At 72.4% G+C, this 103,705-nt stretch carries 93 protein-coding genes and 1 tRNA gene; 50 read left to right on the plus strand and 44 right to left on the minus strand.

Annotated features, from left to right (window positions below):
- From NR073_RS05705 to NR073_RS05740, 8 genes are all read left to right on the plus strand, one after another.
- Positions 1-200: integrase core domain-containing protein (locus tag NR073_RS05705; protein WP_256748677.1), on the plus strand; the 200-nt coding region annotated here is incomplete at its 5' end.
- Positions 201-767: 567 nt separating this feature from the next.
- Positions 768-1,883, plus strand: coding sequence for a DNA cytosine methyltransferase (locus NR073_RS05710; RefSeq protein WP_230278228.1), 1,116 nt, complete (start codon positions 768-770; stop codon positions 1,881-1,883).
- Positions 1,884-1,918: 35 nt separating this feature from the next.
- Positions 1,919-4,630 (plus strand): Z1 domain-containing protein, encoded by a 2,712-nt coding sequence (locus NR073_RS05715; RefSeq protein ID WP_230278227.1) that lies wholly within the window; start codon positions 1,919-1,921, stop codon positions 4,628-4,630.
- Positions 4,623-5,597 (plus strand): PD-(D/E)XK motif protein, encoded by a 975-nt coding sequence (locus tag NR073_RS05720; protein WP_206495985.1) that lies wholly within the window; start codon positions 4,623-4,625, stop codon positions 5,595-5,597. The genes NR073_RS05715 and NR073_RS05720 overlap by 8 nt, the downstream gene beginning before the upstream one ends.
- Before the next feature lie 4 nt (positions 5,598-5,601).
- Positions 5,602-7,587: a hypothetical protein gene (locus tag NR073_RS05725; RefSeq protein ID WP_230278226.1), complete on the plus strand. Its 1,986-nt coding sequence runs from the start codon at positions 5,602-5,604 to the stop codon at positions 7,585-7,587.
- Positions 7,587-8,489, plus strand: a complete 903-nt coding sequence (locus NR073_RS05730; RefSeq protein WP_230278225.1) for a hypothetical protein — start codon at positions 7,587-7,589, stop codon at positions 8,487-8,489. Before NR073_RS05725 ends, NR073_RS05730 begins: the two co-directional genes overlap by 1 nt.
- On the plus strand, positions 8,486-9,385 hold the full coding sequence (locus NR073_RS05735) for a hypothetical protein (protein ID WP_230278224.1): 900 nt from the start codon (positions 8,486-8,488) through the stop codon (positions 9,383-9,385). Before NR073_RS05730 ends, NR073_RS05735 begins: the two co-directional genes overlap by 4 nt.
- Positions 9,386-9,441: 56 nt before the next feature.
- On the plus strand, positions 9,442-9,840 hold the full coding sequence (locus NR073_RS05740; protein ID WP_230278223.1) for a very short patch repair endonuclease: 399 nt from the start codon (positions 9,442-9,444) through the stop codon (positions 9,838-9,840).
- A gap of 104 nt (positions 9,841-9,944) precedes the next feature.
- Here NR073_RS05740 and NR073_RS05745 read toward each other — a convergent pair whose 3' ends face one another.
- From NR073_RS05745 to purB, 4 genes are all read right to left on the minus strand, one after another.
- Complete coding sequence (locus tag NR073_RS05745; RefSeq protein ID WP_002858124.1) at positions 9,945-11,501, minus strand: DUF1846 domain-containing protein; 1,557 nt, start codon at positions 11,499-11,501, stop codon at positions 9,945-9,947.
- Between the two features lie 67 nt (positions 11,502-11,568).
- Entirely contained in the window at positions 11,569-12,582 is a 1,014-nt protein-coding gene (locus tag NR073_RS05750; RefSeq protein WP_230278222.1) for a trimeric intracellular cation channel family protein, read from the minus strand.
- 71 nt (positions 12,583-12,653) lie between these two features.
- Positions 12,654-13,550 (minus strand): trimeric intracellular cation channel family protein, encoded by an 897-nt coding sequence (locus tag NR073_RS05755; protein WP_326847854.1) that lies wholly within the window; start codon positions 13,548-13,550, stop codon positions 12,654-12,656.
- 32 nt (positions 13,551-13,582) lie between these two features.
- A complete protein-coding gene (purB, locus tag NR073_RS05760; protein WP_206452513.1) occupies positions 13,583-15,022 on the minus strand; it encodes an adenylosuccinate lyase in 1,440 nt (479 codons plus the stop codon).
- Positions 15,023-15,206: 184 nt separating this feature from the next.
- On the opposite strand from purB, the gene NR073_RS05765 reads away from it, so the two are divergent.
- Positions 15,207-16,787, plus strand: coding sequence for an AMP-binding protein (locus NR073_RS05765; protein WP_206452512.1), 1,581 nt, complete (start codon positions 15,207-15,209; stop codon positions 16,785-16,787).
- 1 nt (position 16,788) lies between these two features.
- Here NR073_RS05765 and NR073_RS05770 read toward each other — a convergent pair whose 3' ends face one another.
- The gene (locus NR073_RS05770; RefSeq protein ID WP_256748678.1) at positions 16,789-20,379 is read right to left on the minus strand and encodes a TM0106 family RecB-like putative nuclease; all 3,591 of its coding nucleotides are present in this window, start codon (positions 20,377-20,379) and stop codon (positions 16,789-16,791) included.
- Between the two features lie 212 nt (positions 20,380-20,591).
- On the opposite strand from NR073_RS05770, the gene NR073_RS05775 reads away from it, so the two are divergent.
- The 3 genes from NR073_RS05775 (at position 20,592) to NR073_RS05785 (ending at position 23,136) form a co-directional block, all read left to right on the plus strand.
- Positions 20,592-21,008, plus strand: coding sequence for a PaaI family thioesterase (locus NR073_RS05775; RefSeq protein ID WP_155934171.1), 417 nt, complete (start codon positions 20,592-20,594; stop codon positions 21,006-21,008).
- Between the two features lie 71 nt (positions 21,009-21,079).
- Positions 21,080-22,429, plus strand: a complete 1,350-nt coding sequence (locus NR073_RS05780) for a phenylacetate--CoA ligase family protein (protein ID WP_230278108.1) — start codon at positions 21,080-21,082, stop codon at positions 22,427-22,429.
- A gap of 95 nt (positions 22,430-22,524) precedes the next feature.
- Entirely contained in the window at positions 22,525-23,136 is a 612-nt protein-coding gene (locus NR073_RS05785) for a TetR/AcrR family transcriptional regulator (RefSeq protein ID WP_036313911.1), read from the plus strand.
- A gap of 13 nt (positions 23,137-23,149) precedes the next feature.
- Here the strand turns inward: NR073_RS05785 and NR073_RS05790 are convergent, their stop codons facing one another.
- From NR073_RS05790 to paaZ, 3 genes are all read right to left on the minus strand, one after another.
- Positions 23,150-24,085 (minus strand): hypothetical protein, encoded by a 936-nt coding sequence (locus NR073_RS05790; protein WP_036313913.1) that lies wholly within the window; start codon positions 24,083-24,085, stop codon positions 23,150-23,152.
- A 115-nt stretch (positions 24,086-24,200) separates the two neighbouring features.
- Positions 24,201-25,133, minus strand: coding sequence for a 3-hydroxyacyl-CoA dehydrogenase (locus NR073_RS05795; RefSeq protein WP_070708800.1), 933 nt, complete (start codon positions 25,131-25,133; stop codon positions 24,201-24,203).
- 138 nt (positions 25,134-25,271) lie between these two features.
- The gene (gene paaZ, locus NR073_RS05800; protein WP_230278107.1) at positions 25,272-27,392 is read right to left on the minus strand and encodes a phenylacetic acid degradation bifunctional protein PaaZ; all 2,121 of its coding nucleotides are present in this window, start codon (positions 27,390-27,392) and stop codon (positions 25,272-25,274) included.
- Between the two features lie 286 nt (positions 27,393-27,678).
- Between paaZ and NR073_RS05805 the strand changes: the two genes are divergently transcribed.
- Both NR073_RS05805 and panD read left to right on the plus strand, forming a co-directional pair.
- Positions 27,679-28,671: a DUF559 domain-containing protein gene (locus NR073_RS05805; protein WP_095353734.1), complete on the plus strand. Its 993-nt coding sequence runs from the start codon at positions 27,679-27,681 to the stop codon at positions 28,669-28,671.
- A 183-nt stretch (positions 28,672-28,854) separates the two neighbouring features.
- On the plus strand, positions 28,855-29,292 hold the full coding sequence (gene panD, locus NR073_RS05810) for an aspartate 1-decarboxylase (RefSeq protein WP_010080090.1): 438 nt from the start codon (positions 28,855-28,857) through the stop codon (positions 29,290-29,292).
- Between the two features lie 22 nt (positions 29,293-29,314).
- Here panD and NR073_RS05815 read toward each other — a convergent pair whose 3' ends face one another.
- The 12 genes from NR073_RS05815 to paaA form a co-directional block, all read right to left on the minus strand.
- Positions 29,315-29,809, minus strand: coding sequence for an SRPBCC family protein (locus tag NR073_RS05815; RefSeq protein ID WP_134377429.1), 495 nt, complete (start codon positions 29,807-29,809; stop codon positions 29,315-29,317).
- The gene (locus NR073_RS05820; RefSeq protein WP_044658760.1) at positions 29,809-30,192 is read right to left on the minus strand and encodes an MmcQ/YjbR family DNA-binding protein; all 384 of its coding nucleotides are present in this window, start codon (positions 30,190-30,192) and stop codon (positions 29,809-29,811) included. The genes NR073_RS05815 and NR073_RS05820 overlap by 1 nt, the downstream gene beginning before the upstream one ends.
- A gap of 114 nt (positions 30,193-30,306) precedes the next feature.
- Positions 30,307-31,194, minus strand: coding sequence for a 3-hydroxyacyl-CoA dehydrogenase family protein (locus NR073_RS05825; RefSeq protein WP_123244484.1), 888 nt, complete (start codon positions 31,192-31,194; stop codon positions 30,307-30,309).
- A gap of 8 nt (positions 31,195-31,202) precedes the next feature.
- Positions 31,203-31,988 (minus strand): enoyl-CoA hydratase/isomerase family protein, encoded by a 786-nt coding sequence (locus NR073_RS05830; RefSeq protein WP_256748679.1) that lies wholly within the window; start codon positions 31,986-31,988, stop codon positions 31,203-31,205.
- A 4-nt stretch (positions 31,989-31,992) separates the two neighbouring features.
- Positions 31,993-33,210: a thiolase family protein gene (locus NR073_RS05835; RefSeq protein WP_060973845.1), complete on the minus strand. Its 1,218-nt coding sequence runs from the start codon at positions 33,208-33,210 to the stop codon at positions 31,993-31,995.
- A 353-nt stretch (positions 33,211-33,563) separates the two neighbouring features.
- Positions 33,564-34,922, minus strand: a complete 1,359-nt coding sequence (locus NR073_RS05840) for an MFS transporter (RefSeq protein ID WP_061866837.1) — start codon at positions 34,920-34,922, stop codon at positions 33,564-33,566.
- A 231-nt stretch (positions 34,923-35,153) separates the two neighbouring features.
- A complete protein-coding gene (locus tag NR073_RS05845) occupies positions 35,154-35,939 on the minus strand; it encodes an enoyl-CoA hydratase/isomerase family protein (protein WP_049146507.1) in 786 nt (261 codons plus the stop codon).
- A 31-nt stretch (positions 35,940-35,970) separates the two neighbouring features.
- Positions 35,971-37,140, minus strand: a complete 1,170-nt coding sequence (paaE, locus tag NR073_RS05850; protein ID WP_061866839.1) for a 1,2-phenylacetyl-CoA epoxidase subunit PaaE — start codon at positions 37,138-37,140, stop codon at positions 35,971-35,973.
- The gene (paaD, locus tag NR073_RS05855; protein WP_041102598.1) at positions 37,140-37,649 is read right to left on the minus strand and encodes a 1,2-phenylacetyl-CoA epoxidase subunit PaaD; all 510 of its coding nucleotides are present in this window, start codon (positions 37,647-37,649) and stop codon (positions 37,140-37,142) included. Before paaD ends, paaE begins: the two co-directional genes overlap by 1 nt.
- Entirely contained in the window at positions 37,646-38,479 is an 834-nt protein-coding gene (gene paaC, locus NR073_RS05860; RefSeq protein ID WP_041102600.1) for a 1,2-phenylacetyl-CoA epoxidase subunit PaaC, read from the minus strand. The genes paaD and paaC overlap by 4 nt, the downstream gene beginning before the upstream one ends.
- Positions 38,476-38,778 (minus strand): 1,2-phenylacetyl-CoA epoxidase subunit PaaB, encoded by a 303-nt coding sequence (gene paaB / locus NR073_RS05865; protein WP_020624884.1) that lies wholly within the window; start codon positions 38,776-38,778, stop codon positions 38,476-38,478. Before paaB ends, paaC begins: the two co-directional genes overlap by 4 nt.
- A 3-nt stretch (positions 38,779-38,781) precedes the next feature.
- Positions 38,782-39,789 (minus strand): 1,2-phenylacetyl-CoA epoxidase subunit PaaA, encoded by a 1,008-nt coding sequence (gene paaA, locus NR073_RS05870; RefSeq protein WP_041102601.1) that lies wholly within the window; start codon positions 39,787-39,789, stop codon positions 38,782-38,784.
- 259 nt (positions 39,790-40,048) lie between these two features.
- On the opposite strand from paaA, the gene NR073_RS05875 reads away from it, so the two are divergent.
- On the plus strand, positions 40,049-40,486 hold the full coding sequence (locus NR073_RS05875; RefSeq protein ID WP_041102602.1) for a hypothetical protein: 438 nt from the start codon (positions 40,049-40,051) through the stop codon (positions 40,484-40,486).
- Positions 40,487-40,515: 29 nt separating this feature from the next.
- The gene (locus NR073_RS05880; protein ID WP_223247474.1) at positions 40,516-42,015 is read left to right on the plus strand and encodes a hypothetical protein; all 1,500 of its coding nucleotides are present in this window, start codon (positions 40,516-40,518) and stop codon (positions 42,013-42,015) included.
- 30 nt (positions 42,016-42,045) lie between these two features.
- Here NR073_RS05880 and NR073_RS05885 read toward each other — a convergent pair whose 3' ends face one another.
- Positions 42,046-43,959, minus strand: coding sequence for an FAD-binding monooxygenase (locus NR073_RS05885; RefSeq protein ID WP_060973454.1), 1,914 nt, complete (start codon positions 43,957-43,959; stop codon positions 42,046-42,048).
- Between the two features lie 198 nt (positions 43,960-44,157).
- On the opposite strand from NR073_RS05885, the gene NR073_RS05890 reads away from it, so the two are divergent.
- The 9 genes from NR073_RS05890 (at position 44,158) to NR073_RS05930 (ending at position 52,615) form a co-directional block, all read left to right on the plus strand.
- Positions 44,158-44,886: an IclR family transcriptional regulator gene (locus NR073_RS05890; RefSeq protein ID WP_020624880.1), complete on the plus strand. Its 729-nt coding sequence runs from the start codon at positions 44,158-44,160 to the stop codon at positions 44,884-44,886.
- A 56-nt stretch (positions 44,887-44,942) separates the two neighbouring features.
- A complete protein-coding gene (locus tag NR073_RS05895; RefSeq protein ID WP_170747826.1) occupies positions 44,943-46,073 on the plus strand; it encodes a histidinol-phosphate transaminase in 1,131 nt (376 codons plus the stop codon).
- Positions 46,074-46,095: 22 nt separating this feature from the next.
- Positions 46,096-46,884, plus strand: a complete 789-nt coding sequence (locus NR073_RS05900; RefSeq protein ID WP_036339040.1) for an IclR family transcriptional regulator — start codon at positions 46,096-46,098, stop codon at positions 46,882-46,884.
- A gap of 123 nt (positions 46,885-47,007) precedes the next feature.
- Positions 47,008-48,216 carry a 4-hydroxybenzoate 3-monooxygenase gene (locus NR073_RS05905; protein ID WP_036316631.1) on the plus strand — a complete coding sequence of 403 codons (1,209 nt, stop codon included), beginning with the start codon at positions 47,008-47,010 and terminating at the stop codon, positions 48,214-48,216.
- A 45-nt stretch (positions 48,217-48,261) separates the two neighbouring features.
- Entirely contained in the window at positions 48,262-49,071 is an 810-nt protein-coding gene (pcaH, locus tag NR073_RS05910) for a protocatechuate 3,4-dioxygenase subunit beta (RefSeq protein ID WP_196489408.1), read from the plus strand.
- Positions 49,071-49,718 (plus strand): protocatechuate 3,4-dioxygenase subunit alpha, encoded by a 648-nt coding sequence (gene pcaG, locus NR073_RS05915; RefSeq protein ID WP_020625037.1) that lies wholly within the window; start codon positions 49,071-49,073, stop codon positions 49,716-49,718. The genes pcaH and pcaG overlap by 1 nt, the downstream gene beginning before the upstream one ends.
- A 104-nt stretch (positions 49,719-49,822) precedes the next feature.
- A complete protein-coding gene (locus tag NR073_RS05920; protein ID WP_051995299.1) occupies positions 49,823-51,262 on the plus strand; it encodes a lyase family protein in 1,440 nt (479 codons plus the stop codon).
- A gap of 66 nt (positions 51,263-51,328) precedes the next feature.
- On the plus strand, positions 51,329-52,126 hold the full coding sequence (locus NR073_RS05925) for an alpha/beta fold hydrolase (protein WP_020625038.1): 798 nt from the start codon (positions 51,329-51,331) through the stop codon (positions 52,124-52,126).
- 63 nt (positions 52,127-52,189) lie between these two features.
- On the plus strand, positions 52,190-52,615 hold the full coding sequence (locus NR073_RS05930; protein ID WP_044658774.1) for a carboxymuconolactone decarboxylase family protein: 426 nt from the start codon (positions 52,190-52,192) through the stop codon (positions 52,613-52,615).
- Between the two features lie 68 nt (positions 52,616-52,683).
- Here the strand turns inward: NR073_RS05930 and NR073_RS05935 are convergent, their stop codons facing one another.
- Positions 52,684-53,310: a DUF4352 domain-containing protein gene (locus NR073_RS05935; protein WP_129867092.1), complete on the minus strand. Its 627-nt coding sequence runs from the start codon at positions 53,308-53,310 to the stop codon at positions 52,684-52,686.
- 449 nt (positions 53,311-53,759) lie between these two features.
- On the opposite strand from NR073_RS05935, the gene NR073_RS05940 reads away from it, so the two are divergent.
- A complete protein-coding gene (locus tag NR073_RS05940) occupies positions 53,760-55,112 on the plus strand; it encodes an NAD(P)-binding domain-containing protein (protein WP_020624472.1) in 1,353 nt (450 codons plus the stop codon).
- A 159-nt stretch (positions 55,113-55,271) separates the two neighbouring features.
- Here the strand turns inward: NR073_RS05940 and NR073_RS05945 are convergent, their stop codons facing one another.
- On the minus strand, positions 55,272-56,144 hold the full coding sequence (locus tag NR073_RS05945) for an IclR family transcriptional regulator C-terminal domain-containing protein (protein ID WP_020624471.1): 873 nt from the start codon (positions 56,142-56,144) through the stop codon (positions 55,272-55,274).
- Positions 56,145-56,239: 95 nt separating this feature from the next.
- Here NR073_RS05945 and NR073_RS05950 point away from each other — a divergent pair, with 95 nt between their 5' ends.
- Genes NR073_RS05950 through NR073_RS05960 form a run of 3 tightly spaced genes read left to right on the plus strand, consistent with a single transcriptional unit; the run spans position 56,240 to position 59,003 of the window.
- A complete protein-coding gene (locus tag NR073_RS05950) occupies positions 56,240-57,517 on the plus strand; it encodes a thiolase family protein (protein ID WP_020624470.1) in 1,278 nt (425 codons plus the stop codon).
- Between the two features lie 47 nt (positions 57,518-57,564).
- Positions 57,565-58,329, plus strand: a complete 765-nt coding sequence (locus tag NR073_RS05955; protein WP_020624469.1) for a 3-oxoacid CoA-transferase subunit A — start codon at positions 57,565-57,567, stop codon at positions 58,327-58,329.
- A gap of 8 nt (positions 58,330-58,337) precedes the next feature.
- Complete coding sequence (locus NR073_RS05960; protein WP_020624468.1) at positions 58,338-59,003, plus strand: 3-oxoacid CoA-transferase subunit B; 666 nt, start codon at positions 58,338-58,340, stop codon at positions 59,001-59,003.
- Between the two features lie 187 nt (positions 59,004-59,190).
- On the opposite strand, the gene NR073_RS05965 is transcribed toward NR073_RS05960, so the two are convergent.
- Positions 59,191-61,254, minus strand: coding sequence for a LysM peptidoglycan-binding domain-containing protein (locus tag NR073_RS05965; RefSeq protein ID WP_041102608.1), 2,064 nt, complete (start codon positions 61,252-61,254; stop codon positions 59,191-59,193).
- A gap of 321 nt (positions 61,255-61,575) precedes the next feature.
- Here NR073_RS05965 and NR073_RS05970 point away from each other — a divergent pair, with 321 nt between their 5' ends.
- Together NR073_RS05970 and NR073_RS05975 are read left to right on the plus strand one after the other, a co-directional pair.
- Positions 61,576-61,905, plus strand: coding sequence for a bifunctional 3-phenylpropionate/cinnamic acid dioxygenase ferredoxin subunit (locus NR073_RS05970; RefSeq protein ID WP_002857882.1), 330 nt, complete (start codon positions 61,576-61,578; stop codon positions 61,903-61,905).
- Entirely contained in the window at positions 61,902-63,191 is a 1,290-nt protein-coding gene (locus tag NR073_RS05975; RefSeq protein WP_041102609.1) for an NAD(P)/FAD-dependent oxidoreductase, read from the plus strand. Before NR073_RS05970 ends, NR073_RS05975 begins: the two co-directional genes overlap by 4 nt.
- Positions 63,192-63,218: 27 nt before the next feature.
- Here the strand turns inward: NR073_RS05975 and NR073_RS05980 are convergent, their stop codons facing one another.
- From NR073_RS05980 to NR073_RS06025, 10 genes are all read right to left on the minus strand, one after another.
- Positions 63,219-64,715, minus strand: a complete 1,497-nt coding sequence (locus NR073_RS05980) for a YdiU family protein (RefSeq protein ID WP_060974236.1) — start codon at positions 64,713-64,715, stop codon at positions 63,219-63,221.
- A 172-nt stretch (positions 64,716-64,887) separates the two neighbouring features.
- Positions 64,888-65,838: a hypothetical protein gene (locus NR073_RS05985; RefSeq protein ID WP_060974235.1), complete on the minus strand. Its 951-nt coding sequence runs from the start codon at positions 65,836-65,838 to the stop codon at positions 64,888-64,890.
- A gap of 209 nt (positions 65,839-66,047) precedes the next feature.
- Positions 66,048-66,908, minus strand: a complete 861-nt coding sequence (locus NR073_RS05990; RefSeq protein WP_041102612.1) for an HpcH/HpaI aldolase/citrate lyase family protein — start codon at positions 66,906-66,908, stop codon at positions 66,048-66,050.
- 142 nt (positions 66,909-67,050) lie between these two features.
- Complete coding sequence (locus tag NR073_RS05995; RefSeq protein WP_044658782.1) at positions 67,051-67,836, minus strand: 2-keto-4-pentenoate hydratase; 786 nt, start codon at positions 67,834-67,836, stop codon at positions 67,051-67,053.
- 394 nt (positions 67,837-68,230) lie between these two features.
- Complete coding sequence (gene hpaD / locus NR073_RS06000) at positions 68,231-69,397, minus strand: 3,4-dihydroxyphenylacetate 2,3-dioxygenase (RefSeq protein ID WP_113914330.1); 1,167 nt, start codon at positions 69,395-69,397, stop codon at positions 68,231-68,233.
- A 262-nt stretch (positions 69,398-69,659) separates the two neighbouring features.
- Positions 69,660-71,204 (minus strand): 5-carboxymethyl-2-hydroxymuconate semialdehyde dehydrogenase, encoded by a 1,545-nt coding sequence (gene hpaE, locus NR073_RS06005; protein WP_256748680.1) that lies wholly within the window; start codon positions 71,202-71,204, stop codon positions 69,660-69,662.
- 83 nt (positions 71,205-71,287) lie between these two features.
- Positions 71,288-71,989, minus strand: a complete 702-nt coding sequence (locus tag NR073_RS06010; protein WP_041102616.1) for a GntR family transcriptional regulator — start codon at positions 71,987-71,989, stop codon at positions 71,288-71,290.
- A 2-nt stretch (positions 71,990-71,991) separates the two neighbouring features.
- Entirely contained in the window at positions 71,992-73,590 is a 1,599-nt protein-coding gene (locus NR073_RS06015; RefSeq protein ID WP_101967621.1) for a fumarylacetoacetate hydrolase family protein, read from the minus strand.
- A 94-nt stretch (positions 73,591-73,684) separates the two neighbouring features.
- Entirely contained in the window at positions 73,685-74,899 is a 1,215-nt protein-coding gene (locus NR073_RS06020; RefSeq protein WP_101967620.1) for a PLP-dependent aminotransferase family protein, read from the minus strand.
- Positions 74,900-74,971: 72 nt separating this feature from the next.
- Positions 74,972-75,706 carry a GerMN domain-containing protein gene (locus NR073_RS06025; RefSeq protein WP_101967619.1) on the minus strand — a complete coding sequence of 245 codons (735 nt, stop codon included), beginning with the start codon at positions 75,704-75,706 and terminating at the stop codon, positions 74,972-74,974.
- A 158-nt stretch (positions 75,707-75,864) separates the two neighbouring features.
- Between NR073_RS06025 and NR073_RS06030 the strand changes: the two genes are divergently transcribed.
- The 4 genes from NR073_RS06030 to pdxT all read left to right on the plus strand — a co-directional run bounded on the left by NR073_RS06030 (position 75,865) and on the right by pdxT (position 78,936).
- On the plus strand, positions 75,865-76,710 hold the full coding sequence (locus NR073_RS06030) for a CoA ester lyase (RefSeq protein ID WP_101967618.1): 846 nt from the start codon (positions 75,865-75,867) through the stop codon (positions 76,708-76,710).
- Positions 76,711-76,761: 51 nt separating this feature from the next.
- On the plus strand, positions 76,762-77,247 hold the full coding sequence (locus tag NR073_RS06035) for a DedA family protein (protein ID WP_060974159.1): 486 nt from the start codon (positions 76,762-76,764) through the stop codon (positions 77,245-77,247).
- Positions 77,248-77,362: 115 nt separating this feature from the next.
- Positions 77,363-78,307, plus strand: coding sequence for a pyridoxal 5'-phosphate synthase lyase subunit PdxS (pdxS, locus tag NR073_RS06040; RefSeq protein WP_036313496.1), 945 nt, complete (start codon positions 77,363-77,365; stop codon positions 78,305-78,307).
- The gene (gene pdxT / locus NR073_RS06045; protein ID WP_170721351.1) at positions 78,304-78,936 is read left to right on the plus strand and encodes a pyridoxal 5'-phosphate synthase glutaminase subunit PdxT; all 633 of its coding nucleotides are present in this window, start codon (positions 78,304-78,306) and stop codon (positions 78,934-78,936) included. Before pdxS ends, pdxT begins: the two co-directional genes overlap by 4 nt.
- Positions 78,937-78,972: 36 nt before the next feature.
- On the opposite strand, the gene ald is transcribed toward pdxT, so the two are convergent.
- On the minus strand, positions 78,973-80,115 hold the full coding sequence (gene ald, locus NR073_RS06050; RefSeq protein WP_041102622.1) for an alanine dehydrogenase: 1,143 nt from the start codon (positions 80,113-80,115) through the stop codon (positions 78,973-78,975).
- Positions 80,116-80,220: 105 nt separating this feature from the next.
- Between ald and NR073_RS06055 the strand changes: the two genes are divergently transcribed.
- Entirely contained in the window at positions 80,221-80,718 is a 498-nt protein-coding gene (locus NR073_RS06055) for a DUF456 domain-containing protein (RefSeq protein ID WP_036339666.1), read from the plus strand.
- 55 nt (positions 80,719-80,773) lie between these two features.
- Here the strand turns inward: NR073_RS06055 and NR073_RS06060 are convergent, their stop codons facing one another.
- Both NR073_RS06060 and NR073_RS06065 read right to left on the minus strand, forming a co-directional pair.
- Complete coding sequence (locus NR073_RS06060) at positions 80,774-81,502, minus strand: FadR/GntR family transcriptional regulator (RefSeq protein ID WP_036313468.1); 729 nt, start codon at positions 81,500-81,502, stop codon at positions 80,774-80,776.
- 79 nt (positions 81,503-81,581) lie between these two features.
- Complete coding sequence (locus NR073_RS06065; RefSeq protein WP_041102623.1) at positions 81,582-83,243, minus strand: L-lactate permease; 1,662 nt, start codon at positions 83,241-83,243, stop codon at positions 81,582-81,584.
- A 201-nt stretch (positions 83,244-83,444) separates the two neighbouring features.
- Between NR073_RS06065 and NR073_RS06070 the strand changes: the two genes are divergently transcribed.
- Genes NR073_RS06070 through NR073_RS06080 form a run of 3 tightly spaced genes read left to right on the plus strand, consistent with a single transcriptional unit; the run spans position 83,445 to position 86,637 of the window.
- The gene (locus tag NR073_RS06070) at positions 83,445-84,308 is read left to right on the plus strand and encodes a (Fe-S)-binding protein (RefSeq protein WP_036339657.1); all 864 of its coding nucleotides are present in this window, start codon (positions 83,445-83,447) and stop codon (positions 84,306-84,308) included.
- Positions 84,305-85,945: a LutB/LldF family L-lactate oxidation iron-sulfur protein gene (locus NR073_RS06075; protein ID WP_060974161.1), complete on the plus strand. Its 1,641-nt coding sequence runs from the start codon at positions 84,305-84,307 to the stop codon at positions 85,943-85,945. The genes NR073_RS06070 and NR073_RS06075 overlap by 4 nt, the downstream gene beginning before the upstream one ends.
- Positions 85,942-86,637 carry an LUD domain-containing protein gene (locus NR073_RS06080; RefSeq protein WP_020624126.1) on the plus strand — a complete coding sequence of 232 codons (696 nt, stop codon included), beginning with the start codon at positions 85,942-85,944 and terminating at the stop codon, positions 86,635-86,637. The genes NR073_RS06075 and NR073_RS06080 overlap by 4 nt, the downstream gene beginning before the upstream one ends.
- Before the next feature lie 32 nt (positions 86,638-86,669).
- Here NR073_RS06080 and NR073_RS06085 read toward each other — a convergent pair whose 3' ends face one another.
- From NR073_RS06085 to NR073_RS06095, 3 genes are read right to left on the minus strand one after another with little or no spacing between them, the layout of a single operon-like run.
- Complete coding sequence (locus NR073_RS06085) at positions 86,670-86,879, minus strand: hypothetical protein (protein WP_020624127.1); 210 nt, start codon at positions 86,877-86,879, stop codon at positions 86,670-86,672.
- Between the two features lie 21 nt (positions 86,880-86,900).
- The gene (locus NR073_RS06090; protein WP_036339645.1) at positions 86,901-87,029 is read right to left on the minus strand and encodes a putative transporter small subunit; all 129 of its coding nucleotides are present in this window, start codon (positions 87,027-87,029) and stop codon (positions 86,901-86,903) included.
- A 33-nt stretch (positions 87,030-87,062) separates the two neighbouring features.
- Entirely contained in the window at positions 87,063-88,760 is a 1,698-nt protein-coding gene (locus tag NR073_RS06095) for a sodium:solute symporter family protein (protein ID WP_060974162.1), read from the minus strand.
- Between the two features lie 352 nt (positions 88,761-89,112).
- Here NR073_RS06095 and NR073_RS06100 point away from each other — a divergent pair, with 352 nt between their 5' ends.
- From NR073_RS06100 to NR073_RS06115, 4 genes are all read left to right on the plus strand, one after another.
- Positions 89,113-89,523 carry a hypothetical protein gene (locus tag NR073_RS06100; protein WP_060974163.1) on the plus strand — a complete coding sequence of 137 codons (411 nt, stop codon included), beginning with the start codon at positions 89,113-89,115 and terminating at the stop codon, positions 89,521-89,523.
- Positions 89,524-89,557: 34 nt separating this feature from the next.
- Positions 89,558-89,630: transfer RNA gene (locus NR073_RS06105), tRNA-Ala, on the plus strand.
- A gap of 246 nt (positions 89,631-89,876) precedes the next feature.
- A complete protein-coding gene (locus NR073_RS06110) occupies positions 89,877-91,004 on the plus strand; it encodes a glycosyltransferase (protein WP_060974164.1) in 1,128 nt (375 codons plus the stop codon).
- Positions 91,004-92,095: a glycosyl transferase gene (locus tag NR073_RS06115; protein ID WP_060974165.1), complete on the plus strand. Its 1,092-nt coding sequence runs from the start codon at positions 91,004-91,006 to the stop codon at positions 92,093-92,095. Before NR073_RS06110 ends, NR073_RS06115 begins: the two co-directional genes overlap by 1 nt.
- Positions 92,096-92,123: 28 nt before the next feature.
- Here the strand turns inward: NR073_RS06115 and NR073_RS06120 are convergent, their stop codons facing one another.
- Complete coding sequence (locus tag NR073_RS06120) at positions 92,124-94,118, minus strand: glycosyltransferase (RefSeq protein ID WP_060974166.1); 1,995 nt, start codon at positions 94,116-94,118, stop codon at positions 92,124-92,126.
- 165 nt (positions 94,119-94,283) lie between these two features.
- Here NR073_RS06120 and NR073_RS06125 point away from each other — a divergent pair, with 165 nt between their 5' ends.
- The 4 genes from NR073_RS06125 to NR073_RS06140 all read left to right on the plus strand — a co-directional run bounded on the left by NR073_RS06125 (position 94,284) and on the right by NR073_RS06140 (position 99,203).
- A complete protein-coding gene (locus tag NR073_RS06125) occupies positions 94,284-95,396 on the plus strand; it encodes a hypothetical protein (RefSeq protein ID WP_159305712.1) in 1,113 nt (370 codons plus the stop codon).
- A complete protein-coding gene (locus NR073_RS06130; protein WP_230278098.1) occupies positions 95,393-96,772 on the plus strand; it encodes a glycosyltransferase in 1,380 nt (459 codons plus the stop codon). The genes NR073_RS06125 and NR073_RS06130 overlap by 4 nt, the downstream gene beginning before the upstream one ends.
- Positions 96,773-96,955: 183 nt before the next feature.
- Positions 96,956-97,909 carry a WcbI family polysaccharide biosynthesis putative acetyltransferase gene (locus NR073_RS06135; RefSeq protein WP_135019277.1) on the plus strand — a complete coding sequence of 318 codons (954 nt, stop codon included), beginning with the start codon at positions 96,956-96,958 and terminating at the stop codon, positions 97,907-97,909.
- A 112-nt stretch (positions 97,910-98,021) separates the two neighbouring features.
- Positions 98,022-99,203 (plus strand): NAD(P)/FAD-dependent oxidoreductase, encoded by a 1,182-nt coding sequence (locus tag NR073_RS06140; RefSeq protein WP_159305714.1) that lies wholly within the window; start codon positions 98,022-98,024, stop codon positions 99,201-99,203.
- A gap of 170 nt (positions 99,204-99,373) precedes the next feature.
- On the opposite strand, the gene NR073_RS06145 is transcribed toward NR073_RS06140, so the two are convergent.
- Complete coding sequence (locus tag NR073_RS06145; RefSeq protein ID WP_041102636.1) at positions 99,374-100,135, minus strand: OBAP family protein; 762 nt, start codon at positions 100,133-100,135, stop codon at positions 99,374-99,376.
- Between the two features lie 336 nt (positions 100,136-100,471).
- Between NR073_RS06145 and NR073_RS06150 the strand changes: the two genes are divergently transcribed.
- A complete protein-coding gene (locus NR073_RS06150; RefSeq protein ID WP_060973588.1) occupies positions 100,472-100,747 on the plus strand; it encodes a DUF1540 domain-containing protein in 276 nt (91 codons plus the stop codon).
- Between the two features lie 9 nt (positions 100,748-100,756).
- Here NR073_RS06150 and NR073_RS06155 read toward each other — a convergent pair whose 3' ends face one another.
- Entirely contained in the window at positions 100,757-101,584 is an 828-nt protein-coding gene (locus tag NR073_RS06155) for a hypothetical protein (protein ID WP_216881669.1), read from the minus strand.
- 160 nt (positions 101,585-101,744) lie between these two features.
- On the opposite strand from NR073_RS06155, the gene NR073_RS06160 reads away from it, so the two are divergent.
- Positions 101,745-102,602, plus strand: a complete 858-nt coding sequence (locus tag NR073_RS06160) for a transporter substrate-binding domain-containing protein (protein WP_063188582.1) — start codon at positions 101,745-101,747, stop codon at positions 102,600-102,602.
- A gap of 90 nt (positions 102,603-102,692) precedes the next feature.
- Here the strand turns inward: NR073_RS06160 and NR073_RS06165 are convergent, their stop codons facing one another.
- Positions 102,693-102,920: a helix-turn-helix domain-containing protein gene (locus NR073_RS06165; protein WP_223247472.1), complete on the minus strand. Its 228-nt coding sequence runs from the start codon at positions 102,918-102,920 to the stop codon at positions 102,693-102,695.
- Between the two features lie 259 nt (positions 102,921-103,179).
- Between NR073_RS06165 and NR073_RS06170 the strand changes: the two genes are divergently transcribed.
- Positions 103,180-103,395 (plus strand): type I restriction-modification system subunit M N-terminal domain-containing protein, encoded by a 216-nt coding sequence (locus tag NR073_RS06170; RefSeq protein WP_069942031.1) that lies wholly within the window; start codon positions 103,180-103,182, stop codon positions 103,393-103,395.
- Positions 103,396-103,705 lie beyond the last annotated feature (310 nt).

Here is a 103,705-nt window from a genome sequence, read left to right on the forward strand (position 1 = left end):
AGGTCGAACGGTACAACCGGCTGATGGTCGATGAGGTCCTCTACGCCCGCCCGTATACCTCAGAGACAGCTCGGCGTGAGGCGCTGGCCGTGTGGGTGAACCACTACAACTACCATCGGCCTCATACCTCCTGCGGGGACGCCCCTCCGGCCTCGTTGGCACCGGCCCGAGTCAACAACGTCATGCCCTCCTACAACTAGTGAGGTGAGGGGACGAGAGCCGCATCTCCAAATGACTGCTCGGCCAGGGAGCGGAGGTCGCGCGCCAGGCCGAGCACGAGCGCCGGGTCTGACCTGTAGAGCTCCACAAAGGCGGGGTCCTGAACTGCTCCCTGCTTGAGACCGTGCGCTCCGCCGGTGTAGTGCCAGATGAGGTTGGACACCTTCATCTTGACGGCATTCGGATTTCGAAAGTTGCCCGGCAGGCTAAGTCCTGGATGGAAGGGGCCCTGGGCGAGTAGACAAGACAGGCCGACGACTGAGGGTGTCCCCTCACTCGGGTTGGCCTACTCCAGGTGATGAGCAAGTCCGAGAGCGAGCAGAGTCTCACCTGCGGTCCAGGGCAGTGTGGCCACCGTCCTCGTCCTTCCGAAGGCTTCATGAGTTCCGGTCATCCTCTGACACGCGATGTCCCCGTGGAAGGGGCCAAGCGGGCGCCGCGTGTGAACACGGTGCCCTCCAGGCTGCCGAAACGGCAGAATCGCGCTAAGCTGCAGTATGCCGCGCGCGCTTCCCAGCAGGTCGGCGGCGAAGAGCGATAGAGGTTGCATGGAAACGTTCAAGATGGGGGAGTTCTTCTCCGGGCCCGGAGGCATGGCACTCGGCGCCCACCAGGCAGTCGAGAGGGACCCTGAACTGCGGGACAGGATGTCTCTCCAGCACGCGTGGGCTGTCGACATTGACGAGTCATCCTGTCTTACGTACCGACGCAACATTCCCGGTGCGACGCTGAAGTCTGTCAAAGTCGGTGACGCGAGAGTCGCTGCCGAGAACATCGACTCCTTCGGTGACATTGACGGATTCGCCTTCGGTTTTCCCTGCAACGACTTCAGCCTTGTCGGTGAGCACAAGGGGCTCGACGGTGATTTCGGCGGCCTCTACAAGACCGGTGTCAGGGTTCTCGAGGCCAAGCGGCCCAAGTGGTTCGTCGCCGAGAACGTGGGCGGCATTCGAAGCGCGAACGGCGGTCGCGCGTTCCAGGTGATTCTGGAGGAGCTCAAGGACGCCGGATATCGGATCACTCCGCACCTCTACCGGTTCGAACAGTACGGCGTTCCCCAGGCGCGGCATCGCGTTCTCGTCGTGGGGGTTCGCGAGGATCTCGACGTCGAGTACGCCGTGCCAGCCCCCACTCACGGACCCGGGACGGGATATGCCTTCGTCACGTCAGGAGAAGTCGTCGCGGCGCCAATGGACGCATCCGTCACGAACAATGAGCGCACCCGCCAGTCCAGACAAGTGGTCGAGCGCCTGGAGCTCATCGATCCGGGCGAGAATGCGTTCAATGCGAAGCGCATGACAGACCAGGCTCGGCTCAATGTCCGTGGCGCCACGATCAGCCAGATCTACCGACGTCTCGACCCGGCCAAGCCTTCGTACACCGTGACGGGGTCCGGTGGCGGTGGCACTCACGTTTACCACTGGGATGAACCCCGGGCCCTCACCAATCGTGAGCGTGCACGCCTCCAGACATTCCCTGACACCTTCCACTTCGAGGGGAGGCGGGACTCCATCCGAAAGCAGGTCGGCATGGCAGTTCCCCCGCTGGGAGCGCAGGCCGTCTTCACGGCGCTGTTCAGGAGCCTGCTGGGGATTCCCTATGAGAGCATTGCTCCGACTCTGACGACTGCACGCGACAGCTCCTCGCCCCAGCGGCTGTTCTGAGACGCGATCCCTGCATCCACCTGGAGGACCAGCACATGACTGACAACTCGGCAATGAAGGATCTGCTCGCCCGCCAGGTGGTGAACCGGATGAAGCGTGGCCGGACCATGGAGGAGGCAGTGGAGTCACTGCTGGATGACTCTGACGATGAGATGGTCATAGCCCTACGTGAACTGTTGCATGATCATCGGGTTAAGACTGACAAGTGGGCCGAGCGCATCCGTGTCCGGATTGATCCCACAGGCGGTGCAATTGCGGTGGATTCGGACAACAATGAGCGCTCTCATCGTTCCTGGTATCTGCCGTCGGTAGGCCCGCGCTGGTCCCAGCTTCGTGAGAAGATGCTCAGCACGGGTCTGGCAGAAGCGATCCCCTCGATCGACCGCTCGAGCGATCAGATCGTGTCGCAACTCGCCGAGCCGTACTCGATGCAGCGCCGTCGGGGCCTGGTCATAGGAAATGTCCAGTCCGGCAAGACGGCGAACTACGCGGCTGTCGCGGCTAAGGCCCTGGATGCGAACTACAAGTTTGTGCTCGTCTTCTCCGGCACCTACAACAACCTCCGAGCGCAGACCCAGAAGCGCATTACGAGGGACCTGGGTGTGGAGGAGAATGCCCAGCAGTGGATCACTTTGACCACGACCCAGACTGATCTTCAGGCCGCCAGCTGGGTCAACGCCGCGTCGACTGTGTCCAGCCTTCTGGACGGAGACCGCACGATGATCGCGGTGATGAAGAAGCAGACCTCTCGGCTCGACCATCTGCTGAAGTTCCTTGACCAGATCGACGAGCAGACACTCCGTAGGCTTCCGATCCTCATCGTCGACGACGAATCCGATCAGGCGACCCCGGACAGCTCGCCGAATCCGGAGGATGACCCGACGAAGATCAATGCCAAGTTGCGTCGCGTGTGGTCGAAGGTTCGGAACGGAACGTACGTCGGCTACACGGCCACTCCCTTTGCGAACGTGCTCATGGACCCTCAGGATGCTGCCGATCCTGACGACCCCTCGGCTGGATCCCTCGAGAGCCTCTATCCGCGGGACTTTCTCGCGGTCATGCCGACACCCAAGAACTACTTCGGGGCGGAGACCCTCTTCGGAATCCGCGATGGCTTCCTCGACGGGGAGGAATCCGAGGGACTCGACGTTATTCGCCGTATCCCGCGCGAGGAATGGAGCGATCTGGGTCCCCAGCGGCAGAAGGACGCCGCCGATTTCGTTCCGACGGTGACCAGTTCCCTCGGTGATGCCATCCGGTGGTTCATCGTGGCGAGCGCCATCCGTCGTCTGCGCGGCCAGAAGGACAAGCATTCGTCGATGCTCGTCCACACCACGGAGCGCACGGATCCGCACTTCGCCATGCAGGAGGCGATCAACGATTTCCTAGATCCCATGAAGGAGCGAGCACGAGAAGGCGATGTCTCCGAGTTCCGTGCGATCTTCAACGAGGAGGAGGACCGTGTCGCGGAGCTCTACACCGGAGACGGCCCTGCGCCGACCTGGCCGGCTATCCAGGGTGAGATCCTGAACGTGCTTCGCGTGCTGCGCGTCGTCGTCGACAACGGCAAGGAGGCTCACGCTGATCGGCTGGTGTACGACGACGAGCACCCGTCCACGGTGATCGTTATCGGTGGCGGAACCCTCTCCCGAGGTCTGACACTTGAGGGGCTCTTCGTCTCCTTCTTCACCCGTAGCTCCAAGGCCTACGACACCCTCCTGCAGATGGGCCGCTGGTTCGGCTACCGGCCAGGATACGAGGACCTGCAACGGATCTGGCTGGCGGAGGGCTTGGACTCCGACTATCAGTTCCTTGCTCAGGTGGAGGCCGAGGTGCGTCGAGAGATCACCGAGATGGCGAGCCAGGGAAAGACTCCCGGCGAGATCGGGCTCAAGATCCGCCGGCATCCCGGCCGTCTTGAGGTGACGGCTCCCGCCAAGATGAAGCACGCTCGCCAGATCGAGTACACGTTTCAGGGCCGGAACAAGCAGACGATTCTGTTCGACTTCGCGACGTCGGGTCTGCAGAAGACGAACACCCGTATCGCTGTCGACTTCCTTCACCGCATCTCCGACCATGCCGTGACATCGGCGCCCGGTCAGGGGTCGAGGCTCTACAAGGGTGTTAGCTTCGAACATGTTCAGGAGTTCTTTGAGAAGTTCGCCATGCACCCCAAACACCAGGAGGAGCACAAGCGGGCTCTCGACTGGGCTGCGAAGAAGCTTCCGGAGAAGTCTTGGCGGGTCGTGCTGGCGGCCGGTGGCGGGGAACAGGTGCTCGCGGAGCAGGGCCTTCAGGTGAAGGCGGTGCGGCGCGCGCCAATCAAGGACCCCGAAGAGGGGTCGGTCAACATCCGAGCGCTCATGTCCGGCAACGACCGAATCGCGGACCTGGCGACTGAGGGCAGCCCGCTTGCAGAAGACGCTGGTAACGGTGATGAGCAGAGCGCCGCTCGGTTGCGCCCGAAGAATGAGGGAGGTGCGAACGGAGAAGGCCTGCTGATCCTCTATCCGATCTCGCGCATGTCGCGAGCTCGGTCCGGTGCGAAGGACCGCGAGGATATGCAGGAAGTGCTTAAGAAGATCGACCCCGCCCTGGCCGAAGTCGATATGAACGAACCCTTCTTCGGCTACGCGATGGTCCTCCCCTCGGATACGGAGGGCCTGCTCACGCATGACGGGGACTTCCTCGCGGTCGAGATCCCCGCAGCTGATGAGGAGGAGCCTGAGAATGACCCGAATGCGTGAGGCGTTCGCGCGTGTGGCGAATGAGCCCAGTGTATGGAGCGCTTCCGAGTTCCACGTCGTCGAAGTACAGGGACGGCCGGTCGGCCGTCGCGTGTGGGTGGGGAAGGACCAGCTGAGCACGCCGACCGCCTTCTTCGAGTCCGGGGACGACCGGCTTCTCAACATTGAAGTGAGCCAGGCAATTCGTCTTGCGTCGGCGACGATTCAGAATGAGCTCGGAGATGCGCTGAGAGCAGTGCAGATCCGGTGCCTCGAACCCCGGCTCGAGGGGGTGTTCCACACGTTCCTCGAGGACGTCATTGCCAGCGTGGATGCGGGCGGGACTGTCTATGACGCACTCGCTAGCACGGTGCGCGAATGGCGCCGACTGCTGATGATCGCCCGCGAGGGGATCAGCGAGCAGGCGCTGAAGGGCCTCTATGGGGAGCTCAGCATCCTCCGCCAGATCGTTGCGGTTCATGGCGCCTCGGCGTTGACCCTATGGGAAGGCCCGGAGCGGGGCCGGCATGATTTCGTGGGCGACGTGGTCAGCATGGAGGTGAAGACCGCCGCACTCCAGAACCGCCAGGCCGTCACGATTCACGGTCTTCGTCAGCTGGAGCCCTCGGAAGGTTCTGATCTCTACCTCGCCGTCACTGAGGTGGATCCCCACCCGCGCGGAGAGCGGCTCTCCGACCTGGTCGAGGAGATCGTCGACGCAGGAGTCGACGAGTCTGGTATGCGCAAACGGCTGGCGGCCTTGGGATACGTCGTCGACATGCCGGGAACGGAGGACCATCGGTTCAAGCTGGTCTCCACGAAGTACTGGCATATCACGGAGAGCACCCCGGTGCTACGGCGCTCCGTCCTGCCCGAGGCTGTCGTCAACGCTGTCTCGGACCTCAGCTACTCACTGGACCTGTCCGCCCTGGGGGACGGCTTCAGCGAGGAGTTCGACTTCACCAGAATCGCTCGAGAGGAGGCCTGACTTGGTGGCTGAGGTTCGACTGCGCCGCTACTCCAAGCCTCGTGGGCCGGGTGACCAGACCAGCGGAGGCCGCGGCAAACTTCTGAACACCCAGGGTCATCTCACCCGCCTGGACGTCCTTGTTCGGGAGACTCTGCAGAACTCATGGGACGCGGCAGATCATGAGAACTGGTTCCCCGCCTACGGCGCCAGCATCCGCCGCGCGGACACCTCTGTCCGGGAGATTCTCTCCACGCAAATCTTCACGGAGATCACTGAGGATCTGAAGCTGGGAAAGTTGCAGGCTGCGCTGACCTCTCCCGACCTCCATGTGGTGGAGATCTTCGACCGTGGGACCACCGGCTTGAACGGGCCCGTCAGGTCAGGCGAAGCCGCCCCACCCGGACAGCCGAACAACTTCAACGCCTTCGTCTTCGACATCGGGACCACGAAGCCCCAGGGGGGCGGCTCTGGAGGGACCTACGGCTTCGGCAAGACGGCGACCTTTGAGGCGTCGGCAGCCCACGCCGTTGTCTACTGGACCCGGTGCGAACGAGGCGACGGGACTCTCGAGGACAGGCTCATCGCCTCGGCTCTCCACGATGAGTTCGACATCGGTGGCAAGCGGTACACGGGAGCCCACTGGTGGGGAGACATGGACCAGGAGGAGATCCTCCCCTTGCGCGGTGACCACGCCAAATTCCTGGGCGAGGCGCTGTTCGAGACGCATTTCGGCGAGGAGGAGACGGGGACGTCGATCCTCGTCCTCGCTCCTACCGTGCTCACTCACCGGGACGGAGACGTGGACGAGTGGGTCCCGGTGGGCACGGACGAGCAGTGCGACATGCTCGGGCAACAGATGCTCGATGCGCTGGTGGCGAGTGCCTGGCCCAAGGTGGTGCCATACGGTGACGGGGATGCCCCCATGATCGTCCAGTTCTCCGTACGTGGTGAGGAGGTCGACATCGCCACTGTCGTCGAGGAGCGTCTTCCCGTGTATGCGCACGGCCTCGCCGCCATCCGATCTGCTCAGCTCGGAGAAGACGCCGCCTCTCCCTGGGCTGTCCCGGTCGGCATCCGAGAGGAGGCAGTGACTCCGATCCGTCTGAACCCCAAGGCCTCTGCCGGCTACCCGATTGAGGACTACTTCGGCGGGCGGGATGATCGGACGGCAGGACACCTCTACATGGCGAAGGTTCTAAGGGACCCGCTGGCCTCCGATGAGGAGGCACGCAAGCGGGACAGCCTTTCCGTGATGCGTTCCGAGACGGAGATCGTGGTCAATTACACTCCGATGCCCGTCGACGAAGGTGAGATGTACGAGTGGTTCGGCGTTTTCAAGCCGACTCCGGAGTGCGATCGGCATTTCGCTGCATCAGAGCCGGCGACGCATGACGCCTGGAATGTCTCGATCCCGGACAACCCCGTGGCGGTCTACGTCGTAGGCCACACGATGCAGAACGTAGCCTCCAAGGTGCGCGGCTTTGTCCGCAAGGACTCGGCGAAGAAGATCCGGGGAGAGGTCCGGTCCGCGCGCGTGCTTTCCCGTGCCCTCAACTCATTCGTGCCGACGGGCTCGGACACCTCCCCTTCGGGACTTCCCGCCCCGAGTTCTCCCGGAAGCATGTCGAGCTCGGAAGACACGACTGCACAGGGGGACCACGCGGGTGGATCCTCGTCCGGCGGACGTCGAAGGCCAGGCAACCAGGGTAACGCCACGGTGCAACTTCGAGGCAGCCGGCAGCTCCCAGGTGGAGCCTGGGAGATTGACTTCGAAGTGCAGAACGAGAAGGGACGCGAGCGAATCGTGGAGGCAGTGGTCAAGGCGCGTGAGTGGGGCGGTGCGGTGGAGATGGACGCGTCGAATGTTGACGTGGAGTGGGCCCTGGGTACTGAACGTCGTTCGGGGCCTAGCATCACGATCACAGGACCGACTGAGGGGTCGGTGAAGATCACGCCCCACTTCACCGCGGCGATGACCTTCGACCTCGTCGTGGGCAGGGGGGCTTGATGGCGCCGTTGTTCCTCTCACCGTTTCCCCGTCTGGACCCGAGCTCCGCCTCGTGGCAGCGGTGGGCGGTCGACTGCGATGGTCGCGATGTCTCTCTCCAGGATCTCGCGGAGCATTGCGATGCAAACTCTTCTCTCACATTTCTGATCGACGTGAGTGTTGATGCTGACGCGCTGGAGGCACTCGAATCACCGGGGTCTCCTGTGCTCGTGGTTTCTGTGACCTGCTCGGCGACGGCGTTCATCCTCACACACCGAACACCGTTGACGCGGAGCGGCGACCGTTTCGTCGCGCGTGGAGAGCTACGTCTTGATGCACATGAGGTCACGGCTCAGCTCGATTTGGCGGCCACGATCGTGGCGCCGGTTGCTGACCAGCCCTGGCTCAGAGACCGGATCGTGGCGGAGGCCAAAACGGAGAAGGTCTCGCTGGAACCGAGTCAGCCCGGCTTCCCGGTAAGCGTGGTGTCGTTCAGGAACGAGTCCTGGCAAGCGGCCCCGTGGCGCTTCGACCTCTACGCTGCGGGTCTCGAGGACGGATTCAGGTCGTCGATGCGCCTCTATGTGAACGAGGACTATCCCCAGGCGATCGACCTGCTCGACGGGACAGCACCACGCATTTCTATGGCACTGCTTGAGGCTGACATCGCACGCCAGCTGATCGCCGCCGCCCATCGCCTCAGTCGGGATCTTGCGGAGAGCGGGTCCGATGCGTCTCTGAGCGGTGATGTGGACGCGGTGGCCGAGGAAAACCCTGAGTCCATCGCCGCTGCCGCGGCTCGGATCGCGGCTCGGTTCTTCCAACGTTCACTGCGGGAGGTGTGTGGAATCTACCGAGATGAGCCCGAGTACTTCGAGTACCTCTTGATGTCCGCGACTCACTTGCTGGAGGGAGACGCATGAATCAGTACACGCTCATGCCGCGACTGTCGCCGACAGCTGCACGCCAGCAGCGCATCTTCCTGTGGGAGAGCGACGGGGTGATGGAATTCGACCGTGGGGTGGTTGAGGATGCCGTGGCGGCTCCTGATGCCTTCCCCTCCACCGGCGGAGCCCCTGCCACAGTGGACGAGCTGCTGCGGTTGCGTGAGGCCCTGCTCGAAGAAGTCTCTGTCGCGCCGCAGTCGAGCATGGCGGACTTCGATCTGGCTCTCGGCCGCGCCCTCTTCACAATGTCCTCTGGACAACGCGCGGAGTTCGCTCATCCACAGGTCTGGGACTTCCTAGCTCTCGCCCTGCTCCCCGACCTGGCAACGCGTCGAATTCGCTCGTCCCAGACAGCGCCGAGTCGTAAGTCGTTCCAAGATCGCCTCATCGGTGGCAACCGGCGGCATGTGATGGAGAGGCTTTGGAAGCGGTGGGTGTTGTTCGGCCCCGAGATTGTGGAGTCCCGCCGTCCCTCGGAGGACCTCTACGCTGCCATTCTCGAGAGACCCTCCTTATGGAGAAACCCGGCCGTTGCTCGAATCGTGATGGAGAAGTTCCTTGCTGAGGGGACTGCCAGAGGAGAGAAGACGGGGGAAGGCTATCGGCAGCTCATCATGCCGATTCGAGCCGCTACAGGTTTCGCTGATCTGACGACAAGTGACGTGGATTGTCTGCGCTCTGTCGTGGACCACCAGTATCAGGAGGCATCAGAACCGCGGGGCCGTGATGTGAGAGGCGCGAAGTCATCCACCATGGCTGTTGATGCGGTCGCGAGCGAGTCCCTGGCTCCGGTGGAATTTGCTCCTGAGTCGGCGCCGCAGCCCACTGCCCGTCGCCGGCCCACGCTTCGGCGTCTCTTCGGAGGGAGATGACGAGCGGAGGTTCCGAAGGCACCTCTTGGGCTTCCTCTCCGGTGGCGCGCGCGACGATGCGCGGGAACAGGGCCCGAGACACCAAGCCCGAGCTCGCCGTCCGTCGCCGGCTCCACGCAGCCGGCCTGCGCTACCGTGTCAACGCTCGGCCGGAGAAGGACCTGCGCCGCACCGTGGATATCCTGTTCCGGCCCGCTCGTGTGGTCGTGCTCATCGACGGCTGCTACTGGCACGGCTGTCCGGAACACTACATCGCTCCGAAGGCCAACGGCGGCTACTGGTCGGACAAGGTCGCCACCAATCGCACTCGCGACGCGGAGACCACCCGGGTACTGACCGAGCGAGGATGGCTCGTCCTCCGCTTCTGGGAGCACGAGGACCCGGCCGTCGTCGCGGAGCGCATTGTCGCCGTCGTCAACGAACGGAGGCCCCGGCGAACTACCGGGGCCTCCTGAGCGGGCCGCGGCCCACGCGCGGCCCGCTCCCACTTCTCGAACGAAAACGCCCCGGGGCCGCCCGTTTCGTCAACGAAAGCGCCCGCCCGCCCGCGCCGCCCCCGTCACCGCTTCCGGTACAGCCCCTTCTTCTGGAACTTCGGCTCGCTCGTCACGAGCATCCCCAGGGACCGGAAGATGCCCTCGTCCACGGAGCCGAGGATCGTCGTCGTGTGCACGTCGCAGCCCTCGAGGCTGGCCAGCTGCTCGACGGCCGCCTTCGCGTTCTCGTCGGTCGCCGCGGACACGGAGAGCGCGATCAGCACCTCGTCCGTGTGCAGCCGCGGGTTCTTGGAGCCCAGGTGCACGGTCTTGAGCGTCTGGATCGGCTCGATCGAGGCGGGGGAGAGCAGGTGCACGTCGTCCTCGATGCCGGCCAGCACCTTGAGGGCGTTGAGCAGCACCGCGGCGGAGCAGCCCAGCAGCTCCGAGGTCTTGCCGGTCACCAGGGTGCCGTCCGCCAGCTGCACGGCCGCGCCGGGCTCGCCGGTGCGCTCGGCCACCAGCTGCGCGGCACCCACCACCGGGCGGTCCTCCGAGCTCAGGCCGAGCTTGGACATCACCAGGGCCACGCGCTCGGACTCGGTGTCGTCCGCGCCCTCCAGGGCCTCATTGACCTGAGCCTTGTAGTAGCGCCGGATGATCTCCTGCTTCGCGGCCTCCTGGCACACCTCGTCGTCCACGATCGCCGCGCCGGCCATGTTCACGCCCATGTCCGTGGGGGACTTGTACGGGGTGGTGCCCGTGACCTTCTCCAGCAGCGCGGACAGCAGCGGGAACACCTCGACGTCGCGGTTATAGCTGGTCACCCGCTCGCCGTACTCGGCCAGGTGGAACGGGTCGATCAGGTTGATGTCGTCCAGGTCCACGGTGGCGGCCTCGTAGGCGGCGTTCACCGGGTGCTCGAGCGGCAGGTTCCAGATGGGGAACGTCTCGAACTTCGCGTAGCCGGCCGGGATGCCCCGCTGCCGATCGTTGTACACCTGGCTCAGGCACGTCGCCAGCTTGCCGGAGCCCGGGCCGGGGGCCGTCACGACGACGAGGTCCCGCGTGGTCTCGGACCACTCGTTGGCGCCGAAGCCCTGCTCCGAGACGATCGTGGACATGGCGTGCGGGTAGCCGGGGATCACGCGGTGGCGGGCCACCTTCAGGCCGAGGCGCTCGAGCTTCTCGAGGAACGCCAGAGCGCGGTGGTTGGCGTCCTCCAGCTGCGTGACCACCACGTGCTCCACCAGGAACCCGCGCTCGCGGAACACGTCCACGAGGCGCAGGACGTCGTCCTCGTACGTGATGCCCAGGTCCGCGCGGACCTTGTTCCGCTCGAGGTCCTTGGCGTTGAAGCACACCAGGATCTCGGTCTCGTCCTTGATGCGGTCCAGCATCGCGATCTTGTTGTCCGGGGTGAAGCCGGGCAGGACGCGGGAGGCGTGCAGGTCGTCGAAGAGCTTGCCGCCCATCTCCAGGTACAGCTTCCCGCCGATCTGGCGGCGGCGTTCCTGGATGTGCTGGGACTGGAGCTCGATGTACTTCGCGCGGTCGAATCCGACGCGGTGGAGGGGGCCGGAGGCCGCGGCCTCCGTGGTGGTGCTGGCAGGGCGGGCGGTCTCATGCGTGCCGGTCATGGACTCTCAGCATAGACCTGTCCGCGGGGCGCGTGGCCCCGGCTGGGAGTCGCACCCACCACATCCCTCAGTCCCGCTGGTCCTCCGGGTCGTCCGCGATCCAGTCGTGCTCGGGGTCGTCGAAGCTGCGTGTGCGCCCGGTGCGCAGGTCAGTGACGTCCATGACGCCGGTGCCGCGGTCCAGGCGCACCTGCTGGTGTGAGGCGGGGTCGACGACGGTGATCGTCTGGGTCTGCGGATCGTAGTCGTCCACCCGCACCTGGTCCTCGTACTCCTGCCGCGGGCCGTAGGACTCGTGCGTGTCGTCGTCGGGGAAGGCGGGGGCGCCGGGGGCGCGCAGCCGGCGCTCGAGGGTGCGCTCCACCCGGCGGGCGGCCGCCTCCTGCGCCTGCGTGGCCAGGCGCCGCAGACGCGCGAGGGACTCCTTGTCCTGGGAGATCTCCGCGCCGAAGAACCGCCACTGGTAGCGGTAGGCGATCATCCGCACCGCGAAGATCAGGAACGCGATGAGGAAGCCGGTGAACGTGTTGAGCGCGCCGTTCATCGCCACCACGGTCGCCAGCACCGCGCCCAGGAACGTGGGGAGCACGTACACGCCGCGGGGGTCGAAGATGGACGGCACCTCGTTGGCGACGATGTCCCGCAGCACGCCGCCGCCCAGCGCCGTGACCATCGCGATCACCACCGTGGACACCGGGTGCACGCCCATCGAGTGCGCCAGCAGGACGCCGGACACCGTGAACAGGGCGAGCCCGGCGGCGTCGAACAGGGTGATGGTCAGGTTCAGCCGATTCGGGTGGATCAGCTTGACGTACACGAGCAGGGAGACGAGCACCGGCGGGGCCAGGTAGACCGGGTTCTCCAGGGACGCGGGCAGGCCGCGGTCCAGCAGGATGTCCCGGGTGAAGCCGCCGCCCAGCCCGGCCAGCAGGGACAGCGCCATCGAGCCAACAAGGTCGAACTGCTTGCGGGCCGCCAGCAGCGCCCCCGAGGTGGCGAAGAAGAAGATCCCGATCAGGTCCAGGGTCGTGAGCAGCCACGGGACGTCGGTGAGGGTGGCGAAGAACTGCTGCACGTCCACGGCGGCTCCTTCCGTCGAGTCCGGGGTTCACCGGCCATTGTCCCGTGCGGCCCGCGCGGTGGCTCGTTTGTTCACCCGGGTGTCCCCGGGGGGACGTCCTCGCCTGCCCCCGGCGTCTCCTCGTTCGCCGGGGGGCCGTCCTCGCCGGGGTCGGCGGGCGGGCCGTCCCTGCCCTTGCGGTCGCGGATGTCCGGCACGGGCGGCTCGTCGTGCGGATCCAGGCGCTGGCGCTGGGTCTTCCCCGAGATCTCGGCCCCCGGGGCGAGCCACTCCCTGCGCAGGGACACCACGCGCAGCACGAGCACGAGCACCATCACCGCCGCCGAGGTCAGCGGGTTCAGGAGCTCCGCCTGGCCGAGGGCCGCCGTCGTGCCCGCGCCGAGGATGGCCGGCAGCGCGTACCAGCCGCGCCCGCCGAACACGGCGGGCGGTTCCCCAGCGACGACGTCGCGCAGGATGCCGCCGCCGACGGCGGTCACCAGGCCCAGCACTGCGGCGGCGACCGGGCTCAGGCCGGCGAGTAGGGCGATGCGCGTGCCCACCACGCAGTACACGGCCAGGCCGATGGCGTCGAAGGCCATGACGGCGTGGTGGCCGCGCTCGCCGTCGAAGATGCGGAGGAACACCGCCAGGGACGCGACCGCCGGCAGGATCAGGTACCAGGGGTTGTCGAAGGCCGCGGGCACGTCCCGGCCGACCACGAGGTCACGGACGACGCCGCCGCCCGTGCCCACCATGAGGGCCAGCAGAAGGGAGCCGACGATGTCGTAGCCCTTGCGCACGGCGAGGACGGCGCCCGAGATCGCGAAGAAGAACACGCCCACGAGGTCCACGGCGGTGATCGCCGCGGTGATCGCGTCGGCGAGCTCGCCGTGCGCGTCGATCGGCTCGGGCACGTCCCGTTCGAGTTCGGCGGGGTCCTTGGGGGCGGCGGACAGCAGCCACACGGGGAGAGACGGAAGCAGCACCCGCCCATCGTCCCCTGTCAGGCGGCCCCGGGTCAGCCCTGCGCTGGTCCGAACTCCTTGGCCAGCTCCGCCGCCACGCCGGTGTACCCGGCCGGGGTCAGCTCCAGCAGGCGGGCCTCGGCGCCCTCGGACAGGCCCAGGCCCTGCACGAACTCGCGCATGCGGGCGGCGTCCACGCGGTGGCCGCGGGTCAGCTCCTTGAGGCGCTCGTAGGGGTTGTCCATGCCCGGCACGCCGGCGATCGCTTCGGCGCGCATGACGGTCTGGATCGCCTCGCCGAGGACCTCCCAGTTCGTGTCGAGGTCCTCGGCCAGCACGGGCTCGGCCACCTGGAGCTGGCCCATGCCCTTGGTGACGTTGGTCAGGGCGAGCACCGAGTGGCCGAGGGCCACGCCGATGTTGCGCTGCGACGTCGAGTCCGTGAGGTCGCGCTGCCAGCGGGACTCCACGAGGGTGGCGCCCAGCGAGTCGAGCAGGGCGCAGGAGAGCTCGAGGTTGGCCTCCGCGTTCTCGAAGCGGATCGGGTTCACCTTGTGCGGCATGGTGGAGGAGCCGGTCGCGCCGGCCACGGGGATCTGCGCGAAGTAGCCGATGGAGATGTAGCTCCACACGTCCACGCAGAAGCCGTGGAGGATCCGGTTGAAGCGCGCGACGTCGGCGTACAGCTCCGCCTGCCAGTCGTGGGACTCGATCTGGGTGGTCAGCGGGTTCCAGGTGAGGCCGAGGTGCTCCACGAAGGACCGGGACAGGGCCGGCCAGTCCGCGTCCGGGGCGGCGGCGAGGTGGGCGGCGTAGGTGCCGGTGGCGCCGTTGATCTTGCCCAGGTACTCCTGGCCGGCGATGCGCCGGGTCTGACGGGTCAGACGGTGCACGAACACGGCCATCTCCTTGCCCAGCGTGGTGGGCGTGGCCGGCTGGCCGTGCGTGCGGGAGAGCATGGGGGTCTCGGCGGCCTCGGCGGCCATCGCGGAGACGGTGGCCACGGCGGCGCGGGCAGCCGGCAGCCAGACCTGCTCGACGGCGTCGCGCACGCCCACCGCGTAGGCGAGGTTGTTGATGTCCTCGGAGGTGCACGCGAAGTGCACGAGCGGCTTCAGCCGGCCCAGGCCCAGCCCCTCGAGGCGGTCGGCGATGAAGTACTCGACGGCCTTCACGTCGTGCACCGTGACCTTCTCGGTGGCCGCCAGCTCGGCCACGGACTCCGCGTCGAAGTCCGTGACGATCGCCCGCAGGCCCGCCTGCTGCTCGGCCGTGAGCGGCTCGAGACCCGGCAGCACGCGCTGCTCGGCCAGGTGGATGAACCACTCGACCTCCACGTGGATGCGGTTGCGGTTCAGCGCCGCCTCGGACAGGTGCTCCACGAGCGGCTCCACCGCCGCGCGGTAGCGGCCGTCCAGGGGGCCGAGGGCGATGCCGGCCTCGGCGAGGGAACGGCGGTGGGCGGTGGACGCGGGCGCGGGCTGCGAGGTCATGGCCCCCATTCTGGCAGGCGCCGCGGACGCCCGACGCAGGCGACGACCGGGTCCGTCCTCGACCGCGACGGGGTGGCGGGTGCAACATGCGGACGCGCCCGGTGGCCCGGGGCGCGGTGGACCTACCGTGGCTGACGTCGCCGTCGCCCGGCGTCGGCGTGCCGAGAGGGATGAGGAGACCGAGATGACGGAACGGACCGGGCAGGCCCACGAGGCCGGGACGATCGACCGGCTGATGGCCGGGTGGGTCGCCGACGTCGAGACCCCGGACGCCTGCACCGCCCACCTGCTCTGCGACCGCTGGCCGGCCGACGCCGTGGCGTTCCGGTTCGTGGCGGAGGACATGTCCGCCGTCGACCTCACCTTCGGCGAGCTGGCCGACCGCTCCCGCCGCCTCGCCACCGGTCTCGCCGCCCGCGGCGTCACGCGCGGCGACCGGGTCCCCGTGATGATGTCCAAACGGGAGGAGCTCGTCATCACGCTGCTGGCCCTCTGGCGGCTCGGCGCCGTGCACGTGCCGCTGTTCACCGCGTTCGCAGAGGGCGCCGCACGGATGCGCATCGAGGGCGCGGCGGCGCGGCTCGTCGTCGCCGAACCCCGTCAGGCCGAGAAGCTCACGGACATCCCCGGCATCGAGATCATCCGCACCGGCCCGGAGTGGGACGCGCTCGCGGACTCCGCGCCGCTGGCCGAGGACGTCGCCGTCGGCGGGGACGGGCCGATCGCCCTGCTGTTCACCTCCGGCACCACCGGCCGCCCCAAGGGGGTGCCCGTGCCGCTGCGCGCGGCCGCCGCGTTCGCCGTCTACCTCACGTGCGCGGTGGACCTGCGCCCCGAGGACCTGTTCTGGAACGCGGCCGACCACGGCTGGGCGTACGGGCTGTACTACGGGATCGTCGGCACGCTGGTGCTCGGGGCGACCTCGGTGCAGTACCGCGGCGCCTTCTCCCCGGCGACCATGGTCGAGGTGATCCGCTCGCAGGGCATCACGAACCTCGCCGGCGCCCCCACGATGTTCCGCGCGCTGGCCAAGGCCGGGGAGGTCACCGAGGACGCCCCGCTGCGGCTGCGGCGCGTGTCCACGGCGGGGGAGCCGCTGCCGCCGTCCGTGCTCGAGTGGGGCCGGACGGCCCTCGGCACGGAGATCCGCGACCACTACGGCCAGACCGAGCTGGGCATGGTCATCTGCACCCTCGCGCACCCCGAGCTGGCCGCGCCGCCCCGCCCGGGTTCGATGGGTGTGCCCCTGCCGGGGATCGCCGCCGAGATCCGGGACGGGCAGATCGCGATCGACGCGGCCTCGCCCCTGTTCTGGTTCCCCGGCTACCTCGGGGAGCCGGAGAAGACCGCGGAGCGTTTCACCCCGGACGGGCGCTGGTACCTGACCGGGGACACCGCCCGGCAGGACGACGACGGCTGGTTCTTCTTCTCCTCCCGGGACGACGACGTGATCCTCGCCGCCGGCTACCGGATCGGCCCGTTCGACGTGGAGTCCGTGCTCATCGACCACCCGCGGGTGCAGGAGGTCGCCGTCGTCGGCCTGCCGGACCCGGAGGGGGTGCGGGGCGAGGAGGTCGTGGCGTTCGTGGTGCCCGCCGGGGCCGTCGCGGACCCGGACGCCCTGGCGGCCGAGCTGCAGGCCAAGGTCCGCGACGAGTACTCCAAGCACGCCTACCCGCGCCGGGTGCACTTCGTGGACCGGCTGCCCAAGACCCCCTCCGGCAAGCTGCAGCGGTTCCTGCTGCGCCAGGGCGCCGCCGGCTGACTCAACGGTGCACGAGCCGCAGGAACGCGCCGATCATCGGCAGGTCCTCGGGGCGGGTGGGCAGCGCGTCCGCGAGGGCGGGGGAGTGGACGAGGTAGGCGGCCCACTGCCCGCGCGAGATCGACACGTTGAGCCGGTTACGGTTCAGGAGGAAGTCCAGCCCGCGCGGCACCTCCTGCGGTGAGGACGCCGCCATCGTCAGGATCGCGACGGCGGCCTCCCGGCCCTGGAACTTGTCCACGGTGCCGACGGTGGTGCCCTCGAGACCGGCGGCGTCGAGCGCCTCCCGGACCGTGGCGACCTGCGCGTTGTACGGGGCCACCACGATCACGTCGGACGGCTCGAGCGGCCGGCCGGGGTCGTCCGGGCCGGTGGACCAGGTGCGGCCGAGCAGTGACCGGACGATCTCGACGACGGCCGCGGCCTCCTCCGGCGAGGACACCGCGTTGCCCGTGTGGGAGACCGGCCACGGGTGCAGCCCGGGCTCCACGCCGTCGAGCCGGCGGGCGTCCGTGACGTCCTCCTTCGCGCCGAGCTCGCCGGCGTAGGAGAGCTCGGAGACCGGTGCGCAGAGCGCCGAATGCATGCGCCACGAGGTGTCCAGGAAGAAGCCGCGGTCGGGGCGGAGCACGGGGGCGCCCTCCGCGATCCAGGTCAGGGCCGCGTCGCCGATGGGCTGGGGGTGCTCGCCCCTGCTGACCTGGGGGAGCTGCTGCGGGTCACCCAGCAGCAGCACCGTCTCGGCCAGGGCGCTCGCGCCCAGGAGGTGCGCGAGGGAGAGCTGCCCTGCCTCGTCCACCACCAGGAGGTCGACCGGCTGGGCCGCGGCGTTCGCGAAGGTCCACGCGGTGCCGCCCAGGACCCGGCCCGGTGCCAGGAAGGCATGGACCTCCGATGAGCCCAGGGACGTCCAGCGGTGCGGTCCGTCCGGGTCCTTGGGCTCCTTGCCCACGCGGTCGGGGTCCACACCGACGCCGATCAGCTGGTCGAGGAAGTTCTCCACCACCGCGTGGGACTGGGCGGTGACGCCGACCGTCCAGCCCCGGTCCAGGAGTTCCTTCACCGCGCGGCTGCCCACGTACGTCTTGCCGGTGCCGGGAGGGCCCTGCACGGCCACGTAGGAGCCGCGTGCGGACTCGACCGCCTCGACCAGGCCCCCGACGCCGTCCCGTCGGCCGTCTCGTACGTCCGCCCCGATCGCGGCGAGGGTCCGGCCCGTGGTGCGCGGGGCACGGCGCGCCAGGATGTCGAACACCGCTCCGTCCGGCAGTCGGCCGCGGCGGGCGGCCTCGGCGGCCTGCTCCCGGATGCGTTCGAGGAGGCCACCGGGCCGGACATAGTTGAGGTGGAAGACCGCCATGGGCACCTCCCCGTGCGGTTCCGGCTCGTGCTTGGTGCTGAGGCGCTGCAGCAGGCTGACGCGGAACCGGCCCGGTGCGATCTCCTCCACCTCGGTCACGTCCACGGGCGATCGGCTCTGCCAGCGGACGGCGTTGGGGGCCAGCTCCGCCCAGCGCGGCGGCCGCTCGTACAGGGCGTTGAGCTTGAACCTCTCCTGGCTGTTCCGACGCGGCCGGACCTCGGTGCCCGGCTCGAGGCGCCCGGTCACGGTCAGCGTCCGGGCGGGGTTGCTCCGCGGGGTGGGCCGTTCCCACGCACCCACCGACTCGACGGTGTCGAACACCAGGTTCGCGCGCGGCTCCTGCCACTCGTCCGGGGCGGACACGGCCCGATCGAACATAGCCCACCACAGCGGCTTGTTCTCCCTGGCGAAGTAGCCCAGGCCCGCGGCCAGCAGGGCGATACCGCGCCGCCCGCCGTCGAGCTCCGCCTCCGGGGCCCCCGTCCCACCCGCCTCGTCCCTCTCGACATCTGCCAGCGCCTGCAGCGAGGCGGCGAGGGCCGCGTCCTGCTCCTGGAGCGACGGCGCGGCCTCGACCAGCGGCTCGTTCCCGGTCGCGGCGTCGTCGACGGGACGGTCCGCGACGGCGGCCTCCTCGGGCTCGACCTGTGCCAGCAGCCAGTCCCGCAGCCGCGCCGTGGAGACGCAGTCGTACCGGTTGTAGTCCTCGATGTCGGCGCGGATCGCCCGCGCGACCTCGGTGTCTCCGGCCTCCAGCGCGGCGACGTACCGGTGGTACTCGGTGACGCTGTCCGCCGCCGTCGTGACGCCGTCCTCCGCCCGGTGCTCCACCCCCATGTAGAGGGGCTCCAGCTTCTTGATGGAGTAGCTCGGCACACCGGCCCGCAGGGCGGCGCGGACCGTGGAGTAGAGGTCCACGAACAGCCCCGCGCGCAGCCAGTCGTCCAGCTCGCGCTCGCCCACGCCGTGGCGCACGGTCAGGCGCTTCAGCGCGGTGACCTCGTACGCGGCGTAGTGGTAGATCCGCATCCCCGGGTGGGCCGCGCGCCGCGCCTCCACGAACGCCACGAACCGCTCGAGCGCCGCCCGCTCGGCGGCACGGGTGTCCGCCCACAGGCCCGTGAACCGGAAGTCGGCCGAGGCGGTGCGCGCGGTGTCCCCGCCCGGCGCCTCGACCCAGCCCCACAGATACTCGAGGCCCTCCATGCTCCCGTCCGCGGAGACCCACAGCGGGTCCCCCTCGAAGTCGAAGAAGACGTCTCCGGCGTCCGGCACGGGCAGCCCCGCCACGGCCCGCGGGTCCACGATCCGATGCGGCGGCAGCCCGTCCGCCCCGGCCGGCTCCAGCTGGATCGCCGCCTGTTCCCGCAGTGCCTCCCACGTGCGGCGGGCCATGCCCTCCGGCGGTGCGACGGACGCCGCGAGCTGCTCGATGGTCATGATGCCGGCCTCGCGCAGCCGGGTGCGCTGCAATCGCGTGGCCCCCGCCGTGAGCAGCACGTCCCGGTGCTCGGCGACGGCCTCCTCGCACGCCTCGCATGCGCCGCAGACGCTCAGGCGGTCGTCACCCCAGCGGGCGGGCTCCCCGGCGGCCACATGATCCTGCAGCAGCGCCTCCAGCCGGGCGCGCTGGTGCCGGTACACCGGGATCACCTCGTCCAGGTCCGCGACGTGCCGGGAACCGTCCCCGAGCCACAGGCTGCCCTGCCGCGCCCGCGGCACGCCCATGCCGTCCAGCAGGTCCGCGTACGCGGCGATCTGCAGCAGCGCCGTCACCCGCGCATGCCGGGCCAGCTTCGTGTCCACCACCTCGTACGCGCCCTCGGGGTGCTCCTCGTCCGTGCGGAGCACGAGGAAGTCGGCCAGGCCGCCGAACGCGCCGTCGTGCAGCATCCCCTGGAACACGACGGCGGGACGCGCGGCCAACGCCGCCGCGGTGCGCTCGCGGGCGGCCTGCACACCCTCGGGCGTGTAGCGCTCCGGGCGGGCGAGCCGGACCACCTGGTCCCCGCCGTGCTCCGCCTCGAGTCGCGCGAGCACGCGGGACTCGTGCTCGTCCCCGAGGCGGGAGACCCGCTCGAGGAACGCGTCCGCCACGCCGATCCGCGGGGCGCGCCCGAGCGCGGGGTCCACCGTCCCCCGCAGCCACCCGTAGGTGCACGTCGCGGCGGCGGTGATGTCCGAGGGGCTGAGCATGAAGGAGGCGCGGTCCGGCGCGAAGGTCACCATGCCGTCACCCTAGACAGGAGCCGCGGACACGATGGGCAGGGCCCGCCCACAGGGTCCCGGCGCGCCTCGCCCCGGCGGCGGCAGGGCGGCGGCGCGCGTCACACACCGGGCCGGACTTGACGTGGGTCACATCCAGGGAGTTACCTAATGATCGTTCAGTAATTCTCTGCGCCGCCGCGCCGGCGCGCCCGTGCCGGCAGGGAGGCCCGCCCATGACCGAGACCGCCCACCACCCCATGCTCGCGGAGGACCGCGTGGCACGGTGGCTCGGCGTCACCCTCGAGGCCGCCGAGAAGGACCACGCGCGCATCCGGATGACGCTCACCGAGGACCAGCACAATGGCTTCGGCCTGGCCCACGGCGGCGCCGTCTTCGCGTTCGCGGACACGTGCTTCGCGCTGGCCTGCAACGACCCCGCCTCGGACGGCTCCACCCTCACCGTGGCCTCCGGCGTGGACGTCAACTTCCTCGCGGCCACCCGCGCCGGGCAGACCCTCGTCGCGGAGGGCCGCCTGGTCGCCGCCGCGGGCCGCTCGGCCGTCTACGACATCACCGTCACCACCGACGACGGCACCCCGGTGGCCGCCTTCCGCGGCCGCTCCCGCACCATCCCCGCCCCCGGACGCTGACCGGCGGGCGCCCCCGCCGGTGCGCCGCCGTCGTCGACCGCCGCCCGACCCCGCATCCCCAGGAGGACGCCATGCTCGAGGCCTCGATCCCCAACCCGTACACGCCGGCACCCCTGCCCGCCCCCGCCGACCGCGGGGCCCCGGACCCCGAGGAGACGATGAACCGGGACCAGATCGAGGCGCTCCAGTTCGAGCGCCTCCGCTGGACCCTGCACCACGCCTACGAGAACGTGCCCGCGTACCGCGAGCACTTCGACGCGCACGGCGTCCACCCCTCGGACTTCACGGAGCTCGGGGACCTCGCCAAGTTCCCGTACACGGACAAGGAGTTCCTGCGGAAGAGCTACCCGTTCGGCGCGTTCGCCGCCACGGGCCCCGAGCTGCGCCGCATCCACGCCTCCTCCGGCACCACCGGCCAGCCCACCGTGGTCGGCTACACCGACGACGACCTGGCCACGTGGGCCACCCTCGTCGCCCGCTGCTTCCGCGCCGGCGGCATCCGCCCCGGTGACCGCGTGCACAACGCGTACGGCTACGGCCTGTTCACCGGCGGCCTCGGCGCCCACTACGGCGCCGAGCGCATCGGGGCGGCCGTGATCCCGATGTCCGGCGGGCAGACGGAGAAGCAGGTGCAGCTGATCACCGACTTCCAGCCGCGCGCCATCCTCTCCACGCCCACCTACCTGTTGACCATCGCGGACGGCTTCAAGAAGCTCGGCCTGGACCCCCGCGAGTCCTCCCTCGAGGTCGTGATCCTCGGTGCCGAGCCGTGGACCGAGGAGATGCGCCGCGAGATCGAGCAGACCTTCGACCTCGACGCCCTGGACATCTACGGCCTCTCCGAGGTCATGGGCCCGGGCGTGGCCGGCGAGTCCGCGGCCACCAAGGACGGCTCCCACATCTGGGAGGACCACTTCCGCCCCGAGATCATCGACCCGCTCACGGACGAGGTCCTCGAGACCGGCCGCCACGGCGAGCTCGTCTTCACCTCGCTCACCAAGCAGGCGCTGCCGATCATCCGGTACCGCACCCACGACCTCACCCGCCTGCTGCCGGGCACCACGCACCCGGGCCACCGCCGCATGGGCCGCATCACCGGCCGCTCGGACGACATGATCATCCTGCGCGGTGTGAACCTGTTCCCGTCGCAGATCGAGGAGCTGGCCCTCAAGGAGCCGGCCCTGTCGCCGCACTTCACCCTCGAGATCACCCGCCCGGACCGTATGGACCAGATGGCCGTGAACATCGAGCGCCGTGATCATGCGTCCCTCGAGGAGGCCCAGGCCTGCGCGGCGCACCTGCGCATGGAGATCAAGACGAAGATCGGCTCCTCGTGCGTGATCAACGTGGTGGAGCCGGAGTCCCTGGCCCGCTCCTCCGGCAAGCTCAAGCGGATCTACGACCTGCGCGACCAGGCCTGATCCCGACCCCGCGGCCGAACCCGACGCCGGCGTGCCCGGTAGAGTGGACCGGTGCGCCGTCGTCGTCGGCGTCCGCCCGCCCCTGAAGGAGCCCCGTGCCCCAGAGCAGCCCCACCCCGCGCCGCGGCCGGCCCGGCTATGACCGGCAGACGCTGCTGGCCGAGTGCGTCGAGCTCTTCAACCGGCACGGCTACGAGGCGACGTCCATGGGCATGCTCGCCGCCCACCTGGGCATCTCCAAGTCCGCGATCTACCACCATGTGGAGTCCAAGGAGGCGATCCTCGACCACGCGGTGACGGAGGCGCTCGACGCCCTCGAGGCGTGCCTGGACGATGTGGTGGCCAGCGGGGCCGATGCCGGCGCGCAGGTCGAGGCGGCCATCCGCGGCACGCTCGGGGTGCTGGCGGAGAAGCAGCCCGAGGTGACCCTGCTGCTGCGCCTGCGCGGGAACTCGGCGGTCGAGGTGGCCGCCGTCGAGCGCCGGCGCGAGATCACCCGGCGCTTCGGTGACCTGCTCGAGGCCGCCCAGGCCGCGGGTGCGGTGCGCTCCGACGTGACCCCGCGCAACCTCGCCCGCCTCGCGCTCGGCATGATCAACTCGATCGTCGACTGGTACCGGCCGGATCGCGGCGTTCCCGGCCAGCAGGGACCGGACCAGATGATCGACGCCGTCACGGGCGTGGTGCTCGGGGGTCTGCGGGGCTGAGGGCCCGCTGTCCTCAGCCCTCGCCGTCGAGCGCGGCGAGCACGTCGGCCACGATTGAGGCCGCACGGTCCTCGGCGTCCGCGGGCACCCCGCCGTCCGCGTCGGCCTGGGCCACGGCCACGGTGCGGGCGCCGTCCTGCACGGCAGTGAGGTGGGAGTAGACGGACCCCCCGGGGGCCGGGAGCGCCGTGTACGCGGTGCCGCCCTCGTGCTCGGTCCGCGTCACGCTCTCCACGTCGAGCCCGGCCAGGTCCACCCCGGTGCAGGCCTGCGCCGCCGCTCGGGCGTCCTCCAGGGCGGCGCGGGCGGCCTCCTCCGTGGGGTACACGGTGACGCGCACGCCGAGCGGAGTGACCTCGGCGTCGGGGGACGCCGTGAAGGAGGGCGCCGGTGTCGTGGTGGGCCCGCCGCCGGTCGTGGCGGCCGTCTCCGGCTGGGCCGTGAGCCCCAGGTCCGCCGCCCCGGCCTCGGCGTCCCGCTCCAGATCGGAGCGGGTGGCGTCCAGGCAGGCCTGCTGTTCCGCGCTGCGGGTGGAAGCCGGGCTCGCACCGGCGTCGACCGCCTGCTCCAGGCCGGCGGCCCGCTGGCGCAGCTCCGTCTGCCGCTCCAGCGGCGAGGCGGCGCTCAGCCCCACCTCGGACCCCGGCCCCGCGGCCCGTTGGACGGCGGCCTGCACGGCCAGGGTCCGCTGCCCGTCCAGCGCGGGGGGCATCTCGAGGGACAGGCTGCCCGAGGCGGAGGCGCCGGCCGTGCTCTCCGCCGCGCCCGTGCTCTCCGTGGAGCTGCTGGCCGCGGGCGACGTGGGGGCGGACGAGGCCGCCGTCGTCGTGGACGACGCCGACGAGGGGGCGGGGGAGGAGGGCTCCGCGCCGCCGCCGCCCGCGCACCCGGCGAGGGCGAGCGCGCCCACGGCGAGGGCGCCGAGCAGGGGGAGTCGGGAGGTCGTCATGGCCCGACTCTACGTGCGCTGTGACGGATGCCACAAGGAAGCGGCGGGGGCACGCAACGGGGCCGCCCGATGCGTGGTGCGCACCGGACGGCCGCTGATCCGTCAGCGGAGGAGGTCAGCCGAGCGGGGTGTCCTTGTCGCCCAGGTTCCAGTCCTCCACCGGGCCGAGGTTCTCCCCGTCCGGCCCGTAGCGGTAGAACCCCTGGCCGTCGGCCACGCCGCTGTGGCCCTCGGCGATGCTCTTCTCGAGCAGCTCAGCGAAGCCGAGCTGCCAGTCGACGCCCGTGTTGCGGGAGACGTTGGCGGCCACGTGGAAGCCCACGATGTCATAGGTCTGGAACGGGCCGCGCTCGTTGCCGGTGGCCACGCGCCAGGTGCGGTCGATGTCCGCCGGGTTGCCCACTCCGTGCATGTACAGCTTGGAGCCGGCCTGCAGCCACGGGATGAGCAGGGAGTTGAGGAAGTAGCCCGGGATCTCCTTGCGCACGTGCACGGGGACCATGCCGGTCTCCTCGGCGAACTGCAGGGCTCCCGCGACGGCCTCCGGCGAGGTGGCGGCGGTGCCCATGACCTCGGCGGTGTTCTGCGCCCAGATGCGGTTGGCGTAGTGCAGGGCCAGGAAGCGCTCCGGATGGCCGCTGGCGTCGGCGAAGTCCGAGGGCAGCAGGGAGGAGGTGTTCGTGGCGAACAGGGTCGTGGCGGGGGCGAGCTCGCCCACCTGGGCCCACACCTTGCGCTTGAGCTCCAGGTTCTCCGGGACGGCCTCGACCACGATGTCCGCATCCGCCAGGGCCTCGCCGAGGTCCGAGGTCGGCGTGATGCGGGCGATGGCCTCGTCGAAGCGCTGCGGGTCGTAGCCCTCCCCGAGGTCTGCTTCGTAGCCCTGGCGGATCCACGCCCAGCGGCGCTCGATCCCCTCGAGGGCGGCGGGGACGGCGTCGTAGGCCATCACCTTCTTGCCGTGGTACGCCGCCTGCATGATGATCTGCGAACCCAGCACGCCGGTGCCCAGCACGGCGACCTGCTCGAAACGGGTGAACTCGGACATGTGTGTCGACCTTCTTCTCTCGCGGTCCGAATGGGACGTACAGGTGAACGCCCCGGGCACGCTCCTTGTTCCCGGGGGCGACGACGGGCCGCCCGGTGCGCAGCGGGCGCACGGGACGGCCCGTCGGGGCGGGGAGGCTCAGCCCTGGGAGGTCTCGGACGGGGCCATCGGCCAGGTCTTGGCCACGAGCGTCAGCACGTCGTACTGAGCGCAGAGCTCGTCCTTCTGGTTGTGGATCCGGCAGTCCCAGGCCACCTCGCCGTACTCGTCGCTCACGCGCGGGGTGATGCGCTTGGCGGTCAGGGTCACGCGGATGGCGTCGTCGTAGGTCACCGGCGTGATGAAGCGCAGGTTCTCCAGGCCGTAGTTGGCCAGCACCGGGCCCGGATCCGGGGCCACGAACAGCCCCGCGGCCCACGAGACCAGCAGGTAGCCGTGGGCCACGCGGCGCGGGAAGAACGGGTTGGCCATGGCGGCCTCCTCGTCCGTGTGGGCGTAGAACCTGTCCCCGGTCTCCTCCGCAAAGGCGGTGATGTCCTCCAGGGTGACGGTGCGCAGGCCGGAGGCGAACTGGTCGCCCACCGTCAGCTCGGCCAGGGACTTGTAGAACGGGTGCACGGCCGTGCCGGCCTCCACGTCCTCGCGGGTCACCGTGTGGGTCGCGGCGCCCTGATGCCACACGCCGGTGATGGCCGTGAGCATGTCCGGGGAGCCCTGGATCGCCGTGCGCTGCATGTAGTGCTTCACAGCGCGGACGCCGCCGAGCTCCTCGCCGCCGCCGGCGCGGCCGGGGCCGCCGTGGATCAGCACCGGCACGGGGGCGCCGTGGCCCGTGGTGGTCGCGGCGGTCTGGCGGTTCAGGACGTGCACGCGGCCGTGGTGGGCACCGATCCCGGCGGCGAACGCGCGGGCGGTCTCACCGTCGTTCGTGGCGACCGTGGCCACGAGCGAACCCGACCCCAGGGCGGCCAGGGCCACGGCGTCGGCCACGTCCGTGTAGCCGATCACCGAGGTGACCGGACCGAACGCCTCGACGCTGTGCACCTCGGGGGTGCGCGCGTCCTCGAAGGTGAGCACCGTGGGGGCGAAGAACGCGCCGGACTCGGCGTCGGCGTCACCGGTCGAGCCCTCGGGGCCGCCGAGGCGGACCTGACCGCCGGCGTCGACCAGGCGCTGCACCGCGCCGCGGACCTCGCCCTGCTGGTCCTTCGAGGCCAGGGCGCCCATGGTGGTGCCCTCGACGCGCGGGTCGCCCAGGACGACCTTCGCGGCCAGGCGCTCGGTGAGGGCGGCGGTCACGGCCTCGACCCGATCCTGCGGGACGATCACCCGGCGGATGGCGGTGCACTTCTGTCCGGCCTTGACCGTCATCTCCTGGAAGACGACCTTCACGAACGCCTCGAACTCGGGGGACTCCGGGTCCGCGTCCGGGCCGAGGATGGCGGCGTTGAGGGAGTCGGTCTCCGCGGTGAAGCGGACGCCGCCCTCCTGCACGTTCGGGTGCTTCTTCAGCGTGGCCGCGGTGGCGGCGGAGCCGGTGAACGCGACGTGGTCGCGGTAGTCCAGGTGGTCCAGCAGGTCGCGGGCGGAGCCGGAGATCAGCTGGATCGAGCCCTCGGGCAGCACGCCGGACTCGAGCATCAGCTCGACGCACTTCTGCGTGACGTAGCCGGTGGGGGTGGCCGGCTTGACCACGGTGGGCACGCCGGCGACGAAGGCCGGGGCGAACTTCTCGAGCATGCCCCACACGGGGAAGTTGAACGCGTTGATCTGCACGGCCACGCCCGGGATGCGCTGGTAGATGTGCTCGCCGATGAAGGAGCCGTCGCGGGAGAGGGGCTCCACGTCGCCGTCGATGATCACGGTGGAGTTCGGTAGCTCGCGGCGGCCCTTGCCGGAGAACGTGAAGAGGGTGCCGATGCCGCCGTCGACGTCGAAGGCGTGGTCGCGCTGCGTGGCGCCGGTGGCGAAGGAGACGTCGTAGAGCTCCTGGACGCGGGAGTTCAGAAAGAGCGCGAGCTCCTTGAGCTTGAGGGCGCGCTCGTGGATGGTCAGCTCGCCCAGGGCCTGCTGGCCGACGGTGCGGGCGTGCTCGATGGCGGCGGCCGTGTCGAGGCCGTCGGTGGAGACGCCGGTCAGGCGCGCGCCGGTGTTCGCGTCCGTCACGTCGGTGACCTTGGACGGGTGCGACGGCGTCCACCAGCTGCCGGCGACGTAGCTGGGGAGGATCTCCGGGAGGGAGGGGGCGGTGACGGTCACGGGGTCTCCTGGTGTCGGGGGCGCGGACGAGTCCCGACCGATCGGTCGGTTATTGCTCCTCACCCTAGCCGAGACGTGGATCACGCGGGAGGGGGAGCCGGGCGGGTGACGCCGTCGTCGTGGGGAGGGGTGGGGTGGGGTCTGGCGGCGACCCGTGGCGCCAAAGCCCGCAGACACGCCGCTATGGCCAGGACGTGGCGGCGTGTCTGCGGGCCTCGGCGGGGCGTCGTCCACAGATCCCGGCGGACGACGACGGCGGCCCGCCCGGATCGGGCACGCTCGGCCCATGCCCCGCTCGCCCGCGCCCCTGCCTCCGATGCGCTGCGGACTGGACGGCCTCCTCCGCGCTCCGACCGTGTTCTCGACCCCGGCCGCGCGCGAGGCGGGCGTGAGTGCGGCCCGGCTGCGGCGCGGGGACGTGGTCTCCCTCGGCTGGGGGCTCTGGGGCCTGCGCGGCGTCGCACCGGACCCCATGGATCATGTGCGGGCACTGCAGGATCTGCACCCCGAGGGCGTGTTCAGCCACGTCACGGCCGCCCGGGTGCTCGGCCTGTGGTTGACCGGGCCGCTCGCCGCCGACCGGTCCGTGCACATCGCGACCCCGCGCGGCCACGGCACCGCGTCGAGCCGGGCCGGGATCCGCTCACACCGCCTCCGCGCCGACGCACCGGTGCGGATCGTGGACGGGGTGCGTGTGACCGCACCGGGGTGGACCTTCGTGGACCTCGCCGCGCACGCCGGGCCGCTCGAGCATCTCGTCGCGCTGGGGGACAGCATGGTTCGGACCGCCCCGACGGAGGCCCGCCGCCGTCGGCTGCCTCCCGGGGTGACGGACGTGGCCGAGCTGCGCGCCGCCGTCGAGGAACGCGGTCGGGTGCGCGGGATCCGTGCGGCCCGGGAGGCGCTGGAGCTCGTGCGTCCCGGGGCCGACTCGCCGCAGGAGAGCCGGCTGCGGGTGCGGCTCGTCCTGGACGGCGTCCCCGAGCCCGCGGTGAACCCGTGCATCCGCCTCGCCACGGGACAGCGGCTCCGCGTCGATCTGGTGTGGGCGGAGGCCAAGGTGGCCGTCGAGTACGACGGCGATCAGCACCGCACGGATCGCCGGCAGTGGCGTGAGGACCGCGAGCGGGACGCGGCCCTGCGCGCGGAGGGGTGGGAGGTGATCCGGGTGACCGCCGACGTGTTCCTGCCGGGGCACTGGGAGCTCTTCGTGCGGCAGCTGCGGGGCCTGGTGGCCGCGCGGACGATGCCGGGCCGAGTGCCGCCGTCGTGGATCTGACCTGTCGAGGCCCGCAGACGCGCCGCTACGGCCTGGCGGTAACGGCGTGTCTGCGGGCCTCGGCGAGAGGGGCGGGAGCCTCGGGCCGGCGTCGGCCCCTGCCCCTCGTCTCCGGACCGGCGTAGAATCGAGCACCGGTCCTCTCGGACCCGACCCACCCCCTCATCCGGAGAGTTCTGCCGCATGCTGCGCACCATGTTCCACGCCAAGATCCACCGGGCCACCGTGACCCAGGCGGACCTGCACTACGTGGGCTCCGTGACCGTGGACCAGGACCTGCTGGACGCCGCGGACATCCTCCCCGGCGAGCTCGTGTCCATCGTGGACGTCACCAACGGCGCGCGACTGGAGACCTACACCATCGCGGGCGAGCGGGGCTCCGGCGTGCTCGGCATCAACGGCGCCGCCGCCCACCTGGTGCATCCGGGGGACATCGTCATCCTCATCGCCTACGGGCAGATGGACGACGACGAGGCCCGCCACTTCCAGCCCAAGGTCGTCCACGTGGACGCGGACAACAGGATCGTGGAGCTCGGCATCGACCCCGCCGACGGCCTCCTCGACGGCCTCTCCCGCCCGCCGCTGTCCCGCGAGTGGAACGAGGCGCAGGCCGAGCTCTGAGCCGGCCTGGGGCGCCGGGCCGTCATGGACGAGCCCTTCGAGCGGGATCAGCGGTCGGCACGGCCTTCGCCCCGAGCGCTCGACGCGCGGAGCGCATCGCGGCCGCGTGGCTGAGGCCCATCGCGGTGCGGGCGCCCGGCACGTGGGCCACGGCGCGCATCCACGGCGAGGTGAGCACCACCTCCTGCTCCCACGCCACGATGCAGCGCGGCGCGTGTCCGGCCGGGGCACCGTCGTCGTGGACGGTGACCCGCACGGTGCCCGTCAGGCCCCCGCTCAGGCGGGCGACCAGTAGGCCGCGGGCGCGGTCGTCGATGAGACGCTCCATCGTCAGACGCACCGGCACGAACCCGCGCAGCCGGACGGCGGCGCGGTCGGGGCCCAGGCGACGGACGCGCGGGACGGCCGGCCACCAGCGTGGGTAGCCGGCCGGGTCGGCGAGCAGGGCCAGCACGGACCGGGCGTCCGCGGGGACGGCCCAGCGGTGGGTGAAGCGGAAGGGGCGGTCGACCGACATCAGGCCCGGCCGAAGGTCTCGGGGTCCACGGGGCGCCGGGTGCGGGGGAGCTTCGCGACGACCAACAGGTACGACTCCGTGACGAGGTCCCGCACGAGCTGCTCGTCGAGGGCCGGGTGCGCGGCCAGGCTAAGCCAGTGCCGCTTGTCCATGTGATAGCCGGGCGTGATCGCCGCGGGCAGGGCCGCGCGCAGCTGGGCGCCGTCCTCCGGGCGGGCCTTGACGTTCACGAGGCGGCGCCCGTCGTGGTCGATGAACACCGCGAACAGCTTCCCCTGCACCTTCATGACCTCGGTGTCCGGGCCGAAGGGGTGCGACGCGGCGCTGCCCGGCAGCTCGAGGGCGCGGTCGCGGGCGACGCGCAGCAGCGTGGGCTCGTCCATACCCGTCACGCTAGCCGCGCCGCCCCGCACTTTCGAACGTGATATCGGGGGAATGGGCGCTTTCGAACGGGAGATAGGCCCTATCTCCCGTTCGAAAGCGCCTGCCCCGGGGGCTCAGCGGTAGTCGAAGAAGCCCTTGCCGGACTTCCGGCCGAGCTCGCCGCGGGCCACCATGTCCCGCATGAGCTGCGGCGGGGCGAAGCGCTCACCCAGCTGGGACTCGAGGTACTCCGCGATGCCCAGGCGCACGTCCAGGCCCACGATGTCGGTCAGGGCCAGCGGGCCGACCGGGAACTTGTATCCGAGCACCATGGCGGCGTCGATGTCCTCGGGGGAGGCCACGCCCTCCTCGACCATGCGGATGGCCTCGAGCGCGATCGCCACGCCCAGGCGCGACGAGGCGAAGCCCGGGGCGTCCTTGACGACGACGGGGGTCTTGCCGAGCCCGCGGACCCACTCGGTGGACAGGGCCTGGAGCTCCGCACCGGTCTGCTCGCCGATCACGACCTCCACGAGCTTCGAGGCGGGCACCGGGTTGAAGTAGTGCAGGCCGCAGAAGCGCTCGGGACGCTGCAGGTGCGAGGCGATCTCGTCGATGGACAGGGAGGAGGTGTTGCTGGCCAGCCAGGCGTCCTCGCGCAGGTGGGCCTCGACGTCGGTGAGCGCCTCGATCTTCACCTGCATGTCCTCGAACACGGCCTCGACCACGAGGTCGCAGCGGGCGAAGTCGGCGCGGTCCACGGTGACGGTCAGGCGCTGCGCCCACTCGTCCAGGTCGCCGTCGATCTTGCCGCGGTCCAGGGAGGCGGCCAGGTCGGCCTCGATGCGCTCCCTGGCGGCCTCGGCCGACCGCGGGTCGCGCTCGACGACGACCACCTCGGACGAGCCGGAGACGAGGAACGCGTGGGCGATGCCGCCACCCATCCGGCCGCCGCCGAGGACGCCGACGACGGCGGGCACGGAGGACGGCGCGGCATCAGGGGTGTGCTGCTGATCGGTCATGTCAGTCCTCACTTCTTCTTGCGGTCGAGGAACGCCTGCATGCGCTCGAACTTGGCCTCGGACTCGAACAGGATGGCCTGCGCGATCTCGTCCACGTGGGGGTGGGCCTCGCGGGGGAGGTGGAAGACGCGCTTGGACAGCCGCACCCCCAGCGGGTCCTGCTGCGCGATGCGGTCGGCGAGGGCGTCGGCGGCGTCGAGGAGGGCCTCCGGCTCGTGCAGCTCGGTGACGAGCTTGAGCTCGAGGGCCTCCTGCGCGTCCAGGATCCGTCCGGCGAGCAGCAGCTCGAGGGCCACCGGCTCGCCCACCAGCTCCTTGAGCCGCCACTGGGCGCCCGCAGCGGCGGTGATCCCCAGACTCGTCTCGGGCTGGCCCATCTTCAGCGCCGGGGTGGCGATGCGAAAGTCGGCCGCGTAGGCCAGTTCCGCGCCGCCGCCGAGGGCGAAGCCGTCGATCGCTGCGATCACGGGCATGGGCAGCCGGTGGATGCGGTCGAAGACCTGCGAGTTCACGCCGCGCAGGGCGTCGTCGCGGCGGCGCTCGCGCAGCTGTCCGATGTCCGCGCCGGAGGCGAAGATGCCGGAGAACGTCCCCGGCTCGCACTTCGACTCCACCTGCGTGCCCGAGATGATCAGGATCTTCGGCTCGCGTTCGAGGTGGGCGCAGAGCTCGTGGAACTCGTCGACCATGGTCTGGTCGATCGCGTTGCGCACGCCCGGGCGGTCCATGCGCGCGTGGACGCGGTCCTCGCGCTCCTCGACGTGCAGCGCCGAGAAGTGGCTGAAGTCGGTCATCTGCTCAGACCCTCTCGACGAGCATCGCGGAGCCCTGGCCCACGCCCACGCACATCGTGGCCAGGCCCCTGTCCGCGCCCTCGCGCTCCATCCGACCGAGCAGCGTGACCACGAGACGCGACCCCGAGGAGCCCAGCGGATGGCCCAGGGCGATCGCGCCGCCGTCGGCGTTGACGGTCTCCGGGTCCAGGCCGAGGCGCCGCATCGAGGCCAGGGACTGGGTGGCGAAGGCCTCGTTGAGCTCGACGGCGCCCAGGTCCGCCACGGACCAGCCGGAGCGCGCGAGGGCCTTCTCGGTGGCCGGGACGGGGCCCAGGCCCATGATCTCGGGGGCCAGGCCCGCCGAGGTGAACTCCACGACGCGGGCGCGCGGGGTCAGGCCGTACTTCTGCGCGGCCCGCTCGGAGACGACGAGGATCGCCGAGGCGCCGTCGTTGAGGGAGGAGGAGTTGCCGGCGGTGACCACGCCGTCCTTCTTGATGATCGGGCGCAGGCCGGCGAGCACCTCGGGGGTGGAGCCGGGACGGGGGCCCTCGTCCGTGTCCACGATCGTCTCGGCGCCCTTGCGGCCCGTGACGACGACGGGCACGATCTCGTCCGCGAAGCGGCCGGCCTCGATGGCGGCCAGCGCACGCTCGTGCGAGCGGGCGGCGAAGGCGTCGGCGTTCTCGCGGGTGATGCCGTCCACCTCGCCGACCTCCTCGGCGGTCTCCGGCATGGAGAAGGTGAACTTCTCCCCGAACTCGCCGTCCGCGAAGCGCGGGTTCACGAAGCGCCAGCCGATCGCGGTGTCGAAGGCCGCGCCGGGCTTGGCGAACGCCGTCGTCGGCTTCTCCATCACCCAGGGGGCGCGGGACATCGACTCCACGCCTCCGGCCACGACGACGTCGGCCATCCCGGAGCGCACCATCGCGGTGGCGATGCCGATCGCGGACATGCCCGAGGCGCAGAGGCGGTTCACGGTGATGCCCGGGACGGTGTCCGGGAAGCCGGCCAGCAGCCAGGCCATGCGGGCGACGTTGCGGTTCTCCTCGCCGGCGCCGTTGGCGTTGCCGAGGATGACGTCGTCCACGACCGACGGGTCGATGCCGGCGTCCTCGATCACGGCCTTGATGGTCAGGGCGGCGAGGTCGTCGGGGCGGACGGAGGAGAGGGCGCCGCCGTACTTGCCGACGGGCGTGCGGCGACCGCCGACGAGCAGGGCCTGGGACTGTGCGGACATGGAGACTCCTTGAGTGACCGACGACGAGGCGGGCGCGGCGAATTACCGACCGTGCGTTCAGGTTCAGTATCCCGGGCCGGTGTGACGGGGGTCAACTGCGGGGGCGGGGTGTGACGGGGCGGAGACGGGGCCGGGCGGCCGCGCCGAGGCCACGTCGATCAGCGTCTGACCCGGCGCACCCCGCACGGAGGCCCGCAGACGCGCCGTTTCGTCCCCGACGTGGCGGCGTGTCTGCGGGCCTCGGCGCCGGCCCGGTCCGGCCCGCGCACCGCACGACGACGGCGCGCCCTTCCGGAGGAGGACGCGCCGTCGTCGTGGGGTGGGGACGGGCGAAGCCCGTCAGGCGGCCCGGATCAGGCCGGGACCACCGGGTGGGAGCGGGTGGCGACGACCTGCTCGTCGTGCAGCTCGCGGTCCTGGATGCCCTTGGGGACGAACAGGACGGCGATGAGCGAGATCGCGGAGATCACGATGATGTACCAGGCCACGTTCTCCCAGCCGGTCTTCACGAGCTGGTCGGCGAGCAGCGGGGCGAAGGCGCCGCCGATGATGGTGCCGAGCGCGTAGCCGATGGAGACGCCGGAGAAGCGGACGCGGGCCGGGAACATCTCGGCGTACATCGCCGACTGCGGACCGTAGGACGGACCCAGGCCGAGGGTCAGGACGAACAGGCCCAGCGAGAACAGCGGCAGAGACGCGGTGTTCAGCAGCCCGAACAGCGGGAAGGCCCAGACGATCAGGAACCCGTAGCCGAGGACGAAGGTCAGCTTGCGGCCGATCTTGTCCGAGACCCAGCCGCCGAGCAGGGTGAAGATGAACCAGCCGACGCCGCCGACGAGGCTCGCGATGAGCACCTCGGAGGAGGTCATGCCCAGGCCCTTCGGACCGCCGTACTTCGAGAACCACGCGATGAGCAGGTAGCCGACGCCATTGTTCGCGGCGAAGATCACGGCGGCGAGGATGACCTCCTTGGTGTGGTGCCGGAAGAGCTCGCCCAGCGGGGCGGACTCGTCCACCTTGAGCTGCTGCATCTCCTTGAAGACCGGGGACTCCTCGACGGCCTTGCGGATCAGGTAGCCGACGACGATGAGCACCACGGAGATCAGGAACGGGATGCGCCAGCCCCAGGTGAGGAACTGCTCCTCGGACATGGTGGAGCGCACGATGAACAGCACACCGGTGGCCAGGATCATGCCCAGCGGCACGCCGATCTGCGGGGCGGAGCCGAACAGGCCGCGCTTGCCGTGGGGGGCGTGCTCCACGGACAGTAGCGCCGCGCCGCCCCACTCGCCGCCGGCGGACAGGCCCTGCAGCAGGCGCAGCACGACGAGCAGGATCGGGGCCCACACACCGATCTGGGCGTAGGTGGGCAGCAGGCCGATGAGGGTGGTGGCCAGGCCCATGCCGATCAGCGTGAGGGAAAGGACGAACTTGCGGCCGAAGCGGTCGCCGAGGTGGCCGGCGACGATCGCGCCGAGCGGGCGGATGAGGAAGGAGATGCCGAGGGTGGCCCACGCGGCGATCTGGGAGCCGCTCTCGCCCATCGGCTGGAAGAAGAGGGCGGCGAAGACGAGTGCGGTGGCCTGGGCGAAGATGAAGAAGTCGTACCACTCGATGGTGGTGCCGACGACGGTGCCGGCGATGACCTTGCGCTCCTCGCGGCGATCGCGCGCGGGGGCGGTCGCCGCGGGGGATGCGACGGTGTGGCTCATGGGTGCTCCTGGGATGCGGTGCGGCGGCCGACCGTGAGACGGCGGCGGGACGGTGTGGCACCCGACCGATCGGTCGGGAAGTGACACCCGTCACCGTATACGATCCCATGTGACTTACGCCACGATCCAGGCTGATGACGGGAATGTGACGCGGCGTAGCCGGGACGACGACGGCGCCGCGCCCCTCGTGCGAAGGGTGCGGCGCCGTCGTCGGTGGCGGGGTGCGGCGGCTCAGCCGCGGCCGGTGAACTCCGGCTTCCGCTTCTCCTGGAAGGCCTGGAAGCCCTCGGCGTAGTCCGCGGTGCCGCAGAGCTCGCCCTGGGCGATGTTCTCCGCGTCGAGGGACTCCCACAGGCCCACGCGGTGGTCGCGGACCTGGGCCACGAGCTCCTTCGACGCGCGGAACGCGAGGGTCGCGCCGGAGGCCACCTGGGCGACCTTGGCGCGGGTGAACTCCAGCAGCTCGTCCGCGGGCAGGGCCCGGGAGAACAGCCCGGCCTGGACGGCCTCGGCGCCCGAGAGGAGCTCGGCCGTGTAGATCAGGTCGAGGGTGCGGTGCGCGCCCAGGCGCTCGGTGAACAGCCAGTGGCCGCCCGAGTCCAGGGTGGCCCCGAGGTTCGCGAACGGCGAGCCGATCTTCGCGTCCTCGGCCACGTACACCACGTCCGTGGCGATCGCGAGGCCGAGGCCCACGCCCAGGCAGGCGCCCTGCACCGCGGCGAAGGTGGGGACCGGGATCTCGGACATGGCCCGCAGCACCGGGGTGACCCTGTCCCGCAGGTAGGCGGTGGCGTCGTCCTCGGCCGGGACCACGGCGGAGATGTCGCGGCCCGCGCAGAAGCCGCGGCCCTCGCCGCGCAGCAGCACGGCCCGGACCTCGCCGGACTCGACGCCGGCGGCGGCCCGCTCGTAGGCGGCCTGGAGTTCGGCCAGCGCGGCCTCGTCCAGGGCGTTCATCCTCTGGGGGGCGTCCAGCACGATCTCGGCGACGCCGTTCTCGACGGTGATCTCGATCATCGGGGGCTCCTTCGGTCTCGTGGGCGGGCGCTCAGGCGTCGAAGTCCAGCGTGATCGAGTCGGAGGTCGGGCGGGTCTGGCACGTGAGCACGTAGCCCTTCTCCACCTCGTCCTTCTCGAGCGCGTAGTTCTCGTCCATCTCGTACGCGCCGTCGACGACCTTGGCGCGGCAGGTGCCGCACACGCCGCCGGCGCACGCGAAGGGCACGTCCGAGCGGACGCGCAGCGCCGCGTTGAGGACGGTCTCGTGGGCGGACTTGGGGGACTCGACCTTGGCGGTGAGGCCGTCGAGGTTGAACTCGATGGTCACGTTGTCGCCCTTCGGGTCCACCTCGACGACACGTCCGGAGTGGCCCTGCGGGTTCTCCGGACGGCCGGTGGTGAACAGCTCGAAGCGCACGTCGTCCTCGGACACGCCGCGGGCGGCGAGCGTCTCACGCGTGAGCTGCACGAGCTCGAACGGGCCGCAGAGGAACCACTCGTCGGTGCCCTCCACGTCGATCACGCGGTCCAGGAGGGTGGTGAGCTTGTCCTCGTCGATGCGGCCGGAGAGCAGCGGGGACACGCGCTGCTCGCGGGAGAGCACGTGGTGCACCGTGAACCGGGCCGGGTACTTGTCCTTGAGGTCGCCGATCTCCTCGGCGAACATCACGTCCATGGCGGAGCGGTTCGCGTAGACCAGGTCGAAGCGCGAGGTCTCGGAGGCCGCGAGCACGGCCTTGGCGATCGCCATGATCGGGGTGATGCCCGAGCCGGCCGCGAACGCCACCAGGTGCGTGTCCTTCTTCTCCGCGACCTTCTCCGCCGCCACCTTCTGGGCGTCGTTGAGAGAGGTGACGTGCGTGCGGGACGTGAACGCGCCCTGCGGGTTCATCACGTCGATCTTCTCGCCGACCTCGAGGCTCTCGTTGGCCCACGTGGAGAACTTGCCGCCGATGTCCTTCTTCACGGCCACGCGGATCTCGCCGCGCTTCGGGACGGCGCAGATCGAGTAGGAGCGGCGCACCTCGGCGCCGTCGAGCTCCTTGCGCAGGGCCACGTACTGGCCCGGCACGTAGTCGTAGTCGTCGGCGAGCTCCTCGGGCACCGCGAAGGTGATCTCCACGGAGTCGTCGGTCAGGCGGCGCAGCTCGGACACCTCGAGGGTGTTGAACGTGGCGCGGCGCTTGCCGGTGGTGGGGACGTCGGTGGTCTCGGTCATCAGTGCACCTTGAAGTAGTCGAAGGGCTCGAGGCACTCCCGGCAGGTGTAGAGGGCCTTGCAGGAGGTGGAGCCGAAGCGGGTGATCTCGCGGGTGTTCAGGGAGTGGCAGCGCGGGCACTTCACGGCCATGCCGATCATGACCGGGCCGTCCGTGGTGCGCGCGACGGGCGGGGCGATGCCGTACTCGTTGAGCTTGGCCTTGCCCTCGTCCGTCATCCAGTCCGTGGTCCACGCCGGCTGGAGCACCAGGCGCACCTCGGCGTCGGGGAACCCGGCGCGCTCGAGCGCGCGGGTGACGTCCGTGGTGATGGTGTCCATGGCGGGACAGCCGGAATAGGTGGGCGTGATGACGACGACGGCCCTCTCGCCCTCGGCCCGTGCCTCCCGGAGGATCCCGAGGTCCGCGATGGACAGCACGGGGATCTCCGGGTCGTGCACGGTGGAGGCCGCATCCCAGACCCGCGCGTCGGCGGGATCGGCGGGGCGCAGCTCGCCGGCGGTGGTCACCAGGTCGCTCCCGGGTGACGGCGGGCCAGGGACTGCATCTCCGCGAGGATGTACCCGCGGTACTCGCTCATGGCCCCGGAGCGGTCGCCGCCGCGGGCGGTGCCCGTCGTCGGGACGGTCAGGCCGGCCTCCTCGATGGCCGCGCGGATGCGGGTCATCGTCGGCTCCTCGAGCGAGGACGGCAGCACGGCGACGCCCTGCTCGGCGAGGGCGCGGACGACGTCGTCGTCGTGGAAGAGCTCGGCCACGTAGGGCCACAGCTCGTCCAGGCCGCGCTGCATGCGGCGCTTCGACTCCTCGGTGCCCAGGCCCAGGCGCTGCAGCCACAGGGCGGCGTGGTCCTGGTGGTACAGGACCTCCTTGAGGGCCTTGTCCGCGATGGCGGCGAGCGTGGGGTCGGCCGACTCGCGCAGGCGGGTGTACAGCTCGTACGAGTAGAACGAGTAGTACAGCTGGCGGGCGATCGTCTTGGCGAAGTCGCCGTTCTCGGCCTCCACGAGGCGGACGGAGCGGAACTCCTCCTCGTCGCGGAAGTACGCGAGCTCGTCCTCGGTCTTGCCCCACGCGGTGCCGGCGTAGGAGAGGAGGAAGCGGGCGTGGCCCACGAGGTCCAGGGCGATGTTGCCCAGGGCGATGTCCTCCTCGAGCTCCGGGGCGCGCGAGATCCACCAGGACAGGCGCTGGCCGAGCATCAGGGCGTCGTCACCGAGGGCGAGGGCGTAGCGGGCGACGTCGTCGCTCGCCTTCTGCTCGCCGGCCGCGATCTCCTCGGCGGTGATGGCCACGCCGGCGGAGTGCCTCGTGGCGGAGTCGTTGGTCGCGAAGCTCACAGGTGCGGCACCCCCTCGGACTGCTGGTAGTAGGTGGCGTGACGGTAGGACTTGCCCTGCGCGGACTCGAAGAAGCCGCCCTTGGAGTCCGGGTCGGAGGCCGCGATGGCCTCGGCCGGGACGACCCACACGGAGGTGCCCTCGTTGCGGCGGGTGTACAGGTCACGCGCGTTGCGCAGCGCCAGGGTGGCGTCCGGGGCGTGCAGCGAGCCGGCGTGCACGTGGGAGAGGCCGCGGTTGGCGCGGACGAAGACCTCCCACAGGGGCCAGGCGTGGGAGGCGGCGGTGGTCTCGCTCATGGGTCAGGCTCCGATCAGGTGGGTCTCGGCCGGCGCGTTCTGCTCGGCCTGGCGGCGGGCGTAGGCGGCGGCGGCCTCGCGGACCCAGGCGCCGTCCTCGTGGGCCTGGATGCGGCGGGCCATGCGCTGGGTGTTCATGGGGCCGTCGCCCTTGATCACGGACATGAACTCGTCCCAGTCCAGCTCGCCGAAGTCGTAGTGGCCGCGCTCCTCGTTCCACTTCAGGTCCGGGTCCGGCAGGGTGAGGCCGAGGGCCTCGGCCTGCGGGACGATCATGTCCACGAAGCGCTGGCGCAGGTCGTCGTTGGAGAAGCGCTTGACCTTCCACGCCATGGACTGGCGGGAGTTGGGGGAGTCCTCGTCCGGCGGGCCGAACATCTGCAGGGCCGGGCCGTAGAAGCGGTTCACGGCGTCCTGGGCCATCTGCTTCTGCTCCGGGGTGCCGTGCGAGAGCTCGTAGAGGATCTCCCAGCCCTGGCGCTGGTGGAACGACTCCTCCTTGCAGATGCGCACCATCGCGCGGCCGTACGGGCCGTAGGAGGCGCGGCACAGCGGCACCTGGTTGCAGATCGCGGCGCCGTCGACGAGCCAGCCGATCGCGCCCATGTCCGCCCAGGTGCGGGCCGGGTAGTTGAAGATCGAGGAGTACTTCGCGCGGCCGGAGAGCAGCTGCTCGTTCAGCTCGTCCCGCGGGGTGCCGAGGGTCTCGGCGGCGGAGTACAGGTACAGGCCGTGGCCGGCCTCGTCCTGGACCTTGGCCATGAGGATCGCCTTGCGCTTCAGGGAGGGGGCGCGGGTGATCCAGTTGGCCTCCGGCTGCATGCCGATGATCTCGGAGTGCGCGTGCTGGGAGACCTGGCGGGTCAGGGACTTGCGGTACGCCTCGGGCATCCAGTCGCGGGGCTCGATGCGCGAGTCCTCCGCGATCAGGCGATCGAAGTTCTCCTGGCCGGCCGCATCCTCGGGGGACGGGACGGAGGCCAGGTGCTGGGGGGAGCTGGTCTGCGTCATGGGGATCACCTCACGCTGAGTGCGGGCTGGTTCCGTGGTCAGGGCGCACCGGGGCGCACCGAATTACTGACCGCTCGTTCAGGATAGGCCAGGGTGTGACCTCGGTCAACACGCCGGGGCATGCGGGGCCCGGGTGCGATGCGGCCGTCGGGACGGTGCGGGACGGTTCTCTCCTGCACAGGCGTCCCGACGGCGTCCCCCATCCCCGGATCGTCCCTCGCCGCGGTCGCGGGACCCGGGTCCTCCCTACGGTGGCCGCATGTCACCCCTCATCGGACCTCAGCAGATCGCCACGGCCCTGCGGGCCGTCGGACTCGACGACGACGCCGCCCGCCTGGCCGCGTGGGCCGACCCCGCCCGGCGCGAGCGGGAGGCCGCCGAGCAGGCCCTCGCCGACCTCGCCGCGGCCCAGACGCAGCTGCGCACGGCGCTGGGCGGGCTGGTCAGCGCCGCCACGGACGTGCGCTCGGCGATGCACACGGCATGGCGCGGGGAGGCCGCCGGCGCCTATGGGGAGGCCGTCCGGCGGGCGGCGACCCTGGCGGCGGAGCTCGAACGGGAGGCCGGGGAGTGGCTCGCCCTGCGGGCCACCGCCGAGCGGGACGCCGAGGACGCGCGCCGGAACGCGGAGGCCCGGCAGCGGGCGGCCGAGGAGACCGCGCTGGCCGTCCTGCGCTCGCTGGCGGTGGCGGCATGACCGGCGGGCGGGGTGCGAGCCCGGGGGCGGTGGCCTTCAGCACGCACGGCGGCCCGGGCTCGATCTACGCGGAGGCCGAGGAGATGCGCGTCGTGGCCGGCCGGCACGAGCACGCCGCCGAAGAGGCGGCCGGAGCCTCGTGGCAGGTCGACGCGGCCGCCTTCGGGCTGGGCCGGTCGGCCGCGTGGCTCGCCTCCGCCGCCCTGCTGCAGGACCGGCTGGCGGAGGCGGTCGGCCGGGTGCGGAGCCTGTCGGAGCAGTGCGCCGAGCTGCACCGTGACCTGCTCTCCGCGGCGGCCCGCTACGAGGAGGCCGAGCGCGCGGCGGCCGGCATCATGGCCGCCGAGGACGCCTCCCTGGAGGAGCTGCCGGCGCTGCTCTGGCGGGACGGCCATGACGGCCTCACCACCCGCGAGGCGGAGCGGCTCGTGCAGGACGTCGTCCAGGCGGTGCCCGAGGCCATCGTGGCCGCCATGCTCGCGGCCGCCGGGTTCCCCCTGCTCGCGGCGCTGGCGCGGATCGACGTGAAGATGCTGACGAGGGCGCAGAAGCGCGTGCTGAAGCGGCCCGTCTCCTCCGCGGCGAAGAAGGGGACGGATGCCGCGTCGGACCTCACCGAGGCGCTGCGGGTCTCCCCGGACGAGGCATGGACCGTGGCGGCGGACGCCCTGACCCTCGCCGGTGCGGCGCCCCGGGGCGCGGTGACCCCGCACGGGGCGCCGCAGGACCGGCCGACGGCGCCCGCCCTGCTGGACGGCTCGGCCACGGGGCTGGCCTCGCTCATCCCGCGTGAGGAGGGGGACGGGGACCTCACGGTCACGGAGGTGGTGCGAGAGAACGGGAGCCGCGCCTGGGTGGTGGGCCTGCCGGGCACCCGCGGCGGCCTGATCCCGGATCCCGAGTCGACCGACCCGTGGGACGCCGGCGGGCTGCTGGACGCCCTCGGCTCCGAGTCCGAGGTCACGGCCCCGGCGGTGCGGGCGGCGCTCGAGGCGGCCGGCGTCCCGCACGGCGCCCCGCTCGTCCTGGCCGGCTACTCCCAGGGCGGGGTGCACGCCGTCAACCTGGCCGGGCGCGAGGACTTCACGTCCGTGTACCCCGTGGCCGGCGTCATGACGGTCGCGGCACCGTCCGGCAACGCGGTGGAGACCGGACGGACCGAGGTGCTGGAGTTCTCCTCGGACGGGGACCTGGCCGTCGCCGCGGACGGGGCGCCCGCCCCCGTCTCGGCGCGCCGGGCCGAGGTGGTCTTCCACCCGGCCGGACACGGGTGGGATGCGCCCGGGGGTGGCTTCCGGCCCACGTCTCCGCTGGCGGCCGAGGACGACCTGGGCGCCGCCCACGCCTTCGACGCCCAGGTGGACCTGATCCGGCAGTTCGAGACCGCCGAGCCCGCATCCCGGGCGGAGGTCGCCGGGCTCTCCGCCGCGTTGGCCGGGCTGACCGCCGGCACCGTGGCCTCGAGCCGGGCGGTGCGCCTGCGCCGCACGCCGCCCGAGCGGGACCACCTGCCCCCGGGATCCCGGTGAGCGCACCGGCGGGGGGCGCCCGCCACCTGCTCAGTTCGCGTCGAGCAGCACGCCCGCGAAGAACGCGTTCAGGCGGTCGACCTCGTCCAGGCCGAAGACGCCGGAGACGTACTGGTCTGGGCGGACCACGACGACGGCGCCGTCACGGCTGATGCCGCGGGCCTCGAAGATGTCCTCGCCGTGCTTGGGCTGACACGTGGCGAAGATGTTGTTCAGGTCGTGCAGGCCGAGGGGGCCGGTGGTCGGCCGGAAGATCGACGGCACGTCCGGGTGGGCGAACTCGGTCTGCTTCTGCTGGTACACGACCTTGATGTCGAAGCGGGCGTCTTCCGGTCCGTCCGACGGGGTGTGGCGGTTGCGGAAGGACCGCGGGTCCTCCACGATCGCCTTCGCCCACGCCGCGACCTTCGAATCCTCGGCGCGCGGGGAGGCGGTGTCGGCGAACACGTAGACGCGCCAGCGGCCGTCCGCGCGGTGCAGGTGGCCCAGGTGCTTCACGTTGGTGTCGCACGAGCGCTCCACCAGCCCCGACTTGAAGCGCTTGCCGATGGGGTAGCCCTGCGCCAGCGCCTGACCGGTGGCGTCCGTGGTGAGGAGGGAGGGTTGGTACTCCGTCATGAAGCCGGCCGGGAACTCGGCGGTCTTCGTGTAGAACTCGGCCACCTCGTTCGGGTCGCCCAGCTCGGAGGTGGGCTTGGCCATGAGCGTCGACCACTCCTTGTCGAAGTCGATCAGGTTCTTGGCGATCTCCTTGCGCTCCTCCGAGTAGGTCGGCACGAGCTCGACCGGGGCCATCCCGGAGAGCACCTGGCCCAGCTTCCAGCCGAGGTTCCAGCCGTCCTGCATGGACACGTTCATGCCCTGGCCGGCCTTCGCGGAGTGGGTGTGACAGGCGTCGCCGAGCAGGAACACGTTGGGGTGGGCCACGCGCTCGCGGTTGTCGAAGCCCGAGGTGAGGCGGTGGCCCACCTCGTACACCGAATGCCAGGCGACCTCCTTCACGTCCAGCGTGTAGGGGCGCAGGATCTGCTGGGCCCGGCGGATGATCTCCTCGAGCGGGGTCTGGCGCACCTTGTGGTTGTCGTCCGCCGGGACCTCGCCGAGGTCCACGTACATGCGGAACAGGTGCCCGCCTTCGCGGGGGATCAGGAGGATCGAGCCGCTGGACGAGTGGATCGCGCACTTGGTGCGGATGTCCGGGAAGTCCGTGTCGGCCAGCGCGTCCATGACGCCCCACGCGTGGTTCGCGGCGTCGCCGGTCAGGGTGTGGCCGATCGCCTTGCGGACGCGAGAGCCCGCGCCGTCCGCGCCCACCACGTACTTGGCGCGCACCTGGCGGGTTGGTCCCGAGGCGGGGTCCTCGAGGGCGTTGCCCTGGGCGTCCACGGTGCGGCGCAGGGTCACGAGCACGGGGTGCTCGCCGTCGTTCGTGTCCTCGAGGGTCTCGAACGCCCAGCCGTAGTCCGGCCGCGCACGGGTGGGGGAGTTCTTCATGTACTCGGCGAACCAGTCCAGGATGCGGGCCTGGTTCACGATCAGGTGCGGGAACTCGGAAACGCCCTCCGGGTCGTCCTCGGCCAGCGAGGTGCGCACGATCGTGTCCGCGTCGTCCTCGGCCGGGTTCCAGAACGCCATGGAGGTCAGGTCGAAGGCCTCGTCGATGATCTCGCTCGCGAAGCCGAAGGCCTGGAAGGTCTCCACGGAGCGGGCCTGGATGCCGTCCGCCTGGCCGATCTCGAGGCGGTGGGGGCGGCGCTCGATGATGCGGGTGTGGACGTCCGGGAACATCGCGAGCTGGGCGGCGGCGATCATGCCGGCCGGGCCGGAGCCGACGATCAGCACGTCCATCTCGTCCGGCAGCTCGGCGGGGCGGTCCAGGCCGATGCCGGCCGCCACCTGGACGCGCGGGTTCGTGGAGACATAGCCGTGGTGGTGGAAGAGCATGGGGGTCCTTTCGCTGCGGGGGATGTCGCTGCGCGGCGCGCGTGCCACCCGACGGCGTGTTCTCTCAGAGAACACGGTGTTCCCCCTGGGAACACATGTGTGCCAGACTGTACGCGGACGTGACAGGGTTCACAACCGGTGCGCGGGCCGACCACGCCCCGGGCGCGTCACGTCCGGCACGCGAGGCGAGGAGCACGGATGGCAGAGCACGACGGCGGCCCGGTCCGGGAGGGCGCACCCTCCCAGACGCTCTCCCGCGCGCTCACCCTGCTCGAGACCGTCGTGGAGGCGCCCGAGCCGCCCACCATCGCCGACCTCGCCGACGGCCTGGGCGTCCATCGCTCGGTCGCCTACCGCATGCTGCGCACCTTCGAGGCCCACGGCCTGCTGCGCCGCGACGGCCTCGGCCGCGTCCACGCCGCCCCCGGCCTGGCCGTCCTCGCCCGCCGGGTGGAGCAGGATCTGCGCGCGGCGGCCATGCCGCACCTGACCGCCGTCTCCACCGACCTGGGCATGACCGCGTTCCTGGTGGTGTGGGACGGGGCCCACTGCCTCACCCTGGCCACGGCCGAGCCGCCCAGCGGCAACCTCGTCACGCAGCGGCCGGGGACCCGGCACCCCCTCGGGGTCGGTGCGCCGGGGATGGCGATCGCCGTCGCCCTGACCGGACAGGAGTGGGCGCGGCTGCCCGGCGAGGCCCCGCCCGAGCGACCCGAGCTCGACGACGTGCGGGAGCGCGGCTGGGCCGTCAGCTCCGACGAGGTCATCACCGGCGTCTCCTCGGTGGCCGTGCCGCTGCGGGTCCCGGGCCAGCTGCCCGCCGCCCTCGCCGTGGTCTACGCGACGCGGCCGGAGGACCCGGCGCGCCTCGGGGACCGGCTCGGTGAGGCGGCCCGGGCCGTCGCCGTCGCCTTCGGCGCAGCCTGAGCCCGGGTCCCGTGGTGCCGCTCACGGCGTCCGCAGCCCGCATTACCCTGGTGGCCATGACTGATGACGCACAGCAGACGCCCGCCGTGGTCGCGCCCCACAAGAAGGTCGGCATGCTGCCGCCGTACGCCGCCGGCAAGCCGCCGGTCGCCGTCCCGGGCCTGCACCCCTACAAGCTCTCCTCGAACGAGAACCCCTACGCGCCCGTGCCCGGCGTGATCGACCGGGTGCGTCAGGTCGTGACCGGCCCGGAGGGCGCGCCCAGCACCCTCTGCCGCTACCCGGACACCCTCTCCACCGGCCTGCGCCAGGCCCTGGCCGCGCACCTGGACGTCCCGGCGGACGACGTCGTGACCGGTGCCGGCTCCCTCGGCGCCCTGGCCCAGGTCATCACCGCCTTCGCCGGCCACGGCGAGGCCGGGGAGGGCGACGAGGTGATCTTCGCGTGGCGCTCCTTCGAGGCCTACCCGATCGTGGTCCGCACCGCCGGTGCCGTGGACGTGCAGGTGCCGCTCACCGCGGACCACCGCCACGACCTGCCGGCCATGCTGGAGGCGATCACGGAGCGGACCCGCGTGATCCTGCTCTGCACCCCCAACAACCCGACCGGCCCCGTGCTCACGACCGCCGAGGTCGAGGACTTCCTGGCGCGCGTGCCCGCGCACATCCTCGTGGTCGTCGACGAGGCGTACGTGGAGTTCGTCCGCGACGAGGACGCGGTCAAGGGTCTGGAGATGTACCGCAAGCACGCGAACGTCGTCGTGCTGCGCACCTTCTCGAAGGCGCACGGCCTGGCCAACCTGCGCGTGGGCTACTCGGTCTCGCAGCCGGAGATCACCAAGGCCCTGCGCACCGTGGCCACCCCGTTCGCGGTGTCCACGGTGGCCGAGGAGGCCGCGATCGCCTCGCTCGAGCACCTGGACGAGGTCCTCGAGCGCGTGCAGGTCGTCGTCGACGAGCGCGAGCGCGTCGCCGCCGCCCTGGCCGAGGCTGGCTGGGACCTGCCCTCCTCGCAGGCCAACTTCGTGTGGCTGCCGCTCGGCGAGCGCACGCAGGCCTTCGCCGAGGCCGCCCAGGCCCGGGCCCTGTCCGTCCGGGCGTTCGCGGACGAGGGTGTGCGCGTGAGCATCGGCGAGAAGGAGGCCAACGACCGCTTCCTCGAGGTCGCGCGCGACTTCCTGACGTGAGCGGGCCGGCGCGAGCGGCACGTTGGACCGGCTGATCCGGGTCCGCTTCGCGTTCGACGCGGAGCGTCCGGTGTTGACCGTGGCGGCCCTGGCCCGGCGCACCGAGCTGCCCCTGGCCACCGCCTATCGGTGGGTGGACCGGCTGGTGCGCGCCGAGCTGCTGCAGAAGGACGAGGACGGCGTGGTCCGGCCCGGCCTGCGGCTGTGGGAGATGGCCTCCCGGAGCGCGCCGAGCATGTCCCTGGCCCGGACGGCCATGCCGTTCCTCGTGGACGTGCAGTCGGTCCTGCGGCAGCACACGCAGCTCGCGGTCCTCGACGACGACGGCGTCCTCGTGCTCGCCCGGCTCTCCTCCCAGGGGGCCGTGGTGAACCAGGCGGACGTCGCGGGTCGGCTGCCGCCGTTCACCACCGCCCTGGGACTCGTGCTGCTCGCCCACGCCCCGGTCGAGACGGCGGAGCGGTTCATCGCCCGGCACCGGGACCGGCTCGGCGCCGTCGTGGATCACCATCCCCTCGAGTCGGGGCGTGCGGTGCCCGCGGGCGTGCGGGCGCGGGTGGCCACGCCCAGCGAGCCGCGGCTGCGAGCGCTTCTGGCGGATGTGCGGCGGGAGGGGTACGCGGCCGTGGACGGCGCGTTGGACGAGGAGTCCCGGGGGGTCGCCGTGCCGGTCCGCGGGGCCGACGGCGTGGCGGCGGCCGCGCTCGGGGTCGTCGTCCCCCGCGAGGCGCCGTACACCCCGGGGGTGCCGCCCCTGCTGATGACGGCCGCCCGGGGGATCGCCCGCGGACTCGGCGGCCATTCTCACTGAGTGAGAACGGCCGGGCGCGGGCCGTGTCCTGCGCCACAGGATGGTCGGGACCTCCGCCGCCGGCCCCGGCCGCGCGGCCCGACCCGCCCGGCCCGACCGGTGACGTCCCCCGGAAAGGACGCCATGACCCAGCCCCCCGTGACCCGCACCCGCGTCGGCATCGTCGGCGGCGGGCCCGCCGGCCTGATGCTCTCCCACCTGCTCGCGCGGCAGGGGATCGACAACGTCGTCCTCGAGTCCCGTGACCCCGAGACCATTGCGCACACCCACCGCGCGGGCATCCTCGAGCAGCCCAGCGTGGAGATGCTGACGGACATGGGCGTCGACGGCCGGGTGAGGACGGTGGGCGACGAGCACCGCGGCATCATCCTGCGCTTCGACGGCGAGTCGCATGCCCTGGACTTCCCGGAGCTCGTGGGTGCCACGGTCACCCTGTACGCGCAGAACGAGGTCTTCGTCGACCTCGCCGCGGCGCGGCGGCGCGACGGCGGCGACGTCCGCTTCGAGACCGAGGTGCTCGAGGTGCTCGACGTCGACTCGGACACCCCCGGCGTCCGGTTCCGCTCCGTGGCCGCTGGCGAGGAGGGGCCGGTCGAGGAACTGCGCTGCGACATCCTCGTGGGCGCGGACGGCTCGCGTTCCACCGTCCGCAAGGCCCTCCAGCGCGACACCGAGGGCGAGGACCACTTCCACGCGTACCCCTTCGCCTGGTTCGGCATCCTCGCCGAGGCGCCCAAGTCCTCGCCTGAGCTGATCTACGCCCGCTCCGAGCATGGCTTCGGCCTGATCTCGCAGCGCTCGGAGACCGTGCAGCGCATGTACTTCCAGTGCGACCCCTCGACCCGCGTGGAGGACTGGTCCGACGACCGGATCTGGGACCGGCTGCAGCGCATCGTGGCCGGCCCGGACGGCTTCACCCTCAAGACCGGCCCCATCATCGACAAGACGGTGCTCGGCTTCCGCTCCTATGTGCGCACACCGCTGAGTCACCGCAACGTCTTCCTCGCCGGCGACGCCGGACACACCGTCCCGCCCACCGGGGCGAAGGGCCTGAACCTCGCCTTCGCGGACGTGCGCGTCCTGGCCGAGGCGCTCGAGTCGTGGGCCGCCACGGGCTCGCGCGACCTGCTCGACGCCTACTCGGAGACGGCGCTGACCCGCGTGTGGAAGGACCAGAACTTCTCCTACTGGATGACCACCATGCTCCACGCCCGCCCGGACGCCTCGGAGTTCGAGGACATGCGCGTGCGCGGTGAGCTCCGCAACGTGGTCCAGTCCCGTTACGGACGGCAGTTCCTCGCCGAGCAGTACACCGGCTGGCCCTCCGCCTGAGCCCGACCGATCCCCGACCCCGCAGAGAAAGGAGCCGACGTGAGCATCGCCGCCCAGGCCAAGGACGACGACACGTTCGACAGCGCCCACGTGCTCGATCCAGCCGCCACCCGCGACTCGCAGGGGCAGATCAGTGAAGAGATCGCGGCCGTCCATGCCCAGGCCCAGGGCGAGACCCAGCCGCGGCTCGACTTCCCGCCCTATCGCTCGTCGGTGTTCCGCCACCCCACCAAGTCGCTCGTGCACGCCGACCCCGAGACCGTGGAGCTGTGGTCCCCGGCCTTCGGCCACCGCGACGTGCACCCGCTCGAGGCGGACCTGACCGTCGGCCAGAACGGCGAGCCGATCGGCGAGCGCATCAAGGTGCGCGGCCGCGTGCTCGACGACGACGGCCGCCCCGTGCGCCACCAGCTGGTGGAGATCTGGCAGGCCAACGCGGCCGGCCGCTACGTGCACAAGCGGGACCAGCACCCCGCGCCGCTGGACCCGAACTTCACGGGCATCGGCCGCACACTGACCGGCGCGGACGGGACCTACGAGTTCACCACCATCAAGCCGGCCCCGTACCCGTGGAAGAACCACCGCAACGCGTGGCGCCCGGCGCACATCCACTTCTCCCTGTTCGGCACGGACTTCACGCAGCGCATGATCACCCAGATGTACTTCCCGGGCGATCCGCTGTTCCCGCTGGACCCGATCTACCAGGGCATCACGGACCAGGCCGCCCGCGACCGGCTCGTGGCCACCTACGACCACTCGGTGACCAGCCACGAGTGGAACACCGGCTACTGGTGGGACATCGTGCTCACGGGCAGCCACCGCACCTGGATGGAAGACGAGGAGGGCGATCACTGATGCGGATCGACGAGACCACCGAGCGCACCGCCGACGGGAGGCTGGTCCCCACCCCGGGCCAGACCATCGGCCCGTTCTTCGGCTACGCGAACGGCTACGAGCAGGTCCACCTGCCGTGGCGCGACGGCCACCAGCTGGTCCCCGCGGGCCGCGCGGACGCGATGCGCCTGTTCGGCACCGTCTACGACGGCAACGGCGATCCGATCCCGGACGCCATGATCGAGATCTGGCAGGCCGACGCCGAGGGCGTCATCTCGCAGGAGGACGGCTCCCTCGTCCAGGACGGCTTCACCTTCACCGGCTGGGGCCGCTGCGCCGTGGACAACGCGGGCCGCTACACCTTCTCCACCGTGGAGCCCGGCGTGGTGAACGAGGACCGCGCCCGGTTCATCCACGTCGTCGTGTTCGCCCGCGGCCTGCTGAACAAGCTGCACACCCGCGTGTACCTGCCCGAGGACGCCGAGGCGATCGTGCAGGACGCGTTCCTGACCTCCCTCGACGAGGACCGCCGTCGCACCCTGATCGGCACCCGGAACGACGACGGCTCGCTCGAGTTCGACATCTGGATCCAGGGCCCCGGGGAGCACGCACCGAAGGAGACCGTGTTCCTGCAGTTCCCCGGCATCGAGTACCCCGAGCTCGACTGACGCCGGCCTCGGCCGCAGGCCCGGCCCCTCCCACACGCGGGACGGGTCGGGCCTGACGCCGCCTCCGGAGCCCGATCCCACCCCTCCGACCCCAGGAGCCCGCCATGACCTCAGCCGCCGCCGACCTCGCCGCCGTCGCCGACGTCGGCCTCCTGGATCCGGCCTGGGCCGGCAGTCGGGCGGAGGCCGCCACCGCGGACCGCACCTTCCTGGGGCACCTGCTCGACGTCGAGGCGGCCTGGGTGCGCGTGCTCGCCCGGCACGGGCTCGCCACGGAGGCGGAGGCGGCGGCCGCCGCGGCGGCGGGCGACCCGGACGCCTACGACCTCGCCGCGCTCGCCCGCGCGGCCCAGGGCGGCGGCACCCCCCTGATCCCGGCGCTGAAGGCGCTGCGCGCGCAGCTGCCGGCCGGCTCCCGCGCCGTGCACCTGGGCGCCACGAGCCAGGACGTCGTGGACTCCGCGCTGATGGTCATGGTGGGCCGGGTGGGCGCGATCCTGGCCGAGGACCTCGCCGCCGCGCAGGACGCGCTTGCGGAGCTGGCCCGCGCCCACCGCTCGACGCCGATGGTCGCCCGATCCCTCGCCCAGCACTCCCTGCCCTCCACCTTCGGGCTGCGCGCCGCGAACTGGCTCGACGGCCTCGGCCAGGCCGCGGATCGGCTCGCCGCCGCCGTCGCGGACCTGCCCGTCCAGTGGGGCGGCGCCGCCGGCACCCTGGCCTCCCTGTCCGGGCACGTCGACCGCGCGCACCGCGCGGGGACCCTCGGCCCCGAGGTCACCGCGTTCACCCTGGTCGAGGACCTCGCCGCCGAGCTGGGCCTCGCCGCCCCCGCCGGGCCCTGGGACACGAACCGCATGGCCGTCACGGGCGTGGCCGCGGCCCTGGCCGACGTCGTGGCCGCGTGCGGGAAGATCGCCAACGACGTGCTGACATCGGCGCGGATCGAGAACGGCGAGCTCGGTGAGCCGCTTGCGGCCGGCCGCGGCGGCTCCTCCCCGATGCCGCACAAGCAGAACCCCGTGCTCTCCGTGCTGATCCGCTCCGCCGCGCTGTCCGCCCCCGGGCTCGCGGCGCGGGTGTACACGGCGGCCGGCGCCGCGGACGACGAGCGCCCGGACGGGGCCTGGCACGCCGAGTGGCCCGCGCTGCGCCGCCTGCTGCGGGTGGCCGGCGGGACCGCGGCCCTGACCCGCGAGCTCGTCTCCGGCCTGCGCGTCCACGAGGACCGCATGCGGCGCAACCTGGAGCTCACCGGCCCGCTGCTCGTCTCCGAGCCGATCATGGCCGAGCTGGCTCCGGAGCTGGACGAGGCCTCCGGCGAGCCGGGCTCCGGGAAGCGGCTGATCCAGGACGTCGTGGACCGCTCCCTGGCGTGCGAGGGGAACTTCCGCGCCCTGCTGCGCGCGGCGGTCCCGGAGTCCGTTCCGGACGCCCGCCTCGACGACCTCCTCGACCCCGCCGCCTACACGGGGGAGGCCGAGGCCCTCGTGGACCGCCTCCTCGCCGCCCGCCGGGGCACGACGACGCCGCCCCGCACCTGAGACCATCTCCGTCAGAACCGGCCGCGCCCCTCGGGGTGCGGCGCCGCCGCAGAGGAAGGACCGCCCATGAGCACCCCCCGTGTCACCACCACCCTCCTGAAGCCCGCCCAGGACCCCGCCCGCGTGCTCGTGGTCGGCGCCGGCCTCGGCACCGGCGTCCAGGCCCTGTGGAGCCTCGCCGCGCAGCAGCTCCCTGAGGACACCGTGGTGGTCGGCTACGACCTGCCCGGCCACGGCGCCTCCGAGCCCCACGCCGAGCCGTTCTCGATGGCGGAGCTGGCGGACGCCGTCGTCGCCGCCGTGCAGGCGCTGCAGGAGGACGGCACCGTTCCCGCGGACCTGCCCGTGCACTTCGCGGGCGTCTCCCTCAACGGGTGCGTGGCGCTGCAGCTGGCCCTGGACCACGCGGACACCGTCTCCGGTGTGGCCGTGATCTGCTCCGCCGCGAAGATCGGCGAGGCGGGGTCCTGGCGCGAGCGCGCCGAGCTCGTGGAGCGTGCCGGCACCCCGACCCTCGTCGAGGGCTCGGCGCAGCGCTGGTTCGCCGACGGGTTCATCGCGGCCCACCCGGAGCGGACGACGGGCCTGCTGCACACCCTGCAGGAGGCGGACCGCCATTCCTACGCGCGCCTGTGCGAGGCGCTGGCCGACTTCGACGTGCGCGGGCGCCTCGGGGAGATCGCCGTCCCCGTCCTCACGATCCACGGCGTGGCGGACCAGGTCACCCCGCCCTCGGCGGGCGAGGAGATCGCCGCCGCGGTGCCGGGCACCGTGACCCACGTGTTCGACGAGACCGCCCATCAGGCCCCCCTCGAGCAGCCCGAGCGCACCGCCGCGGCCCTGGCCGCCTTCCCGGCGCGCTGAGCCGCCCGCCCCCTCCCGCCCTGCCCCGCACGACGACGCCCCCACCACGAGGAGAGACTGCGCATGAGCGCCGAGCAGCCCATCGGGCACGACATGGACCGCACCTCCCAGGAGGTGCTCGACGCGGGCAGGGCCGTGCGCCGCGAGGTCCTGGGCGACGCCCACGTGGACCGCGCCGAGGCGAGGAAGGACGCCACCACCGAGGACTTCCAGAACCTGATCACCCGCTACGCATGGGGGACGATCTGGACGCGGCCCGGTCTGGACCGGCGGATGCGCTCAGCCGTGACCATCTCCGCCATGGTGGCCGGCGGCTACTGGGACGAGTGCGCCATGCACCCGCGCGCCGCCCTGCGCAACGGCCTGACCCGGGAGGAGATCCAGGAGATCCTCCTGCAGACCGCGGTCTACGCCTCCGTGCCGGCGGCGAACATCGCGTTCAAGCTCGCCCAGGAGGACGCCGACCTCGCCGAGGGCAGGCCGCTCTGAGCGCAACGTTCACAGCGCGCACGAGGCCCCATGCCCGGGAAGGACATGGGGCCTCGTCTGCGCGCTGATCAGTCGAGCTCGACGACCACCGGCTGATCGAGGGAGAGGCCGCCCCCGGAGACCTTGACCTGGGTGATCTCGGTCCCTGCCGGAACGTCGAACCACAGGTAGCCGCTGGCCACGTTGCCCGGGTTGGTCGGCTCGATGTTCATGCCGTTCTCGGTGCCGTAGATCGATGCGTCCGTGCTGTAGCTGTACTCGGCCCCGTCTGCGCTGACGAGCTTCACGCTGTCGGCGAAGAACGTCCGCTCCTCCTTGGCGTTGTTCTTCGCGCTGATCTGCACGGGCACGAACTCGCCCTGGGCCTCCGTGGAGAAGCCGGACGGGCCGACGCTCGCGACGGGCGTATCGACCGACTCAACGGTCGTGGCCCAGTCGCCCACGGTGAACTCCTGGCCGAGGCCGACCTTGGCTGCCTCGTCGCTGGAGCTGGTCTCGCCCTGGGAGGCGGCCTCTCCGCCCCCCTCCGAGGTGCTGTTCGAACCGCCGCCCATCATGGAGGCGAGGACGGCGATCACGATCAGGGCGAGCAGGCCGATCAGGGCGTACTTGAGACACCCCCCTTTCTTCTTCGCGGGGGGCTGCACGACATTGCCGTTGGCGTCGTAATACACAGGATTGCTCTTGCGGGCCACGATGCTCCTTCGGGAGGGCGCAGTGATGTCACATGCCGTTGTGGCCAACGGCTGCCATGCACGGCGCGTGAATTGAGTAATGAATGATGGGAGTATCGCATGCCGTAGAGGAAGCTGGGAGTACTCCCCGGAGCATCGCGTTCCAGCTGGCCCAGGAGGTCTTCGCCCGGCACGATGCCGACCTTGCCGACGCCGGGTCCGGCGTCGTGCTGGGCATGTGGGACCCGGCCGGCCTCCTCTACGGCCTCGGACTCATGGCCGTGGCGGCCGTGACCCTTGTCCGCCGCGCCCCGTTCGGCGGGTCGATCATGGTGCGGGTGGCCCGCTGCACTTGTGACCCTTCTGGCGGCCGTTCCACCCCGGAGAAGGGTCAGAACCGCAGTCGATTCGCGGGGGCCGGTGCTACGGTCGGGCCGAGCCGCCCCACCCCCACTCTCGGAAGGACACCCATGCGTGAGCGCGTCGCCCTGATCGGAGCCGGCCCGTCCGGCATGGCCCTGCTGAGGAGCCTCGCCCTGGCCGAGGACGCGGGGGCGGCGGTCCCGGAGGTCGTGGCGTTCGAGCGCCAGGACGACTGGGGCGGCCAGTGGAACCTGGACTGGCGCACCGGCGCGGACCGCCACGGCGAGCCCGTGCACTCCGCCATGTACCGGGACCTGTGGATCAACGGGCCCAAGGAGTGCATGGAGTACCCGGACTACCCGTTCGATGCGCATTTCGGCCGCGCCGTGTCCTCGTACCTCCCGCGGGAGGCCATGCGGGACTACATCGTGGGCCGGGTGGCCGAGGTGGCCGGGCGCATCCGCCCGCAGATCCGGTTCGCCACGGCCGTCCGCTGGGTGCAGCCGCTCGACGACGGCGGGTTCGGGGTGACCTCGGAGGACCTGGTCACGCGCGAGGCCGTCACCGAGCGGTTCGACCGCGTCGTGGTGGCCACCGGGCACTTCCACACCCCGCACCTGCCGTCCTGGCCCGGCGTGGAGACCTTCCCCGGGCAGGTCCAGCACGCCCACGACTACCGAAGCCCGGAGCCGTACACGGGCCGTCGCGTGCTCGTGGTGGGCTCCTCCTACTCCGGGCAGGACCTGGCCCTGCAGCTGCACCGCGCCGGCGCCGCCCACGTGACCACCGCCTACCGTGCCCGCCCGCAGGACATCGCGTGGCCGGCCGGCATGGACGAGGCCCCCGAGGTGCAGGGGTTCGACGGTGCGGAGGTCACCTTCGCGGACGGCTCCACCGCCGAGTACGACGCCGTGCTGCTGTGCACCGGCTACCGCCACCACTACCCCTTCCTGCCGGGCGAGCTGGCGCTGGCCGGCCCGAACCTGCTGGCCCCGTTCGGGCTGTGGAAGGGCGTGGTCTGGCACGCCGACCCGCGCGTGCTCTACCTGGGTGCCACCCAGCAGCTGTTCACCCTGACGCTCCTGGACGCGCAGGCCTTCTTCGCCCGCGACGTGCTGCTCGGCCGCGTCCCGGTGCCCGGCGATGAGGAGCGTCGGGCCGACATGGACGCCTGGTTCGAGCGGATGACGCGGATCGACGGGCCGCCGGCCGCGCTGGCCTACCAGGGCGCGTACATCCAGGACCTGTCCTCCCACACGGACTGCCCGGAGGTGGACGTCGAGGCGGTGGCCCGCACCTTCCTCGAGATGCGCGACGCCCGGATCGAGGACGTCCGGACGTTCCGCGACCGGCGGCACCGCTCGACCGTGACCGGCACGCTGGCCGCGGCGCACCCGGTGCCGTGGATGGACCGCCCGGACGACTCCCTCGAGGAGTACCTCCGCCGCTTCCCGGCCTGACCCCCCACCCTGCCCTTCCCGTTCCGAATCCACTGCACTTCCGACCCTTCTGGCGGCCGTTCCGGGCCTCAGACGGGTCAGAACCGCAGTCGATTCGCGGGGGCGGGTGCTGGTGCTGGTGCGGATGCGGGTGCGGGGAGTGCTGAAGGGGGTGGGCGCTCAGCGCTGGAGCGCGGCCAGGGCGGCCTCGGCGTCGTCCGCGGCGGCGCGCAGCACCGGCAGGGCCTGCACGACGGCGGCCGCCACCTCCGGCGTGCGCGGCGCCGGCACGCGGGCCCCGGTCCGCAGGGCCGCCCGGCGCGCGCCCGGGTCGCGATGGTCCGGCCCGAGGGACAGCGCCGTGTTGATCGCCACGGCCACTCGCCCCTCGGCGTCGCGCACGGGCACGGCGACGCTGCTCAGATGGGCGTCCAGCTCCGCGGTCACCACGGCGTGGCCCTGCTCCCGCACGCGCGCCAGCTCGGCCATCAGCGCGTCCACGTCCGTGAGGGTGTGCTCCGTGGCGGGGGTGCGCGGGGCGCCTGCGAGCAGGGCACAGGCCTCGTCCTCGGGCAGGTCGGCCAGCAGCACGCGGCCCATGGACGTGGTGAACGCGGGCAGGCGCGTGCCGACGTCGAGGTTCACCCGCAGGATCCGCTCGGTGTGCACACGCGCGATGTACATCAGGTGCGCCCCGTGGAGCACGCCCGCGGAGCAGGACTGGTGCAGGCGCTGCGAGGCCTGGGTGAGGATCGGCCGGAGGATCTCGGAGACGGACCGGCCGGACCAGTAGCCGTGGCCGAGCTCCAGCACGCGCGGGGTCAGCGCGAACCGCCGCCCGTCCTGCACGGCGTAGCCGAGCTCCGTGAGCGTCAGCAGCATGCGCCGCGCCGTGGCCCGGGTGACCCCCGCGGCGGTCGCGGCCTCGCTCACCGAGAGCGTGGGGGTGTCCGGGGTGAACGCGCGCAGCACCGCCAGACCGGACGCCAGGGCGCGCACCACGTCCCCGCCCGACGCGGGACGTGCGCCGGGGGCGTCGACGTCGTCGGTCATGTCCGCCAGCGTAGTCCGCTATGCGCACAGCGCACGCCCGTGCGCGTCACGCACACACCCTTCCCCGCCCGCCGAGGCGGTCCTACGGTGAGGCCATGAGCCTCACCGATGCCTACGTGTTCGACGCCGTCCGCACCCCCTTCGGCAAGGTCGGCGGCGCGCTGTCGGGGGTGCGCCCCGACGACATGGCCGCCCACGTGGTCCGCACCCTCGTGGACCGCGCCCCGGGCCTGGAGGGCCTGCGCGCCGCGTCCGCCCAGGCCGTGGCCGACGCCGCCGCCGGCCGCCCGATCGAGGCCGGCACGGACGCCGCCGCCCCGCAGCGGATCGACGAGGTCGTCTTCGGCAACGCCAACGGCGCGGGCGAGGAGAACCGCAACGTGGCCCGCATGGCCACCCTCCTGGCCGGCCTGCCGCTGTCCATCCCCGGCACCACCGTGAACCGCCTCTGCGGCTCCTCCCTGGACGCGGCGATCATCGCCTCCCGCCAGATCAACACCGGCGAGGCGGACGTGGTCCTCGTGGGCGGCGTGGAGTCGATGTCCCGTGCCCCGTGGGTGCTGCCCAAGACCACCCGCCCGTTCCCCATGCACGACCTGGCGGCGGCGAACACCACGCTCGGCTGGCGCCTGATCAATGACGCGATGCCGCCGGAGTGGACCGTCTCGCTCGGCGAGGCCACGGAGCTGCTGCGCGAGCGCTTCGGCATCTCCCGCGAGCGCCAGGACGAGTTCGCCGCGCGCTCGCACCGCCTTACCGCGCGGGCGTGGGACGAGGGGCGGTATGACTCCCTCGTGGCCGCCGTGCCCGGCACGGACCTGGAGCGGGACGAGACCGTCCGCCCGGACTCCACCCCCGAGACCCTCGCCGGCCTGCGCACCGTGTTCCGCCGGGAGAACGGCACCGTCACGGCGGGCAACGCCTCGCCCATGAACGACGGCGCCTCGGCCGCCCTCCTGGGCTCGTCGACGGGCGCCGATGTGCTCGGCCTGGAGCCCCTGGCCCGCATCGCCGGCCGCGCCACCGCCGCCAACGAGCCCGACTTCTTCGGCTACGCGCCGGTGGAGGCGGTGAACCGGGCCCTGTCCCGCGCCGGGATCGGCTGGAAGGACGTGGCCGCCGTCGAGCTCAACGAGGCCTTCGCCGCCCAGTCCCTGGCCTGCACGGACGCCTGGGGCGTGGACCCGGAGATCGTGAACGCCTGGGGCGGCGCGATCGCGATCGGCCACCCCCTCGGGGCCTCCGGCACCCGCGTGCTCGGCACGCTGGCCCGCCGCCTCGAGGCCTCCGGTGAGCGGTGGGGCGTGGCCGCGCTGTGCATCGGCGTGGGCCAGGGCATCGCCGTCGTCCTCGAGAACGTGGCCGCGCGCTGACGCGTCCGGCCGAGCACCCACCCGACCCCCTCATCCAAGGAGTCCCCATGCTGGAGTTCGTGGACACGGCCGCGCAGGCCGTCTCCCGCATCACCGACGGCGCCACGGTGCTGATCGGCGGGTTCGGCAACGCCGGCCAGCCGATGGAGCTGATCGACGCGCTGCTCGAGTCCGGGGCCACCGGCCTCACGGTGGTCAACAACAACGCGGGCCAGGCGGACGCGGGCCTGGCGCTGCTGATCAAGGAGCGGCGGGTCGCCAAGATCATCTGCTCGTTCCCGCGCCAGTCCGACTCGTGGCATTTCGACGAGGCCTACCGTGCCGGGGAGATCGAGCTGGAGCTCGTCCCGCAGGGCAACCTGGCCGAGCGCCTGCGCGCCGGCGGCGCCGGCATCGGCGGCTTCTTCACGCCCACCGGCTACGGCACGCAGCTGGCCGAGGGCAAGGAGGTCCGCGAGATCGACGGCACGCACTACGTGCTGGAGGCCCCGATCCGCGGCGATGTCGCGCTCATCAAGGCGTACGCGGCGGACCGCCACGGCAACCTCGTGTACCGCAAGACCGCCCGCAACTTCGGACCCGTCATGGCCGCGGCCGCCGCCACCACGATCGTCCAGGTGGACGAGGTCCGCGAGGAGCCGATCGACCCGGAGCACGTGGTGACCCCCGGCATCTACACGGACACCGTGGTGCGGATCGACACCGAGTCCGGGGAGAAGGAGCGCGCCGAGCGGGCTGCCCTGGCGGAGGGCCGGCCGAAGCCGTGCGCGGCCACGACGACCGCGGCCGAGCCGGCCGCCGAGGGGAAGTGAGGAGAGCGATGAGCATCACCCAGACCGACACCCCGCTGACCCAGGACGAACTGGCCCGTACGATCGCGGCGGACATCGCCCCCGGCTCCTTCGTGAACCTGGGCATCGGCCAGCCCACCACGGTGTCCAACTACCTGGAGGCGGAGAAGAACGTCACCCTGCACACCGAGAACGGCATGCTGGGCTTCGGCCCGCAGGCCGAGGGCGAGCAGATCGATGAAGACCTCATCAACGCCGGCAAGATCCCCGTCACCGAGCTGCCCGGGGCCGCGTACTTCCACCACGCCGACTCGTTCGCCATGATGCGCGGCGGCCACCTGGACGTGTGCGTCCTCGGCGCCTACCAGGTCTCCGCGACCGGCGACCTCGCCAACTGGTCCACGGGCAAGCCCGGGGCGATCCCCGCCGTCGGGGGTGCGATGGACCTGGCGATCGGCGCCAAGGACACCTACGTGATGATGGATCTCTTCACCAAGAAGGGCGATCCGAAGCTGCTGGCCGAGTGCACGTTCCCCCTCACCGGCGTCGGCTGCGTCTCCCGCATCTACGCGGATCGGGGCGTCTTCCTGCTGGACGCCTCCGGGGTCGTGCGGGTCCGCGAGCTGCACGGCATCACGTGGGAGGAGCTGGAGGCGGCGCACCCCGGCGTGCGGTTCGAGAAGCTCGAGGACTGAGCCGCCGCGCCGCAGTCACCGGCCCCACGGGCTCCCGGAGGCCTGCGCCGTCGTCGACTTCTCGTGGGGAGGAACGCCGGTTGACTTATCCCGGGTGCGGCGGCCTGCGACCGGTGATAACTCAACCGACGACGGCGGCCCGCACCTTCGCGCGCAGGTGCGGGCCGACGTCGTCCCGGCGGGGTGCTCAGGCGGTGCGCAGCACCATGCCCGGGTGGAGCAGGGTCGAGACCGTCATGCCGTTGAGGCGCTGCAGGCGCTCCATGGAGACGCCCGTGCGCTGGGCGATGAGCCACCAGCCGTCGTTCGCCTGGACCACGTAGGTGGCGGGCGAGGGCGCCGGGGCGGAGGCGGTCTGGCCGGTCCGCAGCACCATCCCCGGGTGCAGCACGGTGGTCGCGGTCATGCCGTTGAGGCGCTGGAGGGTCTCCATCGTCACGCCGGTGCGGTGGGCGATGATCCACCAGCCGTCGCCCTCGCGGACCGTGTACGTGCCCGGGGCCGGCGCGGGGGCGGGCGTGGGAGCCGGCGCCGTGGCGGCCGTGATGAGCACCATGCCGGGGTGCAGGACGGTGGACGCCGTCATGCCGTTGAGCCGCTGGAGCTCCGCGGCGCTGACGCCGGTCCGTCGGGCGATGACCCACCAGCCGTCGTTCGGCTGCACCGTGTAGGTGCCGGTGGTGATCGGGGTGGGCTCCGGGGCGGTCGGGTCGGCGACGGTGCGCAGCACCATGCCCGGGTGGAGCACGGTCGACTCGGTCATGCCGTTGAGCTCCTGGAGGGTGGCCGCGGGCACGCCGGTGCGGCGGGCGATGGTCCACCAGCCGTCGTTCGGCTGCACCGTGTACGTGCCGGCGGTCGACGGCTCGGTCGTCGGGGCCGGCGTCGGAGCCGGGGTGGCCGGTGCCGGCGGCTGGCCGGCCGCCGTCGCGATGGCCTCGGCGCGGTCCCGCAGGTCGTCGAAGCGGGCCATCAGGTGCTGCCCCGGGCACGCGGTCGCGGACGTGGCCCGGTGCGGGAAGATCGTGTCCACGGTGACGGGCGTGCCCGCGGCGTACTTCGTGCTGCCGCCCGAGGTCAGGGTGACTCGGCCCCGCGCGTCGATGCCGTCGCGGTACAGGTAGTAGGCGGTGGCGCGGGCCATCGCGTCCACCACCTCCTCGGACGGGGCGACCACGTCGTAGTTGCCCATCGTGGAGATGCCCATCGTGCCCCGGTTGAACCCGCCCGCGTGCGTGCCCAGCGGGTTCGAGTCCAGGGCGCCGCGGCGGCCCTCGTAGATGTTGCCGAAGCGGTCCGTGATCAGGTGGTACGGGAAGTCGCCCCAGCCGAGGGTCCTCGTGTAGTACGCGTAGATGCCGCGCATCTGCTCCACGGCCTGGGCGCGCGAGTAGTCGTTCGTGCCGGCCGTGTGGTGGATGGTCAGCGCGCGCACCTGGTCGAACTGCGGGGAGGACTCGGCCCAGGACTCGTCCGCGCCCCACTGCGCGCGGGTGATCACGTCCGGGAGGATCTTCGCGCGCGCATCCGAGGCCGTGGCCACGGTGCGGGCCTCGGCGGGTGCGGCGCCCCCGACGACGGCGCTCGACTTCACGCCCCGCGGCAGGCCGGCCGTCTCCGCGGCCTGCTCGGCGGTCACCGCCGGGTGCGCGCTCGCGACGGTCTCGTCCGTGGCGGCCGTGCCCGGGTCGATGAGGGACAGCTCGAGGCCGGCCGGGGCTGCGCCGTCGGCGGTGGTCACGCGCAGCTGGGCGCCGTCCGCGCCGAACGCGACGAACGGGTCCGTGCCGGTGCGCGCGGGGGCGGCGTCCTCAGGCAGGACGGGCCGATCCAGGACCTGCCACGGGCCCCAGGCCCCGTCCTGACGCACGCGGATCTCCACGCGCTCGACGGCGTCGTCCGCCGCGGTGTCCCACACGGCGGCGGCCACCGTGAACGGGCGGTCCACCACGGGCTCGCCGAGCACGACGCCGGCCGGAGCCTCCTCGGCCGGGACGAGGTTCTCGCCCTCCTGCGGGACGGTCGCGACGCCGGCGCCCTCGACGGGAGCGGCCGACGCGGGGGTCGCGGCCGCGCCGACGGTCGTGGCGCGGGCGGCGTCGTCGAGCGGGCGCACGTCGGGGGCGCCCTCCGTGGTCGCGGACGGCGGCTGCGGGAGCAGGCCGCCGACGAGGACGGAGAGCGCGGCGACCGCGACGGCGGGCGCGAGCGGGCGGGGGGACGCGGCGGAACGCGGCGGGAGAATCTTCATGCGGATGCCTTCGGAAGGTGGAGTGCCCGAGGAACGACAGGCGTGGGCCGTGTCGCTTTCCCGGGTCGGTGACGTGGTGAGGGCGGGATGAGGGCCGGAGAGCCGTCGTGATCGTAGCGTGATCGACCATTCCCGGGAACATTTTTCGAAGGCTTGTCGGGTGATTTCACGCCCCCGTGATGTCCGGTTCACCCATTCACAGGTGGGCGCGGTGTGGCACCGGGGCGGAGCACAGCGGAGGGGTGTCGGGTCCGCGCCGGGGGATACGGTGACGGGAGACCACCACGGGCCGCCCGGCCCGGGAACCAGAGGAGGCAGACCATGGCGGAGCCGATCCACATCGGCGCGGCGGCGGACGTCCCGGAGGGCGAGGCGATCGTCGTCCCGGCGGCGACGGCGGGGACGAGGGACGACGTCGCGGTGTTCCACACGGACGCGGGCGAGTTCCACGCGATCGACGACACGTGCACCCACGAGGACGCCTCGCTGGCCGAGGGCTGGCTCGAGGACGACCGCGTGGAGTGCCCCCTGCACGCCGCGCAGTTCTGCCTGCGCACCGGCGAGGCGCTCTGCCTGCCCGCCACCAAGGGCGTCGGCGTGCACCGCGTCGAGGAGCGCGAGGGCCAGCTCTACCTCGTCCCCGGCGCATGAGCCACGACGTCGACGCCCCGGCGGGCGTGCCCGGCTCGGTCGTGGTGGTGGGCGGCGGCGTCGCGGGCTTCGCCGTGGTCCGCGAGCTGCGGCGCCGCGGTTTCGCGGGCGGGATCGCCCTCGTGGACCCGCAGGGCGTGCCCTATGACCGGCCGCCCCTGAGCAAGGAGTTCCTGACCGGCGACGCGGACGCGCACCGCCTGCTGCTCGCCCCGCCGGCATGGTTCGCCGAGCACGGGGTGGAGCTGGTGGAGGACGAGGCGGTCCGGGTGGTGCCGGGCGGCGTCCACCCCGACGGCGGCCCCGCGCCCCACCGGGTGGAGACGGCCTCCGGGCGGGTCCTGGACGCGGACGCGGTCGTGCTCGCCACGGGCGGGCGACCCCGGGCCCTCGACGTCGCCGGCGCCGACCACCCGGACCTGATCACCCTGCGCACCCGCGCCGACGCCGAGACCCTGCGCGACCGCCTGACGTTCGGGACCGAGGTGGCGGTCGTGGGCGGCGGTTTCACGGGGGCGGAGGTCGCGGCCGCGGCGCGCCGCTCGCTCGCCGCGGTGACGCTCGTGACCGGGACGGACGCCCCGGCTCGCGCGGCGGTCGGGCCAGCGCTGGCCGCCCGCCTGCACCGGATGCACGCCGAGCACGGGGTCGCGGTCGAGGTCGGGCGGGCGGCCTGGATCGAGCACCGGGACGCCGACGGCGGCGCCGCACTGCCGGCCGCCCACCGGCTCCACCTCCACGACGGGCGGACCGTGGACGCCGACGTCGTGGTGTTGGCCGGCGGCACCGTGCCGGACACCGCCCTCGCCGCGGACGCCGGTCTGGAGGTGGCCGACGGCGTGCTCACGGACGCGATGGGCCGCACGACCGTGCCCGGGATCCTGGCCGTGGGCGACGCCGCGCGCGCCCGGGAGTCCGCGTGGGCGCCGTCGCGGCACTGGGAGCCGGCCCTGCGGTCCGGTGCGGCCGCCGCGGCGGCGTTCCTGGGGGGACAGGCGGACGCCCCGGGCGCCCCGTGGTTCTGGTCCGACCGGTACGACGCACACGTGGAGGCCGTGGGGGACATGACGGTGCCGGCCGGTGGGCGGATCGTGGATCGCGAAGTGCGCGGCGTCGTGGTGGCGAGCTTCGCGCTGGCCGCGGACGGGACCCTGCGCGGGGCCGCGTCGATTGACGACCCCATGACCGTCAAGGCCGCCCGGCGCATCATCGACCGGGGGATCGTGGTGGACGCCGCCGCGCTCGCGGACCCGGCCGTGCCGGTCAAGTCGCTGGCGCGGGGGTGAGGGCGCCCGTTTCGTCGACGAAAGCGGTCAGGTGCCGCAGTAGGTGACGAACGGGGCCCCGTCCGCCGGACCCGGCTCCGCGTGCCGCTCGAACCCGGGGCGCGGGGTGAAGGGATCCGTGACGGCCTCGAGCAGCCGGTGGACCGGGGTGAGGTCCCCGCCCTCCGCGGCCGTCAGGGCCTCGTCGAGCAGGTGGTTCCGCGGGATGTAGACGGGGTTCACCGCGCGCATCCGGGCCGGATCGGGACCCATCGCCCGCCAGTCCGCAAGCCAGGCGGCGAGCCCCGCGGGGTCCGGGGCGCCGGGGACGAGTCGTGCCGCCTCGGTGCGCGCCGCGTCGTCGTCCACGGGCGCCGCCGTGTGCTCGGCCAGCCGCACCCAGAACGAGGTCCAGTCGGCCCGCGCCGCGGCCAGCCACGGGAACAGGCGGTCGGTGAGCGCGGCGACGTCGTCCTCCGCCACCGACGTCGGGAGGCCGAGCTTGTCCCGCAGTCCGCCCCGCCACGCCGCGAGATGGACGCCGTGGAACCTGCCCAGCGCCTCCTGGGCGAGCGCGACGGCGCGGTCGGGGTCGTCGTCGAGCACGGGCACGAGGGCCTCGCCGAGCCGGGCGAGGTTCCACGCCGCGATGGGCCCCTGATTCCCGTACGCGTACCGGCCCTGGGTGTCGATCGAGGAGAAGCTCGCGGCCGGGTCGAAGGCGTCGATGAACGCGCAGGGGCCGTAGTCGATGGTCTCGCCGGACAGGGTCATGTTGTCCGTGTTCATCACACCGTGGACGAAGCCGAGGAGCATCCAGCGGGAGACGAGCTCGGCCTGCGCGGCGATCACCGCCTCGTAGAGCGCGAGCGCGGGGTGCTCGGCGTCGGCGGCGTGCGGGTGGTGGCGGGCGATGGCCTCGTCGACGATCCGGCGCAGCACCTCCGTGGGGTCCGCCCGCTCGGGGAGAGCCGCGGCGTACTGGGCCGTGCCGACGCGCAGGTGCGACGCGGCCGTCCGGGCCAGCACCGCACCCGGCAGCACGGTTTCGCGGCGCACGGGGTGGCCCGTGGCGACGACGGCCAGCGCCCGCGTGGTCGGCACGCCGAGGGCGTGCATCGCCTCGGAGACCACGTACTCGCGGAGCATGGGGCCGAGCACGGCCTGCCCGTCGGCGTTGCCGCGCGCGAAGGGCGTGCGACCGGAGCCCTTGAGATGCAGGTCGTGGAGCCGACCGTCCGGAGCCGTGAGCTCGCCGAGGAGGAGGGCGCGCCCGTCGCCCAGGCGGGGGGAGTAGTGGCCGAACTGGTGGCCCGCGTACGCCTGCGCGACCGGCCGCGCGTCCGGGCCGGGCTGCTCGCCGGTGAGGAAGGAGACGCCGTCGTCGGTGGCGAGCCACTCGGCGTCGAGGCCGAGCTCCGCCGCGAGGCCGGCATTGAGCAGGACGAGCTGCGGGCCGTCCGTGGCCTGGGCCTGCCAGGGCAGGGCGAGCTCGGGGAAGGTGTCGGCGAAATGCGAGCTCAGGGCGGGAACGGACGTGGTCATGGGGCCACGCTACGTGGGGGAGGACGGGTGTTCACGGACCGGCTCCCACCGGGCCCGTCCTTTCGAGGCGGGAAATCGACCCCATGGGCGTGGACCAGAGCCCTATGACCTGGATTTCGCGCCTCGAAACGGGGGGCCGTGGCGGACTGCGGTGACCGTGGATCTCACCGGGTCACCCACCGAACGCGGCCGCCCGGCGCCGCACCCGCGCGACCACGTCCGCGTAGTCGTCCCGGGCATCGGCCCACATGACCTTGATCGAGAGCCAGTCGTGGTCGGCGCACCAGCGGTCGCGCAGCACGTCCCGGGCCTGCTGCTCGGCGGTGCGGTGGTGCTCGCCTTCGTATTGCAACGCGAGGCGCCACGGCCGATACCCGAGGTCGACCGTCGGAGCGTGGCGGTTTGACGGGTCCAGCCGGCACTGCACCTCGGGCTCCGGCAGCCCGGCGTCCACGAGCGCCAGCCGCAGACGCGTCTCGCGCGGCGAATCCGCCCCCACGCGCATCCTCGCCAGCGCCGCCCGGGCCAGCCCGCGCCCCCGGAAACGTCCCCGTTCGACCAGCGATCGGACGAGCTCCTCCGGGGTGTAGGCGGGAGCCCCGCGTCCGCCGCCGGGCAGCCACGGCGGGCAGAGAAGCGCGTCACCGGCGACGACGACGTCCCGCTCCGTGAGCGCCGACCGTGCCGCGCACAGGTCCCACAGCGTGCGGGCCGGCGTCGTCACAAGCACGTCGCCCCGCGTCATCCGCTGTCCTTCCAGCACCTCGATGCGGTGGGGCACCAGACCCGCCTGGACCGGCCGGCCACCCGAGGTGCCGACGCTGACGTGCACCGCACCGGGGGCCAGCAGCCGCTCGGGCACGGTCAGGCCGTGCAGGCGGGCGGCGGTCTCATGGCTGACGACGACATCGGGATGGCGCCGCTGGTACGCGCGGATCTCATCCATCGTCCACTCACGGACGGGGGCCGCCGCAGGGCCGGCCGGCCCGTAGACGCCGTGGCGCAGCCGCCGCAGGTCTGAGGACTGCAGTCGGGACCACGTCACGCCCGCCCGGCGCGCGTCGTCGACCGTGAAGGCGGCGGGGTCGATCGACGGCGGCAGCGGGGCGGGGCGACGGGACATGCGGCGAGCGTGCCCCGTCGCTCCGCGTCCCGAGACGGACGAGCGGGGGCCTGGGGACGCACGAGGGGGTCCGGTGCGGTTGTGCAGGAGGCGGTGACGTCCCCCGGGGCGCCGGCCCCGAGCCATTCGAGGCGGGAAATCCACGTCATGGGCCAGGACCGGGCGTTCTTGAGGTGGATTTCGCGCCCCGAAGTGAGGGGATGACCAGGTCAGTACGACGTGCGGGGCGCGCCCTCCCCGTCGGCCGCGGCGTCGCTCGGCTCCGGGCACCAGCGGTCGGCGAGGGCCTCGGCGGCGCGGGCCAGCAGGGCGACGTCGGCGCCCACGTTGACGTAGTCCGCACCGGCGGCGGCGTAGGCGTCGGCCTGCGCGGGCACGAACGCATTGACGCCCACGAACTTCCCGGCGGCCTTGACCTTCGCGATGACCTCCTCGACCGCGGCCACCACCTCCGGGTGCGACTGCTGGCCGAGCAGTCCCAGGGACGCGGAGAGGTCCGAGGGACCGATGAAGACGCCGTCGATCCCGTCCACCGCCGCGATCTCGTCGGCGTTGCGCACGCCCGCGGCCGTCTCGATCTGCACGATCACGGAGACGTGGTCCGCCGCGCCGGGCAGGTAGCCGGGGATCCGGTTCCAGCGGCCCGAGCGTGCCAGGGCGGAGCCCACGCCGCGCACCCCGCCCTCGGCGGAGCCGTCCGGGTAGCGGGCGGCGGCCACGGCGCTGCGGGCCATCGCGGCGTCGTCGACCATGGGCACCAACAGGGTCTGGGCGCCCAGGTCCAGGAACTGCTTGATGGCCACGGTGTCCAGCGCCGGCACGCGCACCAGGGTGGGCACGCGGTAGCCGGCGATCACGCGCAGCTGGGCGAGGACGTCCTGCAGCGTCAGCGGGGCGTGCTCGGCGTCGATGAGCAGGTAGTCGAGGCCCGCGCCGGCGCAGATCTCCGCCGTCGTCGGGTCCCCGGAGGAGAGGAACATGCCGGCGGCGGGGCGGCCCCCACGGGCGGCGACGGCCTCGGGCGTGAAGAGGTCGCGGAACAGCGGCTGCGGGTTGTGGCGGACGGGCATGGGACGTTCCTCCGGGGTTCTCCGCATCCTCCACCCGACGCGGGTTGAGTTGTCGCGGGTGGAGCGGCGTCGTACTGGTGATAGGTCAACCCGCGTTGCGGGCGGGCGGGCGCGGGCGGGCGGGGCGACGACGACGGGCGGGTCAGGCGAAGCGGCAGGTGATGGTGCCGAGCGGGCCGTAGTCGGCGTAGACGGTGTCGCCCTCGTACACCCACATCGGGCGGGTGAAGGAGCCGGCGAGCACGATCTCACCGGCTTCGAGCGCGTCTCCGTGCTCGGCGATGCGGTTGGCCAGCCAGTGCACGCCGTTGGCCGGGTGGTTCAGCACGCCCGCGGCCACGCCGGTCTCGATGATCTCCTCGTTGCGGGAGAGGATGCCGGAGACCCACCGCAGGTCGACGTCGTGCACGCCCACGGGGCGGCCGCCGATCACCAGGGAGCCCAGGGCGGCGTTGTCCGAGATGGTGTCCGTGATGGTGCGGCCGGCCATCTCGATGCGCGAGTCCAGCACCTCCAGCGCGGGCACCACGTACTCGGTGGCGCGCAGCACGTCCATCAGGTTCAGGCCGGGCCCGCGCAGCTCGTCCCGCAGCACGAACGCCAGCTCCATCTCGACGCGCGGATGGGTGTACTTCTTCCACTCGTACACGTGGCCGGACTCGAACACCTGGTCGTCGAAGATCACGCCGTAGTCCGGCTCGTCGATCCCGGTCGCGTCCTGCATGGCCTTGGAGGTCAGGCCGATCTTGTGGCCCACCTTGCGGCGGCCCGCCTCGACCTGGCGCTCGGCCCAGATGCGCTGGACGGCGTACGAGTCCTCGATCTCCATCTCCGGGTAGCGCGCGGTCAGCCGCGGCACGGGCACGCGGTCGATGCCCGCACGGTGCAGCTCGTCGGCGATCTTGACGTGGGTCTCGTGGTCCAGCACAGCGGTCTCCTTCACGACGACGGGCAGGGGCCTGGCCTTCATCGTATACGATTACGCGGCTCGGCCCCCGGCCCCGTCGCCATCCTGTCACCGCCCCGGATCAGTCCGGGGCGCGCGTCCCGATGCCCAGCCCGGGCTTGCGGCGGTGCACCGTGAGCCAGGCCAGCCCCCCGACGCCCGTCTGCGAGGCGGGACACCCCTGCTCCCCACGCTTTGAGGCGGGAAATCGAGCTCAAACTGGCCCTCCCGGCTCGAATGAGGTGGATTTTCCGCCTCGAACGGCGTGGGGCGGGGAGACGCGGAGGATGGTAGGGAGGGCGGACGCCGACGGCGGGCACCTGCGTTGGGTGCCCGCCGTCGTCGTGGTGTCCCGAAGCGGTGCCGGCCGTGCCGGTCAGAGCTGGTTGCCGAGCTTGTACTCGCCCTGCTTCCACTCCGGCATGGACTCCTCGCCCTGCCCCTCGCGGGTGTAGGAGAAGCCGTCGGCGCCGATGGTCACGGCCATCTCCGAGTCGTCGGTGCGGGAGACCAGCGGCTGCAGGTTGCCGTCGAGGTCCAGCACGCGGGAGGCATCGGTGTACCAGGACGGCACGATCGGGGTGCCCCACCAGTCGCGGCGCTGGTTGTCGTGCACGTCCCAGGTGACCACGGGGTTGTCCGGGTCACCGGTGTAGTAGTCCTGGGTGTAGACCTCCACGCGGTGGCCGTCCGGGTCGCGCAGGTAGAGGTAGAACGCGTTGGAGACGCCGTGGCGGCCCGGGCCGCGCTCGATGTGGTCGGACATGCGCAGGGCGCCGAGCTTGTCGCAGATCGCCAGGATGTTGTGCTTCTCGTGCGTGGCGAAGCACACGTGGTGCATCCGGGGGCCGTCGCCGCCGGTCATGGCGGTGTCGTGCACGGTGGGCTTGCGGCGCATCCACGCGGCGTAGACGGTGCCGTTCTCGTCCTGGATGTCCTCGGTGACGCGGAAGCCCAGGTCCTGCATGTAGCGGGCGGCGCGCGGCACATCCGGGGTCACCTGGTTGAAGTGGTCCAGGCGGACCAGGGCGCCCGGGGTGTAGAGGTCGTAGCGCCAGGCCAGGCGCTCCACGTGCTCGACGTCGTGGAAGAACTCGTAGGGGAAGCCCAGCGGGTCCTCGACGCGCACGGAGTCGCCGACGCCCTTGACGAAGCCGTCCTTCCGGCGCTCCACGCGGCAGCCCAGCTCCTCGTAGAAGGCGACCGCCTTGTCCAGGTCCTCGGGGGTGCGCACGCGGTAGGAGAACGCGGCCACGGCGGCGGTCTCGCCCTGGCGCAGCACCAGGTTGTGGTGGATGAACTCCTCCATGGAGCGCAGGTAGACGGTCTCCTCGTCCTCCTCGGTGACCACCAGGCCGAGCACGTCCACGTAGAACTCGCGGGAGGCGGCGAGGTCCGTGACCACGAGCTCCATCGAGGCGCAGCGCAGGATGTCCGGCGCCTCGGACGTCGGGGTGGGGAGGGGGTTCTCCGGGTCGATGGGGACTTCCTTGGTGACGAAGAAGCCGGAGGAGGTCTTCTGGCGGCTCTCGAGGTTGGTCATCGGTGCTCCTTGGTGAGGGGGCGGTGCGCTGTGGCCTGGGACACGGTCACGGGCTCGATCGTATACGATCCGGGCGACCGGCGGGAAGGCGGTCGAGGAACGCGGGTTGAGTTGTCGCGGGTCCGGGGCGCCCGCACCCGCGACAACTCAACCCGCGTCGGTGGGCCGGGGGAGAGACCCGGCCCGGCCCCACCACGACGACGGCGCCCGCACCGTCGCGGGGACGGTGCGGGCGCCGTCATGGTCGCCGGTCAGCGCGGGGTCAGCCGTCGATCTGCGCCGCGGCCTGCTCCTGCTTGCCGAACACCGGGTTGTGGACCTCGCCGAGGTTGATGTGCACGGCCTGCTGATCGGTGTAGAAGTCGATCGAGCGGTAGCCGCCCTCGTGGCCCAGGCCGGAGGCCTTCACCCCGCCGAACGGGGTGCGCAGGTCCCGCACATTGTTGGAGTTCAGCCACACCATGCCGGCCTCCACGTTCTGCGCGACGTTGTGGGCGCGCTTGAGGTCGTTGGTCCAGATGTAGGCGGCCAGACCGTACTTGGTGTTGTTGGCCAGCTCGAGGGCCTCCTCCTCCGTGTCGAAGGGGGTGATGGCCACCACCGGGCCGAAGATCTCCTCCTGGAAGATCCGGGCGTCCGGGGCCACGTCCGCGAACACGGTGGGCTGCACGAAGTTGCCCTCGGGGAAGCCCTCCGGGCGGCCGCCGCCGGCCACCAGGCGGGCCTCGGTCTTGCCGATCTCCACGTAGGACATGACCTTCTCGAAGTGCTCCGGGTGCACGATGGCGCCGACTTCGGTGGTCTCGTCGTCCGGCAGGCCGACCTTCACGCGGGAGGCCTGGGCGGCGTAGCGCTCCACGAACTCGTCGTAGACGGAGCGCTGGACCAGGATGCGGGAGCCGGCGGTGCAGCGCTCGCCGTTCAGGGAGAACACGCCGAAGATGGTCGCGTCGATCGCCGCGTCCAGGTCCGCGTCCTCGAACACCACGGCCGGGGACTTGCCGCCGAGCTCCATGGACAGGCCCTTCAGGTGCGGGGCGGCGTTGGCGAAGATGATCTGGCCGGTGCGGGACTCGCCGGTGAAGGAGATCAGCGGCACGTCCGGGTGCTTCACGAGCGGGTCGCCCGCGTAGCCCTCCTCGCCGAAGCCGTGCACCATGTTGAACACGCCCTTCGGCAGGCCGGCCTCCTCGAAGATCCCGCCCCACAGGGAGGCCGAGAGCGGGGTGAACTCGGCGGGCTTGAGCACCACCGAGTTGCCGGTGGCGATGGCCGGGGCCAGCTTCCAGGACTCCAGCATGAACGGGGTGTTCCACGGGGTGATCAGGCCGGCGACGCCGATCGGCTTGCAGTTCACGTAGTTGATCTGGCGGCCCGGCACCTTGAAGGTGTCGTCGTGCTGGGCCACGATCAGGTCCGCGAAGAAGCGGAAGTTCTCGGCGGCGCGGGCGGCCTGGCCCCTCGCCTGCTTGATCGGCAGGCCGGTGTCGAAGCACTCCATCTCGGCCAGCTGGTCGCCGCGGGTCTCCATGATGTCGGCGATCCGGTGCAGCACGCGGGAGCGCTGGCGCGGCAGGGCCTGGGACCACTCGCCGGACTCGAAGGCCCGCTTCGCGGCGGCGACGGCGCGGTCGATGTCCGCGGCCTTGCCGGAGGCGGCCGTCAGGTACGGCTCGTTGGTCACCGGGTCGAGCACCTCGAAGGTGTCGCCGTCGATCGAGTCGACGAACTCGCCGTCGATGTAGTGGCGCAGGACGTCGGGCAGGCCCGCGGGCTTGCGGGCCTCGATGCTGGTCTTCTCCGTCATGGTGTCTCTTTCACTGAGTGCTTCGGGTGGGTCTGATGATCGGGGCCTGGAGCAGCCGGCGTCGGCGCCGGTCCGGCCGGCGGTCACGCGGACGGCTCGGCGCTGTGCTCCAGGTAGGCGTGCAGGGTGTTCAGGCGGTGGGCGCGGGCGGCGGCCTCGATCTCCTCGAAGCGCGCCCCGTCCTCGATCAGGCGCAGCAGGTGCTCGTGCTCGTCCACGGAGGCCACCGCCCGACCGGGCACGTACGCGAACGTGGAGGAGCGCAGCGCGGCCAGGCGGTTCCAGCCGCGGTGCACCAGGTCGTGCACGTGCTCGTTCTGGTGATGCTCGAACAGGATCGAGTGGAAGCGACGGTTGAGCTCGGTGAACGCCACCGGGTCCCAGGCCGTCTCCGACTCCGTCATCGCGCGCATGGTCGCGTTCACCTCGCGGGCCGCCGCGAGGTCCTCGGCGGTCACGTGCGGGGCGCACTGGGCGGTGGAGAACCCCTCCACCAGCGCCAGCGTCTCCATGGTGTGGCGGTACTCGACCGGGTCGATGCCCACCACGGTGGCGCCCACGTTGCGCTCGTAGGCCACCAGCTTCTCGGACTGCAGGCGGCGGATCGCCTCCCGCACGGGCACCACGGACATGCCCAGCTCCGCGGCGATCTGGGACAGCACCAGCCGGTCGCCCGGCTCGTGGCGCTGGTCCCGGATCCCCTCGAGGATCGCCTGGTAGGCGCGGTCCGCCTTGGAGACGGGGGCGCCTGCGAGGCCGACCGTTCCGATGTCCGTGCGGCGCATGCTCAGGCGTCGCCCTCCGGGGCCGGGGCGTCCGGCAGGGTCTTGCGGTACTCGGCGAACTTGGCCTTCCACTCGGCGTTCGGGGGGAACATCCCGTCCACCGGGTAGCCGGCCTTGACCTGCTCGTACGCCCAGGCGTCCTGGAGCTCCTGCTCGTAGGCGTCGTCCACGACCTCCTGGAGCAGGGACGGCGGGATGACCACCACACCGTCGTCGTCGCCGACGATGATGTCGCCGGGCTGCACGGTGGTGCCGCCGCAGGCGATGGTGCCGCCGACCTCCCACGGGATGTGACGGCGGCCCAGCACCGCCGGGTGCGTGGCGCCGGCGTACACCTGGAGGCCGACCTCGGCGACGGCGGCGGAGTCGCGGATGCCGCCGTCCGTGATCACGGCGTTCGCGCCGTTCACCTGGGCGCGCAGGGCCAGGACGTCCCCGAGGGTGCCGGTGCCGTGCTCGCCACGGGCCTCCATGACCACCACGTCGTCCGGCTGCACCGAGTCGATGGCCCGCTTCTGGGCGTTGAAGCCGCCGCCGAACTCCTTGGCCAGGTCCTCGCGCTTGGGGATGTAGCGCAGGGTCTTCGCGTAGCCGAGGACGCGCCGGCCCCGGTGGATCGGGCGCGGGCCGTCGATGGTCGCGTTCTGGACGCCGCGCTTCTGCAGCTGGGCGGTGAGGGTGGCCACCGCGATGGCGTCGATCTTGGCGCGCAGCTCCGGGGTCAGCAGGGAGCGGTCCGGCTGCGGGGCGCTCGCGACCCAGTGGCCGTTCTCGTCCACCGCGGACGACGACGGCGCCGCGGCCTGCGGGGCCAGACCGGCGGCCTCGCGGGAGCCCCAGGCCTCCTCGCGCTGCACGTCGTCCACCTGCGGCTGCGCGCCGAACGGGGCCAGGGAGTGCTCCGAGTCGACGACCGTCGTCACCAGGCGGCCGGTGGTCGGTGCGCCGGGGGCGCTGGGGGCGTCCACCTCCACCTCGACGACGTCGCCCGGCTGGGCCACGGAGGATCCGGCGGGGGTGCCGGTGAGGATGACGTCGCCCTCCTCGAGCGTCATGAGCTGCGAGAGGTCGGCCACGAGCTGGCCGAACGGGAAGACGAGGCCCTCGGTGGTGTCGTCCTGGACGATCTCGCCGTTGACCCAGGTGCGCACGCGCAGGGCGGCCGGGTCCAGGCCCGCGGCGGAGATCACCGCGGGGCCGAGCGGGGTGAAGCCGTCGCCGGACTTGTTCTTGACGTTGGAGCCCTTGTCCGCGTGGCGGAGGTCGTAGAGACCCCAGTCGTTGGCGGCGGTGATGCCGGAGACGTGCGACCAGCCCTCCTCCGGGCTGACGCGCCGGGCGGTGCGGCCGATGATCAGCGCGATCTCGCCCTCGTAGGCGAGCAGCTCGGTGCCGGCGGGGCGCTCGATGGTGTCGCCGCTGCCGGCGAGGGAGGTGCCGGCCTTGAGGAAGTAGCCGGGGGCCTGCGGGGACCGGCCCCGCTGGGCGATGCGGGAGGGGTAGTTCAGGTGGACGGCGAGCACCTTGCCCGGCCGGTTCTCCCGGACGGTGAAGTCGTGCTCGGTGACGGTGGGCGTGGGGTCCGGTGTGCTCTGCGTCATGGTCGAGATCGTATACGATCTCGCGGGCCGGGGGAAGAGGCCGCACGCCCGGCAGACGCGCCGGGCCGACGTCGTCGTGGGCGCCCGCCGCGGCTCAGCGGGCCCGGTCGATCGACTCGTTCACCGCGGGGGCCAGGCGCCGCACGCCCTCCACGAGCTTCTCGGCCTCCACGAACGAGTACGCCAGGCGCAGGGTGGAGTGTGTGCCCTCGACGGGGGTGAAGGCCGCCCCCGGCACGAACACCGCGCCCGCCTCGATGCCGCGGTGCATCACCTCGAGGGTGTCCACTCCGGCCGGCAGGGTGGCCCACAGGAAGAAGCCGCCCTGCGGGGTGATGAACTCGACCGCCGGGTCCCAGTGCTCACGCACCGCGTCCACGAGCGCCGCGGCCCGCTCGCGGTACAGCCCGGTCACGTGGCGGACGTGGCCCTGCCAGTCCAGCTGCGTGACGAAGGCGGTGGAGAGCATCTGCGAGTACGTGGACGCGTGGATGTAGGCCGATTCCGCGCACAGGTAGAACTCGCGCTGGAGCGCGGCCGGCACGAGCGCCCAGCCGATGCGCATGCCCGGGGAGAAGATCTTGGACATCGTGCCGAGGTGGACCACGTTGTCCCGGTGGTCGGCGGCGATCGGGGCGACGGGCTCGCCGTCGAACGCGATCTGCCCGTACGGGTTGTCCTCCACGATGAGCACGCCGTGCTTCTCGCAGATCGCGCCCACCTCGGCGCGGCGGCCCGGGGGCAGCAGGGCGCCCGAGGGGTTCGCGAACGAGGGGATCGTGTAGAGGAAGGCCACGCGGCGGCCCTCGGCGGCCAGGCGGGTCAGGGTCTCGTCGAGGGCCGCGGGCACCAGGCCGTGGTCGTCGGTGCCCGTGGCCACGGCCTCGAGCTGCCAGGTGGTGAAGGTGGTCAACGCGCCCACGAACGTGGGGTCCTCCACCACGACGACGTCGCCCGGGTTCGCGAACGCCCGGCAGGCGGTGTCGATCGCGGCCTGCGAGCCGGGGGTGATGACCACGAGGTCGGGATCCGCGTCCGGGATGCCGTCGGCGGCCATGACGGTGGCTGCGGCGGCACGCATCTCCTCGGTGCCCTGGCCCGGGCCGTACTGCAGGGACTCCGTGCCGAACCGGGTCATCAGGTCGGAGGCGATCCGGCCCAGCTCGTCGAGGGGCAGGTCGGCGAGCCACGGGTTCCCGCCCGCGAGCGAGATGAGGTTCGGGTCCATCGCGATGTCGAAGACGTCGCGGACCGCGGACTGCTTCACGCCGACGGCGCGCTGGGACAGGTGATCTCGGAGGTTCCGCACGCTCGGCACCCTATAGCACGGCGCGGCCGTGCCCGAAGGTCCGATGACGGGCGACGACGGCGGGTCGCGCGGTCAGGGGGCGCTCGGCTCCTGGCCGGGGGACCACGTGCCCTGGGTCGGCTCGGCGGGACCCCACGACGACTCCTCGGCCGGCGCCCACGTCTGCCCGCCGGATCCGTCGCTCGGCTCCCCACTCGGCGTGGGGTCCCCCTGCGGGACGTCCACGGACTCGCCGAGGCGGAGCGGTTCGAGCCCCAACACGTCGTCGAGGTCCCGGCCGTCCACCTCGAGTCGGACCTGGCCCGCGGACGTGAAGGCGGCGGCGGTCGCCTGCAGCTGGGCGCGGATCCGTTCGGCCGTGCACTCGTCCTCCGGCGTCACGGTGCCGGTGAAGGTGAAGATCTCCACGTCGCCCTCGCGGCGGTGCCCGGTCGGGGTGAGGGTCTCGCGCGCGTCGAACACGGCGTTCCACAGCGACGGGTCGCCGTGCCAGCCGCGCTCGTCCGCGAACAGGAAGTCCAGGGCGGTGTCCGCCTCGTCCTCGGTGTCCGTCGGCACGGTCTGCACGGGCACCAGCAGGTCGCCGCAGCCGAAGGGCCGGCCGCTCGTCCCCGGGACCGCCTCCGGTTCCGCGACGGCGAGGTGGACCGTCAGCGGCTGATACCCCTCCGTCGCGGGCAGGGGCACGCCGTCGTCGGACGCCGAGTCCTCGGCCAGGTCGGGGGCGACCGCGCAGCCGGCCAGCAGGCACGCGGCGGCCACGGCACCCGTGATCCGCAGGGCGCGGGAAGGGGAGGGCGGGCGCATCGGGTACTCCTGGCGGTCGGGGGTCGGCGGCGTCGGACGGACCGACGGCCTCTCCATGCTACGGCCGTCCGTCTCGCCCGCTGCGAGCGGATGTGAGGCCTCCCGCGGGTGGGAAGGGGCCCGCGGGCGGACGGCCGCGGCGGGCTAGGCTGGAGGCCATGCCCGTGAGGAACCGTCGCGCCGCCGCCCTGCCCGCCAAGCTCAGCCGCTCCTGGCTGCTGGTCAACGCGGCCACCCCCGACGCGTTCGCCCCCGCCCTGGCCTCCGAGGCCGACTCCGTCATCTTCGACCTCGAGGCCGCCGTGCCGGAGGAGCAGAAGGACGCGGCCCGCCAGCACGTCGTGGACGCCCTCTCCGGTGGCATGACGGCGTGGGTGCGCATCTCCGCGACCTCCACGGTCCACTGGCAGCGGGATCTCGAGGCGCTCGCGGGTCTCGACGGCGTGCGCGGCGTCGTGCTGGCCGAGACCGAGGAGCCGGAGCAGGTCACGTTCACCGCGATGCGTCTGCGCGCCGGCACCCCGGTGATCGCCCTGCTGGAGTCCGCCCTGGGCATCGAGAACGCCACGGCCGTGGCCAAGGCGCCGGGCACGTTCCGTCTCGCCTTCGGCGTGAACGACTTCCGCAAGGACGTCGGCGTCGGCGAGGACCCGCTGGCCATGGCCTACGCCCGCTCCCGCATGGTGATCGCCTCCCGCGTGGGCGGTCTGCCCGGGGCGATCGACGGACCGCCCGGCAACGCGGACGGTGAGGACGCGGTCGTCGACTCCAGCGCCGTCACCGCCTCGATGGGCATGACCGGCCGCCTCGTCCTGAACCGGGATCAGGTGGACTGGGTCAACCGGGCGATGTCCCCGTCCGAGGACGAGCTCGCGTGGGCCCGCGACCTGCTCGAGAAGCATGCTCAGGGCGCCGCCGTCGGCGACGGCTCGTACCTGCCCCGCGTGCTGCGCGCCCAGAAGATCGCGGACCTCGCGGACTCGTACGGGCTCTGGAACGCGTGAGCACGGCCGGGGCGCGCGCATGAGTCCCCGCACCGACGGGTGGCTCCGCCCATGATGGCGTGGATCGACGGGCTGCCGCTGCTGTGGTCCATCGGGTTCTTCTGGATGCTGGCGATCCTGCGCACCCTGATCGTGTTCTCGCTCGGGCGGGGGCTGGCCTCCGGCGTCGAGCGGACCCGCTGGTTCGCCCGCGTGATGGAGGGGCCCGTCTATGTCCGCGCCCAGCGCTTCATCCAGCGCCACGGGGTGTGGGCCATCCCGTTCTGCTACCTCACGGTGGGCATCCAGACGGCGGTGATCGGCTCCGCCGGCGTCGCCCGCATGCCCTGGCGCCGGTTCCTGCCGGCGGCCGCGCTCGGCACGTTCCTGTGGGGCGTGGTGTACGGGACCGTCGGGATGGCCGTGGTGTGGGCCGTCATCGGCGCGGCGCTCGGAGAGGGCCGGGGCGCCCTCGCCCTCGTGCTGATCCTCGCGGCCGTGGCTGCGTTCGTCGTGTGGCGCCGACGCCGCACGCTGCGCCGGCACGGGGCCGGGTGACGTCGTCGTCCGTGACGCGGGCCGGGCTGCGCCGCCGGGGGACTAGAGTTGACCGCGTCTTCGCCCCGGCCAGCCGCCCCGCGGCCGGGGCCGCCACCCCTTCGGAAGGACCACCATGAGCGACGAGCGCGCCCGCAGCTTCTCCGCCTCCACCGCCTCCGCCGCCGACGACGGCGCCCGCGGCACCGGCACGACCCGCGTCAAGCGCGGCCTGGCGGACATGATGAAGGGCGGCGTGATCATGGACGTCGTCAACGCGGAGCAGGCGCGCATCGCCGAGGACGCCGGCGCCGTGGCCGTCATGGCGCTCGAGCGGGTCCCGGCCGACATCCGCGCCCAGGGCGGCGTGGCCCGCATGTCCGACCCCGACCTGATCGACGGCATCGTCGAGGCCGTGTCCATCCCCGTGATGGCCAAGGCGCGCATCGGCCACTTCGTGGAGGCCCAGGTGCTGCAGGCGCTCAAGGTGGACTTCATCGACGAGTCCGAGGTGCTCTCCCCGGCGGACTACGTGAACCACATCGACAAGTGGGACTTCGACGTGCCCTTCGTGTGCGGCGCCACCAACCTCGGCGAGGCCCTGCGCCGCATCACCGAGGGCGCGGCCATGATCCGGTCCAAGGGCGAGGCCGGCACCGGCGACGTCTCCGAGGCCGTGAAGCACATCCGCACCATCCGCAAGGAGATCGCCCAGCTCCAGGGCCTGGCCCAGGACGAGCTGTACGTGGCCGCGAAGGAGCTGCAGGCGCCGTACGAGCTGGTGCGCGAGGTCGCCGAGACCGGCGCCCTGCCCGTCGTGATGTTCACCGCCGGCGGCGTGGCCACCCCGGCCGACGCAGCCCTGATGATGCAGATGGGCGCCGACGGCGTGTTCGTGGGCTCCGGCATCTTCAAGTCCGGCAACCCGGCCGAGCGCGCCCGCGCCATCGTCAAGGCCACCGCCCAGTTCGACGACCCGATGGCGGTCGCCGAGGCCTCCCGCGGCCTGGGTGAGGCCATGGTGGGCATCAACGTGGGCGACCTGCCCGCCCCGCACCGCCTGGCCGAGCGCGGCTGGTGAGTCCACAGAAGACCGTCGGCGTGTTCGCCCTCCAGGGCGACGTGCGGGAGCACGCCCACGTGCTCGAGTCCCTCGGCGCGCGCACGCGCCCCGTGCGCCGCCCCGCGGACCTCGAGGGTCTGGACGGCATCGTGCTGCCCGGCGGCGAGTCCTCCGTGATGGACCGCCTCGCCCGGATCATGGGGCTCAAGGACCCGCTCATCGCCGCCCTCCGCGACGGGCTGCCCGCCTACGGCACGTGCGCGGGGCTGATCATGCTGGCCCGCGAGATCCGCAACCCGGCGCCGGATCAGGGCGGGCTCGGCGTGCTGGACGTGGCCGTGCGGCGCAACGCCTTCGGCGCGCAGGTGGACTCGTTCGAGGAGGACCTGGACATCCCCGCGGTCGCGGCGGAGCCGGTGCACGCCGTGTTCATCCGCGCCCCCGCCGTCGTCCAGGCGGGGGAGGGCGTCGAGGTCCTGGCGAGCGTGCCGGCGTCGCGCCTGTCCGTGCCCGCGGCGGAACCGGGGCTCGACGGCGACGCGCGGCTGCCCGTGGCCGTGCGGCAGGGCCACCTGCTCGCCACGGCCTTCCACCCTGAGGTGACCGGCGACTGGTCCTTCCACCGGGCGTTCCTCGCGGGGCTCTGAGCGGCCGGCCGGCCCCGCGCGCGACGGGCGCGGGGCTCAGGCCTCCGCGAGCACCTCGGAGGTGACGCGGACGTCCTTCTGGGGGTCCAGGCCGAGCTCGTCGGCCACGGCCGTGGCGACGGAGGGCAGGGTGAGGACGCCGTCGTGCGCGTTGAGGCCCCCGGCGAAGCCCTCGTCCGCGGCCAGCGCGGCGCGCCATCCGAGGTCGGCGATGCGCTTGATGTAGGGCAGCGTCGCGTTGGTCAGGGCCGAGGTGGAGGTCTGCGGCACGGCGCCGGGCATGTTGGAGACGCAGTAGTAGATCTTGTCCCCCACGAGGTACGTCGGATCCTGGTGGGTGGTGGCCCGCGAGTTCTCGAAGCAGCCGCCCTGGTCGATCGCGATGTCCACCAGCACGGAGCCGGGCCGCATGGACTCCACCATCTCGGCGGTCACCAGCTTCGGGGCCGCGGCGCCGGGGATCAGCACGGAGCCGATCACGAGGTCCGCGTCCGCCACGGTCTCGCCGATGTTCAGGTGGGACGAGGCCAGCGTGCGGATCCGACCCTGGTGGACGGCGTCCAGCTGCGCGAGCCGCTCGAGGGAGATGTCCAGGACGGTCACGTCCGCGCCCATGCCCGCGGCGATCACGGCCGCCGCCTCGCCGGCCACCCCTCCGCCGATCACGGCCACCCGGGCGCGGCGGGTGCCGGGCACGCCGCCCATCAGCACGCCCAAGCCGCCCTGCGGCTGGAGGAGGTGGTAGGCGCCCGCGGCGGGGGCCAGGCGGCCGGCCACCTGGCTCATGGGGGCCAGCAGCGGCAGGGAGCGACCGCGGGTGACCGTCTCGTAGGCGATCGCCGTCGTGCCGGCGTCCAGGATCGCCCGCGTGCACGCGGGGGAGGCGGCCAGGTGCAGATAGGTGAAGAGGACCTGGCCGCGGCGCAGGCGGCCGTATTCCTCCGGCTGCGGCTCCTTGACCTTGAGGACCAGCTCGGCGCGCTCCCAGAGCTCGTCGACGTCGTCGACCAGCTCGGCGCCGGCGTCGCGGTAGTCCTGGTCCGAGGCGCCGGAGCCGACGCCGGCCCCCGACTGCACGAGGACCTGGTGGCCTGCGCGCACCAGCTCCTGGACCCCGCCCTGCGTCAGGGCCACACGGAACTCGTTGTTCTTCACTTCGGTGGGCACGGCGACCAACATGCGGCGAATCTAGCCCATCCGGCCCGTTCCGGCGAGGGCGCGGGGGCCGCTGCGCGGTCGCCGGTGCCGCCGTCACCGCGGTGCCCGTCCCGTCATACTGGTGCGGTGACTCCCGCGCTGATCTCCCTCGTGGCCGTGCTCCTGCTCCTGGTGGGGCTGGTGGGCACCGTGTACCCCGTCCTGCCCGGCTCGCTGCTCAACCTCGTGACGGCTCTCGGGTGGGCCGCGCTGCTGGGTTCCCCCGCGTCCTGGACGTTCGGCGTCATCGCGGCCGGTCTCGCCGTGGCGGGGCTGAGCGCGTCCGCGGTGCTGACCGGCCGACGGCTGCGACGTGAACGCGTCACCCGCGGCCCGATCCTGTGGGGGGTGGCCGGCGCCGCCGTCGGGTTCTTCGTGATCCCGGTGGTAGGGCTGTTCCTCGGCTTCGCCGTCGGCCTGTTCGCCTCCCAGTGGGCCCGCACCCGGGACGCCCGGGCCGCGCTCAGCAGCTCGATCGGCGCGCTCACGGCCATGGGCATGGGCATGCTCGTGGAGTTCTGCTGTGCGCTGGGCTCGCTGACCGCCGTGGGCGTGGGCGCCCTGGTGCACGGCGTCACCGCCTGAACCGCCGGAGCCGTCCGTCCGGCGGGACCCCGCGCGCGCCGGACCCTTCGCCGGCTCAGCCGCCGGCGGGCACCCTGCCGGTCTGGGCGAGGGCGGCGAAGCCGAGGACGTGCTCCCGCAGCTCCTGCGCGGCCGCCCGGCCGTCCCCGGCGGCGGAGGCGGCGAGGATCCGCCGATGGTCGGCCTGCAGGCCGGCGCGCACGGCGGGCCAGTCGGACAGCCCGGCCACGGTCTCGGTCACGTAGCCGATGGTCGCCTGGCGCAGGGAGTCCAGCATCATCGCCGTCACGACGTTCCCGCCCAGGGTGGCCAGCCGCACATGGAACTCGGTGTCGAGCAGGTGGAAGTCCTCTTCCGGCAGCGCGGGGTCGTCCATCCGGTCCAGCAGGGTTTCCACCTCGGCCAGGACGGCGACGCTCTCGGGGTCGCCGGAGGTGGCGGCGGCCGCCTGCGCCGCATCGGTCTCGAGGAGCACGCGCGCGGCGACGACGTCGGCCATCGGCAGGGACCGGGTGGCGATGTGCAGGCGCAGCGCCCAGCCCAGCGCCGCGGACGGCTCGGAGACGACGACGGCGCCCGAGTTCGGCCCGGAGCCGGCGCTGGCGCGGATCAGGCCCATGGCCTCGAGCATCCGGGTGGCCTCCCGCACGGACGCCCGGGAGATGCCGAAGCGTTCGGCCAGGGTGCGTTCGCCGGGCAGCTTGTCCCCCACGACCACGGCGCCGGAGCGCAGCTCGGCCTCGAGCCAGTCGAGCACGATGGTGTAGGCGGGGGCAGCGGTCATGGACGGACCTTCCGAGGGGGCGGGGCGGCGACCGTCCATCCTACCGATGGACGCCGCCCCGCTCGGGTGGTGCAGGCGGTCAGCCCGCCGCCGGCAGCATCCACGCCAGCACGTTGGACTGCAGGTACACGAGCGTGCACACCGCCAGCAGGAGCAAGAGCGACCACACCACCACGCGGCGCAGGATCTCGGACTCCCGGCCCTCCATGCCGACCGCCGTCGCGGCGATCGCCAGGGACTGCGGGGAGATCATCTTGCCCACGACGCCGCCGGAGGTGTTGGCGGCCACCAGCAGGGCCGGATCGGCGCCGATGTTCGTGGCGGCGGTCTGCTGCAGGGTGGAGAACAGGGCGTTCGCGGAGGTGTCCGAGCCGGTCACGGCGGTGCCGAGCCAGCCGAGCACCGGGGACAGGAACACGAAGGCCGCGCCCAGGCCGGCCACCCACGTGCCCATGGCGACCGTCTGGCCCGAGAAGTTCATGACGTAGGCCAGGGAGAGCACGATCACGATCGTCAGGGCGGACCAGCGCATGCGGGCGAAGCAGCGGCCGATCTCGGCGAGCGCGTTCCCCACCGAGAGCGGGAACCGGCCGTCGTGGTCGAACCGGGAGTAGACCACGGCCATGATCAGGCCGGCGATCAGCAGCAGCGTGCCGGGGGAGGCCAGCCACTCGAACTTGTACACGGTGCTCGCCAGGGGCGCGCCGGAGGCGTCGACGAGGTGCCCGTCGAGCCCGGGCCACGGGATCTTGGCGGTGGCGGAGTTCAGGGCCGCGGTGATCGAGGGGACCAGCTTGGCCAGGGCGAACACGGCCACGACCACGATGTAGGGCAGCACGGCCATGAAGATCCGGCCGGGGGTGAGGTCCTGCGCCGCCGCGCGGGCGGGGGCGTCGAGGCGCTGGCGGGCCTCCTCGGCGCCCCGCGGCCGCCAGAAGCGCAGCAGCAGGACGGCGGCGGCGAGGGAGACCAGGGAGGCCACGACGTCGGTGAGCTCGTAGGAGAAGTAGGTCGAGGCCAGCCAGATGGCGACGGCGAAGCTCGCGCCGATCACGATCAGTGCCGGCCACGTCTGCCGCACGCCGCGCAGCCCGTCGATGATGAACACGAGCAGGAACGGCACGAACACGGCCACGAACGGGGCCTGGTGGCCGACGATCGCGCCGATGTGCGTGGCGGGGATGCCGGTGAGCGTGCCCGCGGTGGTGATGGGGGTGCCCACGGCGCCGAAGGCCACGGGCGCGGTGTTCGCCAGCAGCACGGCGGTGGCCGCCCGCAGCGGGGGCACACCCAGGCCGAGCACCATGGTGGCCGTGATGGCCACGGGGGCGCCGAAGCCGGCGAGGGCCTCGAGCAGGCCGCCGAAGCAGAACGCGATGAGCACGGCCTGGATGCGGATGTCTCCGCCGCCGAGCGAGTCGAAGATCGCGCGCATGTCGTCGAATCGCCCGGAGAGCACGGTGACCTGGTAGAACCACAGCGCCATCACGACGATCCAGACGATCGGGAACAGGCCGAAGGTCGCTCCCTGGGCGGCGGCCAGCGCCGCCAGGTGGGCCGGCATGTGGAAGCCCAGCACGGCCACGAGCAGGGCCACCACGAGCGCGGCGAGCCCCGACTGCCAGGCCTTGAGGCGCAGACCGAGGAGGGTGGCGAAGAACGTCAGCAGGGGCAGGACGCCGAGCGCGGCGGAGAGCGCGACGCTGCCGGCGGCATCGGGGGTGGGGGTGAAGGTGTGCACGGGGGTCTCCCGGTGGGCGAGGGGACGGGGCGGGATCCGGTCGGGCCGGTGATGGTCGGACCACTGTGGTCAGACCAAGGAGCGTACTGTGAGGGCGGTCACCTCGCAAGAGGCTGGCATGATATGGTCTGACCACTACGGCACCCGTGTGCTGCGGCACCGCACGGCGCCCCAGGCGCCCCGTCCGGAACGGAGACCGGCATGAGAATCGCCCTGTTCGCCACGTGCATCGTGGACGCGATGTACCCCAAGGTGGCCCTCGCCACCGTCCGCATCCTCGAGCGGCTCGGCCATGAGGTCGTCTTCCCGCCCGGCCAGGTCTGCTGCTCGCAGATGCACGTCAACAGCGGATACATGGAGGACGCCCTGCCCGTCGTGCGCAACCACGTCCGCACCTTCATGAAGGCCGACTACGACCTCGCCGTCGCCCCCTCCGCCTCCTGCGTGGCCTCGCTCGGCCACCAGCAGCCGGACGTCGCCCGCTCCGGCGGGGACGAGGGTCTGGCCCGCGACGCCGAGGTCGTCGCCTCCCGCACCCTCGAGCTGTCGCAGCTGCTCACGGACGTCCTCGGGGTGACGGACGCCGGGGCCCAGCTCGGCTCCTGGTTCCCGCACACCGTGACCTACCACCCCTCCTGCCACGGCATGCGCCTGCTGCGCCTGGGCTCGCGCCAGGAGGACCTGCTGCGCACCGTCGCGGACATCGACCTGCGACCGCTGCCGGACGCCGAGGAGTGCTGCGGCTTCGGCGGCACCTTCTCCCTGAAGAACCCGGACGTCTCCGCCGCCATCGCGGAGGAGAAGATCGAGAAGGTCACCGCGTCCGGCGCCTCCCTCTGCACGGGCGGCGACGCCTCCTGCCTGCTCCACCTGGACGGGGCCATGCACCGTCGCGAGGCGCGCGGCCAGGACGGCCGCCCGCTGCGCACCGTGCACCTCGCCGAGATCCTCGCGGCCACCCGGGAGAACCCGCTCGAGGTCGACGGCCCCGTCGAACTGTCCATCCCCGCGTCCGCCGGCGCCCGCCGCGGACCGTCCGCCCGTGTTGAGGAGGCCCGCCGATGAGCACCGCACCCACCCGCGTGCGCCTGGGAATGCCCACCGTCCGCCCCGTCCACGGCGAGGGCGAGATCCTGCTGAACACCCCGTTCCCCGAGTCTGCCCGCGAGCAGCTGGGGAACGGTCAGATGCGCGCCAACATCCGCCGGGCCACGCACACCATCCGTGCCAAGCGTGCCGGCGTCGTCGAGGAGCTGCCGGACTGGCAGGAGCTGCGCGCCGCCGGCTCCGCGCTGAAGCAGTCCGTCATGGCGGACCTGCCCGCGCTCCTGGAGCGGCTCGAGTCCGAGGTCACCGCGCGCGGCGGCGTCGTGCACTGGGCCCGGGACGCGGCCGAGGCCAACCGCATCATCACGGAGCTCGTCACCGCCAAGGGCGTGGACGAGGTGATCAAGGTCAAGTCCATGGCCACCCAGGAGATCGGCCTGGACGCCGCGCTCGAGCATGCCGGCGTGGCCGCCGTCGAGACGGACCTGGCCGAGCTCATCGTCCAGCTCGGCCACGACCGGCCCAGCCACATCCTCGTCCCGGCGATCCATCGCAATCGCCGGGAGATCCGGGATATCTTCCTCCGGGAGATGCCGGACACGGACGAGAGCCTCACCTCCGAGCCGGCCGATCTGGCCGAGGCCGCACGCCGGCACCTGCGCGAGAAGTTCCTGAGCACGAAGGTGGCGATCTCCGGGGCGAACTTCGGCGTCGCCGAGACGGGCACGCTCTCCGTCGTCGAGTCGGAGGGCAACGGCCGCATGTGCCTGACCCTGCCGGAGACGCTGATCACCGTGATGGGCATCGAGAAGCTCGTGCCCACCTTCGAGGACCTCGAGGTGTTCCTGCAGCTGCTGCCGCGCTCGTCCACGGGCGAGCGGATGAACCCGTACACCTCCATGTGGACGGGCGTCACCGAGGGCGACGGTCCTCAGGAGTTCCACCTGGTCCTGCTGGACAACGGCCGCTCCGCGGTGCTGTCCGACCCGAAGGGCCGTTCCGCGCTGCACTGCATCCGCTGCTCGGCGTGCATGAACGTGTGCCCCGTGTACGAGCAGACCGGCGGCCACGCCTACGGCTCGGTCTACCCGGGCCCGATCGGCGCGATCCTCTCCCCGCAGCTCACCGGTGTGGACGCGGGGGAGAACGGCACCCTGCCCTACGCCTCCACGCTGTGCGGCGCGTGCTACGACGTCTGCCCCGTGGCCATCGACATCCCCTCGATCCTCATCCACCTCCGGGACGAGGACGTGCAGGCCACCCACGCCGCCCGGAAGGCCCTGCGCACGGAGAAGGACGCCGCTGCCGGCCCCCTGGCCCGCGCCAAGGCGGCGGTGGAGTCCGTCACGCCCTCGCAGATGGACGTGGCGATGAAGGGCGCCTCCGTGGTGATGTCCTCGGGTCGGCGCATGTCGCTGGCCGAGCGGGGCCTGGGGTTGGGCCGGGTCGCGGCCGGGCCGGACCGGGTGCTCGGCTGGCTGCCGGGCATCGCCGGCGGGTGGACCGACGAGCGTGACGTGCCGGCGCCCCCGCGGGAGTCCTTCCGCAACTGGTGGGCCCGCCACAAGGATGAGACCGAGCACCGGACCGCCCTGGACGGCGTCGCCGGGCTGGACCGCCAGGAGGACGAGCACGTCGAGGAGGACGGACGATGAGCGAGGCGAAGGCCGAGATCCTGCGGCGCATCCGCGAGGCGACGGCGGACGGGCCGGTCGCGGACCCGGTGCAGCGCACCTACCGGCGGACCTCCTCCCGGGACCGGGCCGAGGTGGTGGAGATGCTGCGCGATCGGCTGATCGACTACCGGGCCTCCGTGCGGGACGAGACCGAGGAGACGGTGGCCGCGGCCATCGCCGAGCTGCTCGGCCCGGACGCCCGGTACGTGGTGCCGGCCGGCCTGGAGCCGGACTGGCTCCCCACGGACTCCCGCGGGGCAGGCCGGGAGCGCATCACGGAGCCCGCGGTGGGCCACACGGGGGAGCGGGCCGCGGTCCGCGGCGCCCACGACGGCGAGCGCGAGCCCCTCAGCGTGGACGCGCTGAACGAGGTGGACGCGGTGGTGACGTCCTCGACGGTCTCCTGCGCGGAGACCGGGACGATCTTCCTCAGCGGCCGCCCGGACGAGGGCCGCCGGGCGATCACCCTGGTCCCGGACCACCACGTGTGCATCGTGCCGCTGGACTCCGTGGTGGAGCTCTTCCCGGAGGCGCTGGCCCGCGTGGAGGCGACGGCGCCGATCACCATGATCTCCGGTCCCTCGGCCACGAGCGACATCGAGCTCGAGCGCGTCGAAGGCGTGCACGGGCCGCGCCGCCTGGACGTGATCCTGCTCGACCGCGCTCGCTGACGCGGGCGCGGTATAGCAGGGGATCGAGCGGGTCAGGCCCCCTCGACGACGGCGCCGCCGGCGCGGCCCGTCTCGAGGTGGGCCTGACGCTCCCGCACGCCGCCGTACAGGGCGACGAACAGCAGCGCGAGACCGGCGGTCACGAGCAAGTGTTCGAGCCCGGCGATGCCCGGGATGGCGGCCGAGGTCTCGGCGGGCGTCAGGCGGAAGACCGTGTCGAGGGCGAGGACCACCAGGGTCACGGGCCGCCCCCGGCGGAGGCCTCAGATGATCGAGCGGCCCTCGCGGCGGGCCGCGGCCCAGTCGGCGACGAAGCCGCGGGCGATCGCGACGAGGACGGCCAGCACGAGGACGGGCCACATCAGGACGTACAGGGTGAGACCGACGGTCATGCGGATGCTCCTTGTGAGTCGGTGGACGGGGGATCAGGACACGGGGGCCGAGGCGCGCTCGACCTGCGGCAGGTCCTCGGTCGCGGGGTCGAAGTCGCCGGTCACGCGCGCGATCCGGTCGAAGTCGAAGTCCTGCCCGGAGCGGACGGACAGCCCCCAGCACACGAGGAAGGACACGGCGTAGGCCACGAGCGAGCCCGTGAGGGTGGCGTAGTCCCGCAGGAAGCCGTAGCCGAGGAACAGCATCACGACCGAGGCGATCGCGCCGACCACGACCGCCGGACGCAGGCCGAAGAAGCCGAAGCACATGATGCCCAGCACGACGCCCACGCCGAGGATCGCGAGGGTCTCCACCACGAACGCCCAGGCTCCCTCGATCGGGATCCACTCGAAGCGCACGGGCAGGAACACGGCCAGCGCGGCGAGCACGGACACCGTGAACGCGACGTTGGTGATCCTGCCCCAGTAGAAGGACGCGATCACGGGGAACACGAGGCAGCCCCACAGGGCGCCCACGAAGACCAGCAGGTCGAGGATGTCGAACTTGGCGGTGGCGAAGTACAGGGCCGCCGCCGTCGCCACGATCATGGTGATGCGGCCGATCAGCAGCATGGTCTTCGGGTCGGCGTTCTTGCGGCCGACCGACTGGCCGTAGACGTCCGTCATCACGATCGACGAGAGGGCGGACAGGTCCGAGTCGGCGGTGGAGGACAGCGAGCCGATGATCATCAGGAACGCCAGGGCCACGAGCGCCAGCGGCAGGTGGTCGGCGACCATCTGCGGCAGGAGGTTGTTGACGTCGCCGTCGAGCGGCTCGACGCCCAGGTAGAGCGCCATGACGCCGAGCATGCCGACGCCGATCACGGTGCCGCCGTAGCCGAGGGTGGCCGTGATGAAGGTGGGCTTGATGAGGTCCTCACGCACGGCGAAGAGGCGCTGGGCGATGGTCTGGTTGCCGATCGCGTAGGCCAGCACGGCGGCGATGTACGGCGCCCCCTGGTTCATGAACGCCTCGGAGGAGAAGAAGCTCTGCTGCTGGGCCGTGACGTGGCCGGCCTCGACGCCGGCCTGGAACATGCCCGGGCCGCCCGCGGCGAAGAACACGGCGGGGATGATGATGACGGTCGCGCCGAGCATGGCCATCACCTGGGCGAAGTCGGTGAGCACGGAGGCGCGGAAGCCGGACCACAGGGTGTACAGCAGCACGCCCGCGGCCACGATCAGGATGCCCGCGCCGAAGGACAGCGGGGACAGCAGGGAGATCAGGGCGCCGCCGGCGATGAAGTTGGAGGTCAGGGAGATGACGGAGCCGAGCACGTTGGAGCCGGCCAGCATGAGCTGCGACGAGCGGCCGTGCCGGGCGTACATGACCTCGGCGAGGGTGTGGGCGCGCGGCGCGACCGCGCGGATGCGGCGGCCGAACGGGTAGATGAACAGGATCATCAGGGCGCCCCAGAGGCCGTAGTGGAGGGGGCCGGAGACGCCGTACGTGTAGCCGGCGGTCACGGAGGCGTACATGGAGGCGGCCCAGATCCAGGTGGCCGTCATGGAGGCGGCGGACACGCCGAAGCCGATCCGATTGCCGGCCGTCATGTAGGCGTCGGCGTTCTCCTTCTTCTTGGAGATGGCCACGGACATGATCATGGTCCCGCCGTAGAACAGCGCGACGAGCAGGATCACCCCGATCACGCCGAGCTGGGTCAGGGATGCTGCGTCCTGGGAGGGCGGCATCGGACTTCCTTTCGCACGAGTGACTGTGGACGTCCCGATCCCCCGGCGCGGTCCGGTCAGGGCACGGCTCCGCAGGGCGGAAGGTGGCGTACCGATCACGTCGCGGCCAGGGGGCCGGGGAGGTGGAGGGCATCCCGCCGGGTCCCGAGTCCACGAACGGCGAGCTCTCTGCTCAAGCCATCGCGGTCCCTCGGCCCTGGGCGGCGCTGTCAACACCGGCATCCTGGCGGAACGAGCCCACCCGGATGGGGTGATCATCACATGATCGGCGCAGAAATGGCAAAAACATAGCTCCTTTTCAGCAGGGCGGGGACCATGAGTGCCCGGCGCAGAAGCCGGACAGAATGGGCGGATGACCGTTCCTTCCGGCTCCCCGGCCGCTCCCTCCGCCCCCGCTTCCCCACGACGGCGCCGCGCCCTGGCGGCGGCGCTGGCCGTCGCCGTCGCGGTGCAGCTGGTGGTGCTGTACCTGCCGGGCGAGCAGGTGCCGGAGGCCGGGTTCACCGTGCCCGGACTGGACAAGGCGATCCACGTGGCCGTGTTCGCGCTGCCCGCGTTCCTCGCGGTGTGGCGGGGGCGGAGCGCGTGGTGGGCGCTGCCGTTCGCGGTGCACGCGCCGGTGAGCGAGCTCGTGCAGCACGCGTGGGTGCCGCTGCGGACGGGGGACCCGGTGGATGTCGTCGCGGATCTGGCGGGTGTGGTGCTCGGCGTGGTCGCCGCGGGGCGCCGCCGGATTGGAGGATCGGGGGCGTCGGGCGTATGATGGTCCGGTGCACTCCTGCGGGAGGGCATGACCTGGGGCTATAGCTCAGTTGGTAGAGCGTTTCGTTCGCAATGAAAAGGTCAGGGGTTCAATTCCCCTTAGCTCCACGGACCGTCCCGGTCCGCGATCCTCGAGGTCGCGGGCCGGGACTTTCTCGTGACGGGGGCGTGTGCGCCTGCCCTGCCCTCACCCCCGGGAGGGGGGCCGGCGCTTCCGGGGGGACCCCCCGGGTGTCTACAGTGCCGGGGTACGTCAGCGCGGACGTGATGCGGTCGTGTCACCGCAGGTCAGTCGCGCTTCTGCCGCCCCGCACGGGGCCGTTCGGCCCGGCCCGGGCCGGGAAGGGGACGCCGATGCGCATCAGCGTGCTCACCCACATGCTCCACCCCATTCGTTCGCCCTACGAGGGCGGGCTGGAGATGCACACGGCCATGACCGTGGAGCACCTCGTGCGCCGGGGCCACGACGTCACCGTCTACGCGCGGGAGGGCACCCGGGTGCCGGGCGACGTCGTCGCCGTGCTGCCCGCCGAGGGCGCCGGCCCGGGCCGCGCGGGCGCCCGCGTGCGCGAGGAGGCCGCCCGCCGGGCCTGCGCGTTGATCCTCGATGACGACTCCGACGCCGTCCTGAACAACTCCCTCTCCCCGGCGCCGCTCGAGCTGCTGCGCGCCCGCCCCGTGGTCACCGTCCTGCACACGCCGGCCACGCTGGCGGAGGTGCTGGCCGTCGTCGACGCCTCGGGCTGGACGGCCCCCGACCACCATCGGTGGGCCTCGGTGTCCGCGTCGAACGCGCTGGCCTGGCAGCACCGGCTGCCGCGGGTGGACGTGGTGCCCAACGGGATCGAGCTGCACCAGTGGGTCTCCGACGCCGTCCCCGTGCGCGGCCGCGCCGTGTGGTCGGGCCGGATCACGGCGGAGAAGGGCCTGCACGTGGCGATCGACGCCGCCCGGATCGCGGGCATGGAGCTGCACTTCGCCGGGCCGATCTCGGACGAGGAGTACCACGCCCGGGAGGTCGTGCCGCGGCTCGGTCCGGACACCGTCTACCACGGCCACCTCGACCATCACGCGCTGCCGCACATGCTGGCCACGGGCGAGGTCTTCCTGGCCACCCCGCTGTGGGCCGAGCCGTTCGGGCTCGCCGTGGTCGAGGCCATGGCGCTCGGCGTGCCGGTGGCCGCGCTGCTCAGCGGCGCGATGGGGGAGATCGTCGCCCCGCAGGCCGGCGCGCTGGCCGTGCACCACACGGCGCAGGAGCTCGCGGTCTCGATCCGTCACGCCCGCCGCAAGGACCGGGGACGCGTGCGTGCGTGGGCCTGTCGGTTCAGCGCGGAGACCATGGTGGAGGGCTACGTGGACCTGCTCGAGCAGGCCGCCGAGGACGCCCGCGACCTCGCCGCCGCCGAGGACGCATACGGGTTCGACCCGCGGAGGGTCCCGCGCCCGTCCGCCGAGGCGGCGGACCTGGAGTCCCTCTGATGGCCCCGGCCCGCAGGCGGGTCCTCTACTACGCCCACCAGCACGGGGCGGGGCACATGCGGCACGCCGCGGGCCTGGCGTCGACCGGGGCGTTCGACGTGACGGTCGTGACCGCCCACCCCCGGGCGGCCGCACTGCTGCCCACGGACGTCCCCGTCATCCCGCTGCCTTCGGACCTCGTGCCCGGCCACGAGCAGCCGGCGCGCTCGCCCCTGCACTGGTCCCCGGTGGGGCCCGAGATCCGGGCTCGCTTCGACGCCCTCCACGCGGCGGCGCAGCGGGTGGAGCCGGACGTGTGCGTGGTGGACGTGTCCGTGGAGGCGGCCCTGTTCCTGCGCCTGGCGGGCTGGCCTGTGCTGCACCGCCGCATGCACGGCGAGCGCACCGACCCCGCGCACGCCCTCGTCTATGCCGAGGCCGACGGCCTCTTCGCCCACTACGCCGCCGAGCTCGAGGTCCCCGCCTGGCGCGCCGTCCACGCGGACCGGGTCACCTACCTCGGGGTCGCGGACGTCACCGGCCGGCTCGGCACCCGCGCCACGACGACGGCGTCCGCGGGCGGCGCCCCGCGCGTCGCCGTGATCGCCGGGACAGGCGGCGGCGGGGTGCGGGCCGCGGACCTGGCCCGGGCGGCATCCGCCGTGCCGGAGGCGACGTGGGAGGTGTACGGCCCGATCGCCGGGGTGGGCGATCCGGAGGCGCCGGGCGGGCTCGCGGTGGAGGCGATGCCCGCCACCGTGACGCTGCACGGCTGGGTCCAGGCGCCGGCCCGCCGGGCCGCGGACGCCGACGTCGTGGTGGTCTCGGCCGGGCACAACGCCGTGGTGGACGCCGCCCGCTCCGGCCGCCCTGTGGTGCTCGCCCCCGAGCCGCGGCCGTTCGACGAGCAGCGCGTGTTCGTCCGCGAGATCCACCGGGCCGCGGGTGTGCCGTGGTGCGCGTGGGAGGACCCGGACGCGGACTGGGCCGGCGCGGTGCGCGGCGCCCTCGCGGACCCGGCCGCCGCCGACCGGCTCGCGGGCCTGCTGCTCGTGGCGCCGGGCGAGTACCGGCGGCGCTGGGAGGCGGCGATCGAGGGTGCCCTGGGCTGAGTCCGGCACGCCCCCGGCGCATCGCCCCTCAGTACGCGGCGTCGTCGCGGCGGGCGGCCGTCAGCTCCGCCTCCGTGGGGTGACGCAGCAGCTCGAGCCGCTCGCCCTCGGGGTCCCACGCGATCAGCCCCGCGTCCGCGAACGCGCGTAGCCACCCCTCCATGGCCCATCGGCCGTGCACCTGCCGGAAGCGGCGGGCGTTGATCAGGATGTCCTCGAGGTGGTGCAGCGGCGGGGTCATCACGCCGTGGTGCTGGTGGAACGCCTCGGCGGGGCTGAACCGCAGCGTCAGGCCGGCGCCGCGGGCGCGGAAGGCCAGGTCCGTGTCCTCGGCGCCGTAGCCGGTGAAGCCCGCGTCGAAACCGCCGATGCGGGCCAGGTCCGCGCGGCGCAGCGCCAGGATCAGCGTCCACACGAGGTGCCACTCGTCCGAGGGCCCGGCGGTCAGGTGCGCGCGCGCCCGGTGGGGCACGGAGAGGCGGCGCAGCAGGGCGTCCGCGCGGTGCGAGGTCAGGTCGGCCTCCTCGACGGCGCTGGCCCAGCCCGGCCGCAGGTAGCGGGGCCGGCCCATCACCACGGACCCGGAGTGGGCCGCGACCTCGGTGGCCAGCACGCCGACGGTCTCGGCCGCCGGGATGCAGTCCACGTCGAGGAAGACGAGGATCTCGCCGATGGCGAGCTCGGCCGCGCGGTTGCGGGCCTGCGCCAGCGGCAGGCCGGCCTCGGCGGCCACGTGCCCCACGGTGACGGGCAGGTCCGTGGCCGGGACGCGCCCGTCCGGCTGGCCCATGAACACCACGACCACCTGGTCCGGGCGGCGGTGGGAGCGTTCCAGCCCGGCGATCACGCGGGCCAGGTGTTCGTCCCGATGCCCCGTGATGACCAGCACGGACACGCTCGGCAGCGCCCCGCGCGCCCGGGCGAGGGCCTCGCGGTAGACCGCCACGTGGGCGGCGGCCACGCGACGGCGCTGCCGGGCCCGGGCGGCCGGGTCGGCGGGGGCCGTGCGCGCGCGGGCGCGCACCAGCGTCTCGAGCGCGTCGGCGAGGGAGTCGGGATCCTCCGGGTCGAACGCGGCGAGCGAGTCGGGGGTCAACCAGGCGCCGGACTGGTCCGCGATGTGCCCGATGTCCGCGACGGCCACCGGCACCCCCAGGTCCCGGCACATCTCCACCCAGCCCGAGTGGGTGCCGATGCGGTACGGCAGCACGGACACGTCCACGTCGCGCAGCAGCGCGTGCAGGGCGGGGTCGTCGAGCCGGTCGTGCTGCCACAGCTCGAAGCCGTGGTGGGCGCAGCCTGCGCGCAGCGCGGCCAGGGCGTCCTCGTCCTGCACGGTGTCCTGGACCTCCACGGTCACCCGCGCGTCGACACCGCGCTCGGCCAGCGTCCCGACGGCGGCGGCGAGCACCGGCAGCAGCGCCACCGGGGCCACCTGGGCCCGCAGGTCCTTGGCGTGCACCAGCAGGCGGGCGGGGACGGGCGCGCCGTCGCCGTCGTCGGACGCGTCGGGGGGCAGCAGGCCGGGGGCGTCGTCGTCGCCCTGCGCCACGAGGTCCTCGAGCGGGACGATGTGCGGGTGGGGGACCACGAGGGCGCGCACGCCGTAGTCGCGGGCGAGGGTCGCCGCGGCGCCGGGGGTGAGCGTGAGCACGGCGTCCGCGCGGCCCAGCAGCACGGCCAGGCGGTCTCGGTGGGGGCCCTGGTCCGTCAGGTGCGGGTTCTCGAGGTCGTGCACGGTCACGACGACGGCGCCCCCGTGCGCGTGCTGCGCGTCCAGGGCGGCGGCCAGCTGGGCGGGGCTGAAGTGCTCGAAGCCGAAGTGTACGTGCAGCACGTCCGGGCGGTGCTCGGCCAGCCACTCCGCGTGCAGGGCCCGGGGCGGCCACCACTGGTGCGCGGGCGCGCCCGGCACCGGCGGGTCCGGCAGGAACTCCACGTCCGGCGCGGCGCCCGGGTCGAGGGGGCGGATCGCGCGGGTGTACGGGTGCTGCGCGGGCACGTGCTGGACGGTGATGCTCACGGGGGAGGGCCTCCTGACCTGGGGGATGCGATGCCGCGCGGGCGGCGTGTCCCCGTCCCGGGTCGGGGGTCGCGAAATCTAGTCTGTCAGGGCAGGATCGGAGAAACGGAGCAGCGGCATCCTGTCCGTTCCGGCGCGCCGCCGCGTCGAGGAGCGCCGCCGCAGGTGAAGGGGATCGTGGACGTGGACTCGCAGCCGCAGGGACGTGTGCTGTACGTGACCGTGGGCGCACCGGAGCACGGCGTGGTGCGCCACGGGCGGCAGACCGCCGCCGCCCTCCGGCGGGTGGGCGCCGAGGTGGAACTGCGCACGGCGGAGGACGTCGCGGCGTTCCGGGGCCTCGTGCCCCTGATGGAGGAGGCGCGCGCGCTGGGCGCCGCCGTGCACCTGGACGTCACGGACGCACTGTTCGGCCCCACCGCGACCGCCGCCGCGGACCTGCTCGTCGACGTCCTGCCCGCGGGCGCCACGCTCACCCTGCACGACATCCCGCAGCCCGCCGAGGGCGACGGCCGCTACCGCCGCCGCGGCGAGGCATACGCGCGGCTCGCCCAGGCGGTGGACGGCGTCGTGGTCTCCTCGCAGCACGAGCGGGCGCTGCTGGCGGACCTGGTGGACGTGGCCGCGGACGTGGTCCCGCTGCCCGTTCAGGACCGCCGGGCCGCGGCCGCCCGCGCCGAGCCGGTGGTGCCGGAGAGCATGGCCGGCCTCGACCGGGACCTCGTGCTCTTCGGCTTCGTCTACCCGGGCAAGGGGCACGCCCTCGCCCTGGAGGCCCTCACCGAGCTGCACCGCCAGTGGGGCCCGGACTCCGGGGCGCCGCGCCGGCTGACGGCGCTCGGACCCGTCAGCGCCGGGCATGACGACCTCGTGGCGGAGCTGACCCGCGACGCCGAGGCGCGCGGCCTGGAGTTCCGCGTCACCGGGTTCGTGCCGGACGAGTTCGCGGACGCGGCCCTGCTCTCGGCGGGCATCCCGTTCGCGGCGCACCGCAACGTGTCCGCGTCCGGGTCCCTGGCGGCGTGGACCTCGGTGGGGCGGCGGGCCATCGCCTCCGCCGGCCGCTACACGGAGGAGATGGAGCGCCTGCGCCCGGGCACCCTGCGGCTCGTGCACCCGAACGGGTCGCCGGCCTTCGCGATGGCCGAGGCGATCGCCGAAGCGGTCGAGGACCCCGAGCGCACGTGGCTGGGCCCCGGCGTGGACCTCTCGCCCGGGGCCGAGGACTGCGCGCGGATGCTCTTCGACGTGCTCCGCCGCGTGCACAGGTGGACGTGAGCGCCGCCGTCTCCGTGGTGGTGCCCTACTACCGGGCCCAGGCGGACCTCGACCGGCTCACGGCCGCGCTCGCGGCCCAGCGCGGCCTGACCGGGGGGCTGCAGCTCGTGGTGGCCGACGACGGCTCGCCCGTCCCGCCCCGGGTGGGCCCGGGCCTGCCGTTCGACGTGGTGACTGTGCGCCAGCCGGACCGCGGGTTCCGCGCCTCGGCGGCCCGGGCGCTCGGGGCGGAGGCGGCCGACGGCGACGTGCTCGCCTTCCTCGACGGGGACATGCTCCCCGAGCCCGGGTACCTCGCCGCGGCCCTGGCGGCGGTGGCCGAGGCGCCCCGGGACGCCGCGGTGGTGGGTCGGCGGCGGCACCTGGCCGAGGCCTGGCTGGAACGGGCCTGGGCGCACGGATGGCGGCCCGGGGACGAGGTGCCCGTGGACGCCCGCCTGGCCGACCCGACCTGGCTGGGTGACGGGTACCGCGCCACGGACGACCTGCGCCGCGCCGACTCCACCGGCTACCGGTACGTCATCTCGGCCGTGCTCACGGTGGCGCGCGAGATCTACGAGGACGCCGGCGGCTTCGACCCCGCCTTCGTGGGCTACGGCGGGGAGGACTGGGAGCTGGCGCACCGGCTGTGGCGCGTGGGGGCGGCCCTGCACCACGCGCCGGACGCCGTGGCGTGGCAGGCCGGCGCCGACTTCGGCGGACGCGGCGACGCCGCCGAGGCCGCCCGGGTGAAGGCCCGCGAGGCGCTCGTGCTGGCCTCCCGCATCCCCGCGACGACGGCCCGCGGCCACGGCCTGTCCCTGGCCGGCCCGCTGCGGGTCGAGGCGCGCGTGCGGGTGCCGGAGGGCGCGGACGGCGCGGCGGCGGCCGTGGTGGCGGTGGACGCCGTGCTGCGCGCGGCACCGGGGGCGCGGGTCGGCGTCGTGGGCGGCCTCGACGAGGCGGCGGCGCGCGCGCTCGGCGACCCCCGCGTGCGGCTGCTGGGCGAGCCCGACGGCGGCGCGGCGGCGTCCCAGGACCTGCCGCCGACGCCGGCGCGCGGCGACCTCGACGCCGTCCGGTCGGTGCCCGACTGGTCCGTGGACGTGCACGTGCCGCTGCGGCCCGCCGCGGCCGGAGCCCGGCCTGACGCGGACGCCGTCGCTGCGTGGCTGCTGCGCCTGGAACGGGCCGGCGTCGAGCGCGTGGAGGTGCTGGGTGAGCCGGCCGAGCCGGGCGAGCGGGCCGTGCTCGCCGTGCTGACGTGTGCGCGGGCGCGGTGGCGGCACCGGCGGGGCGGGACGGCGCGGGTGTGGCGGGTGCCCGCCTCCCGGCTGGGCTGGGCGCCCGTGGCCACCGTGCCGGACCTCGAGGCGTGGTGGGGCGGCTGGGGCTGAGCGGGCCGGTGCCCGCGGGGCGGGGCTGGCACAATCGCGGACAGGACGGAACACGGGAGGGCCGATGAGCGAGCTGGACGAACTGGACTTCGCGGCGCTCTCCGCGTTCCTGGCCTGGTGGTGCGGGAAGACGGGCGTCGACTGGATCCGGCGCGAGGACGGCTGAGGAGAGAGGACGCAGGCGTGCACGAGGACGAGGGACGACGCCGGCACTACGGGCACTTCTACGGGCTCGAAGACCTGCCCGAGGGCGACCTGCTGCTGGTGTGGGGCAACTGCCAGGGTGAGTCGTACCGGCGGCTGCTCGGCGGGGAGCCCGGCACACCGCTGCACGGGGCGGACCTGGTGAGCGTCCGCGTGCCGCCCGCCTTCGAGGCCCAGCCGGACGAGGTCGAGCACCTGGAGCGGCTGCTGCCCCGCGTGAAGGCCCTCGTCACCCAGCCGATCCCGCACGACTACCGGGGCATGCCCATCGGCACGGACCAGCTCGTGGCCCGGCTGCCGAAGGACGCCGCCGTGGTGCGGATCCCCGTGGTGTACGACGTCTCGCGCTTTCCCTGGCAGGTCACCCTCCGCAACTGGAGGTTCGCGCCCGGGGCGGCCGAGCGGCCGGGGGAGGACCCGCCCGTCGTGCCGTACCACGACCTGCGCGTGCTGGCCGAGGCGGCGACGGGCCGTCGTCGGGAGGTGGCGCCGGCGGCGATCCGCGAGGCCGCGGCCGCGTCCGTGCAGGCGCTGCGGGCGAGGGAGGAGGCGAAGGGGACGCTGTCCATGGCGGACCTCGTGGCGGCGGAGCGGGGCGTCGGCTTCTACACCGTGAACCACCCGACCAACATGCTGCTGACCCGCGTGGCCGAGCGCGTGGCCGGGCACCTGCCGGGCGACGTCGCCGTCCAGCCCGTGCCCGCCTCCCGCGTGCTCCTCGGCGGGGTGCGCGCGCCCCTCGAGGCGGTCGTGGTGGAGGCCCTCGACCTCGACGCCGAGCCGACCGAGGACTGGACCGTGGCCGGACAGACCGTCCCGGCCGAGCAGCTGCGACAGACCCACCTGGACTGGTACGCGCAGAACCCGCAGGCCGTGGAGGTCGGGATGCGCAAGTACGCCGACCAGCTGCGGCTGCTGGGCCTTACGGGCTAGCGCCGGCCCCGGCCACCAGTGGAGGATGGGCGGCACGTCCCGTCTGCCGCGGAGCACGTCTGCGGGGGCGGCCGTACCGTTCCTTTGACCCCGTCACCCCACGGAGGACCACGTGACCGAGCAGTACGACATCCTGATCGTCGGCGGCGGCAACGCCGGCGTGTCCTTGGCCGCCGCACTGCGGCGGAAGCGGCAGGGTCGGGTCGCCATCGCCGACGGCCAACAGCTGCACCGCTACCGGCCGATGCTGAACTACGCGGCGGGCGGGCAGGCGGACATGGCCCGGTTCGAACGGCCGATGCGGGCCGTCATCCCGGACGGGGTCGAATGGATCCCGGACCACGTCGTGGCCGTGGACGCCGAGGAACGGACCGCGGTGACGAGCACCGGGCTGACCGTGGGCTTCCGCCACCTCGTGCTCTGCCCGGGGCTGACCCCGTGGTGGGGTGCGATCGACGGGCTGCGTGAGGCCTACGCCGCCGGATGGGCGGCGAGTGCGCACGTGCCCGAGCACGTGGACGCCGCCCGGGCGCTGCTGTCGCGTGTGGCCGCGGGGGACCGTGTGGTGGCGAATGTGCCGGCTGAGCCCTCCTCGTGCGGCGGCACCGTGCTCAAGGCGCTGTTCCTGGCCTGCGCGGCGTGGGAGCGCACGGGGATCCTGCCGGACGTGGACGTCCGCCTGGTGACCCCGTACGGCCGGATCCTGGACCGGCAGACCATCGACCCCGCTCTGGCCGAGGCCGTGGCGAGGTACGGCATCCATGTGCACGCCGGCGCAGAGGTGAACGCCGTGGACCACGAGGCCCGCGAGGTGGTGCTCAACACCGGTGAGCGGATCACCGACGTCGCGGCCGCGTACATCACGCCCGTGGTGCGGGCCCCGGAGTTCATCGCCGAGGCGGGCCTGGCGGACGACGGCGAGGCCGGCCTGGCGGCCGCGGATCCCGCGACCCTGCGGCATCCCCTGCACCCGCACGTGTGGGCGCTGGGCGACGCCGCCGCCCTGGGCACACGGCCCTCCGGCGGAGCCCTGCGCCGGCAGGTCAAGATCCTGACCCAGAACATCCAGGCCGCGGACGCGGGGAAGCCGCTCCAGAAGTACGACGGCTACACCGTGATCCCCGTGATGGTCAGCCGGGACGAGCTGGTCCTGGACGAGCACGTCCGCGACGGCTCCGAGGACCGGTCGATCCCCGGCGTGGACCTGACGAAGCCGCGGAAGAGCACGGCGGCCTTCGACCGCTTCGGCCAGCCCCGGATCTACTGGCACCGACTGCTCAAGGGCAAGGTCTGAGCCCAGCGTTCTCGCTGTCGCGACACGTGCGGCGGACGTGCTGTCCCTCGCGGGGCGCCCCCGCCCGATCCGGATGACGGCGCCGGCCCGCCGAGCGTTTTCGTTCGGGAAACGGCGGCGTGTCGCACCGCTGTCGTTCGGGAAACGGCGCCCTGCCGACGACGCCGCCCTCAGTCGTCGCGGCCCCGCACCGGGCGCTCCTCGAGCGTGGTCTGCACGACCCGCCCGCGCTTCCAGCTGTTCGCCCCCGGCACCACGTCCGGGACCGGGATGTCCGCGCGGTTGCGCCGCTTGGCCGCGGTGTCCACGCCCACGCGCTCGTCCCGGGCGCGCAGGAGGGCCTCGTCCACCTGGCCGTCGCCGGTGAGGCCCATCATCAGCTGGGGGATGCCGTACGGGAAGTCGTCCCGGTCGTACTGCCAGGTGTGGAACGTCTTCCCGTAGGTGTGGATGAGGTCTTCGAAGTAACTGTGCTCGGCCAGCTCGGGCACCCCGGGGGCCGTGAGGGCGCCGGAGCTCACCTCGTAGTGGTGGCTGTGCCACAGGCGCCGCTCCTCGTCGGGGAGGCTGCGGAACCGCTCCTCGCTGATGATGTACTCGATGCCGATCAGCCGTGCGTCCGGCGCGTTGCGGTCGAAGATCACGCACTGGTGCAGGTCGTGGCGCAGGTGGATGCAGAAGTGGCTGGCTTCGACCTGTCGGCCGAGGTCGTCGGCGTAGAAGTGCAGTCCGTTGAGATAGGTGCTCATCGCGCCCATGGGGTACTTCGGCTGGACCAGGCCGGATGCCGCGTCCAGGAGGCGGTGCTTGAGCGGGTGGCCCTTCCCGACAGCGCCCATGAGGGCGATCTTGCGGGCTGCGGTGACAGCGGCCGCGGTGCCCAGTCCGTCGGCGAACCCGAGGGCGGTGGAGGACAGGCGATGGGTGCTCATGGCCTCACGCTAGGAGCGCGGAGCGGACTCGGCCAGGGTGGTGGGGCTGCCGGGGCTGCCGGGGCTGCTCAGGAGGCGGGGACGGCGGATCGTCTGCGCATCTGACCCTTCTGAGTGGGCGCGTGGTCGCCAGAAGGGCCAGAGAGGCAGAAGATTCCGGGCGGCCGGCGGGCACGACGTCGGTCCATACGACACGCGACAATGCGCAAAATGCATTTGCGCTAATTGCCTATCGACTAAGGCTCACCCCTCTTGTGCTATTCGTGGGCCGGAGTAATCTCGATTCCAGCAGCACCGTCCCAGCCCGGGGCGGGCCCGAACCGGGAGGATCACGCCATGACCACCGCCGTCCGCACCTGCGCCGCCAGCGCCTGCGCCTTCAACGCCGAGTCGTCCTGCAACGCCCTCGCCATCACCGTCGCCGGCTCCGACCGAACGCCCGGCTGCGGCACCTTCGTCCAGCTCGACGTCCGCCGCCCGGTGACCGAGGGCGCCTCGACCGTCGGTGCGTGCCACCGCCTCGAGTGCACCTACAACGCCGACCTCGCCTGCACCGCCGAGGGCATCGAGGTCACGGACGTGGCCACCTGCGCCACCTACACGATCAACTGACGCCGCCCCTCAGGGGTGGGCGACCCGCGCCGGGATCGCGTCCAGCAGTCGCCGCCAGGCGTGCCAGGGGCTGTGGTCGAGCCGGCCAGCGCCGGGCAGGGCCACATGCACCGCGGTGCTCTCGCCGTCGCGGACGCGCAGCAGGGTCACCCCGGCTTCGTCCGCATCGAGGGCGCGGGCGGGGGACTCGGGCAGGGGCTCGGCGTCGACCTGCAACGGGGTGCTCTCGCCCGGCAGCAGGCCCAGGGCGACGGCGTCGGCCAGGTCCGCGAGCACCTCGGGGGCGGTGCCCAGCACGTCATCCGCCAGGTCTGCGAGCTCGGCCTGGTCGACGAGCCCGCGCGACGTGAGCGGCAGGGTGTGGCGGCAGAACACGGCGACGCCGTCGACGTCGTGCAGCAGGATCCGCTGGGTCTCGACGACGCCCACGCGCACCCGCGGGCCGACGTCGGCCACGAGGTCCGCGACGCGACCGCGCAGCCCCAGCTCCGCGACCTCGGCCGAGTCCCGGCACCAGCGCAGGGTGCCGAGCAGATGCACGGATGCCAGGCGGGTGGGGACCGTGAGGTCCAGGGTGTCGCGCAGGACGTCCACGCGCACGTCGAGCGGCGCGGGCGTGTGGAACGCGCCGAGCGAACCGAGGAGGTTGGGGACGTGGGCGACCACGAGGCGGCCCTCCGCGCTCACGCCGTGGACGGCCGTCGTGAGCGTCTCGCCGGCGCGGAAGGCCGTGACCTCGACGGAGCCCTCGCCGCGGAGCAGCCGCTGGGCCAGCAGCAGACGACGGGGCGCCACGGGCGGCAGCGGATGAGCGGGGTGCGTGGAGGCGTGGGCCATGGGGGTCCTTCCGGCGGGGGTCCGGAAACCAGTAAGGCACACCTCAGTGAGATACGCAAGGCGAGTGTTGTGTATTTGTCACACGTGGGGCGGCGGGGGCGAGTGGTGCCGGGCTACGGTGACGGGACTCACATGCCGTCGTCGAGGGAGACAGCCGATCATGACCTTCCGCCCTACCCACTACCGACTCACGACGGCGGCCTTCGGCGTCGCCCTGGCGCTCGCCCTCACCTCCTGCGGCACGGCGCAGGATGCGGGCGGCTCATCGGAACCTGCCACCGCCACCGTCGTCGACTCCGCACTCACACGCATCAAGGAGGCCGGCACGTTGCGCGTCTGCTCCACCGGTGACTATCCGCCCTTCACCGAGCAGACCGAGAGCGGCGACTGGAAGGGCATCGACGTGGACATGGCCCGCGATCTCGCCGAGACCATGGGCGTGGAGCCGGAGTTCGTGAAGACCAGCTGGAAGACGCTCATGGACGACTACACGTCGGGGGCGTGCGACGTCGCCGTCGGGGGCATCTCCCTGAACCCGGAACGCGCCGAGCAGGTGTACTTCACCGTGCCCACGCAGGAGGACGGCAAGACGCCGATCACTCGCTGCGAGGACGTCGAGAAGTACGACACCGTGGCGGAGATCAATCAGCCGGGTGTGCGGTCGATCTTCCCGGAGGGCGGCACCAACGAGAAGTTCGCGCGGGAGCACTACCCGCAGGGCGAGCTGCTGACACACGACAACCTCACGGTGTTCGACGCTCTCGCGGCCGGTGAGGCGGACGTGATGACCACGGACCGCTCCGAGGTGCTCTACATCGACCACGAGTACCCCGAGCTGTGCGCCGCGAACCCGGACGAGCCCTTCGACTACTTCCAGAAGGGGTACATGCTCCCGCAGGGCGACGAGGTGTTCAAGCACTACGTGGACCAGTGGCTGGCCATCGCGCTCAAGGACGGGACGTACGAAGGATTCGCGGAGCCGTGGGTCGGGGACGTGGAGCTGAGCCTGGAGGACTGAGCCGCAAGGGCGATCCCGTCCCCGCTGGGACGCCGCCCTTGTAGACGTCCGCGGTGGTGACGCGCTTCAGGTCTTCGAGTGCAGGAGTCGTCAGCCGGTGACCTCGAGCTCGAGGCCGAGCACCTCCATGACGGAGAGCACTGACTTCAGGGTGCTCTTGCCGGTGCCGCGCTCGATCTGGCGGACGGTCGCATCCGAGACTCCCGCCAGGTCTGCGAGCTGCTGCTGGGTCAGCAGGAGCTCTTTACGCATGGCGCGGACGCGATCGCTGATCTTCATCAGCGCCGCGGCAGAGGAGACTGCGCGTGTGGTGGCCACGGCCCCAGCGTGGCAGATGAGCAGCTGAAATCCGAAGGATTCTTCGGAATCGGTGACGTTCGACTGCTGCGGTGACGAGTCGACATGGGAAACCGAAGAAGACTTCGGATTCGAGCCTCCGGAGGTCGGTCGAAAAGGTGCCGGCCTCCTCATCCGAAGAATTCTTCGGAACCCGGCTCTCAGGCATCAGGCGTGCGACTTTTCAGTGCCAGAATGAGGCCGACTGCCACACCGCCGTGCCCCGAAAGGATCTGCCACCATGCCCTCTCGCCAGAACCTCTCGAACTTCGTGTGGGGGATCGCGGATCAGCTCCGGGGCGTGTTCAAGCCGAACCAGTACGGCACGCTCGTCCCTCCGCTCACCATCCTGCGCCGCATGGAGGCGGTCATGGCCCCGCACCGGCTCGTTCTCGCGGGATCCCTCGTAGTGATCGAACAGGCTTGGCGGGATGGTCTCGACGGCGGCGAGCACTGACTCGATATCGTCCGGGGTGGGGGTGCGAGAAATCACGAGATGACCCCCTTCGCAGGGCTGCGAGCAGTATCCCTCCAGCCGCGGGCTCTGAAGTGCGGCTGTGGCAGGTGAAGTGGCCGTTCACCCTTCCGACGCGGAAACGCGACATGAGCATTCCTGCTCGACTCTCACATGTCCTCGGCGTGTCGCTCAATGGGTGCGTTGCTGTGCACAATATGCAGTTGAGGGCCTTCTCACCCTTCCTCGACAGACTCTTGGGCTGACCCCGTTTCGTAGGTCCAGTCGTTATGAGAGTCGTCCTGTTGCCCGC

Origin of the sequence: Micrococcus sp. Mcc28 (assembly GCF_024519775.1) — a bacterium.
GTDB lineage: Bacteria > Actinomycetota > Actinomycetes > Actinomycetales > Micrococcaceae > Micrococcus > Micrococcus luteus.

Coding starts and splice junctions, on each gene's coding strand:
- NR073_RS06080 (WP_020624126.1), top strand. CDS start 85,942: ATGAGCGAGGCGAAGGCCGAGATCCTGCGGCGCATCCGCGAGGCGACG.
- NR073_RS05960 (WP_020624468.1), top strand. CDS start 58,338: ATGAGCATCACCCAGACCGACACCCCGCTGACCCAGGACGAACTGGCC.
- NR073_RS05825 (WP_123244484.1), bottom strand. CDS start 31,194: ATGACCGATCAGCAGCACACCCCTGATGCCGCGCCGTCCTCCGTGCCC.
- NR073_RS05770 (WP_256748678.1), bottom strand. CDS start 20,379: ATGGTGACCTTCGCGCCGGACCGCGCCTCCTTCATGCTCAGCCCCTCG.
- NR073_RS06025 (WP_101967619.1), bottom strand. CDS start 75,706: ATGCGCCCGCCCTCCCCTTCCCGCGCCCTGCGGATCACGGGTGCCGTG.
- pdxS (WP_036313496.1), top strand. CDS start 77,363: ATGAGCGACGAGCGCGCCCGCAGCTTCTCCGCCTCCACCGCCTCCGCC.
- hpaD (WP_113914330.1), bottom strand. CDS start 69,397: ATGACCAACCTCGAGAGCCGCCAGAAGACCTCCTCCGGCTTCTTCGTC.
- NR073_RS05930 (WP_044658774.1), top strand. CDS start 52,190: ATGAGCGCCGAGCAGCCCATCGGGCACGACATGGACCGCACCTCCCAG.
- NR073_RS05940 (WP_020624472.1), top strand. CDS start 53,760: ATGCGTGAGCGCGTCGCCCTGATCGGAGCCGGCCCGTCCGGCATGGCC.
- hpaE (WP_256748680.1), bottom strand. CDS start 71,204: ATGACGGAGAAGACCAGCATCGAGGCCCGCAAGCCCGCGGGCCTGCCC.
- NR073_RS05740 (WP_230278223.1), top strand. CDS start 9,442: ATGCGCGGGAACAGGGCCCGAGACACCAAGCCCGAGCTCGCCGTCCGT.
- NR073_RS05905 (WP_036316631.1), top strand. CDS start 47,008: ATGACCCAGCCCCCCGTGACCCGCACCCGCGTCGGCATCGTCGGCGGC.
- NR073_RS05845 (WP_049146507.1), bottom strand. CDS start 35,939: ATGATCGAGATCACCGTCGAGAACGGCGTCGCCGAGATCGTGCTGGAC.
- NR073_RS05895 (WP_170747826.1), top strand. CDS start 44,943: ATGACTGATGACGCACAGCAGACGCCCGCCGTGGTCGCGCCCCACAAG.
- pcaG (WP_020625037.1), top strand. CDS start 49,071: ATGCGGATCGACGAGACCACCGAGCGCACCGCCGACGGGAGGCTGGTC.
- NR073_RS05965 (WP_041102608.1), bottom strand. CDS start 61,254: ATGAAGATTCTCCCGCCGCGTTCCGCCGCGTCCCCCCGCCCGCTCGCG.
- NR073_RS06030 (WP_101967618.1), top strand. CDS start 75,865: ATGCCCGTGAGGAACCGTCGCGCCGCCGCCCTGCCCGCCAAGCTCAGC.
- NR073_RS06100 (WP_060974163.1), top strand. CDS start 89,113: ATGACCGTTCCTTCCGGCTCCCCGGCCGCTCCCTCCGCCCCCGCTTCC.
- NR073_RS06170 (WP_069942031.1), top strand. CDS start 103,180: ATGCCCTCTCGCCAGAACCTCTCGAACTTCGTGTGGGGGATCGCGGAT.
- NR073_RS06160 (WP_063188582.1), top strand. CDS start 101,745: ATGACCTTCCGCCCTACCCACTACCGACTCACGACGGCGGCCTTCGGC.
- NR073_RS06035 (WP_060974159.1), top strand. CDS start 76,762: ATGATGGCGTGGATCGACGGGCTGCCGCTGCTGTGGTCCATCGGGTTC.
- NR073_RS06110 (WP_060974164.1), top strand. CDS start 89,877: ATGCGCATCAGCGTGCTCACCCACATGCTCCACCCCATTCGTTCGCCC.
- paaE (WP_061866839.1), bottom strand. CDS start 37,140: ATGACCGAGACCACCGACGTCCCCACCACCGGCAAGCGCCGCGCCACG.
- NR073_RS05920 (WP_051995299.1), top strand. CDS start 49,823: ATGACCTCAGCCGCCGCCGACCTCGCCGCCGTCGCCGACGTCGGCCTC.
- panD (WP_010080090.1), top strand. CDS start 28,855: ATGCTGCGCACCATGTTCCACGCCAAGATCCACCGGGCCACCGTGACC.
- NR073_RS05970 (WP_002857882.1), top strand. CDS start 61,576: ATGGCGGAGCCGATCCACATCGGCGCGGCGGCGGACGTCCCGGAGGGC.
- NR073_RS05830 (WP_256748679.1), bottom strand. CDS start 31,988: ATGACCGACTTCAGCCACTTCTCGGCGCTGCACGTCGAGGAGCGCGAG.
- NR073_RS06010 (WP_041102616.1), bottom strand. CDS start 71,989: ATGCGCCGCACGGACATCGGAACGGTCGGCCTCGCAGGCGCCCCCGTC.
- NR073_RS06090 (WP_036339645.1), bottom strand. CDS start 87,029: ATGACCGTCGGTCTCACCCTGTACGTCCTGATGTGGCCCGTCCTCGTG.
- purB (WP_206452513.1), bottom strand. CDS start 15,022: ATGACCTCGCAGCCCGCGCCCGCGTCCACCGCCCACCGCCGTTCCCTC.
- NR073_RS05795 (WP_070708800.1), bottom strand. CDS start 25,133: ATGTCCGAGTTCACCCGTTTCGAGCAGGTCGCCGTGCTGGGCACCGGC.
- paaA (WP_041102601.1), bottom strand. CDS start 39,789: ATGACGCAGACCAGCTCCCCCCAGCACCTGGCCTCCGTCCCGTCCCCC.
- NR073_RS06115 (WP_060974165.1), top strand. CDS start 91,004: ATGGCCCCGGCCCGCAGGCGGGTCCTCTACTACGCCCACCAGCACGGG.
- NR073_RS06155 (WP_216881669.1), bottom strand. CDS start 101,584: ATGGCCCACGCCTCCACGCACCCCGCTCATCCGCTGCCGCCCGTGGCG.
- NR073_RS06015 (WP_101967621.1), bottom strand. CDS start 73,590: ATGACGCAGAGCACACCGGACCCCACGCCCACCGTCACCGAGCACGAC.
- NR073_RS05890 (WP_020624880.1), top strand. CDS start 44,158: ATGGCAGAGCACGACGGCGGCCCGGTCCGGGAGGGCGCACCCTCCCAG.
- NR073_RS05925 (WP_020625038.1), top strand. CDS start 51,329: ATGAGCACCCCCCGTGTCACCACCACCCTCCTGAAGCCCGCCCAGGAC.
- NR073_RS05710 (WP_230278228.1), top strand. CDS start 768: ATGGAAACGTTCAAGATGGGGGAGTTCTTCTCCGGGCCCGGAGGCATG.
- NR073_RS05980 (WP_060974236.1), bottom strand. CDS start 64,715: ATGACCACGTCCGTTCCCGCCCTGAGCTCGCATTTCGCCGACACCTTC.
- NR073_RS05790 (WP_036313913.1), bottom strand. CDS start 24,085: ATGACGACCTCCCGACTCCCCCTGCTCGGCGCCCTCGCCGTGGGCGCG.
- NR073_RS05765 (WP_206452512.1), top strand. CDS start 15,207: ATGACGGAACGGACCGGGCAGGCCCACGAGGCCGGGACGATCGACCGG.
- NR073_RS05775 (WP_155934171.1), top strand. CDS start 20,592: ATGACCGAGACCGCCCACCACCCCATGCTCGCGGAGGACCGCGTGGCA.
- NR073_RS05805 (WP_095353734.1), top strand. CDS start 27,679: ATGCCCCGCTCGCCCGCGCCCCTGCCTCCGATGCGCTGCGGACTGGAC.
- NR073_RS05875 (WP_041102602.1), top strand. CDS start 40,049: ATGTCACCCCTCATCGGACCTCAGCAGATCGCCACGGCCCTGCGGGCC.
- NR073_RS05780 (WP_230278108.1), top strand. CDS start 21,080: ATGCTCGAGGCCTCGATCCCCAACCCGTACACGCCGGCACCCCTGCCC.
- NR073_RS06075 (WP_060974161.1), top strand. CDS start 84,305: ATGAGCACCGCACCCACCCGCGTGCGCCTGGGAATGCCCACCGTCCGC.
- NR073_RS05720 (WP_206495985.1), top strand. CDS start 4,623: ATGCGTGAGGCGTTCGCGCGTGTGGCGAATGAGCCCAGTGTATGGAGC.
- NR073_RS05945 (WP_020624471.1), bottom strand. CDS start 56,144: ATGACCGACGACGTCGACGCCCCCGGCGCACGTCCCGCGTCGGGCGGG.
- NR073_RS05745 (WP_002858124.1), bottom strand. CDS start 11,501: ATGACCGGCACGCATGAGACCGCCCGCCCTGCCAGCACCACCACGGAG.
- NR073_RS05985 (WP_060974235.1), bottom strand. CDS start 65,838: ATGTCCCGTCGCCCCGCCCCGCTGCCGCCGTCGATCGACCCCGCCGCC.
- NR073_RS05955 (WP_020624469.1), top strand. CDS start 57,565: ATGCTGGAGTTCGTGGACACGGCCGCGCAGGCCGTCTCCCGCATCACC.
- NR073_RS05735 (WP_230278224.1), top strand. CDS start 8,486: ATGAATCAGTACACGCTCATGCCGCGACTGTCGCCGACAGCTGCACGC.
- NR073_RS05990 (WP_041102612.1), bottom strand. CDS start 66,908: ATGCCCGTCCGCCACAACCCGCAGCCGCTGTTCCGCGACCTCTTCACG.
- NR073_RS05975 (WP_041102609.1), top strand. CDS start 61,902: ATGAGCCACGACGTCGACGCCCCGGCGGGCGTGCCCGGCTCGGTCGTG.
- NR073_RS06145 (WP_041102636.1), bottom strand. CDS start 100,135: ATGAGCACCCATCGCCTGTCCTCCACCGCCCTCGGGTTCGCCGACGGA.
- ald (WP_041102622.1), bottom strand. CDS start 80,115: ATGTTGGTCGCCGTGCCCACCGAAGTGAAGAACAACGAGTTCCGTGTG.
- NR073_RS05835 (WP_060973845.1), bottom strand. CDS start 33,210: ATGTCCGCACAGTCCCAGGCCCTGCTCGTCGGCGGTCGCCGCACGCCC.
- NR073_RS05950 (WP_020624470.1), top strand. CDS start 56,240: ATGAGCCTCACCGATGCCTACGTGTTCGACGCCGTCCGCACCCCCTTC.
- NR073_RS06070 (WP_036339657.1), top strand. CDS start 83,445: ATGAGAATCGCCCTGTTCGCCACGTGCATCGTGGACGCGATGTACCCC.
- NR073_RS06150 (WP_060973588.1), top strand. CDS start 100,472: ATGACCACCGCCGTCCGCACCTGCGCCGCCAGCGCCTGCGCCTTCAAC.
- NR073_RS05815 (WP_134377429.1), bottom strand. CDS start 29,809: ATGTCGGTCGACCGCCCCTTCCGCTTCACCCACCGCTGGGCCGTCCCC.
- paaB (WP_020624884.1), bottom strand. CDS start 38,778: ATGAGCGAGACCACCGCCGCCTCCCACGCCTGGCCCCTGTGGGAGGTC.
- NR073_RS06095 (WP_060974162.1), bottom strand. CDS start 88,760: ATGCCGCCCTCCCAGGACGCAGCATCCCTGACCCAGCTCGGCGTGATC.
- NR073_RS05715 (WP_230278227.1), top strand. CDS start 1,919: ATGACTGACAACTCGGCAATGAAGGATCTGCTCGCCCGCCAGGTGGTG.
- NR073_RS05820 (WP_044658760.1), bottom strand. CDS start 30,192: ATGGACGAGCCCACGCTGCTGCGCGTCGCCCGCGACCGCGCCCTCGAG.
- NR073_RS05840 (WP_061866837.1), bottom strand. CDS start 34,922: ATGAGCCACACCGTCGCATCCCCCGCGGCGACCGCCCCCGCGCGCGAT.
- NR073_RS05730 (WP_230278225.1), top strand. CDS start 7,587: ATGGCGCCGTTGTTCCTCTCACCGTTTCCCCGTCTGGACCCGAGCTCC.
- NR073_RS05885 (WP_060973454.1), bottom strand. CDS start 43,959: ATGCTCTTCCACCACCACGGCTATGTCTCCACGAACCCGCGCGTCCAG.
- NR073_RS06060 (WP_036313468.1), bottom strand. CDS start 81,502: ATGACCGCTGCCCCCGCCTACACCATCGTGCTCGACTGGCTCGAGGCC.